99 protein-coding genes and 4 pseudogenes (2 of these 103 only partly in view) are annotated in these 111,588 nt (G+C 59.1%); 50 read left to right on the forward strand and 53 right to left on the reverse strand.

Translation table 11 applies throughout. The features are described from left to right. Window positions 1–451: the end of a glutamine--fructose-6-phosphate transaminase (isomerizing) gene (gene glmS / locus BLT55_RS22120; protein ID WP_054998623.1), read on the forward strand. Its footprint begins 1,385 nt before the window's first position; 451 of the gene's 1,836 nt are visible here — the last part of the coding sequence; its start codon lies off the left edge, out of view; the stop codon is at window positions 449–451. Between the two features lie 309 nt (window positions 452–760). Here the strand turns inward: glmS and BLT55_RS22125 are convergent, their stop codons facing one another. From BLT55_RS22125 to BLT55_RS22160, 9 genes are all read right to left on the reverse strand, one after another. Then, on the reverse strand, window positions 761–1,294 hold the full coding sequence (locus tag BLT55_RS22125) for an ATP-binding cassette domain-containing protein (RefSeq protein ID WP_235810130.1): 534 nt from the start codon (window positions 1,292–1,294) through the stop codon (window positions 761–763). Next, the gene (locus BLT55_RS34050; protein WP_244159009.1) at window positions 1,279–1,602 is read right to left on the reverse strand and encodes a hypothetical protein; all 324 of its coding nucleotides are present in this window, start codon (window positions 1,600–1,602) and stop codon (window positions 1,279–1,281) included. Before BLT55_RS34050 ends, BLT55_RS22125 begins: the two co-directional genes overlap by 16 nt. A gap of 234 nt (window positions 1,603–1,836) precedes the next feature. After that, the gene (locus BLT55_RS22130; RefSeq protein WP_074800893.1) at window positions 1,837–2,391 is read right to left on the reverse strand and encodes an ATP-binding cassette domain-containing protein; all 555 of its coding nucleotides are present in this window, start codon (window positions 2,389–2,391) and stop codon (window positions 1,837–1,839) included. After that, window positions 2,384–3,613, reverse strand: a complete 1,230-nt coding sequence (locus BLT55_RS22135; RefSeq protein ID WP_054998622.1) for an MFS transporter — start codon at window positions 3,611–3,613, stop codon at window positions 2,384–2,386. The genes BLT55_RS22130 and BLT55_RS22135 overlap by 8 nt, the downstream gene beginning before the upstream one ends. A gap of 58 nt (window positions 3,614–3,671) precedes the next feature. After that, window positions 3,672–3,854: a cysteine hydrolase family protein gene (locus tag BLT55_RS22140; protein ID WP_230850964.1), complete on the reverse strand. Its 183-nt coding sequence runs from the start codon at window positions 3,852–3,854 to the stop codon at window positions 3,672–3,674. A gap of 137 nt (window positions 3,855–3,991) precedes the next feature. Continuing rightward, window positions 3,992–5,215: an MFS transporter gene (locus BLT55_RS22145; RefSeq protein ID WP_054998621.1), complete on the reverse strand. Its 1,224-nt coding sequence runs from the start codon at window positions 5,213–5,215 to the stop codon at window positions 3,992–3,994. A gap of 176 nt (window positions 5,216–5,391) precedes the next feature. Continuing rightward, on the reverse strand, window positions 5,392–5,805 hold the full coding sequence (locus BLT55_RS22150; protein WP_054998620.1) for a VOC family protein: 414 nt from the start codon (window positions 5,803–5,805) through the stop codon (window positions 5,392–5,394). A 266-nt stretch (window positions 5,806–6,071) separates the two neighbouring features. After that, complete coding sequence (locus tag BLT55_RS22155) at window positions 6,072–7,016, reverse strand: methyltransferase (RefSeq protein ID WP_054998619.1); 945 nt, start codon at window positions 7,014–7,016, stop codon at window positions 6,072–6,074. Further along, on the reverse strand, window positions 7,013–8,461 hold the full coding sequence (locus tag BLT55_RS22160; protein WP_054998636.1) for an iron-containing redox enzyme family protein: 1,449 nt from the start codon (window positions 8,459–8,461) through the stop codon (window positions 7,013–7,015). Before BLT55_RS22160 ends, BLT55_RS22155 begins: the two co-directional genes overlap by 4 nt. 271 nt (window positions 8,462–8,732) lie before the next feature. Here BLT55_RS22160 and BLT55_RS22165 point away from each other — a divergent pair, with 271 nt between their 5' ends. Then, window positions 8,733–9,251, forward strand: coding sequence for a DUF4142 domain-containing protein (locus BLT55_RS22165; protein ID WP_054998618.1), 519 nt, complete (start codon window positions 8,733–8,735; stop codon window positions 9,249–9,251). Between the two features lie 94 nt (window positions 9,252–9,345). Here the strand turns inward: BLT55_RS22165 and BLT55_RS22170 are convergent, their stop codons facing one another. The 3 genes from BLT55_RS22170 to BLT55_RS22180 all read right to left on the reverse strand — a co-directional run bounded on the left by BLT55_RS22170 (window position 9,346) and on the right by BLT55_RS22180 (window position 11,115). Further along, entirely contained in the window at window positions 9,346–9,843 is a 498-nt protein-coding gene (locus BLT55_RS22170; protein ID WP_054998617.1) for a YciE/YciF ferroxidase family protein, read from the reverse strand. 105 nt (window positions 9,844–9,948) lie between these two features. Further along, window positions 9,949–10,146, reverse strand: a complete 198-nt coding sequence (locus BLT55_RS22175; protein WP_054998616.1) for a hypothetical protein — start codon at window positions 10,144–10,146, stop codon at window positions 9,949–9,951. Window positions 10,147–10,233: 87 nt separating this feature from the next. After that, entirely contained in the window at window positions 10,234–11,115 is an 882-nt protein-coding gene (locus BLT55_RS22180; protein WP_054998615.1) for a manganese catalase family protein, read from the reverse strand. 430 nt (window positions 11,116–11,545) lie between these two features. On the opposite strand from BLT55_RS22180, the gene BLT55_RS22185 reads away from it, so the two are divergent. From BLT55_RS22185 to BLT55_RS22215, 9 genes and pseudogenes are all read left to right on the forward strand, one after another. Further along, window positions 11,546–11,770, forward strand: a complete 225-nt coding sequence (locus BLT55_RS22185; RefSeq protein WP_007252311.1) for a DUF6555 family protein — start codon at window positions 11,546–11,548, stop codon at window positions 11,768–11,770. Between the two features lie 1,414 nt (window positions 11,771–13,184). Beyond that, a pseudogene (locus BLT55_RS34880) lies at window positions 13,185–13,352 on the forward strand (HAMP domain-containing protein); the annotation flags it as partial. Between the two features lie 108 nt (window positions 13,353–13,460). After that, the gene (locus tag BLT55_RS34885) at window positions 13,461–14,222 is read left to right on the forward strand and encodes a methyl-accepting chemotaxis protein (protein ID WP_375232669.1); all 762 of its coding nucleotides are present in this window, start codon (window positions 13,461–13,463) and stop codon (window positions 14,220–14,222) included. Window positions 14,223–14,402: 180 nt separating this feature from the next. Beyond that, a pseudogene (locus tag BLT55_RS34890) lies at window positions 14,403–15,422 on the forward strand (methyl-accepting chemotaxis protein); the annotation flags it as partial. Between the two features lie 198 nt (window positions 15,423–15,620). After that, on the forward strand, window positions 15,621–16,328 hold the full coding sequence (locus BLT55_RS34895; RefSeq protein ID WP_375233522.1) for a methyl-accepting chemotaxis protein: 708 nt from the start codon (window positions 15,621–15,623) through the stop codon (window positions 16,326–16,328). A 316-nt stretch (window positions 16,329–16,644) separates the two neighbouring features. Beyond that, window positions 16,645–18,399 carry an ABC transporter permease gene (locus BLT55_RS22200; protein ID WP_054998612.1) on the forward strand — a complete coding sequence of 585 codons (1,755 nt, stop codon included), beginning with the start codon at window positions 16,645–16,647 and terminating at the stop codon, window positions 18,397–18,399. A 21-nt stretch (window positions 18,400–18,420) separates the two neighbouring features. Further along, a complete protein-coding gene (locus tag BLT55_RS22205) occupies window positions 18,421–19,725 on the forward strand; it encodes an ABC transporter ATP-binding protein (protein ID WP_174518596.1) in 1,305 nt (434 codons plus the stop codon). 51 nt (window positions 19,726–19,776) lie between these two features. Next, entirely contained in the window at window positions 19,777–20,844 is a 1,068-nt protein-coding gene (locus tag BLT55_RS22210) for a sensor histidine kinase (RefSeq protein WP_054998635.1), read from the forward strand. After that, window positions 20,844–21,479, forward strand: a complete 636-nt coding sequence (locus BLT55_RS22215; protein WP_054998610.1) for a response regulator transcription factor — start codon at window positions 20,844–20,846, stop codon at window positions 21,477–21,479. The genes BLT55_RS22210 and BLT55_RS22215 overlap by 1 nt, the downstream gene beginning before the upstream one ends. Window positions 21,480–21,520: 41 nt before the next feature. Here the strand turns inward: BLT55_RS22215 and BLT55_RS22220 are convergent, their stop codons facing one another. From BLT55_RS22220 to BLT55_RS22230, 3 genes are all read right to left on the reverse strand, one after another. Beyond that, window positions 21,521–23,434, reverse strand: coding sequence for an acyltransferase family protein (locus tag BLT55_RS22220; protein WP_054998609.1), 1,914 nt, complete (start codon window positions 23,432–23,434; stop codon window positions 21,521–21,523). A 74-nt stretch (window positions 23,435–23,508) separates the two neighbouring features. After that, a complete protein-coding gene (locus tag BLT55_RS22225) occupies window positions 23,509–24,762 on the reverse strand; it encodes a hypothetical protein (protein ID WP_054998608.1) in 1,254 nt (417 codons plus the stop codon). A gap of 374 nt (window positions 24,763–25,136) precedes the next feature. Next, window positions 25,137–26,756, reverse strand: coding sequence for a glucan biosynthesis protein D (locus tag BLT55_RS22230; protein ID WP_054998607.1), 1,620 nt, complete (start codon window positions 26,754–26,756; stop codon window positions 25,137–25,139). A gap of 528 nt (window positions 26,757–27,284) precedes the next feature. Between BLT55_RS22230 and hflK (BLT55_RS22235) the strand changes: the two genes are divergently transcribed. The 5 genes from hflK (BLT55_RS22235) to BLT55_RS22255 all read left to right on the forward strand — a co-directional run bounded on the left by hflK (BLT55_RS22235) (window position 27,285) and on the right by BLT55_RS22255 (window position 34,381). Beyond that, on the forward strand, window positions 27,285–29,231 hold the full coding sequence (gene hflK, locus BLT55_RS22235) for a protease modulator HflK (protein WP_054998606.1): 1,947 nt from the start codon (window positions 27,285–27,287) through the stop codon (window positions 29,229–29,231). 11 nt (window positions 29,232–29,242) lie between these two features. After that, entirely contained in the window at window positions 29,243–30,271 is a 1,029-nt protein-coding gene (gene hflC / locus BLT55_RS22240; protein ID WP_074800895.1) for a protease modulator HflC, read from the forward strand. Beyond that, complete coding sequence (hflK, locus tag BLT55_RS22245) at window positions 30,268–31,296, forward strand: protease modulator HflK (protein ID WP_055001620.1); 1,029 nt, start codon at window positions 30,268–30,270, stop codon at window positions 31,294–31,296. Before hflC ends, hflK (BLT55_RS22245) begins: the two co-directional genes overlap by 4 nt. Then, window positions 31,293–33,215 (forward strand): heavy metal translocating P-type ATPase, encoded by a 1,923-nt coding sequence (locus BLT55_RS22250; RefSeq protein ID WP_074800898.1) that lies wholly within the window; start codon window positions 31,293–31,295, stop codon window positions 33,213–33,215. The genes hflK (BLT55_RS22245) and BLT55_RS22250 overlap by 4 nt, the downstream gene beginning before the upstream one ends. A gap of 272 nt (window positions 33,216–33,487) precedes the next feature. After that, complete coding sequence (locus BLT55_RS22255) at window positions 33,488–34,381, forward strand: class I SAM-dependent methyltransferase (protein ID WP_055001608.1); 894 nt, start codon at window positions 33,488–33,490, stop codon at window positions 34,379–34,381. 20 nt (window positions 34,382–34,401) lie between these two features. On the opposite strand, the pseudogene BLT55_RS34570 reads toward BLT55_RS22255, so the two are convergent. The 3 genes and pseudogenes from BLT55_RS34570 to cls all read right to left on the reverse strand — a co-directional run. Then, window positions 34,402–34,606, reverse strand: a pseudogene (locus BLT55_RS34570) (cell filamentation protein Fic); the annotation flags it as partial. Window positions 34,607–34,610: 4 nt separating this feature from the next. Then, window positions 34,611–34,973 carry a YhfG family protein gene (locus BLT55_RS22265; protein WP_223862727.1) on the reverse strand — a complete coding sequence of 121 codons (363 nt, stop codon included), beginning with the start codon at window positions 34,971–34,973 and terminating at the stop codon, window positions 34,611–34,613. Between the two features lie 210 nt (window positions 34,974–35,183). Continuing rightward, entirely contained in the window at window positions 35,184–36,623 is a 1,440-nt protein-coding gene (cls, locus tag BLT55_RS22270; RefSeq protein WP_055001609.1) for a cardiolipin synthase, read from the reverse strand. Window positions 36,624–36,791: 168 nt separating this feature from the next. Here cls and BLT55_RS22275 point away from each other — a divergent pair, with 168 nt between their 5' ends. After that, a complete protein-coding gene (locus BLT55_RS22275) occupies window positions 36,792–37,313 on the forward strand; it encodes a DUF3617 domain-containing protein (RefSeq protein WP_055001610.1) in 522 nt (173 codons plus the stop codon). Between the two features lie 197 nt (window positions 37,314–37,510). Next, window positions 37,511–38,734 carry an N-acetylmuramoyl-L-alanine amidase gene (locus BLT55_RS22280; RefSeq protein ID WP_055001611.1) on the forward strand — a complete coding sequence of 408 codons (1,224 nt, stop codon included), beginning with the start codon at window positions 37,511–37,513 and terminating at the stop codon, window positions 38,732–38,734. A gap of 5 nt (window positions 38,735–38,739) precedes the next feature. On the opposite strand, the gene BLT55_RS22285 is transcribed toward BLT55_RS22280, so the two are convergent. Continuing rightward, a complete protein-coding gene (locus tag BLT55_RS22285; protein WP_055001612.1) occupies window positions 38,740–39,117 on the reverse strand; it encodes a hypothetical protein in 378 nt (125 codons plus the stop codon). A gap of 141 nt (window positions 39,118–39,258) precedes the next feature. Between BLT55_RS22285 and zigA the strand changes: the two genes are divergently transcribed. Together zigA and BLT55_RS22295 are read left to right on the forward strand one after the other, a co-directional pair. Beyond that, on the forward strand, window positions 39,259–40,470 hold the full coding sequence (zigA, locus tag BLT55_RS22290; protein WP_055001613.1) for a zinc metallochaperone GTPase ZigA: 1,212 nt from the start codon (window positions 39,259–39,261) through the stop codon (window positions 40,468–40,470). Beyond that, window positions 40,470–41,120, forward strand: a complete 651-nt coding sequence (locus tag BLT55_RS22295) for a DUF1826 domain-containing protein (protein WP_055001614.1) — start codon at window positions 40,470–40,472, stop codon at window positions 41,118–41,120. The genes zigA and BLT55_RS22295 overlap by 1 nt, the downstream gene beginning before the upstream one ends. A gap of 6 nt (window positions 41,121–41,126) precedes the next feature. Here the strand turns inward: BLT55_RS22295 and BLT55_RS22300 are convergent, their stop codons facing one another. Further along, window positions 41,127–41,498 (reverse strand): hypothetical protein, encoded by a 372-nt coding sequence (locus tag BLT55_RS22300; RefSeq protein WP_055001615.1) that lies wholly within the window; start codon window positions 41,496–41,498, stop codon window positions 41,127–41,129. A 52-nt stretch (window positions 41,499–41,550) separates the two neighbouring features. Here BLT55_RS22300 and BLT55_RS22305 point away from each other — a divergent pair, with 52 nt between their 5' ends. Continuing rightward, window positions 41,551–42,522 (forward strand): CobW family GTP-binding protein, encoded by a 972-nt coding sequence (locus BLT55_RS22305; protein ID WP_055001619.1) that lies wholly within the window; start codon window positions 41,551–41,553, stop codon window positions 42,520–42,522. Between the two features lie 39 nt (window positions 42,523–42,561). Here BLT55_RS22305 and BLT55_RS22310 read toward each other — a convergent pair whose 3' ends face one another. Further along, complete coding sequence (locus tag BLT55_RS22310) at window positions 42,562–42,954, reverse strand: DUF3301 domain-containing protein (RefSeq protein WP_010434068.1); 393 nt, start codon at window positions 42,952–42,954, stop codon at window positions 42,562–42,564. Between the two features lie 117 nt (window positions 42,955–43,071). Here BLT55_RS22310 and pdxY point away from each other — a divergent pair, with 117 nt between their 5' ends. Next, a complete protein-coding gene (gene pdxY / locus BLT55_RS22315; RefSeq protein WP_055001616.1) occupies window positions 43,072–43,938 on the forward strand; it encodes a pyridoxal kinase PdxY in 867 nt (288 codons plus the stop codon). 48 nt (window positions 43,939–43,986) lie between these two features. Here the strand turns inward: pdxY and BLT55_RS22320 are convergent, their stop codons facing one another. After that, window positions 43,987–44,472, reverse strand: coding sequence for an acyl-CoA thioesterase (locus BLT55_RS22320; RefSeq protein WP_007252282.1), 486 nt, complete (start codon window positions 44,470–44,472; stop codon window positions 43,987–43,989). A gap of 292 nt (window positions 44,473–44,764) precedes the next feature. On the opposite strand from BLT55_RS22320, the gene BLT55_RS22330 reads away from it, so the two are divergent. Next, the gene (locus tag BLT55_RS22330; protein WP_055001617.1) at window positions 44,765–46,528 is read left to right on the forward strand and encodes a cation:proton antiporter; all 1,764 of its coding nucleotides are present in this window, start codon (window positions 44,765–44,767) and stop codon (window positions 46,526–46,528) included. A 39-nt stretch (window positions 46,529–46,567) separates the two neighbouring features. Here the strand turns inward: BLT55_RS22330 and BLT55_RS22335 are convergent, their stop codons facing one another. From BLT55_RS22335 to uvrD, 3 genes are all read right to left on the reverse strand, one after another. Continuing rightward, a complete protein-coding gene (locus BLT55_RS22335; RefSeq protein ID WP_007252280.1) occupies window positions 46,568–46,975 on the reverse strand; it encodes an SMI1/KNR4 family protein in 408 nt (135 codons plus the stop codon). A 131-nt stretch (window positions 46,976–47,106) separates the two neighbouring features. Continuing rightward, entirely contained in the window at window positions 47,107–47,949 is an 843-nt protein-coding gene (locus BLT55_RS22340) for a Tim44 domain-containing protein (protein WP_055001618.1), read from the reverse strand. Between the two features lie 340 nt (window positions 47,950–48,289). Continuing rightward, complete coding sequence (uvrD, locus tag BLT55_RS22345; RefSeq protein ID WP_055001643.1) at window positions 48,290–50,473, reverse strand: DNA helicase II; 2,184 nt, start codon at window positions 50,471–50,473, stop codon at window positions 48,290–48,292. Window positions 50,474–50,768: 295 nt separating this feature from the next. On the opposite strand from uvrD, the gene hexR reads away from it, so the two are divergent. Beyond that, on the forward strand, window positions 50,769–51,635 hold the full coding sequence (gene hexR, locus BLT55_RS22350; protein ID WP_055001642.1) for a transcriptional regulator HexR: 867 nt from the start codon (window positions 50,769–50,771) through the stop codon (window positions 51,633–51,635). Window positions 51,636–52,365: 730 nt separating this feature from the next. Here hexR and BLT55_RS22360 read toward each other — a convergent pair. Then, entirely contained in the window at window positions 52,366–52,674 is a 309-nt protein-coding gene (locus BLT55_RS22360) for a hypothetical protein (RefSeq protein ID WP_055001641.1), read from the reverse strand. Between the two features lie 255 nt (window positions 52,675–52,929). Here BLT55_RS22360 and BLT55_RS22365 point away from each other — a divergent pair, with 255 nt between their 5' ends. Then, a complete protein-coding gene (locus BLT55_RS22365; RefSeq protein ID WP_162234993.1) occupies window positions 52,930–53,115 on the forward strand; it encodes a PA3496 family putative envelope integrity protein in 186 nt (61 codons plus the stop codon). Here the strand turns inward: BLT55_RS22365 and BLT55_RS22370 are convergent. Beyond that, window positions 53,069–54,019, reverse strand: a complete 951-nt coding sequence (locus BLT55_RS22370; protein WP_055001640.1) for a LysR family transcriptional regulator — start codon at window positions 54,017–54,019, stop codon at window positions 53,069–53,071. The two genes, BLT55_RS22365 and BLT55_RS22370, sit on opposite strands and share 47 nt — an antisense overlap. Before the next feature lie 205 nt (window positions 54,020–54,224). On the opposite strand from BLT55_RS22370, the gene BLT55_RS22375 reads away from it, so the two are divergent. Continuing rightward, window positions 54,225–55,640, forward strand: a complete 1,416-nt coding sequence (locus tag BLT55_RS22375) for an acetyl-CoA carboxylase biotin carboxylase subunit (protein ID WP_055001639.1) — start codon at window positions 54,225–54,227, stop codon at window positions 55,638–55,640. 11 nt (window positions 55,641–55,651) lie between these two features. Further along, window positions 55,652–57,460: a sodium-extruding oxaloacetate decarboxylase subunit alpha gene (gene oadA, locus BLT55_RS22380; protein WP_055001638.1), complete on the forward strand. Its 1,809-nt coding sequence runs from the start codon at window positions 55,652–55,654 to the stop codon at window positions 57,458–57,460. Between the two features lie 322 nt (window positions 57,461–57,782). On the opposite strand, the gene BLT55_RS22385 is transcribed toward oadA, so the two are convergent. The 3 genes from BLT55_RS22385 to BLT55_RS22395 are packed head-to-tail and all read right to left on the reverse strand — an operon-like array spanning window position 57,783 to window position 59,549. Beyond that, entirely contained in the window at window positions 57,783–58,451 is a 669-nt protein-coding gene (locus BLT55_RS22385; RefSeq protein WP_055001637.1) for a GNAT family N-acetyltransferase, read from the reverse strand. A gap of 15 nt (window positions 58,452–58,466) precedes the next feature. Beyond that, window positions 58,467–58,913 (reverse strand): GNAT family N-acetyltransferase, encoded by a 447-nt coding sequence (locus BLT55_RS22390; protein WP_055001636.1) that lies wholly within the window; start codon window positions 58,911–58,913, stop codon window positions 58,467–58,469. 12 nt (window positions 58,914–58,925) lie between these two features. Then, the gene (locus tag BLT55_RS22395; protein WP_055001635.1) at window positions 58,926–59,549 is read right to left on the reverse strand and encodes an FMN-binding negative transcriptional regulator; all 624 of its coding nucleotides are present in this window, start codon (window positions 59,547–59,549) and stop codon (window positions 58,926–58,928) included. 90 nt (window positions 59,550–59,639) lie between these two features. Here BLT55_RS22395 and pdxR point away from each other — a divergent pair. The 3 genes and pseudogenes from pdxR to BLT55_RS22410 all read left to right on the forward strand — a co-directional run bounded on the left by pdxR (window position 59,640) and on the right by BLT55_RS22410 (window position 63,467). After that, window positions 59,640–61,198, forward strand: a pseudogene (gene pdxR / locus BLT55_RS22400) (MocR-like pyridoxine biosynthesis transcription factor PdxR). Window positions 61,199–61,250: 52 nt separating this feature from the next. Beyond that, window positions 61,251–62,462, forward strand: coding sequence for a YeeE/YedE family protein (locus BLT55_RS22405; RefSeq protein WP_055001634.1), 1,212 nt, complete (start codon window positions 61,251–61,253; stop codon window positions 62,460–62,462). 117 nt (window positions 62,463–62,579) lie between these two features. Continuing rightward, window positions 62,580–63,467, forward strand: coding sequence for a bestrophin family protein (locus BLT55_RS22410; RefSeq protein WP_007252267.1), 888 nt, complete (start codon window positions 62,580–62,582; stop codon window positions 63,465–63,467). A 61-nt stretch (window positions 63,468–63,528) separates the two neighbouring features. Here BLT55_RS22410 and BLT55_RS22415 read toward each other — a convergent pair whose 3' ends face one another. The 3 genes from BLT55_RS22415 to aspA form a co-directional block, all read right to left on the reverse strand. Further along, window positions 63,529–64,533: an asparaginase gene (locus tag BLT55_RS22415; RefSeq protein WP_055001633.1), complete on the reverse strand. Its 1,005-nt coding sequence runs from the start codon at window positions 64,531–64,533 to the stop codon at window positions 63,529–63,531. Window positions 64,534–64,562: 29 nt separating this feature from the next. After that, window positions 64,563–66,014 (reverse strand): alanine/glycine:cation symporter family protein, encoded by a 1,452-nt coding sequence (locus tag BLT55_RS22420; RefSeq protein WP_007252265.1) that lies wholly within the window; start codon window positions 66,012–66,014, stop codon window positions 64,563–64,565. Window positions 66,015–66,295: 281 nt separating this feature from the next. Beyond that, the gene (aspA, locus tag BLT55_RS22425) at window positions 66,296–67,720 is read right to left on the reverse strand and encodes an aspartate ammonia-lyase (protein WP_007252264.1); all 1,425 of its coding nucleotides are present in this window, start codon (window positions 67,718–67,720) and stop codon (window positions 66,296–66,298) included. A 295-nt stretch (window positions 67,721–68,015) separates the two neighbouring features. Here aspA and BLT55_RS22430 point away from each other — a divergent pair, with 295 nt between their 5' ends. Then, on the forward strand, window positions 68,016–68,927 hold the full coding sequence (locus BLT55_RS22430) for a LysR substrate-binding domain-containing protein (protein ID WP_055001632.1): 912 nt from the start codon (window positions 68,016–68,018) through the stop codon (window positions 68,925–68,927). 35 nt (window positions 68,928–68,962) lie between these two features. Here the strand turns inward: BLT55_RS22430 and BLT55_RS22435 are convergent, their stop codons facing one another. Together BLT55_RS22435 and BLT55_RS22440 are read right to left on the reverse strand one after the other, a co-directional pair. Beyond that, complete coding sequence (locus BLT55_RS22435; RefSeq protein WP_055001631.1) at window positions 68,963–69,595, reverse strand: zinc metalloprotease; 633 nt, start codon at window positions 69,593–69,595, stop codon at window positions 68,963–68,965. Between the two features lie 239 nt (window positions 69,596–69,834). Continuing rightward, a complete protein-coding gene (locus BLT55_RS22440; RefSeq protein ID WP_055001630.1) occupies window positions 69,835–70,452 on the reverse strand; it encodes a reprolysin-like metallopeptidase in 618 nt (205 codons plus the stop codon). 450 nt (window positions 70,453–70,902) lie between these two features. On the opposite strand from BLT55_RS22440, the gene purE reads away from it, so the two are divergent. The 4 genes from purE (at window position 70,903) to BLT55_RS22460 (ending at window position 73,823) form a co-directional block, all read left to right on the forward strand. Continuing rightward, entirely contained in the window at window positions 70,903–71,394 is a 492-nt protein-coding gene (gene purE / locus BLT55_RS22445; protein ID WP_007252261.1) for a 5-(carboxyamino)imidazole ribonucleotide mutase, read from the forward strand. 9 nt (window positions 71,395–71,403) lie between these two features. Next, on the forward strand, window positions 71,404–72,486 hold the full coding sequence (locus tag BLT55_RS22450) for a 5-(carboxyamino)imidazole ribonucleotide synthase (protein ID WP_055000714.1): 1,083 nt from the start codon (window positions 71,404–71,406) through the stop codon (window positions 72,484–72,486). 474 nt (window positions 72,487–72,960) lie between these two features. Beyond that, window positions 72,961–73,206: a GlsB/YeaQ/YmgE family stress response membrane protein gene (locus BLT55_RS22455; RefSeq protein WP_007252259.1), complete on the forward strand. Its 246-nt coding sequence runs from the start codon at window positions 72,961–72,963 to the stop codon at window positions 73,204–73,206. A gap of 83 nt (window positions 73,207–73,289) precedes the next feature. Then, complete coding sequence (locus BLT55_RS22460; RefSeq protein WP_007252258.1) at window positions 73,290–73,823, forward strand: DUF3299 domain-containing protein; 534 nt, start codon at window positions 73,290–73,292, stop codon at window positions 73,821–73,823. Between the two features lie 25 nt (window positions 73,824–73,848). On the opposite strand, the gene BLT55_RS22465 is transcribed toward BLT55_RS22460, so the two are convergent. Beyond that, window positions 73,849–74,760, reverse strand: coding sequence for a D-hexose-6-phosphate mutarotase (locus tag BLT55_RS22465; protein WP_055000715.1), 912 nt, complete (start codon window positions 74,758–74,760; stop codon window positions 73,849–73,851). 91 nt (window positions 74,761–74,851) lie between these two features. Continuing rightward, window positions 74,852–75,253, reverse strand: coding sequence for an acyl-CoA thioesterase (locus tag BLT55_RS22470; protein WP_003378389.1), 402 nt, complete (start codon window positions 75,251–75,253; stop codon window positions 74,852–74,854). 430 nt (window positions 75,254–75,683) lie between these two features. On the opposite strand from BLT55_RS22470, the gene BLT55_RS22475 reads away from it, so the two are divergent. From BLT55_RS22475 to BLT55_RS22515, 9 genes are all read left to right on the forward strand, one after another. After that, window positions 75,684–76,973 carry an MFS transporter gene (locus tag BLT55_RS22475; RefSeq protein ID WP_055000716.1) on the forward strand — a complete coding sequence of 430 codons (1,290 nt, stop codon included), beginning with the start codon at window positions 75,684–75,686 and terminating at the stop codon, window positions 76,971–76,973. A gap of 167 nt (window positions 76,974–77,140) precedes the next feature. After that, window positions 77,141–78,139 (forward strand): phosphate ABC transporter substrate-binding protein PstS, encoded by a 999-nt coding sequence (locus tag BLT55_RS22480; RefSeq protein ID WP_055000717.1) that lies wholly within the window; start codon window positions 77,141–77,143, stop codon window positions 78,137–78,139. A 131-nt stretch (window positions 78,140–78,270) separates the two neighbouring features. Continuing rightward, window positions 78,271–80,556, forward strand: a complete 2,286-nt coding sequence (locus BLT55_RS22485) for an ABC transporter permease subunit (RefSeq protein ID WP_055000718.1) — start codon at window positions 78,271–78,273, stop codon at window positions 80,554–80,556. 69 nt (window positions 80,557–80,625) lie between these two features. Then, a complete protein-coding gene (gene pstA / locus BLT55_RS22490; protein ID WP_174518624.1) occupies window positions 80,626–82,242 on the forward strand; it encodes a phosphate ABC transporter permease PstA in 1,617 nt (538 codons plus the stop codon). A gap of 66 nt (window positions 82,243–82,308) precedes the next feature. Beyond that, window positions 82,309–83,142, forward strand: coding sequence for a phosphate ABC transporter ATP-binding protein PstB (gene pstB, locus BLT55_RS22495; RefSeq protein WP_055000720.1), 834 nt, complete (start codon window positions 82,309–82,311; stop codon window positions 83,140–83,142). A 71-nt stretch (window positions 83,143–83,213) separates the two neighbouring features. Next, window positions 83,214–83,975 carry a phosphate signaling complex protein PhoU gene (gene phoU / locus BLT55_RS22500; protein ID WP_007252251.1) on the forward strand — a complete coding sequence of 254 codons (762 nt, stop codon included), beginning with the start codon at window positions 83,214–83,216 and terminating at the stop codon, window positions 83,973–83,975. Window positions 83,976–84,176: 201 nt separating this feature from the next. After that, window positions 84,177–85,067 (forward strand): response regulator, encoded by an 891-nt coding sequence (locus BLT55_RS22505; RefSeq protein WP_055000721.1) that lies wholly within the window; start codon window positions 84,177–84,179, stop codon window positions 85,065–85,067. Window positions 85,068–85,282: 215 nt separating this feature from the next. Further along, window positions 85,283–89,935 carry a deaminase domain-containing protein gene (locus BLT55_RS22510; RefSeq protein WP_055000722.1) on the forward strand — a complete coding sequence of 1,551 codons (4,653 nt, stop codon included), beginning with the start codon at window positions 85,283–85,285 and terminating at the stop codon, window positions 89,933–89,935. A gap of 160 nt (window positions 89,936–90,095) precedes the next feature. Continuing rightward, window positions 90,096–90,998, forward strand: a complete 903-nt coding sequence (locus BLT55_RS22515) for a peptidoglycan DD-metalloendopeptidase family protein (protein WP_055000723.1) — start codon at window positions 90,096–90,098, stop codon at window positions 90,996–90,998. A gap of 226 nt (window positions 90,999–91,224) precedes the next feature. Here the strand turns inward: BLT55_RS22515 and BLT55_RS22525 are convergent, their stop codons facing one another. The 5 genes from BLT55_RS22525 to BLT55_RS22545 all read right to left on the reverse strand — a co-directional run bounded on the left by BLT55_RS22525 (window position 91,225) and on the right by BLT55_RS22545 (window position 96,332). Then, complete coding sequence (locus BLT55_RS22525; RefSeq protein WP_007252247.1) at window positions 91,225–92,565, reverse strand: hemolysin family protein; 1,341 nt, start codon at window positions 92,563–92,565, stop codon at window positions 91,225–91,227. 99 nt (window positions 92,566–92,664) lie between these two features. Next, window positions 92,665–93,951, reverse strand: a complete 1,287-nt coding sequence (gene phoR / locus BLT55_RS22530) for a phosphate regulon sensor histidine kinase PhoR (protein WP_235810177.1) — start codon at window positions 93,949–93,951, stop codon at window positions 92,665–92,667. 97 nt (window positions 93,952–94,048) lie between these two features. Next, window positions 94,049–94,738, reverse strand: a complete 690-nt coding sequence (phoB, locus tag BLT55_RS22535; RefSeq protein WP_004881608.1) for a phosphate regulon transcriptional regulator PhoB — start codon at window positions 94,736–94,738, stop codon at window positions 94,049–94,051. 143 nt (window positions 94,739–94,881) lie between these two features. Next, the gene (gene ubiA, locus BLT55_RS22540) at window positions 94,882–95,772 is read right to left on the reverse strand and encodes a 4-hydroxybenzoate octaprenyltransferase (protein ID WP_055000725.1); all 891 of its coding nucleotides are present in this window, start codon (window positions 95,770–95,772) and stop codon (window positions 94,882–94,884) included. After that, window positions 95,772–96,332, reverse strand: a complete 561-nt coding sequence (locus tag BLT55_RS22545) for a chorismate--pyruvate lyase family protein (RefSeq protein ID WP_055000726.1) — start codon at window positions 96,330–96,332, stop codon at window positions 95,772–95,774. The genes ubiA and BLT55_RS22545 overlap by 1 nt, the downstream gene beginning before the upstream one ends. Window positions 96,333–96,517: 185 nt before the next feature. Here BLT55_RS22545 and BLT55_RS22550 point away from each other — a divergent pair, with 185 nt between their 5' ends. The 5 genes from BLT55_RS22550 to BLT55_RS22570 all read left to right on the forward strand — a co-directional run bounded on the left by BLT55_RS22550 (window position 96,518) and on the right by BLT55_RS22570 (window position 99,658). Continuing rightward, window positions 96,518–96,685, forward strand: coding sequence for a rubredoxin (locus BLT55_RS22550; protein ID WP_003383136.1), 168 nt, complete (start codon window positions 96,518–96,520; stop codon window positions 96,683–96,685). 35 nt (window positions 96,686–96,720) lie between these two features. After that, window positions 96,721–97,869, forward strand: a complete 1,149-nt coding sequence (locus BLT55_RS22555; RefSeq protein WP_055000727.1) for an NAD(P)/FAD-dependent oxidoreductase — start codon at window positions 96,721–96,723, stop codon at window positions 97,867–97,869. A 189-nt stretch (window positions 97,870–98,058) separates the two neighbouring features. Then, entirely contained in the window at window positions 98,059–98,334 is a 276-nt protein-coding gene (locus BLT55_RS22560) for an HU family DNA-binding protein (protein WP_007252242.1), read from the forward strand. A 340-nt stretch (window positions 98,335–98,674) separates the two neighbouring features. Next, window positions 98,675–99,118: a hypothetical protein gene (locus BLT55_RS22565; RefSeq protein WP_055000728.1), complete on the forward strand. Its 444-nt coding sequence runs from the start codon at window positions 98,675–98,677 to the stop codon at window positions 99,116–99,118. 162 nt (window positions 99,119–99,280) lie between these two features. Beyond that, window positions 99,281–99,658, forward strand: coding sequence for an SCP2 sterol-binding domain-containing protein (locus tag BLT55_RS22570; RefSeq protein ID WP_055000729.1), 378 nt, complete (start codon window positions 99,281–99,283; stop codon window positions 99,656–99,658). On the opposite strand, the gene BLT55_RS22575 is transcribed toward BLT55_RS22570, so the two are convergent. The 11 genes from BLT55_RS22575 to BLT55_RS22625 form a co-directional block, all read right to left on the reverse strand. Next, window positions 99,659–101,620, reverse strand: coding sequence for a DUF7844 domain-containing protein (locus BLT55_RS22575; RefSeq protein ID WP_055000730.1), 1,962 nt, complete (start codon window positions 101,618–101,620; stop codon window positions 99,659–99,661). After that, window positions 101,617–101,937, reverse strand: coding sequence for a DUF2388 domain-containing protein (locus BLT55_RS22580; RefSeq protein ID WP_007252238.1), 321 nt, complete (start codon window positions 101,935–101,937; stop codon window positions 101,617–101,619). Before BLT55_RS22580 ends, BLT55_RS22575 begins: the two co-directional genes overlap by 4 nt. 39 nt (window positions 101,938–101,976) lie before the next feature. Next, entirely contained in the window at window positions 101,977–102,282 is a 306-nt protein-coding gene (locus BLT55_RS22585; protein WP_055000736.1) for a DUF2388 domain-containing protein, read from the reverse strand. Window positions 102,283–102,368: 86 nt separating this feature from the next. Then, on the reverse strand, window positions 102,369–102,683 hold the full coding sequence (locus BLT55_RS22590) for a DUF2388 domain-containing protein (protein ID WP_055000731.1): 315 nt from the start codon (window positions 102,681–102,683) through the stop codon (window positions 102,369–102,371). Between the two features lie 312 nt (window positions 102,684–102,995). Beyond that, a complete protein-coding gene (locus tag BLT55_RS22595; RefSeq protein ID WP_055000732.1) occupies window positions 102,996–103,211 on the reverse strand; it encodes a DUF1127 domain-containing protein in 216 nt (71 codons plus the stop codon). A gap of 320 nt (window positions 103,212–103,531) precedes the next feature. Continuing rightward, entirely contained in the window at window positions 103,532–105,025 is a 1,494-nt protein-coding gene (locus BLT55_RS22600) for an acetyl-CoA hydrolase/transferase family protein (RefSeq protein WP_055000733.1), read from the reverse strand. Between the two features lie 181 nt (window positions 105,026–105,206). Continuing rightward, entirely contained in the window at window positions 105,207–106,661 is a 1,455-nt protein-coding gene (locus tag BLT55_RS22605) for an NAD(P)(+) transhydrogenase (Re/Si-specific) subunit beta (RefSeq protein ID WP_055000734.1), read from the reverse strand. Next, entirely contained in the window at window positions 106,658–106,981 is a 324-nt protein-coding gene (locus BLT55_RS22610) for an NAD(P) transhydrogenase subunit alpha part 2 (protein ID WP_002555867.1), read from the reverse strand. Before BLT55_RS22610 ends, BLT55_RS22605 begins: the two co-directional genes overlap by 4 nt. A 10-nt stretch (window positions 106,982–106,991) precedes the next feature. Beyond that, window positions 106,992–108,113, reverse strand: coding sequence for a Re/Si-specific NAD(P)(+) transhydrogenase subunit alpha (locus tag BLT55_RS22615; RefSeq protein WP_055000735.1), 1,122 nt, complete (start codon window positions 108,111–108,113; stop codon window positions 106,992–106,994). 323 nt (window positions 108,114–108,436) lie between these two features. Further along, on the reverse strand, window positions 108,437–109,540 hold the full coding sequence (locus tag BLT55_RS22620; protein WP_004663854.1) for an IS5-like element ISPsy19 family transposase: 1,104 nt from the start codon (window positions 109,538–109,540) through the stop codon (window positions 108,437–108,439). A 171-nt stretch (window positions 109,541–109,711) separates the two neighbouring features. Then, window positions 109,712–110,620, reverse strand: coding sequence for a LysR family transcriptional regulator (locus BLT55_RS22625; RefSeq protein WP_055000449.1), 909 nt, complete (start codon window positions 110,618–110,620; stop codon window positions 109,712–109,714). Between the two features lie 156 nt (window positions 110,621–110,776). Here BLT55_RS22625 and BLT55_RS22630 point away from each other — a divergent pair, with 156 nt between their 5' ends. After that, on the forward strand, window positions 110,777–111,588 hold the 5' portion of the coding sequence (locus BLT55_RS22630) for an acyl-CoA dehydrogenase (RefSeq protein ID WP_055000448.1). The gene runs 370 nt beyond the window's last position; only the first 812 of its 1,182 coding nucleotides appear in the window; it begins with the start codon at window positions 110,777–110,779; the stop codon falls past the right edge of the window.

The following is a 111,588-nucleotide window of genomic DNA, read 5'->3' on the forward strand; positions in this document are numbered from 1 at the left end:
ACTGTTCGCCGAGAAGCACCACACCCTGTTCCTTGGGCGCGGCGCACAGTTTCCGGTGGCAATGGAAGGCGCACTCAAGCTCAAAGAAATCTCCTACATCCACGCCGAAGCCTACCCGGCCGGCGAACTCAAGCATGGCCCGCTGGCGCTGGTCGACGCCGACATGCCAGTCGTCACCGTCGCACCGAACAACGAACTGCTGGAGAAACTCAAATCCAACCTGCAGGAAGTGCGCGCACGCGGCGGCGAGTTGATCGTGTTCGCGGATGAGCAGGCCGGCATGAAGAACGGAGAGGGCACCCACGTCATCGCCATGCCACACATCATCGATGCCCTGGCACCTATTCTGTACACCATCCCGCTGCAGTTGCTTTCGTATTACGTGGCTGTGCTGAAAGGGACGGATGTGGATCAACCGCGGAATCTGGCGAAGTCGGTGACGGTGGAGTGAGTTATCCACAGGGGTGGGGGTTTTGATTTTTGAGAATTAAAACTGTCGCAGGTTTCTCCAAAATAGTTTCTCGCCCCGTCACTTAGACAGCCCTCTTTGCCTCTCGGGGTCCGTTCGTGTCGCTGACGACGTGACGGACCCTATTCGCTCTGTTAGATACCGACTAGCAGGTCTGACTTTGGGGTAACTCCTTATGAGGCAACGCCAGGTCGGCAGATCGGTCAATTCTGCATCAGCGATAACACCGGGCTTCAGATTCGGGAATTTCTTATCTGTCGATGCCCGGAATCGTAACTCAGCCTTCGCTATTCATTGCCCGCCATCATCCCACGGCTCGTAGCGCCAACCTGTTGGTTGCCAGATGAACTGGTGCGTCAATTCCAAGGCCTGCAGAAAATCAAGATCGTGAGCACTCACTATGAGCGCGCCTTTGAATTGTCCGAGCAACTGCTCGACTGCTTCCAAGGCCGCGATGTCGAGATGGTTGTTCACTTCGTCGAGCAGCAACAGTTGCGTCTGTTCGGGGCCGCCTGCCAGCCAGGCGAGCGTTGCGCGCAGGCGCTCGCCACCACTGAGCCGACCGAATGGCGTAGCCATCTGCCGAGCGTCGAGCCCGGCGTTGGCGAAGACCTGGCGAAAGCGGCCCTCCTCGACAGTGCCCAGCTCATTGCGTAGCACCTGCTCGATACTGTGCTCGGGGTCGAAGGTTTGAGCGTGCTGGTCGATCAGGTGAGTGCGTAAGATATGCCGGGCGATGCCGCTGGCGGGCGCCAGTTGCCCGGCTATCACCTTCAGCAGGGTTGATTTTCCGCAGCCGTTCGGCCCGATCACCGCGACTCGCATCGGGCCGTGCAGGGTGAGATCGATGAAGCGGCTGTCGGGGGGCCGTAGGGGAGCTCGCAGTGTTCGAGCGTGACCACTTGGGTCGCGTTGGCGACCAGGCCGGTCGGGGCGAGCAGTTGGCTTGGGCGTACCGGCTCGACGTTCGCATTGGCCTGGTCGACCCGCTCTCGCGCCATTTGGCTCAGACGCGCCTGCTGGATGCGCTGATGGCCGCTGTGTTGCTCGGCGCGCTCTGCCTGCGCATTGGCGACGATGGCCGGGGTGCCTGTGGCACGCGCCACCTTACGACCATGACTGGCACTTTGCACTTCGCGCTGGCGGGCCATGGTGATCTGCTGCTCGACGCTGTCGCGTGCCGCGCGTGCCCTGACCAGTGCAGCCTGTGCGTTGTCCTGCTCGGCCTGGCGCTGCTCGCGATAGTTGTTGTAGCCGCCGCTGTATTGAACCAGCGCGTCGCTGCGAAGCTCGAGGATACGATCGGCATGTTCCAGCAGCGCCCGGTCGTGGGAGATGACAATGCGGGTTTCCTTGCCTTGGCGCAGCTATTTGCTCAACTGCTCGCGGGCCTGGCGATCCAGATGGTTGGTGGGCTCGTCGAGTATCAATACCCGCGCGCCGCCGAGGCGCAGACCGGCGAGCATCAGGCGTACAGTCTCGCCTCCGCTCAAGGCCTCGCTTGCGCGATCAAGCGGCAGATGGGCTAGGCCCAAGCGCGTCAGACAGGCGTGGATATCGCCCGGCAGGTTCCAGCGGTCGTCGATCAGGTCGAACAGCGCTGGGTCGCAGGCGCCCGCCTCGACCTCTGCCAAGGCCTGCAAAGCGTTATGTACCCCCAGCAGGTCGGCAACGGTCCCGTCGATAGGCCCGAGCCATTGCGGCAAATAACCGACACTGCCAGCACACTGGACGCTGCCTTCGCTCGCGGTCAGGCGACCCGCCATGATCTGCGCCAACATCGATTTGCCGCTGCCGTTGGGCCCGACGATGCCGGTGAACTGCCTGGAGAACGTTGCGTTGAGCCCCGAGAACAGCGGCCTGCCGTCTGGCAGGCGCAAGGTCAGGTCTTTGATGATCAAGGTGGCGTTGTCGCTATTCATCTCGATCTCTTCCCAAAACCAGGATGACCCAGCTCAGGGCCAGCGCAGCCACGCTCAACGAGGCCAGCAGCAGATTGCCCCAGACGCCGATTATCCCGCCGAGCAACGCCGTGACGGCTGCGGCGCCGGCAGCCAGTGAAGCGGCGATGCCCAGCACCGTGCCACGCAGGCTTGACTGCTCGCATGCCAAGGCATGCCCGATCAAAGCAGTGTAGGCCACCCCATAGGCGATCGCGGCAAGCGCACCGAAAACCAGGGCAAGCGAGTTGTCGAGCGTGGCCGCTAGCAATGCGCAGCTTACCACCAGCATGGGGATGGCAGCGCGCGCGATCTGTGGCGCTGGATACCGGGTTTGCAAGGCTCCGGCCACCCAGATGAAGGCGATGCACATGCCGATCCCGACCACTGTTAGCAGTAGGCTGATGCTGCCTACGGTCTGGCTCTGGCGTGCGAGCATCCAGGGCAAGTACTGGTAGAAGAGATTCCAGCCGATTTGCAGCCAGAGTAGTGCAAACAATGGTCTGCGCGTGGCTGGCGAGGTGAAGCCGTTCAAGACCTGTCTGATCAGCGATGGGCCCGTTGTTGCAGCCGGAGCTGGGGTAGAGGGCAGCAAGAAGGCCATCAACAGGCACAGCACGCTGAGGGTCAGCGCGACCTGCAAGGGCAGGAGCAGGCTAGCTCCCGGTGTATGAGCTGCTAGCAGGATGCCCGTGAGCGCGGGACCGGTGAAAAACCCCGCAGTCATGGCAAACATTACCCAGCCAATGCGTTTCATTGCGCTGTCGGGGGTCTGGACCAGCATGGCCTGTGCTACCGGGACGCTACCGGCGAAGGTGCCTCCCAGCAAGCGCCCGGCGATCAGCAAGCCCACGCTGCCCACGCTCACGGCCCAAGTGCTCAGGGCATAACCGGCGACCGACCCTGTCACCGCAAGCAGAAGCGTTGGGCGCCGCCCGATGCGGTCTGAAAGCGCACCCAGCAGAGGCGCGCCCACCATCATCGCAAAGGCGTAGCCTGCCAACAGCACGCCGTAGAGCCAGGCGGTCCGAGCGGCAGTAGGTGCGCTGCCGAAAACCACCCCCGCAGGGTCGCCCGGGTCGAGCAGCATCGGTAGCATCGGCAGCAGCAATGCCGTGCCCAGGCCGTCGATGAAAATGATCATCAGCAGGATCAAGGGCGCGGCCTTGGCAGTGGCGGGTGTCTGCGAGAGAACGGCGGTCATGGCTGGCTCCTTGCGAAAAAGGTGCGAGTGGGCATGGTGTCAGGTGCGGCAATCCGAGTCATTCGCCGTAGGTCCTCAGGTAGCGGCCATCGAGAAAGCGTTGGCTCAGCGCCAGGTAATCGCATCGCTCCGACTGCGCCATGGTTTCGAAGAACAACATCTCGCGGGTGATCAGTTCCACACCGTGGCGTGACATGCGCGAGAGCGCGACTTCGTGATCCAGGACGCTGCGGGACGCCACTGCGTCTACCACAACCGAAACCTGGTCACCGCGTGCGCGTAGCGCCAGTGCCGATAGTAAAAACGCTCTCTAAGCATCCTGTTCACAAAAGCCCCTGTGGATAAATAAAAAACCGAAGGAGCCATTCTGGCTCCTTCTTAATTCCCCGTTTTCTGCCTCTCGACCTTTGCAGCGCCATACCGGCTTCCCACCCCGACAAACCACCACACCGCAAACACCCCCAGCAACGCTGTCACCGCAGCCATTCCCAGAATTACCCCTTGCACACCCAAAGGCGCTGCCAATAATGCCACCAGCAATCCAGCCAGCGGTTGTGACAGGTTGTTGAGCAAGGTGATCACGCCCACGGTTTTGCCGAAATCCTGAGGTGGAATGACGCGCTGGCGGATGCTGCGCATGTAGACGTTGAACATTTTGTCGAAGCTGACGATCAGCAGGAAACCTGTTGTATAGCCCGCCAGATTCGGGCTCATGGCCGTAATGAACGCGCCAGCGGTGATCATGGGATAAGCGACGCCGCCAAGAATCCGAAGGGGCGCTGGCAGTCGGGCGAGGAGCAACAGAATGACGATGGTTGCCACCGCCCCCGCCGTCTGCAGCCCGGCGTAGTCGTTCGTGTCGGCGCGGTACTCGCCGATCACCATAGCTGCCGAAGTCGCCAGCGTGACGCCGACGATCAGGTTCACGCCGACGGCCAGGGTGATGATCTTTTTCAGTTCGGCCAATGCGTGGATGTGGCCGAAGGCAATTCGCAGGGGTTGCAGCCAGATGTCCTGATGCTGCGCGTGGACCTCAAGTGTGATGTTGCTGAGACGCTGCCATACCCGCATGCTCAGGTCGGCCAGCACGAACAACCCGGCTACCCACATCACCACCCAGTACCAGGCCCAGATATTCAGCCATAGCGCTGCCACCAGTGGCCCGAGAACCAGCCCTGTCTGATCGGCGATTTGTGAGTAGGACAGGGTTTTGGTGTAGCTGTAGTGCTGAAAGATGTGCGGCATCAGCACCTCGCGGGCCATGATGCCTTGGGTGGTCAGTATCCCGCACAGTGCCGACAGCACCACCAGCCAGGCGATGCCGCCGAAGATCGCATAGAGCAGCGTTGCCACGACGCACAGCAGCGCGCGGCAGGCCTGACTGATGTGCAGAATCCTGACGGGCGAGAACCTGTCACACAAAGCGCCGCATGGCGGAAACGCGAGGTAGCGCGGTAGCGATTCGGCAAAAAACGCCAGCCCGGCCCAGGACGCGCTTTGGGTGGTCTGGAACACGACCAGCGGCACGATGAAGAGCAGAATCTGGTCGGCCAGCCGTGACAGAAACAGTGAGATGAAGAAAGCCAGGTAATCCCGACGCACAGTGACCTCCTGTCAACCGGCAGCACAACGTGGCCACCTGGTGCGACATTAGCAGGCGGAGAATGGGCTGTCGTTGAGGTCGTGGCGTTTGTCGCAGCGACGGGTTTGGAGACGTACCAGACAGCCGCTGTTCGTTAAAGTCACTATTGCGACCAGACCCAGCCACCAGAGCCAGGTCAATAAATCGCCCAGCACCCCGGCGTCAGCAGCTCTACCAGATGTTCATCCGGATCGCGGAAATAAATGCTCGAACCACCCTTTGGCCATTGGGTTCTGCCTTCGATGGCGACGTTGGCTTGAGCGAGCCGATCAACCCATGGCTGCATCTGGTCAGCGTCGATGGCAAAGCACACATGAATGCGTCCCTGTGCATCGTGTGGCGGAATTTCTCCACCACTCAGGTATTGGGTTTCAAGTGAAGCCCCGCGCTTGAACAGCAGTAAAGTGTTCAAGCCTCCAACGTTGAACGCTATCAATGTCGGGCTTTCGAACATGACCTCCAGTTCAAGTGTCTGCTGATAGAAACGCCCGGCCTCTGCAAGATCTTCTACATAAAGCGCTGTTTCAATGATTCTGTTCAGTCGTGGCATGTGCTGTCCTCCTTGATGCCGTGAAGAGATGCCGTTGGCTATCCAGTTAGAGCTGGTTGATCCACGGCACCTGTCCAGTTCTACTGGAATGAACAGTCACCGACCAATTTCAGGTTCTTATGCACGGCATTGACACGGACTATCAAGAAAAGGCAGGCGACAAAATGCAGCGTCTCCGAGTGTCGAGACTTTTGCCATTGGCGTATTGGAAATAGCGGAGCGCTGGAAATAATGGGCGAAACGCTGGGCTGCATGGCCCAGCCCGCTTAAGTCCGTCGAGTGACGATCAATTCCACGGCAGCGATACGGTCCACGTCTTCGTAACCGTCTTCCAGCAGTTCCTCGCCGAACACATCCGGGTCCAGTTCGCGGTAGGTCCATGCCAGCGCTGGATGGTCGATATCGCCACGGACTGCATCGAAGAACGGGTCATGCTCGCCGACCATTGCCACGCCGGTATAAAGCACCAGCGAGCCGCCCGGCGTTAGGCGGTCCACGGATTCACGCAGGATGCGCACCGACAGGTCCGCGCCAAGTGCGTCACCGCCATGGCGGTAAGCCCGGCGCTTGCTGTCTTTCATGTACGGCGGGTTGGCGACGATCAGGTCGAAGTAGCCGGTCACGCCCGAGAGGATATCGCTTGGGCAGCACTCCACATTGTGCAGACCGGCGACAGCGGCGTTGGTCTCGGCGAAGTGCAGCGCTTTCGGGTTGATGTCGACGGCATACACGTGGGCTTCGGGGCGGGCAACGGCGATCAGCAGGCCACCGGCTCCGGTGCCACAACCAATATCGACGGCGCGGCTGATCGGATGCGACGTGTTCTGCAGATGGCGATTGATCGATTGCGCAAAGCGATAAGTATCAGGACCGAAAAACACCGAGTCTTCTTCAGTTGTCGGGAACGCTGAGTGCACCAGCAGCAGATCATTCAGGCTCGAAAATCTGACTCGGCTCTTCAGGCCGTCTTCGCTGCGTTCAAGAACGCCGGCGTCCAGCAGGCCTTGCGCTTCCGAGACCGGCAGCATGAATTCCGGGATCAGACGGCTCCAGCCAAAAATATCCCGCAATGAGGCGGCGACGCGATTTTCCGGGCGCTGATTGACGTGACGGTGGGTCAGTGGCGTCGGCGTAATAAAGCGGTAGCCGGTGGTTTTCAGGCGTTCTGTCAGCGTGATCAGCGCGGTGCGGTCGGGCAGCGGATGACTCATGCGTGCGCTCCCGTCAGGCGTTCGGCCATGCTGCTGACAAACAGGCGAGTAGCGTGCAGACCGGCCGCCGTGGCATGCCGTGCGGGCGACATGCTTGCGATCAAAGTGGACATCTTTTCAGTCGCCGGCGCTGATTCGAGCTTCATGTGTAACTCGCGAACGTCCGGGTCGATATCTGCCGAGGTCGGTTGCGCAATGGCAGGCGAGGGCTGGCCGCCCTGCACGTTGCGAAAACGTGAACGAAACGCTTCGGGCAAGCGCTTGCCATTGGTTGCCTGGGCGCTGCCATCGGAGAGCCAGTCGCCGGCAATCCAGTCGTGCACGAGTTGCTTCTCATAGCCGTTGAAGACGCCGAACATCGGCGCGCCAGCGCCTTCGAACAACTTCCAGAAGCGGCTGTGCAACGGATCTTCGTGACGCTTGATCCAGCCTCGGTTCTCCAGCACAGCGAGAAACTCCGGGATCTGATCCGGCTCGGCAAGCCACTCGTTGACGGTCTTGCCATCCAGCCGGCAGTAGTCGGAATGCATATGCTGACCGAACGTCCGCTTGCGCTCGAGCATGGCCACCACCTCCTGCTCCAAATCGAACGACTGAATGACCTCGGAAGAACCCATGCCCAGTTCATTCAAGCGATAGCCGTTGGCGACCCGCCGATAGAACTCATCGCGCTCCTGACCGACCGGCATCAGTTCGACGACGCTTTGCGCAGCCTTGCGTGCATGCCCGGTGCTGGCGTTATCGATCGTGACGTGCAGGGTGAAATAATAAGGGTCGATGCCCAGCTCGTTCAGTTCGAATGAGGTAATGAGCAAGTGCAGCGGCAGTTGTTCATAGCCCAGGTTGTAGCCAATGACTTCAGGAAGGTACTGATCACTCAACTGGCCTAGCGACAGCTGAATGGCGGCTTGCAGATACGCTTCATCCGGCAGCGGGGCGCTGGTGTCGCAGTCAAGATCGGCCAGCAGTTTGCGGTACAGCGACACATGGTTCTGCGCCTGCTCGCCATCTCCCAACTCTTCCAGATAGGTGCGAATCAGGCCGTGGAATCGATAGTCCGCCCAGTGCGGCAGCAGCCCGTACAACCAGGCCCCGTCGACCAGCTTCACCGGCGCAACGTGCTGGATGAAATACATTGCCTGCGCCTTGGTCTTGAAGAACCGTCGCGGCTGGCCGTTACGGCGCTCTTCCAGATAACGCGCGTATTGATCGGCGACGACTCCGACGTTGTGTTCCATCCACTGTTCGAGCGCTTCCGGTTGCGCCGGAAGATCGCAGGCTTCCCGCTCTGCGCGAGCCAGACAGTGATTCAGAAACGTGACCGCATCATGTTGATGTTCTGGAGCCCGATCATTCATCCATGACTGGTAGATGGTCTTTGAGCGGGCTTCTTCAACGACGGTTTGGACGACGGCGGTGCCGTTCATCACTTGAAGAGACGTCATGAAAATCTTACCTCGGCAGTTGAAAATCACGATAGACGCGGTCACGCGAGACTTTCTGTTGTTCTGTGCAGCGTAAGAAAGGGAGTGCCGAGGTCGAGATAAAATTCAGCGAATTTTGCCTGTTGCCGATAGGTGGCGATTATCTGGACAGATGACGGCAAGTGGTCAAAAACGCGGAACGCAGATTTCCGAGGTGGGTCCGAACCTGTATGCCGTCGATCACGATGGCATTTTTAGCCCATAGAAGTAGCCCACAAAAGGATGACCGAAAATGAACAATTATTTTCGCATGAGCGCCATTGCCGTTGTACTTTCGCTTGGTTCTCAGGTGGCTGTTGCCGCTCAGGACGCTGATGACTTTGTAGAGGACGCCTCTGCAAAAGGTATCGCGGAAGTACAGCTGGGCAAGCTGGCACTGGATGAGAAGGACATATCCCCATCCGTAAAAGAATTCGCGGAGCAGATGGTCAAGGATCACACAGCCGCCAACGAGAAGCTGGCGACGATTGCCAAGGACAAGAAGCTTGAGGTGTCTGACGATCCCATGCTGATGGACAAGGCCAAGGCCCTGATCCTGGAAATGCGCAAGAAGTCATTTGATCAGGCGTATGCGAACAATCAGGTTGTTGCGCATGAAGAAACCATCAAGCTGTATGAAGAAGAAGCCAATAACGGCAAGGATCCAGAGTTGATGGCGTTTGCAAAAGCGACCCTGCCGACCCTGAAAGAGCATCTGGCCCACGCGAAGAAGCTGGCGGCTGAGCACGGCGGCGACGCTGCGAAAAAGTAACGTAGCCGTAATAGGCTGACGTGATTACGCCGCATGCCCGGAACTCCCTCGCGAGAGATCAGGTCATGCGGCTATTTGTGTACGGGGGTATTGATTACTTCTTGGAGGTGGCTGCCTGAGCACCGCCCTGTTCAGCGATAGCGGTCAGCTTCTCATCAGCGCCTTTTTCCTCAGCCAGCGTCTCACTCAGCAACTTCACAGCGTCTTTCATACCCAGATGTTTAGCCATAGCGATGAGTGTGCCGTAGGCGGCAATCTCGTAGTGCTCGACTTTCTGACAAGCGCCGATCAAGCCTGCATCCAGTACTTCGCCTTTTTCGATCTCGTCCAGCAACTCTTTGCTTTCTTCGATCAAACCTTCCATCGCCACGCATTTCATACGCTTGAGCTTCAAGCCTTCAGCTTCCACCAACTGGTCGATACGCTCGATCTGGCCCTGGGTTTCTTCCAGGTGCATCTTGAACGCTTCGGCAAGCAGCGGATTGGTCGAAGCACGTGCCAGCTTTGGCAGCGCTTTGGTGATTTGCTTCTCGGCGCTGTAAACATCCGAAAGTTCATGAATGAACAGATCTTGTATGGTTGTACGGGCCATGTCGTTAATCCTTTTTACGAGTGAAGTTATCCACAGGCGAGGCTGATATTCGGCCTCGCCTGCAGGTTTATAAAAGGTTGAAGCGTGCTACGAAAAACCGGGTAATCAGCGTCTGGGCAAGTTGTTGTCCAGCAAGGTCCCGACACCAAAGACTTTGGTGGCCATGACTACCTGAAAGCCTCTGCGTGCCAGAAGCGCCTGTGCCTCGAAAGCACGAAGCCCGTTCACGAATACCGCATCTGTCAGTGCGTGCTTGAACTCGCCATCAGGCGAGAGGTGCTTGTTGGAGCGTGTGTGCTTCATGATCCTTTCTCCTGATCGCAACGTCAGAGCCGTTCAGAGCCTTTCAAGGGGCTGCCCTTTGCAGGACAGCCCCGCAAGGAAGATCTCTTAACGGTCTTTACCCTGAACAAACCCCGACCCAAGGTCAGCGCCGGTAATAGGATTGGACGTCGGATCGGACATAGTCCGTTCCTTCATCATTTCCAGAACTTCTGTATCGTCGGCATTCAGCTCTACAGATGCAGAACCATCACCGCCATCGACTGCCGGCTCAGGCGACTCGACGAACTCCCACTCTTCGCCTTCGTTCCACGGGCCACGTACATTTGGCGCGCCGGACATGTTGAAGAATGTGTTGGTGAACCTTGGATCGCCAGGCAGCTTGCCTTGCGGGAAGTTAGGCTGAATAGCGTGCAGGGCTTTTTCGAAGGACAACTGGTGAGCGATCTCACGGGTCATGAGAAAGCCCAGCGCTTCTTTCACGCCTGGATCATCGGTGACATTCATCAAACGTTCGTAAACGATCTTCGCCCGTGCTTCGGCGGCGATGTTGGAGCGGAAGTCGGCAGTGGGCTCGCCGATGGTATCGATGTAGGCAGCGGTCCACGGCACACCGGCAGAGTTGGTCAAAGGCGCGCCAGCTCCATAAAGCAGGCTGGTGATGTGCGAATCGTTACCGTCGCCGTTAATAGCGCGATACAGCTCGCCTTCTTCCTGGATACCTTCAGCCAGTTGGCCTTTGGCACCCTTGTTGAGCATGACGATAATCGAACCCACGATTTCGAGGTGGCTGAGCTCCTCGGTGGCGATACTCATCAGCAGATCTTTACGGCCTGGATCATCTTCACTCAGGCCTTGGGTGAAGTAACGTCCGGCGGCTGCCAGTTCACCTTGAGCGCCACCGAATTGCTCCAGCAACAGATTGGCGAGTCCTGGATTTGGACGGGCCACACGTACGGTATATTGAAGTCGTTTGTTATGAATGAACATGTCGTTTCCTCAGGCTTTGTCTCTTCGGGAAGCGTTAACCCATACGAATGGGCTTGATTCAACGCAGTCACTGGGTATGAGAGGGGAGGCCTGTAAACGTTGCTTGAAACTTTGTTCTTATGGGACGAGCGGTGTAAAAATCGGAGTTCAATAGAGTTTGCTTATCCAGAGATTGATCAGGGAAAAGTGAGGGTCTGTAGTTCAGGCCTTGCTGGCTGGGCGGCGCGGGCTGACAACGCTTTGATCATTAATTTAATGAACTGATTTACGTTATAAACATGGTCTATTAACACACTAATATGTGCGTCTATTCATTTGAGTGTATGGGTTGATGGCAGTGTGATATCGTTTAAATTATAGTAATAATATTTTGAATTTTTTGAAACACCCATGATCTGTTTTGCGAGTTGACAAAGCAGGAGCAACCCCCATGGCTGATGAAAAACACTACCGTATCGATTACCTGCTGCATGGCAGTTACAAGACGTTCTATATAAGGGCTGTTGCCATGGACAACCGGGAGGCCTGGCATTGGGCTTCGGTTGATGCAGGTTTTGGTGCTATTCCCAAATACCGTTCAGACCCAGTGCCCAAACTGAGCAAACCTCAGGCTGAAAAACTCGGCTTGTCGAATGTGGAGTGGGCAAGGGCCTGAAAGACCTGTCATCCCTTAAAGCAGAATGACGCCAGCCGTCGTGCAGCCAGGTTGTCGCACGACGGTGACGGTACTGACTCGTAGTTACGCCAGCCAGATTCTCGGTTTCTTGCGCTGCCCCGGTTACCACGCCCTCGTTTGAGTCATCACTTCCTGCCTGAAATTCTGTGCTTGCTGAACCCCCTTCGCAACTGCATACCCTTCTCGTCCTCAAGTTCTGCGCGCCCTTGCCGATAGGTCGGTATCAGATGATGGCCCTCATTGAACTTCTCAATGACGCTTTGCATCTGAAATGATGCCAAAGTGCTTTCACTCGAATGAATGATCTGTTCGGGATCGCAAAAATGACCTGCACCTGCCGTGATGCAAAGAAAGGAGTTTTTTCAGCCGGATCAGGCAACCTACTTAAAACGAGAAAAACATGAACATTCTTTCGCCTGGTATCAGCCTGACCAACCGGCTGCGTTTCCCTGCCAAATTTGCTGTTTTAGCCATCATTATCGTTATCCCGCTGGTCGTGCTCGGGCTGAGCGTCTTCAACAGCCTGAATTCGAGCATCGACACTGTCGAGCAAGAGCGCGTCGGCCGTGAATATCTGCAGGTCGTTACCCCGATTCTGAAACTGTCCATGCTGCAGCGCGCGCATACCAACCGGTTGCTCTCCGGAGACGCCTCTGCCGCTCAGGACCTGACCAACAACCGTGCCCAACTCGAAACAGCCCTGAATAACCTGGTTGATATGGATGCCCGTGAGGGACGCCTGCTGGAAACGGAGAATCGTGTTCAGCAGCTCCGTGAGGGCGCCAGATCATTGATGGAAAGCGTCAAGCCAGGTCGTGCGCAAGACGAGCTGTTTGCACAGTGGAGCGAGCAACTGGCCCAGACACTCAACTTTATTTATTACGTCTCGGCCACCTCGGGCATGGTCCTGGACGAAGATTACGCTTCGTTGTTCCTGATCGATTTGAGCACCATTCGCATGCCCAGAGAAATCAATGTGGCCGGTCAGATTCGCGGTATCACGGCGGGTTTGAGCACCGGTCAGGGGCTGAGCGTACCGATGCGCGGTTCGCTTGAAAGCCTGTTGAAAATCGAGCTGCAATTTCGTGCCGAGCTGGAACAAAGCGTTCGACTGCTCAAGCGCCGCTCACCAGAGCTCGCCACTCGCATTGGCGAGCCTATTGCGGCTGCGACCTCGACGATGGACAGCTTTCGCAACGACCTGCATGCCTATGTTAAAGGCACGGAGTTCTCGGTCCAGCAGGGTCAGGCGCTCGGTGCCCGCGGTAATGTCGTAGTAGCGGGCCTTTACAAAGCCCAGGACGAAATTCAGGCCGCGCTTCAGGGTGAATTGGATACGCGCTACGACGCACTTCTGCGACAACGCGAAGTCGTCATCGCCATGTGCGTGGTTATGGGACTTCTACTGCTCTATGCCTTTTGCAGCATCTATCGTGCCTTGCGCGTCGCCATCGACAGTCTGCTGGGTGTTACACGTCGCCTGGCCGAGGGTGATCTGAGTGCGCGAGTGCAGGTAGTCAGCAGGGACGAAGTGGCCGATATCGGCAACGGTCTGAACCTGATGGCAGAGGCGTTTTCCAGCTCCATTTCGCATATGGATCGCACCTCGTACGAGCTGTCTGACGTGGCCGCGCGACTGGGCACTTCCATCGGTCTTGCCAAGCAATCGATGAACGCACAACAGGCTGAAACCGAGCAGGTCGCCACCGCCATCAACGAAATGACCGCGAGCGTTGCCGACGTGGCGCAGAACACCGAAGGCGCAGCGTTGGCCGCTGATGAGGCCAACACGGCTTCGCGCAACGGTTTGCGCATCATGCATCAGGCGCACACGACGATTCAGGCGCTGGCAGATGAAGTTGAAGTCAGCGCTCAGAAGGTGCAGGCGCTCGCTTTGCACAGCCAGTCGATTGGCGGCGTTATCCAGGTGATCAGCACCATTGCCGATCAGACTAATCTGCTGGCGCTCAATGCGGCCATCGAGGCGGCGCGTGCTGGCGAACAGGGTCGCGGTTTTGCGGTCGTGGCCGACGAGGTCCGCACGCTGGCATCGCGTACTCAGGCGTCGACTGAAGAGATCCGCAGCATCATCCAGCAGCTGCAAAGCGCGACCGATGCCGCCGTGCAGCAGATGCAGGCCGGGCAGCACAAAGCTCAAGCATGCATCAGCGCGGCCAGCGAAGCGTCGGGCAGCTTGTCGAGTATCAGTGAGGGCGTCGAGCGTATTGTCGAAATGAACACCCAGATTGCCAGTGCTGCCGTACAGCAGCATGCCGTTTCCGAAGACATCAACCGTAACGTCATGGAGATCCGCAACAGCTCCGGGACTTTGATGCTCGGTATCGATAACAACGCTGTAACGGCCGACGAACTGGCCCGGGTTGCAAACGATATGCGCAATGTCGTTGCACGATTCAAGCTGGTTGGTTAGCCGGACCGGGGGCCTGCAGCCCCCTTTTTTTGTTGAAAAATCAGTGTTCAAGTGCTGTCTGTTTTTTTTATCAAGTTTTGCACTTCTGCGGCCGATAGCTCTGGCGCGCGGTTTTGCTGTTCATAAAAACAAGTCCTCAGCTCGGTCGGTGCGCATAAAAAAGCATAATTTGGAGAAGTTATGAACAGCAGTTTTGCGAATATCAGCGTCAACAAGAAGTTGGCACTGGGCTTTGGGACCGTTCTTTTTTTCACGGCAATTCTTGCGCTCGTCGGCTGGACCAGCCTCGACAAGCTCATCAACCGTATCGATAGAATCAGTGACATCGCTCAACTCAGCAGCAACCTGACCAATCTGCGCGTTGCGCGTCTGCAATACATGCTCACCGACGGTGACGAGACCGCTGCGCAGAACATGCAAAGCAAGCTGGATGCTTTCAAGGCGCAACAGGAGTCACTGCGCGGCCGCTTCACCAATCCTCTGAATCTGAAGCCGATGGGTGAGCTGGCGCAGGTCACTCGTGATTACGAAACCTCGCTCAACAGCATGCGGGCGGTTTACCGGGATGCCGTAAAAGTACGCACCGATATCACTTCAAACGCAGCTACTGCGACTCAGGTGGTGGAAGCGCTGAACGAGACGGTCACGCGCATGGACCCCTCGGACCCGACACGTTTTGATCTGTCACAGCGGGTCAATGCGGCCAGGCAGGATGTCTTGCTGGCAGGGAATGAAGTTCGCGGTTATACCGCCAAGCCGGACGAGAAAAGCGAGAGGGCCGCTTTCCAGCAACTGGATGCCGCCATCAGTCGTCTGGGCACGCTCAAAGCCGCGTTCGGTGCCAGCAATGGCGCGCAGGTTGCGCAATTTGAAACTGCACTTCGCAACTACCGCACGGCTCTGGATGCCTTCAAGGCGACCGCTCAGACCGCAGGCGATGTGCGCAAGGACCTGACGACTCAGGGCGCCACCATCGTCAAGCTGGGAGAGCAGTTGTATGGGCTGCAGATGCAACTGGCCCAGGCTGACACTGCCAAGGCGCGTAATCTGCAGATCGGCTGCGTGGTGCTGGTCATGCTGCTCGGCATTCTGGCGGCGGTTGTCATCACTCGGCAGATCACTCGCCCGATACGCGATACGCTGGCGATCGTCGAGCGCATCGCTTCCGGCGATCTGACTCATACGGCGGCCATCACCCGACGTGATGAACTGGGCGTATTGCAACAGGGCATTCAGCGCATGGGCAACACATTGCGTGAGCTGATTTCCGGTATTCGTGACGGCGTCACACAGATTGCCAGTGCTGCCGAAGAGCTGTCGGCGGTGACCGAGCAGACCAGCGCCGGCGTCAACAGCCAGAAGGTCGAAACCGATCAGGTTGCGACGGCGATGCATGAAATGTCGGCCACTGTTCTTGACGAAGTCGCCCGCAATGCCGAGCAGGCCTCCGTTGCGGCATCCGATGCCGACAAACAGGCTCGCGAAGGCGACAAAGTGGTGGGCGAGGCCATCCAGCAGATCGAACGGCTGGCCACTGAAGTGGCTCGTTCGTCCGATGCAATGAATGTGCTGGAGCAGGAAAGCGACAAGATCGGCAAGGTCATGGACGTGATCAAAGCGGTGGCCGAGCAGACTAATCTGCTGGCGCTCAACGCCGCTATCGAAGCGGCGCGTGCCGGTGAGGCGGGGCGGGGTTTTGCGGTGGTTGCCGATGAAGTGCGCGGCCTGGCCCAGCGCACCCAGCAGTCCACCGAGGAAATCGAAGGGCTGGTTGCTGCGCTGCAGAACGGTACGCGTCAGGTATCAGGCATCATGCTGGGCAGCCGGGCACTGACCGACAGCAGTGTCGAGCTGACCCGCAAGGCGGGCACGTCGCTGGAAAACATCACCCGGACGGTGTCGAACATTCAGGCCATGAACCAGCAGATCGCAGCGGCCGCCGAGCAACAAAGCTCGGTTGCCGATGAAATCAGCCGCAGCATCGTCAATGTCCGCGACGTGTCCGAACAGACCGCCGAAGCCAGTGAAGAAACCGCCGCCTCCAGCGTCGAACTGGCCCGCCTGGGTGGACAGTTGCAAATGATGGTCAGCCACTTCCGGGTGTAATGGCAAAGCCCAGCTGGCCAGCATGGGATGAGAGTTACAAGACTCGTCCCATGCTCCGGCCTGATGCTGCTGTTTTAGCCTCACGTTATATAACCGTGTCCGCACTGAGTTATTCATATCCCTATACCTTCGTATAAATAACCCATACTGACCGATAAACATGACCTACTTTTGCAGGTTTTAACTGTTGTTCAAAACTCGATAAGCTTTACCTCACTATCCGGCAGCCTTCATGCCCTTTGATCAGTAAACGCTGACCGCCTGTTTGTTTATCAAACGGATGGCCTGCGCCTGTGCTGCCGACGCGAGGTGAGCAATGCATTCGATGACTGAATTTGGTAAAAGCCTGCGCACGCCCCGTTTTGTCAGGGCTGGCGCGCGCAACGCTTATGTAGCCGACGGTATATGTGTCGTCATATTGGCCGTCTTCATTGCACTGTTGTGGTATGGCGTGGGCCAGATGTTACAGTCCCTCGCAGTGCTCGACTCAAGCCCGGTTACACTCGATCCGGCGCGGCTTCCGGAATACGCCCTGCGTACCACATTGCGCATGTTTATCGCGCTGGCGGCTTCGCTGATATTCACCTTCATCGTCGCCACCCTGGCCGCTAAAAGTCGCAAGGCGGAACAGGTCATTATTCCTGCACTGGATATTCTTCAATCTGTCCCGGTGCTGGGTTTTCTGACCTTTACCGTCACGTTCTTCATGGGGCTGTTTCCCGGTCGGCAACTGGGCGTCGAATGCGCGGCGATCTTTGCCATCTTCACCAGCCAGGCCTGGAATATCGCTTTCAGTTTCTATCAGTCACTGCGCACTGTGCCGAATGACCTGAGTGAAGTCAGTCGCCAGTTCGGGCTCTCGCCCGTGCTGCGTTTCACTCGGCTGGAGCTGCCGTTCGCCATACCGGGGCTGGTGTGGAACATGATGATGTCGATGTCCGGCGGCTGGTTTTTCGTGGTCGCCTGTGAAGCGATTTCGGTCGGCGACACCACGGTCAATCTGCCCGGCATCGGCTCATGGCTGGCGCTGGCCGTCGAGCAGAAAAACCTGCCTGCGATTGGCTGGGCCGTCGGTGCGATGGCGTTAGTCATCCTGGCTTACGACCAACTGCTGTTCAGGCCGGTGGTGGCCTGGGCGGACAAATTCCGCTTCGAGCAAACCGCCTCGTCGAAGCGTCCGCGTTCGTGGGTGTACAGCGTACTGGGCCGCTCGCGACTGGCTCCCTTGCTTGGCGCACTGCTGGCCGCACCGTGGAAAGGCCTGATGCTGATCGACTGGCGGGTGGTGTCGCGGTTCTGGAAAGTCAAACCGACGCCACGGGTCGCCCGATTGATCGACTACCTGTGGTTGGGGATGGTCATGGCGGCATGCCTGACCGCCAGTCTTTACCTGTTCCGTTTCATCGAAGCGTCACTTGGCTTGAGCGACATGATCACTGCCTTCGGTCTGGGCCTGGCGACCATGCTGCGGGTGATTGTGCTGATCATGGTTGCCAGCCTGATCTGGGTGCCCGTCGGGGTCTGGATCGGCCTGCGCCCGGTGTGGGCCGAGCGCCTGCAACCGATTGCGCAATTCATGGCGGCGTTTCCGGCCAATGTGCTGTTTCCCTTCGCCGTGATCGCCATCGTCGGGCTGCACCTGAACCCGGACATCTGGCTGTCGCCGCTGATGGAGCTGGGCACGCAGTGGTACATCCTGTTCAACGTGATCGCCGGGGCCAGCGCCTTGCCGACCGACCTGCGCGAAGCGGCCAGCATGTTCAACATGCGCGGCTGGCAGTGGTGGCGCCGCGTGGCATTGCCGGGGGTGTTTCCCTATTACGTGACCGGCGCACTGACCGCGTCCGGCGGCTCGTGGAACGCCAGCATCGTCGCCGAGGCGGTGTCCTGGGGTGATCAGCATTTGCAGGCGGCGGGGCTGGGTTCGTACATCGCCAGTGCGACCCAGGCGGGAGACTTTCCGCGTGTGGCGCTGGGTATCGCCGTCATGTCGGTCTTCGTGATCGCTTTCAACCGGTTGTTGTGGCGCCCGCTGTACGGGTTTGCCGAGCGACGTCTGAGTCTTGTGTGATTTTTGAGTAGGGAGGGCACCATCATGATGGCTGTCGAAACGCGTTGCCTGGTAGATGTTCAGAAAGTTCGACATGTGTACGGCAAAGCCAGCAAAGAGCGCCTGGTGCTGGATGACGTGACCCTGCAACTCAACGAGAACGAAATCGTCGGCCTGCTGGGGCGCTCCGGCTCGGGCAAGTCGACCCTGTTGCGCTCCATCGCGGGGCTGGTGGTGCCGACTGAAGGCCAGGTGAAGTTTCCTCGCGTTGCGCAAGGGCAGGCGATGTCGGTGGGCATGGTGTTCCAGAGCTTCGCTCTGTTTCCCTGGCTGACCGTGCTGGAAAACGTCGAAGTCGGCCTCGAAGCGCAGCGCGTGCCGGCGGCCGTGCGTCGCAAGCGTGCACTGGCAGCGATCGATCTGATCGGGCTGGACGGTTTCGAGAGCGCCTACCCCAAGGAGCTTTCCGGAGGTATGCGCCAGCGCGTCGGCATGGCGCGTGCGCTGGTCATCGATCCGGATGTGCTGCTGATGGATGAGCCGTTTTCCGCGCTCGACGTATTGACCGCCGAAACCCTGCGCACCGACCTGCTGGACATGTGGAGCGAGGGGCGCATGCCTATCAAGTCGATCCTGATGGTGACGCACAACATCGCTGAAGCGGTGCTGATGTGTGATCGTATCCTGCTGTTCTCCTCCAATCCGGGGCGAGTGATCAGCGAGATCAAGGTCGATCTGCCTCAGCCGCGCAACCGTCAGGACCCGATTTTCCGGGCACTGGTCGAAGAAATCTACGTGCTGATGACTCAGGACAACGACGCCGGCGAAATCCGTCAGGGGGTGTTTCCCGGCACCGGGCTGCGCATGGTGTTGCCACAGGTTTCCACCAACGCCCTGGCCGGGCTGATCGAGGCAATTCACGCGCCGCCGCATAACCTGAAAGCCGACCTGCCGGAGCTGGCCGCTGCGCTGCACTACAACGCCGACGAACTGTTCCCGATTGCCGAGGTGCTGCAACTGCTGCGTTTCGCTGAATTGAAGGGCGGCGACCTGCGCTTGCTGCCGGCGGCGGAGCGTTATGCTCTGGCCGATGTGGATGAGCGTAAACAACTGTTCGCCCAGCATCTGCTGAGCTTCGTGCCGCTGGTGGCGCATATCCGCCGGGTGCTGGATGATCGTCCCACACACACAGCACCGGCGCGGCGCTTTCGGGATCAACTGGAAGACTTCATGTCCGAGAGCGATGCCATGCAGACCCTCAACGCCGTGACTCAATGGGGTCGCTACGCCGAGTTGTTTGCCTATGATGAACTGGCCGATCAGTTCAGCCTGGACAATCCTTCCTGAGGTTTGTACGACATACTCAACAGGCCTTTTGAAACGAGCGGGATGATGCGCATGCGTGAACCTGAATCTGGTGGCAAAGCCTTGCTGGCAGTGCGGTTGATCGCCTTGCTGGCGCTGGCGCTGGCTATTGCGGTTGCCGACACCTTGACTGATCTGGAAATCGCTGTGGGCGTGTTTCAGATCGCCGTGGTGCTGCTGGCTGTCAGGTTTCTGCCGGTCGGCGGGGTGATTGCCGTCGCGCTGCTGTGCATGGCGCTGACCGTGATCAGTTACGAGATGACGACGTCCCGAGGCAGTGAAGCGTCGGGGCTGGTCAACTGCATGATCAGCCTGGCGGCCATCGCCATGACCACCTGGCTGGCGTTGCGCATGGCGCTGGCCATCCGCACGGTTCATGACGCGCGCTCACAACTGGCGCACATCGCACGGGTCAATCAATTGGGTGAACTGACGGCCTCCATCGCCCATGAACTCAATCAGCCGCTGTCCGCCATCGTCATCAGCGGCAATGCCTGCCAGCGCTGGCTGGCCACCGAGCCGGTCAATCTGGACAAGGCCCGGCAAGCTGTCGAACGCATGATCGGCGACGCCAACCGGGCCGGCGATATCATTGTGCGCGTACGCGCTCTGGCGAAGCGTTCATCGACCCACAAGGAATGGATCAACGTCGCCGATACCGTCGCCGAAATCGTGGCGTTGGCGCATAGCGAGATAGAAGAGCAGGGCGTCGCGCTGACGGTCGAGGTTCCGGAAGGTCTGCCGCCGTTGCTGGCTGACCGGGTGCAGATCCAGCAAGTGCTGCTGAACCTGATGCTCAACGGTGTGGACGCGATGAAGAAGGTCGAGCCGGATCAGGCGCAATTGGAGATTCGGGTGGACTGGCGAGACGGCGGCGAGATCGGGTTCGCGGTCAGCGACAATGGCATTGGTGTGCAGCCGGAAAACACCCATCGCTTGTTCGACGCGTTCTACACCACCAAGGAGGAGGGCATGGGCATCGGGCTGGCGATCAGCCGCTCGATCATCGAAGCCCACGGCGGGCGTATCTGGGTCACGCCCAACCCGTCAATCGGTGCTACGTTTCACTTCACTCTGCCCACCGGAAAGATGGAAACCTGATGAACACAGTCGTTACCGCCACGCAGCCTGAGGAGCCGATCGTCTACGTCATCGACGACGACCTGTCGGTGCGCTCTTCGCTGGAGGATCTGCTGGCGTCGGTCGGGTTGCGCAGCCGGTTGTTCGGCTCGACCCAGGCGTTTCTGGAAACACCGCGCCCCGACGCGCCGGGCTGTCTGATTCTCGACATCCGCATGCCGGGCATGAGCGGCCTGGATTTTCAGGAGCACATGGCCAGAGCGGGGATTTTTCTGCCGGTCATTTTCATTACCGGGCATGGCGACATTCCGATGTCGGTCCGCGCGATGAAAGCCGGTGCTGTGGAGTTTCTGACCAAACCTTTTCGCGAGCAGGACTTGCTGGACGCCATCCAGCAAGGCTTGGCGCAGGATCGCAGCCGCCGCCAGAGCGCGGCTGTCGAGGCCGAGTTGCAGCGCCGTTACACAAGCCTCAATCAGGGTGAACAGCAGGTGATGGACCTGGTGGTCAGCGGCCTGCTGAACAAACAGATTGCGGCCCGCCTGAACGTCAGCGAAATCACCGTCAAAGTCCGCCGCGGCTCGGTCATGCGCAAGATGCAAGCCGACTCACTCGCTGATCTGGTCAAGTTTGCCGAGCGGCTCAAAGAGCTTTGATGGGCATGGGCGCTGACCGGGCAGAACCGTGACGCTCCACTTCACAACTCTGCGCCGCGCTGCTTCCTTGATTTACTCCCCAACTGCGGCAGCACGTAGTTGCGTACGACGTACAGCGAACCCTCGGCACTCAGGTGGCCGGAGTCGATCTGCAGCAATGAGATGCTGTTTTCCGGACGCACCCGACAGGCGTCGGCGACACACAGTTTGTCGATCAGCGACACGAACTGGATGCCCGCCGAAACCGCCAGCGTGCGGGTGGCCTGATCCAGGGTCCTGACGCTCTGGTCCAGCGCCGGATCGCTGATGTATGCATCGGTCAGCCCCCAATGGCGGTTGGCGATGACGCTCGGCAGCGAAGGATTCCACAGCGGCAACGGGCCGATCAGCACGATATGTTTCACGCCGTAGCCCTTGAGCCGGACCGCGATCTGATGCCAGTCGGTCTTGTCGTGCCGATCCTTCTGTGCGATGACTACAACCTCCGGCCGCAACCGCTCAATGCCGCGCAGGGCCGTGCTATTGGAGTAATCACAGGCCTTGCTGGTCGCAGAGATTCGCCCTTCATGGTCGCTGAGGCTGGGCCGGCAACTGGCCGCAGCCACCTGATAGAACGGCGTGTTTTTCGCCAGCAAAGTACGCAGCCCGAGTGACAAGGCCTGCGCATGAGAATCGCCCCACAGAAACACGCCGCCAACACCCTGGCGGCGCGTGCAGGCCTCATCGATGCCTGATTGACCTCGTTGGGTCAGCGCGGAAAAGGCGTCGCACTTCAGCCAGTAAGGCTCATACAGGTTGTGCTGAAGGTCGACGTACTCCTGAATGAAATGAGCCTTGTCCGACAGGCTGATCGGCCGCAGCGTCGTCATGGCCCCTCGGGTCGCGCTGATGACAGTGCCACCGATGAACACCAGCGCAATCGCCGTGCCGAGAGTGGCAAGTCTCCAGCGCTCGCGATGCTGGCGCGTACCTGCGGGCCTCTCGATCAGCCACCACGACGCCAGCCCCAACATCAGCGCCACACCGATACCCACCAACACATCAAGGGTATCGCCCAGCCAGCCGGCATAATTCATCCACACCACCACCGGCCAGTGCCAAAGGTAGATCGAGTAAGACAGCTTGCCCGCCCACTGCGAAAGCGGGTTGCCGGTCAGCAGCGAATCGTTGCGTGCAGCGACGATCACCGCGAAAGTCCCGAGTACCGGCAGCAGCACCAGATAGCCCGGCCAGGTGTCCTGCACCGAGAGCAGAAAAAAGCTGCACACGATCAGCAGCAGCCCGACCTGCTCCAGCATCCGCTGCGACAAGGCCCGCAGCTGGAACGGGAACAGGCACGCCACGCCGCCCAGCAGCAACTCCCAGGCGCGGGTCGGCAGCAGGTAGAACGCCGCCTCCGGCCATTGCGACGACGCCAGCACGCAGACCATCAACCCTGTCACGCTCGAGCCCAGTACCCACCAGCGCAGGTTATGCAGCGCTACAAAGCGGCTGAGGATCAGCAGCGCCGCCGGATACAGCAGATAGAACTGCCATTCGACCGACAGTGACCAAGTGTGCAACAACCATTTTTCGTGGGCACTGGCGGTGAAATAACCGGCTTCGCGCCAGTAAACGACATTGGACACGAACCCCAGGCTGCTGGCCACATGAGTCCCCAGCGCGCTGTAGTCCAGCGGCAGCAGGTAGAACCAGCCCGCCAGCAACAGCACAAAACACAGTACCGCCAGCGCCGGAATGATGCGCCTTGCCCTGGACGTGTAAAACGTCAGCAGGCTGAAACTGCCTGCTCTCAGGCCGCGCACAATGATCCCGGTGATCAGGTAGCCGGAGATCACAAAAAACACGTCCACTCCGGCGAAGCCACCCGGCAGCCAGGCCGGGCGAAAATGGAACACCAGCACGGCGATGACCGCGATGGCGCGCAGGCCATTGATGTCTTTTCTGAAGTCCATGAGGGTCAGCCGTTGAATGGTCGGTAGGGAAGGGCATTGCGTTCTGGAGTCGTTGTCGGCAGCACTCAGGGCATTCAGCGTGGCGAGCGGGTTCTCGCGGCAATCCCGTAACCGACGGCCAGCCCGGCGAACAGATTGGCCACGGCCACCTCGAACATGTCGGTGGTCCAGCCGATCAGGCACCAGCAGAAGCTGATTGCCAGCAGCATGCGGCCAACGCGCGTGCGATCGTCGATCAGTTTGAACAGCAGCGGCACCTGCAACGCATACAGCAGCAGGCCGACCAGCCCCAGCATGGCCCACAGGTACAGAGCAGAGTTGTCCATGCCCAACATCACACCTGCGCCTTCCACCGGAAATATGCCCATCGTGCTGCCGACCATGCCGAAGCCTGCCCCGGTCAGCATCCATCCTTCGCTGTCCATCGCGGCAATCAGGTTGGGCCAGGTATTGATCAGGCGGTCATACAGTGAACCCAGCAAACCGCCGCTGCTCACGGCGTAGCCTTCCAGATTCAGCACCAGACCCAGCGCCGGCAACAGCAGGCCGATGGACACCACCAGCACGCACAGCAGCCGACAGCTCCAGCCCGATCGCTGGATCAGCAGCAACACCATGGTCAGCGCGAATGCAGCGGCCGGCGCCTTGCTGGTGGTCAGCACAATCGCATACAGCGCCACGGCGCTCAGCAGCATCATCAACAGCCGCGAGCGCAGGAACATGAACAGGTACAGCGTGTAGAACGCGATCAGGATCGACAGCACATTGGACACCCTGGCGAAACCGGCAATACGGTCCACGTCGTCGGCACTCCAAGTGGTGTTGGCACTCAATTCGGTTTCGCCGACGACGTAGCTGTAGCCTTTCCACGGCACATAGGTGAATTTGTCCAGAACGATTCCGATCAGTGAAGCGATCAGGCTAAAGCCGATAGCCCACGCCAACAGCTTTTTGCGATGCAGCAGATGCTTGCCACACACCAAGCCGAACACCAGTGGGCTCAGCGCGAACAGGCTGAACGCCAGATTGTGCACACTGGCGCGATGCAGCATGGCCAGCAGGCAGGAAATCAGCCACACCATCATGAACGTCCAGAACAGCGCTCCGGCCTTGAACGTGCGCAGCTCAAGTACGAACAACAGGATGCAGGCAACTTTGGGCAGGTACAGCAACGGGCCGATGCCTGCCTGATCGAAATAGAAGCGCAGGGCGCCAGACAGCGTCTCGACCAGAATCAGGCTGACAGCGACCCAGGCCACCACCGTCGACTTATCAATGGACAGAATCGACGTGTCGGCCTCGACACTGCGCACAGGGTTGAACGCCATGAGGGCTGCCTTCTTGGATGCATCGGGATTATGGCGCGGACAAAGCTACCGCCCGACGCGCAAACAGGCGCATCGATCAGCGAAGCTTCGGGAGGTGGTGAACGTCTGGAGCGAATGCTCGCAACGGCATGACAAGAGGTATATCAGTCGCAGATAGGCGAACTGTCAATTAATTGGTCGGGATTGTTGGGGGGTATCCGGCAGACACCCTCGTTCCGCACGTGGCGCTACGCGTTAATACAACTCTGCTTTTGATTCGGGCAGAAGGCCGATCTATGGGCATCCTGGGACTCGTATACGACATTGAGCCCCGAGCGCGGCAACGAGGTCCGTCACTTGGACATCTCTCGTTCCACGATCAAGGCTTCACCCCATCAAGGGTACTTTCGTCTGTCCGGTGCTGGCGGGAAGTACTGGTACAGCCAGGTCTCGCTCAGCGTGCGGTCGCCGGTGCGGATGAACATGCGCATCTCCACCGGCTCGACCGAATCGCTGTCCGGCACCCAGTCGAAGGTGATGCGGTAGCCCTTGATGTCCGGCAGCACGAGGATGTTGAAGTCCTGCACCTTGCCGTGGGTGACCGTGACGATAGGTTCGATGCCCGTGCCTTCCGGCAGACGATCCAGACCACCGCCATGGAAGTCCACCGCAAAGCGGCGGGCCCAGGTTTTCGGGTAATGCTCGCCCGGCGCCCAGCCTTCGAGAAAACCGCCCATGCCCGAGCGTGTGGCATGAACCTGCGCCAGTGGCGTGCTGACCGGTGGTAGCGGGCTCCAGAACAGCTTGTAGCCGTAGTTCATCGAATCCCCGGCCTTGACCGGCGTCTTCGGCGTCCAGAACACCACGATATTGTCCATCGTCTCGCCGGTGGTCGGCAGTTCCAGCAGGCTGACCTCGCCTTCACCCCACGCCGTGACCGGCTCGACCCACAGGCTCGGGCGGCGGCTGTACCAGACAACCGTGTCCTGATAGCTGGAGAACTCGTGATCGCTCTGCACCAGACCGAAGCCTTTCGGGTCCTTGTCGGAGAACGCACTGAACTGCGGCTTGACCGGGTTGTTCAGCGGGCGGCAGATCCACTCGCCGTTGCCGCGCCACATGGACAGGCGATCCGAGTCGTGAATCTGTGGGTGGATGGTGTCGCACATGCGGCGTTCGTGAGTGCCGCAGCTGAACATGCTGGTCATCGGCGAGATGCCCAGTTGCTGGATATCGGTCCGCGCATTGACGTGCGCATCGATTTCCATGACCACCTGACCGGCCTGGCAGTCGATGTCGAAGCGGTACGCGCCCGTCGCGCTAGGCGAATCGAGCAGCGCGTAGACCACGAAGCGGGTAGCGTTCTTGTCCGGGGTTTCGAACCAGAACTTGGTGAAATCGGGGAATTCTTCCTGACGCTTGGCGTAGCTGTCGATGGCCAGACCACGTGCCGACAAGCCGTATTGCTTGTTGCTGTCCACCGCCCGGAAGTAGCTGGCACCAAGGAACGAAACCACGTCATTGATGGCGATTTCAGGCGCTTTGAACAGCTTGAAGCCGGCAAAGCCCAGGTCGCCCTTGACCAGGTTCTTGTCGATGCCGCTGTTCTCGTAGTTGAACAGGTCATGGCGGAAATGCACTTCCCGCGCCTGCTTGTTCTGAGGGTCGACGCTGTACATACGCACGGGCGTCTTGAAACCCATGCCGACGTGGAAAAAGTGCACGTCCAGCTGGCCGTTGACGTCTTTCCACAGCGAGTGGTTCGGGTCGTAGCGAATGGCATTGAATTGTTGGGGCGTCATGTTTGCCAGGACGGGCGGTAGCACCTGCTTGTTGCTCACATAGCCTTTACTCGCCAGCTTCTTGGCATGGGCTTGCAACTCTGCAAAATCGAAATGCTCGATCTCGCCATCGGCTGCTGCGGCCAGTGCTCGCGCAGCGAACAGCCCTGAAGCCGACACGCTGCTGTAAGCGGCCAACGCCATGGACGCTTTCAGGAGATTTCTGCGATTCATAAGGGTGAAGCCTCTGAGTAATTCTGTGCGTCCTGCACAAAAAATGGCGCGCCAACAACTCCTTGCCGAACGCAAACTACCCACAACAGATAACAAAGACGAGATGCGGTTCGGAAATCGGCCAAAAAAAAACGCCGCTCACGCTCAACGAATTCGGCGCAAGGGAGGCTAAAACGCTTATTTTTACGTCCCTGCAGACTAATCGATTAAGCGCATCGCCGCTTGGCGCAAGGGTTCCAGACGAGCAGGGTAAGCAGGGCGCGTCCACTTGACCTCTTCCACAGCCGTTAAAAACTTTTTTGCCAGGCAATATTCAGCAATCATTTTGCTGACGCGCGGACGGCTCCAAGCAGCGCAACGCACCGTGTGGAGTTGGGTCAGTCACCGAAATCTCGCATTCGTTCAGCTAACAGACCTGACGAAAGTTTCACTCTGCGTGTTATATCGTAACGCTAAGATGCATGGCCATTTACAGCCCACTACAGCGCGCTCTGCGCAGGGCGATAATCAGCGGGTTCCGGGGTGTTGATGCGGGTTGATCTGGATGAGCATGCAGACCTGGAAGGTCTGCCGCGTTTTCAAATGGCGATGCAGCAGGTCAAACGCTTTGGGCGGTTGATGTACCTGACCGGCGCGGCAGCGGCTTTTGGGCTGCTGCTCGCGCTGGCGATTGATCTGTTTTCCCCGGGCTCGTTGTGGATGGCGGTGCTGTGTAACGCCGCAGCGGCGTTGTTCTTGCTAACGGCGAGCCTGCAATCGGCGCGGCATGTGGCGATGTGGCGAGCGCGCGCGTTGGGCTCGCCTGATCCCGTCCAGCCGGTTGAAGTTGCACCTGCCATCGACGAAAGCGGCTGGTACGAGCGCCTGCTTACCCGGCTGAGCGAGTCCGGCGAATCACTGATCAGGCACATCGGCCGTTCGACCCTGTGGCTGGCTGCGTGGGCGCTGCTGGTGCTGGTCGTCATCCGTTCGTTCTGGAACCTGTCATTGCTCGGCACGGACCTGTCCGCGCTGAGCAACTTGGCTGGCAGCATGATGTTGCTGCTGGCGTTCGGCCTGCTGGTTATCGAGCGGCAACTGAGCAGCGAGCCAGAAGGCCAGTCACCAGAAGCCGACCCGCTCGCGCAAATGGTGCGCCTGGCAATCATCGTCATGCTGGTCGGTGCGCTGTGTCTGTTTTTCTCCAGCGCAGACAAAGTCTGGCCTGTGCGACTGGCGGTGTTGATCGGCTTGCTGCCGCTGGGTGTCGCGCTCGAGTTTCTCTTACGTGCCGGTCTGTCCGTTTTCAGCCCGCGCAATCCGCGTATCGAGCCACGCTTGCTGGCCAGCAGTTTCATCGCTGACCTGCTGCGCTGGCCACCGCGGCCGCTGCTCGCCTTGCAGCACGAATTGCACAACCGGTTCGGTATCGACCTGCGCCAGATATGGGCGTTCAGCTACATGCGCCGCGCCTTTCTGCCAGTGCTGGCGGTGGTCGCTGCGTTGGGTTGGGCGCTGAGTGGTGTCCATGAAATACCGATGCAGGGGCGGGGCATCTACGAACGATTCGGCAAACCGGTCGAGGTGTTCGGGCCAGGCCTGCATGCAGGGCTGCCCTGGCCATTCGGCCGGGTGCTGGCGGTTGAAAACGGCGTGATTCATGAGTTGGCGACCAGCGTTTCTGCGGCCGACGCCAGCGAGCAGACTCTGGACCCGGCCGAAGGACCGCCCCCCAATAGCGCCAACCGGCTGTGGGATGCCAGCCACATCAACGAAAAATCCCAAGTGATTGCCAGCAGCGCAGGCGACAAACAGAGCTTCCAGATCGTCAACATGGACGTGCGCTTCGTTTATCGCATCGGCCTGACGGATGGGGCGGCGATGGCCTCGACTTATCACAGTGCCGATATTCCGGCCCTGATCCGCAGTACCGCCAGCCGCGTGCTGGTGCATGACTTCGCCTCGCGCACGCTGGATGAACTGCTCGGCGAGCAGCGCAGCGGTCTGGCCGATGACATCGGCAAGGCCGTGCAGGCTGACTTGAAGCGTCTGGACAGCGGCGTGGAATTGCTCGCCACCGTGGTCGAGGCGATCCATCCGCCTGCCGGTGCGGCCAATGCCTATCACTCGGTGCAGGCGGCGCAGATCAGTGCGCAAGCATTGATCGCTCGCGAGCGCGGTGCGGCCAGCGACAAGGCCAATCAGGCGCAGCTCAACGCCAGCGTTGCCCGCGATCAGGCCACTGCCGTTGCGCGTGAGGTGATGGCCACCGCGCAAGGCGCAGACCTGCGGTTCAGCGCCGAGCGGCAAGCTTATGCCAAGGCCGGTCAGGCTTTTCTGCTGGAGCAATACCTGGCGCAACTCACCGAAGGGCTGGGTAACGCCAAGCTGCTGATACTCGATCACCGTCTGGGCGGCGATAACGCGCCGACCATCGACCTGCGTTCTTTCACCCCACCGGCAGACCCAACGGCGCCGCGTAAAGCCGTACAGTAAGGAGTCGTCCCTTGAGTCTGTTCCATCATCATCACGATCACAGCGACCACGACAGCCATGGCCATGGCGGTCACGGACACCACCATCATCATCACGAAGCGGCCGGACCGACGACTTTTCCGTGGCGACGGGCAAGCCTCGCAGCGGTGCTGATCGCTTTCGCCATTGCAGCCGCCAGCCTGGTGCAGGTGCGTTCGGGCGAGGCGACAGTCGTCACCCGTTTCGGCAATCCGTCCCGCGTCTTGCTCGAGCCGGGTTTGAACTGGCGCTGGCCTGCGCCGTTCGAGGCAACCATTCCGGTGGACTTGCGCCTGCGCACCACGTCCAGCGGCCTGCAGGATGTCGGCACCCGTGACGGCCTGCGCATTATCGTTCAGGCGTACGTGGCCTGGCAGGTGCAAGGCGACGCGGCCAACGTGCAGCGCTTCATGCGTGCCGTGCAGAACCAGCCGGACGAAGCGGCGCGGCAGATTCGCACCTTCATCGGCTCGGCGCTGGAAACCACGGCGAGCAGCTTTGACCTGTCCAGTCTGGTGAATACCGACGCCAGCAAAGTGAACATCACGGCGTTCGAAAACCAGCTGCGCCAGCAGATCGATCAGCAGTTGCTGGCGACTTACGGGGTTCGTGTGCTGCAAGTGGGCGTCGAGCGCCTGACCCTGCCATCGGTGACTCTCAACGCCACGGTGGACCGCATGCGCGCCGAGCGCGAAACCATCGCCACCGAGCGTACCGCTGTAGGCAAGCGTGAGGCGGCGCAGATTCGTTCGGCGGCTGAGCGCGATGCGCGCATCGTCGAAGCGGACGCGACGGTCAAGGCCGCCGATATCGAGGCGCAATCGCGCGTCGAAGCGGCGCAGATTTATGGCCGCGCCTATGCCGGTTCGCCTCAGCTCTACAACCTGCTGCGCTCACTGGACACCTTGGGCACCATCGTGACGCCGGGTACGCGCCTGATTCTGCGCACCGACGCCGTGCCGTTCCGCGTGCTGGTGGACGGCCCGCCGACACTCGACGCCAAAGGCGGAACGCAGCCATGAGCAGCCCGTGGTTGCAGGCCAGTCGTCTGGCGTTCCTCGGGCTGTATGGCATCACACTGCTGGCGGCGCTGGGCTGGGTGACGTCCAACGTGCGCGAAATCGACCCGCAGAACCGCGCCGTGGTCATGCGCTTCGGTGCGCTGGATCGGGTGCAGAATGCCGGTCTGCTGACGGCCTGGCCGCAGCCGTTCGAACAGGTGGTGCTGCTGCCCTCGGCGGATCGGGTGATCGAGCGGCGCGTGGAAACCTTGTTGCGTTCGCCTGCCGCGCTGAAAGCGGATGAGATCGCCACCCTCTCAGCACCGATGAGCGACGCGCTGGCGGGCTCGGGCTTTCTGCTGACAGGCGATGCGGGCGTCGTGCAACTGGATGTGACCGTGTTCTACAAAGTGATTGATCCGAGGGCCTTTGTTCTGCAGGGCGATCACGTTGTGCCCGCGCTGGATCGACTGGTCAATCGCAGCGCTGTGGCGCTGACCGCAGCGCGGGATCTGGACACCATTCTGGTGGCACGGCCGGAGCTGATCCGTGCAGACAGTCAGGCCGCCGAACGCCGCGAACGGCTGCGCGGTGATCTGGTGCGCGGCATCAATCAACGTCTGACGGAGCTTGCGGCAACCGGCATGGGCATCGGCGTCGAAGTCGCCCGGGTGGACGTGCAATCGAGCCTGCCCACCTCGGCGGTCAACGCGTTCAATGCGGTACTGACCGCCAGTCAACAGGCTGATCAGGCCGTAGCCAACGCCCGCACCGATGCCGAGAAACTGACCCAGACCGCCAACCAGCAAGCCGACCGCACCCTGCAAGTGGCGCATGCACAGGCCTCGGAGCGTCTGGCCAAGGCGCAGGCTGCCACGGCGACCGTCGTCAGCCTGTCGGAGTCGGCCCAGAACCATAGCGATCCCGGTCTGATGCAGCGTCTTTATCGCGAGCGCGTGCCGGGCATTCTGCGGCAGGCCGGCTCGGTGACCACCGTCGACCCCAAAGACGATTCGCGCCTGATCATCCAGGGAGCACCGCAATGAGTGGCGAAGCCGTTCACACCCACCACGCCAAGCCTGAGGCAATAGGCAGTTTGCTGAGCAACGCCGAGCAGCGCAGCGCAGCCCGGCAATTGACCCTGGCGATGCTGGCCCTGGGGCTATTGGGGCTGGGCCTGATCTGGCGTTTTGTCGCACCGCAGCAGACCGGCGTCAGTCAGTTACTGTTGGGCGCGGCATCGTTACTGGTGGCGATCCCGGTGGTCAGCGCCGGTTGGCACAGCCTGCGGCATCCGAGTCTGCATGGCATCACCGATCAACTGATCGCACTGGCCATGCTCGGTGCCTGGGCCACGGGTGATCTGATGACTGCCGCGTTGCTGCCGATCATCATGATCTTCGGTCATGTGCTGGAAGAGCGCAGCGTCATCGGTTCACAGGAGGCCATTCAGGCATTGGGGCGCCTGACGCGTAGCCAGGCGCGTTTGCTGGCGGCGGACGGCAGCATTCGCGAGGTCGATAACACCACGCTGAAGGCCGGCGATCAGGTCGAAGTGCGTGCCGGTGACCGGGTTCCGGCGGATGGTCGGGTGCTGTTCGGGCAAGCCAGTCTGGATACGTCGTCGATTACGGGCGAGTCGGTGCCGCTTGAAGCCGGCGTCGGCGTCGAGGTATTCGGCGGTGCGATCAATCTGGATGGCTTGCTGCGCATCGAAGTGACGCGCATCGGCGATCAATCGACGCTGGGCAAGGTCATCGCGCTGATGCAGAGCGCCGAACGTTCCAAGCCACCGATCACCCGCTTGCTGGAGCGCTACGCAGGCAGCTACATGGTGCTGGTGTTGCTGATCGCGGCGCTGACCTGGTTCATCACTCAGGACGCACAGGCGATGCTCGCGGTGCTGGTTGCGGCGTGTCCCTGTGCGTTGGTGCTCTCGGCACCGGCGACCGCCATCGCGGGTATCGCTGTGGCAGCGCGCCACGGGATTCTGATTCGCAGCTCGGCGTTTCTGGAAGAGCTGGCAGACCTCACCTCGCTGGTGGTCGACAAGACCGGCACCCTCACGTTCGGGCGCCTGCGTCTGCAGTCGGTGCAGGCTGATGGGCCGCCGCATCCCCAACTGTTGGAGCTGGCAGCGAGCCTGGGTTCGGCCAGCAGTCATCCGGTCAGCCGGGCACTGGCCGGGCTGGTGGATAACAGCCGGTTGCTGCCGTTGAGCGACACCCGCGAGCGACAAGGGCTGGGCGTCGTTGCGTCGACCGAGCATGGCGAAGCAGCTTTGGGGCGTCCGGAGCTGTTTGCACAACTGGGTATCGTCACGTCGGCCGTACCTGCACATGACGGCCCGCTGGCCGGTCTGGCGCTGGATGGTGTTTTTCTGGCGTGGCTGCTGCTGGCTGACAGCGTCAAACCTGAGGCACAGGTTGCGCTGCTGGAGCTGCGTGAGCTGGGCCTGGGCCGCCAATTGCTGTTGACGGGTGACCGGCAAAGCGTGGCTGACACGCTGGCCCGGGAAATCGGCATCGCCGACGTTCAGGCGCAGGCGCTGCCGGAAGACAAGCTCAATCGCGTCATGAGTGAAATCGCCAGTGGTTTCCGGCCAATGGTCGTAGGTGATGGCATCAATGACTCGCTGGCGCTCAAGGCCGGTGTGGTGGGCGTTGCCATGGGGGCGGGCGGGGCGGACATCGCGCTGGCCTCCGCCGACATCGTACTGATCGGCAGCGACCTGCGTCGACTGGGCACCTGCGTGCGCCTCAGCCGCCAGTGCCGCCAGACGTTGCAGGTCAACGTCATCATCGGGCTGGGCTGGACGCTGGCCATTGTCGCGCTGGCCGCCTTTGGTCTGCTGGGCGCGGCGGGTGCCATGGTCGCAGCTATCCTGCACAATCTCAGCACCTTGCTAGTGTTGGGCAACGCTGGCCGTTTGCTGCGCTTTCAGGAGCCGCTGCTGAAGCTCTGAATGGGTAATGCACCGCATCGAGGCTTGACCGGCGTCAGTTGGCAGGTCTGAAAAATGGCTTGAGCTTTGAAGCGTTCTGTTACAAATTAAGCGCTAGTCGTTTGTGTGTAATCCAAATTCAGGCTGTTCCCCGGCTCGAATCAGTGGGCACAAGGCCGTTCCCCCGAGGTTGATTCATGCAGTTTTGCCGTCGCCAATAGCCTTTTCGGGCCTCTCTCGGGGCCCTTGCTGGATGACTCTTTTTGAGTTTCTGGATAAGGGGGTGATGTTGAATGCTTACGCAACTTCCAACGGTCTTGCAGAACCTTCACCTGCCATTGCGGCTCAAGCTCTGGGACGGTCACGAAATGGACCTGGGGCCCGCGCCCAGTGTCACCATCGTCGTCAAAGACCCGCAACTGGTGGCCGATTTCAGTCACCCCAGCCTCGGCCTGCTGGGCAGCGCATTCGTCGAAGGCCGCCTGGAGCTGGAAGGCTCGATCAGCGAATGGGGCGGACTGGCGCGGTTCGCTGCCCGTGAATATGGCGTGAACGTGTTCGGCATCACCCTCAGCCAGCAGCAGTTGGCGCTGGCCCGGGAAAGAATTCTGGCCGAAGGCCTGCAAGACAGGGTTGACCTGCAACTGCTCGACTACCGCGATTTGCCGCAGGATGCGCGTTTTGACAAGGTGGTCAGTGTCGGCATGTTCGAGCACGTCGGGCATGCCAATCTGCCGCTCTACGCGCGATGCCTGTTCGGTGCGGTGAAGGAGGGCGGGCTGGTGATGAACCATGGGATCACCGCCCTGCATACGGACGGTCGCCCCGTGGGACGTGGAGCGGGAGAATTCATCGACCGCTACGTATTCCCCAACGGCGAGCTGCCGCATCTGGCAATGATCAGCGCCCACCTCAGCGATGCCGGGCTAGAAGTGGTCGACGTCGAAAGCCTGCGCCCGCACTACGCCAAAACCCTGGAACACTGGAGCGCCCGCCTTGAGTCCCGGCTCGACGAAGCCGCACGTATCGTCCCCGAACAAACGCTACGCATCTGGCGCCTCTACCTGGCAGGCTGCGCGTATGGCTTCGCCAAGGGCTGGATCAACCTGCACCAGATACTGGCAGTGAAACCCTTTGCGGATGGCTCGACCGGTTTGCCGCTGACGCGGGAGGATGTTTATCGGTGATGGACGTATTGAAAGTCGAAGTCATAAAAAAGTTGCTGGTGTAGCGTTTTAAAATTATTCAGGCTGTAAGGCGGTGGCGTGTACTCGACCCGGTTAACAGTGATCGCGGTGATTTTCTCTCTCTGCGGCTTCAAGGTCATCCATGTCCTGAATATTCAGCTTGTTTTTCAAAACCGACGACCCGTTATAGCAGTAGTGGTCACGAGCTGAATCGTATCTGTCCATGGGATTATCTTCTGTGCTTGGCCAGGATGATTTCCAAGGATCTTTTTCCGTCAGGATAGGGGATGTTGATGCCTTCCAGTTTCGAGCTACTTATAAAATTCTTGAGTTTTTTTTCTTCAAAGCGTCTGTGCGGATCGAAGTTGCTTTCAAAGAAATACGTTGAACAGGTTCGAATAATAACGTCGAGTTCTGATTGATTTTTTGCTGTTATTGGAAAACCAAGGGTTTCTGACAGCTTATGCTTCGCCTGTTTGAAGCTGCCTTCCTCAATCATGCTGATGGACAAATCATTCGTGCAGAGCGTGACTCGAAGCACCTTCAGCTTTGCCAGCAACGCGGCCCATCCGTTGACGCCCAGCTTGAGCATCAACTGGGTTTCAATCAGATTTTTACCTCAGGGAATGTGCCGATCTTTTGCAGATCTTCGATTCGGTCAGCCCCTAACACTTGCCGCAGTGTCGCTGTCATCTTGAGCCTCGTGACGCCTGTTCAAGTGCGTTTGATATGAGGATTCTAGTGAATATTCATCACGCGGCCAATGTTCCATCACAACCCGTGTACGTCCTTGGTTTTCACCTTACAAAATCGGCGAAATCAGCCGGGCCACACGCATGCCCAGTTGGTGAAGGCGTCGGGTGTCGTGGCTGTCCTGGAGGGAGATTTCTCGCGCCGCAGCGAAGTCGGCGGTGAGCATGGCTTCGACTTGATTGGAGAACTCGCTGTCGACCGTCAGCAGCATCAGTTCGAAGTTGAGGCGGAACGAGCGGTTGTCGAGGTTGGCGCTGCCGATGGCGGTGATATCGTTGTCGACCAGCACCACCTTCTGGTGCAGGAAGCCCGGCTCGTAGCGGAACACTCGAACGCCTGCGCGTACGGCCTCGAACGCATACAGGCTAGAGGCGGCATAGACCACGTAATGATCAGGGCGTGAGGGCAGCAGCAACCGCACATCGACCCCGCGCAGTACCGCCAGCGCCAGTGCGGCCGACACCGCTTCGTCGGGCACGAAGTAGGGGCTGGTGATCCACACGCGCTCTTCGGCAGCATGGATGGCTTCGACGAAGAACAGCGAGCAGGTTTCCTGGGCGTCGGCCGGGCCGGTGGTCAGCAGTTGGCAGAGTACGCCGTCTTCCGGAAACGCTTCAGGCAGGCTCAGCGGTGGCAACTCGCGAGTGGCCCAGAACCAGTCTTCGGCAAATGACTCTTGCAGGCAGGCGACCACCGGGCCGATGGTTTCCACGTGCGTATCCCGCCACGGGGCCAGCGGTGGTTTCAGGCCCATGTACTCATCGCCTACGTTATGCCCGCCCATGTAGCCCTTGAGACCATCGACCACCACGATCTTGCGGTGGTTGCGGAAGTTGATCTGGAAGCGGTTGAGCCAGCCACCGCGCGTGGCGAACGCTTTTATCTGCACGCCACCTTCACGCAGCTTATCGATGTAGGAACCCGGCAGCGCATGGCTGCCGATGCGATCGTAGAGCACGAAAATTGCCACACCCTCTGCGGCTTTTTCCAGTAGCAGCGTTTGCAGTTCACGGCCGAGCCTGTCGTCGTGAATGATGAAGAACTGCACCAGAATGGTCTGCTTCGCTTCGCGTATCGCCTGGAAGATCGCGCCGAAGGTTTCTTCGCCATTGATCAGCAGCCGGACGTTGTTGTTGGCCAGGGCGGGCATGTTCCCCAACTTGGGCATTGCCCGCAGCGCTGCATAGGCATCCGAGCGCCGCGCTGCCACAGCTTCTTCAATCCAGGGTCGCCAGTTCAGATTGCCAATGGCCGCCCGCATTTCCTTGTTGGCATCACGTCGTGCCTTGATATACGCATCGAATGAACTGCGCCCAAAGATCATATAAGGCAGCAAGGTGAAGTAGGGAATGAACAGCAGCGGCATCGCCCAGGCAATCGCACCCTGGGAGGTGCGCACCGTCAACAGCGCATGAATGGCCGCGACGGTGCCCAGTAAATGAATGAAGCCGAGGACATAACCGAAAAAGTACGGGTCGTGATAATCCATGTGGAACAATGCTCCTCGCCTTGATCGCTTAACAGACCACAGCTGAACAGGAATGTCGCTATTTTATTCCCGGTGCAACTGGGCTTCGCTTATACCGTCTAAGGTTCATCGTCCGGCCGGATTGCGTCGGTCTTGTCTGCCTTCAACTGCTCGATCAGGAATCTTGAAATGAACAAACGCATAGTGGCGTGGATGTTTTGTCTGGCAACCCCGTTGGCTCAAGCGCAAATGCTGCAACCAGGCTTGTGGGAACTGACTACCAGCAACATGAAGGTCGATGGCCAGCAGCTACCGGACCTGCAATTGATGCTGGGGCAGTTGCAGAATCTGCCGCCCGAACAGCGCGCCATGATGGAACAGATGATGAAAAAGCAGGGTGTCTCGCTCGGCGGTAAAGGCGTGCGAGCCTGCCTGACCGAAGCTCAAGTGAAATCGGACGATATTCCACTGACCGACCCGGCTTCTGGCTGCACGCAGAAAATCACGGCGCGCAACGGCAAGACCTGGAATTTCCAGTTCAGCTGTCCCAAAGCGCAGGGTACAGGACAAGCGCAATTTCTCAGTGATCGTGAATTCAATACCAAAGTGATCGGCACATTCAACGCTACCGGCCAGCAACAGAACGGCAGCATGGACACCCGCGCTGTCTGGTTGGGCCCGCAGTGTGGCGCTGTAGCGCCGCGTACCTGATCAAATTCATAGCCTTATGTTCCACGTGGAACATTCGTAGCGATTGCGATGATTTGTTGTCGTTACGGTGAACATTTATAACGCAATCTTCATGAAGGGCTTCATCTTCCATCTGTAACTGCATGTTATATTGTTACTATTGATGTGGATGAACCCTTCGTGAGCCGGGATGCTCGATTTGCTCTTTGAGACATTCCATGCACCGACGCCAAGTGTTGCTCAATATGCTGCTGGCCAGCGCCGCCCTGACGCTGCCATTGGGTGCCTACGCCACGCAGATCAGCAACGCACGCCTGTGGCGCACCAACGACAAGCTGCGGCTGGTGCTCGATCTGAGCGGGCCAGTGCAATACAAAACTTTCACGCTGACCGCGCCCGACCGCTTGATCATTGATGTCAGTGGCTCGCGGTTGACCGGCGATTTCAGTCAGTTGGCGCTGGACCGCACCGTCATCAAATCGATTCGCTCCGGGCATTACGGCACGGGCGATGACATGCGCATCGTGCTGGACCTGACTGCGCCAGTGCAGCTCAGCAGTTTTCTGCTCGGTCCCGACGGTACGCAGGGCCATAGGCTGGTGCTGGACATGAGTTCCACTGCGCGTGCTCCGGTGCAGATGGCCGAACTGCCACCGCCCGTACCGGTGCCGATTCAGAGCAAGGCTCACACCGGCCGCGACATCATGGTGGTGGTCGACGCCGGTCATGGCGGCAAGGACCCAGGTGCCGTCGGTTCCCGAGGCGAGCGCGAGAAAGATGTCGTGTTGTCCATCGCCCAGTTGCTGGCCAGGCGCCTGAAGCGCGAGAAGGGCTTCGATGTGCGCCTGGTGCGCAACGATGACTTCTTCGTACCGTTGCGCAAACGGGTCGAATTCGCGCACAAATCCAACGCCGATATGTTCATCTCCGTGCATGCCGACGCGGCGCCTCGTCTGACCGCTTCCGGCGCGTCAGTCTTTGCCTTGTCCGAAGGTGGCGCAACCTCCGCGACGGCGCGCTTCATGGCGCAGCGAGAAAATGGCGCAGACCTGTTAGGCGCGACGTCGCTGCTCAACCTGAAAGACAAAGACCCGATGCTGGCCGGGGTGATTCTCGACATGTCGATGAATGCGACGATCGCCGCCAGTCTGCAATTGGGCCATACCGTCCTGGGCAGTCTGGAAGGCATCACCACGTTGCATCAAAAGCGCGTCGAGCAAGCGGGCTTTGCGGTGCTCAAGTCACCGGACGTGCCGTCGATTCTGGTCGAGACCGGTTTCATCTCCAACACTCGCGACAGTCAGCGACTGGTCACGGCGCGCCATCAACAGGCCGTGGCAGACGGCTTGTTCGATGGCCTGCAACGTTACTTCCAGCGCAACCCGCCAGTGGATTCGCACATGGCCTGGGTGCAGGCGCAAAAACGCGAACAGCAGGCCTGACGGGCTCAGCGGCAGCCGTTCAGGCGACTGCAGGTGATTTTGCTGCGCATACCGCTTGAGCTGGAAACCCGGGTGATGGTTGTCCAGCCTACGCGCTGAATGGTGCCGATCCAGGCTTCGCCATTCGAGGCAATCCCGGTGAAAAACGTCAGTTGCCCATAACGGCTGTTAGTCTGCGCCCAGCGACGTTTATCGAGCACTTCGTAACCTTTCAACCAGGTCGTCGGTCCGTCCGTGACCACGCTATAGCTATTGCCCAGCGCATCGCTGCACGCCAGCACCGTTGCACTGCGGGTGCAGCGGGCCAGATCCGGTGCAGCCGCCATCGCGAGCGTGCCGGGGAGCATCAAAAGTGCGATCAGTCCCGTCGTAAACCGTTTCATGAACAACCTGTCATCAAGGCCAGTAGCAATTTTGTGTTGTTATACTATAACATAATGCATTGATTAGAGCTGGCTGCCTGATGGATTCGTTGCAGCCGACCTGGACAAGGCTCGAGCCTTGCCGCTGCGTGGAGAATCCTGATGTCAGACCGTCTACCCGTTACCGTTCTTTCCGGCTTTCTCGGTGCCGGTAAAAGCACTTTACTCAATTACATCCTGCGCAATCGTGAAAGCTTGCGAGTCGCCGTGATCGTCAACGATATGAGCGAGATCAACATCGATGGCGGCGAAGTTCAGCGTGATGTCAGCCTGAACCGCGCTGAAGAAAAGTTGATCGAGATGAGCAACGGCTGCATTTGCTGCACCTTGCGCGAGGACCTGCTTGAAGAGGTCAGCCGTCTTGCTCAGGAAGGGCGCTTTGATTATTTACTGATCGAGTCCACCGGGATTTCCGAGCCTCTGCCGGTCGCCGAAACGTTCACCTTCTGCGATGAAGCAGGCAAAAGCCTGACCGATCTGGCGCGACTGGACACCATGGTCACGGTGGTCGACGGCGTGAATTTCCTGCTCGACTACGAAGCAGCCGATAGCCTGGACACGCGTGGTGAAACACTCGGTGACGACGATGACCGCTCAATCACTGATCTGCTGATCGAGCAAATCGAGTTCGCTGACGTGATCTTGCTCAGCAAGATCGATCTGATCAGTTCGAGTGCGCGGGAGGAGCTGGTGGCGATACTGAGACGCCTCAACCCCGACGCCGAGATCGTGCCAATGGTGATGGGGCAGGTGCCGCTGGCGAAGATCCTCAACACCGGTCGCTTCGATTTCGAGCGTGCTTCTCAGGCACCGGGCTGGCTGAAGGAAATGCGCGGCGAGCACCTGCCGGAAACCGAAGAGTACGGCATTGCCTCGACGGCCTACCGGGCGCGCCGTCCGTTTCATCCGCAGCGCTTTTTCGACTTCATCAACCGGCCGTGGACCAACGGCAAACTGCTGCGCTCCAAGGGTTTTTTCTGGCTGGCCAGCAAGTACAAGGATGCCGGTAGCTGGTCGCAGGCGGGCGGTTTGATGCGCCATGGTTTCGCCGGGCGCTGGTGGCGTTTCGTCAACCGCAATGGCTGGCCTGAGGACAAGGAAAGCGTCGCATCGATTCTGCAGAACTGGTCGACCGAAACCGGCGATTGCCGCCAGGAATTGGTGTTTATCGGTCAGAACATCGATTTTGCGGTGCTGACGGCTGAACTGGACAACTGCCTGCTCACCGACGCCGAGATGGCGGAGGGCGTCGAGCGCTGGCGTGAATTGGCCGACCCGTTCGGCTCGTGGCATATGGAAGAGGTGGCCGCCTGATGCTCGCGTATACCTTCAAACAGCGGCCGCTGGTACGACAGACCCAAGGCACTGCGCCCGAGGTTTTGAGCGAGATCGTCGAAGAGGGCGTGAATCTCGCACTCTGGCAGCGCCAGCTACCTGCGCACATTACCGATTTCAGCACCTTGCTGCTGTCGATGGGCGAGCCGCTCGCAGAGGCGTTGACGCTGGACGTCAAAGGCGGCGATGCCGAACCTGATCTGCGCACACTGGCGTCGGCGTATGCCGATCTGCACGGCTATGAAGGTTTCATCGCCGACGTATCATGGCTGGTCAGCGCTTATGCCTGCCTGCTGGGCGCGGAATGCGTGGGGTTGCGCCTGCGGGTGCTCGACAAAGCCATGTGCCCGCGCTTTCACGTCGATCATGTGCCGGTGCGCCTGATCACCACGTACGGCGGGATTGGCAGTCAGTGGCTCAAGGAAGACGTGATGGACCGCAAGCAGCTTGGCCGTATACAAGCGGAGCCGTTCGACGCTGCGGACATTCAACAGATCGGCAGTGGCGATGTGGCATTGCTCAAAGGCGAGCGCTGGCACGGCAATGAAGGCTTTGGCCTGATCCACCGTTCGCCGCCGTTGGCGCGTAACGAGCGCAGGCTGATTCTGACCCTGGACTGGCTGGCATGAGGCGCGTTACGGCGTTATCCACTGGCCTTGGCTCTGGCCTTCGCAAAAAGGCTTGAGGTACAGCGCGTCGCTGGCTACGCCGTAATAGTGGATGTTCTCGCGGTAAGGCATGTTGGCGACCTGCGCGTTACGGCAGACACCGAACGCGCCGGTCGGGCATTGCTGCGAGTAGGTCGTCTCGGTCTTCTGCCCGGTCAGTTGGGGCTGGCAGAAGCCGTCTTTGAACAGGCTGGCCGGGATGTTGATATTTTCCTGACAGACTTTGACGTCGAGCCGCTCGGCCTGGCTGTGCACCAGACACGCTTGCGCCCACGCGGTGCCCGAAGACATCACCAGCAGCATCAGCGCCAGGCGAGCAGTCAGTCGTAACGCTTGCACCGTTACCTTTCCTTGCTCTTCAATGACCCACGCACTCTTCAAAAGTGATCACATGCTGCAGAACATCCCCACGCACGTTATCGGCGGCCCGCTGGGCGCCGGCAAAACCAGCCTGATCAAACGACTGCTGGCGCAGAAACCCGGCAACGAACGCTGGGCGATCTTGATCAACGAGTTCGGACAGATCGGTCTCGACGCTGCGCTGCTAAGCACGGCTGCCGATGGTATCGCACTTGGCGAAGTGGCTGGCGGATGCCTGTGCTGTGTCAACGGTGTGCCCTTCCAGATAGGTTTGGGACGCTTGCTTCGCAAAGCCCGACCTGATCGTTTATTGATCGAACCTTCAGGGTTAGGTCATCCGGCGCAGCTTATGGCGCAATTGCGCGAAGCCCCGTGGCGCGGGGTGCTGGCGGTTCAGCCCGGCGTGATGGTGCTGGATGCTGCGGCGATGGCCGCAGGTCACCCGTTGCCCGCCACGCAACAGGACGCACTGGCAGGGGCGGGGCTGTTGGTGATGAACAAATCCGAGCAACTAGACGACGCGGCTCGTCAGGTGCTGGGCGCACAGTTGAAATCACACGGTTTGTTCTGGACCCGGCACGGGGAGTTGCCGCTGGATCAGTTGCCCGGATTCAGCGTTAGTGCGGTTGTGGATAAACAGGCTGTGGATAACCTGACGCTGCCCGACAGTGTCGGCCAACTGCCTGCCTTGTGGACCGATCCACGTAGACCCATTTGCCTGAGTCAGAGCAGTGCCGAAGGCTGGAGCATCGGCTGGCGCTGGCATCCGACGCAGCGGTTCGACCTCCAGCGCGTGTTGCACTGGCTGGAGGGCCAGACGTGGCGAAGGGCGAAAATGGTTATCCACAGCGAAGGCGGCTGGTATTCAGCCAACGCGGTCGATGGCGCACCGATTGCCTGGCAAATCAGCGAATGGCGACAGGATTCGCGCCTGGAACTGATTTTCTCTGCACCTCAGGATGTGGATAAGTTGCAGGCGCAGCTGGCGGGTTGCCTGATTTGACGGCTGCTTGTTCACCATTGGACGCGGAGCGTTCAGCCGCTATTGCTTCCACTTCTGATGCGATTGGCGCCATTCACTCATTTGGATGACTTCTGCACTAGGCGGAGGCGTTTTGATTTCGAATGGATAAGGGGCCAGCTCGATTTGCGCAGTATGCGCGCCGAACATCGTGATGGTGCCGGGGTGACGCTGTTCGCCGGTCACCGTGAACTCGAAGCCGTAGACCCTGGCCAGACGCTTGCGGCCTTGTGCATCGCGGGCGAAGGTCAGGCGGCGCAGGGCGACGGCGTCGTCCAATAGCTGGAGTTCGAGGCGTGCGCAGTGCTGTTTCACGCGGGCCAGCGCCTTTTCGCGCAGACCATGGGCGTGCCACCACCAGGCCGCAGCACTTGCGAACAGCATCAGCACGAAGATATTTCCCAGGGTCAGCATGACAGGGTGCTCCAACAAAGGAGTGACCAGCTTAACTGCCCGGAGTGATTTACAGCCATACTGCGCCACTTATATTTCTCATTACTGCATTTGCATCGTGTTCAGGATTCCACACCCATGAAACGTACGCCCCACTTGCTCGCCATTCAGTCCCATGTGGTGTTCGGCCATGCCGGCAATAGCGCAGCGGTGTTCCCGATGCAGCGTATCGGGGTCAATGTCTGGCCGCTCAACACGGTCCAGTTCTCCAATCACACGCAGTACAAGCAGTGGACGGGCGAAGTACTGGCTCCGCAGCAGATCCCGGCGCTGATCGACGGCATCGCGGCGATTGGCGAGCTGGGCAACTGTGATGCCGTGTTGTCCGGGTATCTGGGCAGTGCGGCGCAGGGCCGCGCGATTCTGACCGGTGTGGCGCGCATCAAGGCCGCCAACCCCAAGGCGCTGTACCTGTGTGACCCGGTAATGGGCCATCCCGAAAAAGGCTGTATCGTCGCCCCGGAAGTCGGTGATTTTCTGCTGGACGAAGCCGCTGCGATGGCCGACTTCATGTGCCCCAACCAGCTGGAGCTGGACAGCTTCTCGGGCCGCAAGCCGCAATCACTGCTCGATTGTCTGGCGACGGCCCGCGCGTTGCTGGCGCGGGGGCCCAAAGCGGTGGTGGTCAAACACCTCGATTACCCCGGCAAGGCCGCCGACGGTTTTGAAATGTTGCTGGTGACGGCTGATGCCAGCTGGCACTTGCGCCGTCCACTGCTGGCATTTCCCCGCCAGCCGGTTGGCGTGGGCGACCTGACGTCCGGGTTGTTTCTGTCGCGGGTTCTGTTGGGCGACGATCTTGTCGCCGCGTTCGAGTTCACAGCCGCAGCGGTCCACGAAGTGCTGCTGGAAACCCAGGCTTGCGGCAGTTACGAACTGGAACTGGTCCGCGCCCAGGATCGCATCGCACACCCGCGGGTGAAGTTCGAAGCGGTACGTTTGTAACCTGCAGACCCGGCCAACGGCTCAGGCATCGCTGCCTGAGCCGCAGGGTTACAGTGCCTCTTCCTTGATGTCCTGATAACGCTTTTCCAGTTCCTGACGCAGCTGGCGGCGTTGCTGTGCCTGAATATAACGACGCTTCGCATCGGCAGATTGCGGCTCCAGCGGCGGGACGCTGGCGGGTTTGCGGTTGTCGTCCACGGCGACCATGGTGAAAAAGCAACTGTTGGAATGGCGTACCGAGCGCTCGCGGATATTTTCGGTCACCACCTTGATGCCGACTTCCATCGAGGTGTTGCCGGTGTAGTTGACCGATGCCAAAAAGGTCACCAGTTCGCCAACATGCACCGGCTCACGGAAAATCACCTGATCCACGGACAGTGTCACCACATAGCGTCCGGCGTAGCGGCTTGCACATGCGTAGGCGACTTCATCGAGGTACTTGAGCAACGTACCGCCGTGCACATTGCCAGAGAAGTTGGCCATGTCCGGCGTCATCAATACAGTCATCGACAGCTGGGCGTTTCCGGGTTCCATAGCGTACTCACACGGTCAAGGTGTTCAAAGGACGCCTATGCTGGCGCTCAGAAGGGCTTGCGACAGTTATCGGGACGCTGGAAGGCAGGCGGCCGTCACGCTTGATAACTATCTGTTTCCATATATTGCACCGGCTTTATGTCGAAGGGGGCAGTGATAACCTGCAAAAACCCGTGGATCGGGTTTTTTCCTGCGTTTCAATCGGATTTTGGTGACGAACTGCATGGCTTATGCCCCTGACGGCGTGGCGCTAGCGGTTCAGGACGTCATCTTCACAAGGAGCTTTGCCGCCATGCATGCCATCAATTTCATTCAGGATTTGGCAGTGATCATGCTGGTGGCCGGTGTGGTGACCATTTTGTTTCATCGTCTCAGGCAGCCGGTGGTACTGGGCTACATCGTCGCCGGTTTCATCATCGGCCCGCACACGCCGCCGTTCAGCCTGATCCACGACGAAGGCACCATTAAAACCCTGGCCGAGCTCGGGGTCATTTTCCTGATGTTCTGTCTGGGGCTGGAATTCAGCCTGCGCAAACTGTTCAAGGTCGGCGCGACGGCGTTCATCGCGGCTTTCCTCGAAATCTCCCTGATGATCTGGATCGGCTACGAGATTGGCCAGTTCTTCGGCTGGAAAACCATGGATTCGCTGTTCCTGGGAGCAATTTTGGCGATTTCCTCGACCACTATCATCGTCAAGGCACTCAACGACCTGAAGATGAAGAACCAGCATTTCGCGCAGTTGATCTTCGGCGTGCTGATTGTCGAAGACATCCTGGGCATCGGCATTATCGCGTTGCTGTCCGGCATCGCGGTCAGCGGCTCGGTCAGTTCGGGCGAAGTGTTCTCTACCGTGGGCAAGCTGTCGCTGTTCATGATCGTGGCGCTGGTCGTCGGGATTCTTCTGGTTCCAAGGCTGCTGTCTTACGTTGCCAGGTTCGAAAGCAATGAGATGTTACTGATTACAGTGCTGGGCCTGTGCTTCGGCTTCTGCCTGCTGGTGGTCAAGCTGGAATACAGCATGGTGCTGGGCGCGTTTCTGATTGGCGCAATCATGGCCGAGTCGCGCGAACTGCTGAAGATTGAGCGGTTGATCGAGCCGATTCGAGACATGTTCAGCGCGATCTTCTTCGTCGCCATCGGCTTGATGATCGACCCGAACATCCTTCTGGACTATGCCTGGCCCATCGCGGTCATCACTGTCGCTGTGGTGTTGGGCAAAATGATTTCCTGCGGTCTCGGGGCCTTTATCGCCGGCAATGACGGCCGTACCTCATTGCGTGTGGGCATGGGGCTGTCACAGATTGGCGAGTTTTCCTTCATCATCGCGGCGTTGGGCATGACGCTGCAGGTCACCAGCGACTTTCTGTACCCGGTGGCCGTCGCCGTCTCTGCCATTACCACCTTGCTGACACCTTATCTGATTCGCGGCGCTGATCCATTGTCGCTCAAGCTGGCGGCGATCATGCCCCGGCGAGTGGCGCGGGTGTTTGGCATGTATGGCGAATGGCTGCGCAGCATTCAGCCGCAGGGGCAGAGCGCGGTGCTTGCCGGGATGATTCGAAAAATTCTGTTGCAGGTGGGGGTCAATCTGGCGCTGGTGATGGCGATCTTTTTCAGCGGTGCCTACTTCGCCGAGCGTCTTGGCGGCTATATGAGCGAGTGGGTGCCAGACATCAGCCATCAGAAAGCCTGGATCTGCGGCGCTGCACTGTTGCTCTCGTTGCCCTTTCTGATCGCGGCCTACCGCAAGCTCAAGGCGCTTGCGATGCTGCTGGCGGAAATGGGTGTCAAACCCGAGATGGCAGGTCGACATACCGTGCGCGTGCGCAAAGTGGTGGCGGAGGTGATCCCGCTGTTGTCGCTGGTGGTGATCTTCGTGATGCTGGCAGCGCTGTCGGCGAGCATTGTGCCGGCCAGCGAGTTGTTGCTGGTGATTGCGCTGATAGCCGCCCTGGTCGCTGCATTACTGTGGCGCTGGCTGATCCGCGTGCATACGCGGATGCAGATCGCGCTGCTGGAGACCCTGGGCAACCATCCGGAGTCATCCGGGCACTGAGCCCGGCGATCTTTTCAGGGGCGGTGCAGCAGGGCTGTCTCAGCTTTCCAGCCAGACATCCCGAGCCCAGTGCCAGACCGACTCCCAGCTGTCCTCGGTCACCAGCTCTTCTTCAGCGGACCATAGCAGCACGGTGCCGTCCTCCTCGACGCAGTAATAATCGTCACCGTCCTGACAGATCGGAATCAGCTCGCGCGGTACGCCCAGGTCCCAGGCGGTCGCGCAGACTTCCGGCAGGTAAGTGTGCGACTGCGGATCGGTCACTGTGACGGGTTCAAGGCTGCCATACACCACATCACTGACCGTCAGGAGAAACTCCTTGAAGACGAACGGAATATTGATGAACAGTTGTTCCTCGATCTCGACCAGTTGGTCTTCATCGGGCAGCTCAAGCGGAACCGGGACGGGTTCGTTTGCTTCACGCAGTTGTTCAATGACTTCTTCCACGACACAGCTCCTTTCACTTGATGGCGCGGGTTATACAGTAGCGTAAAGCCTTTCTCAAAATAACTATCCGAACGGATAAACAAAAAACCCCGGACATGTCCGGGGTTCTGAACGCGAGAACGGAATCTGGTTCAACCGTTCTGGCGAATTCCTGCCACCAGCCATGGCTGGTTGTCGCCTTGTGGTCGCTCCATGTTCCAGCTTTCGCTGAACACTTCGCCCTGATCAAAGCGCGACGTCTTGGAAACACCGGAGAAGGTCAGTGTGGCGACAGTCTTGTCGGCACGATCATCGACACCGTCCAGCTGAACGCTGAGGTTGTCGATGAAGGTCGACTGGAAACCGTCGCCCAGATCCGCACGTTCCTTTTTCAGGAATTGCAGCATCTGCGGAGTGACGAACTCGGCAATCTTGTCCATCTCGTTGGCGTCCCAGTGCTGCTGCAACGCCTCAAAATGACCGCGAGCCGCTTCCAGAAAACGCTTCTCATTGAACCATGCCGGTGCGTTGATCACGGGCGCAGCGGAAGCAGGTGCAGAGCTGCCGAAAATCGGATTCTGCCCTGGCTGACTGGCTTCACGCTGGTACGGCGCACCGGCAGCAGCCATTTTCGGCTGTTGCTGCTGACGACGACGTGCAATGAAGCGGAAGATCAGGAAGGCAATGAGGCCCATGATCAGGATGTCGAACAGTTGCAGGCCGTTGAAGCCGTCACCCATGAACATCGACGCGAGCAGGCCACCGGCAGCGATACCGGCCAATGGGCCCAGCCAGCGCGAGGCGCCGCTGGCCGCAGCGGCAGGACGGCCAGCAGCGTTAGGCGCGGCCGCCGGAGTGGAGGGTGCGGTCTGACGCGCCTGATGGGTAGGCGCCGAGCCCATGCTCTTGCCGCCACCGAAGCGCGCGGCGTTCACATCCAGACTCATGGTGAGCCCGATGCACAGCGCCATCGCGATGCTTAGAAAACGTTGCATAAGGGTATTCCCGTTTGGTGATTGCACGCGCGTCATGTTGCACAGCCGATGACCACATGACCAGCGCCTTAGTGTTTCGGACTTTTACACAGACAGCGTAGGACTTTTCAGCGCGCTTCGTAAGACTTGGGTAACACAGAGTAGGGGCAGACCGGGCGACGCTTCGCTTTTGTGGGAGCGGACTCGTCCGCGAACTGCCGGGAACCGGCAGCAAAACCGGTGCATGCGGTGTATCAGGCACAATAAAGGTGACCATTTTCAGGGCCGCTTCGCAGCCGTCGTAACCTCCTGCAGCTCCCACGCCCTCCGGGCAGAAGCACCGTTTCCGGACTCCAGAGTTCTACAACGCCACCAGCTTCGCATACCCCATCATCAGCCACTTGCTGCCTTCAGCGAAGTTGACCTGTACGCGTGCCTGGGCACCGGCGCCTTCGAAGTTGAGGATGACGCCTTCGCCGAACACCGCATGCTGGACGCGCTGGCCCATGGTGAACTCGGTCTCCGGGATGCCGGTGCCGTTGAACAGGCTGCTGCTGTTGAATTTCGGGGTACCGCCGAACGGGCGGCTGACGCTGTTGGACAAGCGTACTTCCTGAATCAGCGTTGGCGGTATTTCGCGTACGAAACGCGAGACCTTGTTGTAGGTCTCACTGCCATACAGGCGACGCGTCTCGGCGTAGGTCATCACCAGCTGTTTCATCGCGCGGGTGATGCCGACATAGGCCAGGCGCCGCTCTTCTTCCAGACGGCCCGGTTCTTCCAGGCTCATCTTGTGCGGGAATAGCCCTTCCTCCATGCCCACCAGAAACACATGCGGGAATTCCAGACCCTTGGCGCTGTGCAAGGTCATCAGCTGGATGCTCTCCTCATGCTCCTGCGCCTGAGTGTCGCCAGCCTCCAGTGAGGCATGGCCGAGGAAGGCCGCCAGTGGCGTCAGTTCTTCATCGCTCTCATGGTTCTCGAAGGCGCGTGCGGCGCTGACCAGTTCTTCAAGGTTTTCTACCCGGGCCTGGCCTTTCTCGCCTTTTTCCTGCTCGTGATAAGTGATCAGCCCGGACTGCTCGATAACCGTCTGGGTCATCAGGTGCAGCGGCATCTCCATGACCTTCGCCGACAGGTTCTCGATCAGCTCGATAAACCCGCCCAAGGCAGTCGCTGCGCGCCCGGTCAGGCCCTTGTTGGCGACCAGCAGGCGCATGGCTTCCCACATCGAAACGTCGGCATGACGCGCATGCTCACGAATCGCTTCGACGGTTTTTTCACCGATGCCGCGTGCCGGAACGTTGATCACTCGCTCCAGCGCCGCGTCGTTGCCACGGCCTTCCAGCAGGCGCATATAGGCCATGGCGTTCTTGATCTCGGCGCGCTCGAAGAAACGCTGCCCGCCGTAGATGCGGTACGGAATGCGTTCACGCAGCAGGGCTTCTTCCAGCACGCGCGACTGAGCGTTGGAGCGGTACAGAATGGCGATGTCGTTGCGCGAGATGCCGGTTTTCAGCGCGCTTTCGATGGTCTCGACCACATAGCGTGCTTCATCGTGTTCGTTGAAGGCGGCATACAGATTGATCAGCTCACCGTCACCGACATCCGTCCACAATTCTTTGCCCAGGCGACCGCTGTTGTTGACAATCAGCGCGTTGGCGGCCTTGAGGATGCTCGCCGTGGAGCGGTAGTTCTGCTCCAGGCGGATCACTTCGGTGTCCGGGAAGTCGGACGAGTACTGGTGGATGTTCTCGATCTTCGCGCCACGCCAGCCGTAGATGGACTGGTCGTCGTCGCCGACCACCATCAGGCTGTCGCCGCCTTGGGCGAGCAGGCGCAACCAGGCGTACTGAACAGCGTTGGTGTCCTGGAACTCGTCGACCAACACGTGCCTGAAACGGCGCTGATAATGCGCGAGCAGGCCCGGATTATCGCGCCACAGGTCCAGGGCGCGCAGCAGCAGTTCGGAGAAGTCGATGACGCCCGCTCGCTGGCAGGCGGCCTCGTAGGCTTCGTAAACGCTTTTCATCGTGGTCAGGAACAGATCGCCGCTGGCCTGAATATGTTTCGGGCGCAGGCCTTCATCTTTCTGACCGTTGATGAACCACTGCGCCTGGCGCGCAGGCCAGCGTTGTTCGTCCAGGCCCAGCTCGCGCATTACGCGTTTGACCAAGCGTTGCTGGTCATCGCTGTCGAGAATCTGGAAGGTCTGCACCAGCCCCGCTTCCTGCCAGTGCGCACGCAACAAGCGGTGCGCCAGACCGTGGAAAGTGCCGACCCACATGCCGGCCGGGCTGATGCCCATCAGTTGCTCGATGCGGTGGCGCATCTCGGCCGCAGCCTTATTGGTGAACGTCACCGACAGAACCGAATGCGGGGAGGCTTGCTCGACCTGCATCAGCCAGGCGATGCGATGCACCAGCACACGGGTTTTGCCGGAGCCAGCACCGGCCAGAACCAACTGACGACCGAGTGAGGCAGCTACGGCCTGACGTTGGGCATCGTTGAGGGAATTCAGAAGGAGAGAGAGATCATCGCGCATCGGCGCATTCTAGGGTGCCGCGCGATGACGGGCAAACCATGCTTTGCGTCAGGCATTAAAAAACCGGAGGCGCTGACGACCGGTCGTCGCCTGCTGCGTGAATCGATTGTGCTCAGGCTACGCTGGCTCGAGATGACACTTGATGTAGGATTATTCCCACATTTTTTTGTGAATTGTCTTTTTCAAGCTCGTGAAAGACGTCTCAGCGTCGTTTAACTGGGCGGCTCGCAGGTCATGTAGTATAACTACAAGAAAGCTACAGCCAGCCCCTTTTCCTCTTGCCGAGTCTGCCCCCTTGAATCTGCTGCAACACATCGCCCAGTCACGTCACCTGTTGCGCAAATCGGAGCTCAAAGTAGCCGACCATGTGCTGCTTGACCCTGCGGCCGTGATGCACAGTTCCATGGCCGATCTGGCGCACAGCGTCGGGATCAGCGAGCCGACCATAGTGCGCTTCTGCCGCGCTATTGGCTGCACCGGGTTTCAGGACCTCAAGCTCAAGCTGGCGCAAAGCCTGGCGGCGGGTGCCAGTTTTGGCCAGTTCGCGATTCACGAAGACGATTCGGTCGCTGATTACAGCCTGAAGATTTTCGACACCACCCTGCACACGCTTATGGAGGTGCGCGAGAACCTTGATCCTCACGCCTTGCAACTGGCGGTCACGGCAATGGCCGGCGCCAATCGGGTCGAGTTTTACGGGTTCGGGGCGTCAGGCGCAGTGGCTGCCGATGCGCAACACAAGTTCTTCCGGCTGCTGCTGACCGCAGCGGCGTATTCCGACCCGCACATGCAGGCCATGTCGGCCGTCACGCTCAAGTCGACAGATGTAGCGGTGTGCATTTCGCAGTCGGGGCGCTCCAAGGATTTGCTGATCACCGCCAACCTGGTCCGCGAGAGCGGCGCGACGCTGATCACACTATGCCCGAGCCAGACGCCGCTGGCCGAGCTGTCTTCGGTCAATCTGGCGATCGATGTGCACGAAGACACCGAAATCTACACGCCGTTGACTTCGCGCATCGCACATCTGGTGGTCATCGATGTGCTGGCGATGGGCGTTGCGATGGCACGCGGTCCGAGCCTGGTCAACCATCTTAAAAGCGTCAAGCGCAGCCTGCGCGGCTTGCGTCTTTCGCCGAAGTCGATCAAGACCCACGAAGACTGATGCCGTTTTCAATTTGAAAACGACGTCGAAACTCCCGCCAATGACCTGAAGTCATTGGCGGGAGTCCGTGAATCAGATGCTATTGTGCGTTAATCAATGGGTCACTTCTACCGCATCGATCGACGTGAGCAGTTCATCTTTGTAGTAAACGCTGACAGCAGTGATATCGGCGCCGCTTGGTTGCGTGTAGACAACTTTACGCTCGGTAAGCACTTGAGCACCGATGCCTTGGACTTCAAACGTCAGATCCAGACTTAAATGGCTGAATGCTGCTGGTTTGGTGATGCGCTTCAGTGCTGGAATCGCATTTGCCTGGGGGCAGTCACGGTTCCGGAAACTTTCAAGGTGTTAACGCCTGGCATCCTGTCATCACGTGCCTGCCAGTTTTCATTTTTGATAGTCATTGTGTAGCTCCCTGCTATAAATTGATTTAATGAGTTAATTGCGTCCTGCAGGGCTAGTTTCTATCGATTCGGTTTACGGAATGCGGTAATTATAAATTTTCTGCACTGCCTTTACGGCTGTCACGTTACAAGAAATAACCAGGCCGTCGCGGTTTCGGTACGTTCAAACTCCTCAACAGGTCCGAGCGCGACTCGCGTTGGTTATCGAAACCTTCAAGACCCACAAAGACTGATATCGCTCGCATTCAGCCACCGCAACGAAAAAAGCCCTCCCCTGAAACCCTTTGGCCTCTGGAGAGAGCTTTTCTGAATGTGTTGCGTGTCGATCAATTTATAACGGTTATGTTGTCAATGCTTACCAGTAACTCATCGTCCTGATAGACGCAGACTGTAGTAATGGTAGGGTCGCTTGGCTGTGTGTACGTAACCGGTGCTTCAAGCCCGGTCCACGGACCCAAACCTGTTGCATAGTAGGTCAGGTCCAGCTTCAACTGGCCCGCTTCGCTTTGTTTGGTGCTGAGATTCAGCATGGGGAACGAGTGACTGGCGGATGTGGGAACGAGGCCTGCTACTGTCAGTGTGTTCACATAGGACGTTCGGTCATCGCGCACAATCCAGTTTTTGTTGATAGTCATTGGTTAGCTCCTTGCTTATGAATTATCTGGTGGGTGAATTGTTCCTGCAGAGCCAGTTTGCGTTTGTTGCGTCAGCGAAAGGCAATACATATGTATTTTTCTGAGATTTTTTGACGGGCGCTCAACGAAAAGTTCATCGATCTGTCACCTGCGTGCCGTCTGGCTGTCACTGTTACGCTCCATTCTGGTGCTCCCACAAAACGTATTGGGAGACAGGACATGGCTCGGCATTACGATGATTTACCCAACAGCACCGTGAAAACCCGCCGTCAGCAGGAAGATCAGCGTCGCATGGAATTTCGTCGGGCAATCGAGAGCTACAGTGAAGCGCGTCAGCTCAATCAGGAGCTCTGCGATTACATGGATGGCGTGAAAAACACCGTCTGGCAGACCGTTACGCCTCCCGCGGTCGACCGTCGAAACGCTCGACAAGCTGGCTGATCTGCGCACGTTCGTTGCGGATGAATGCAAGGAACGCATGCGCCACCGGTGACAGGCGTTTGTCTCTGGCCTGCACCACGCACCAGCTTCGGTACAGCGGAAGCTCCGCCACAGGCAACTCCACAAGAGTGCCAGTGGCGAGTTCCTGACAGACTGCGTGCCGCGTCAGCATCGCCAGGCCCAGCCCGGCCACCACGCATTCACGCTGTGCTTCGCTGGAAGCCACCTCTTGCGTCTGCGTGAAGTGCACGCGCTTTTCCTTGAAATACTCCTCGCAGGCCAGACGCGTGCCCGACCCCGGTTCGCGTGTCAGCAGCGGCCACGGCTCCAGGTCTTTCAGGCTCAAGGTTTTGCGGCTACTTAACGGATGGTCGGCCGGTGCTACGGCGACAATCGGATTGTTCAGAAACGGCAGAAACTCCAGACCCATGTGCTGAGGCACGGCCGACATCACCACCAGATCGTCGCGGTTATCTGACAATCGCCTGATGATCTGTGCACGATTGACCACCATCAAGCTCAGGCTGACGTCCGGATAGTTGCGTTTAAACGCAGCAAACAGATGCGGGATGAAGTATTTGCAGCTCGACTCGGCCGCCAATTTCAACTGCCCCTGCAGCGAGCCCTGCATGTCTGAAAGCTGCATATCCAGGCTTTCCAGGCGTCCGAAAATATCCCGGCTGGCGGATTGCAGGGCTTCAGCCGCTTCCGTCAGGTACAGCTTCTTGCCAACGTAGTCGAGCAGCGGCTGCCCGATCAGCTCTTCCAGCTGTCGTATCTGCAAGCTGACTGCGGGCTGAGTGAGCGACATTTCTTCTGCGGCGCGGCTGTATGAGCGCAGGTCACATACCTCATTGAAGATGCGTAGTTGGCGCAATGTCATGCGCATCAATGACTTACGCATAGTTGAAAACTCTTTCTGGCGGGCTGATCGATAACTATAAGTTTTTACTTATGCATTGCCCAACTTTTCCTAATTTTTATTAATCCTCGATACGGAATAGGGTGTGCCTGCGACATTGAGTCACATGCCTGCTTACAGAAAGCGCGAGTGCAGCGCTTGCCTGGATGGGCTGACCGGTTTGGTCTTTAGGGTCGAGGAATCATCAGTGATAACAAAAATTCTGATCGCCAACCGCGGAGAAATAGCCGTCCGCATTGTGCGTGCCTGTGCCGAAATGGGCATTCGCTCGGTAGCGATTTTCTCCGATGCAGACCGTCATGCGTTACACGTCAAACGTGCCGACGAAGCCTACAGTATTGGTGCCGAACCACTGGCGGGTTACCTGAACCCACGCAAACTGGTCAATCTGGCGGTGGAAACCGGTTGTGACGCGCTGCACCCCGGTTACGGTTTTCTCTCGGAAAACGCTGAGCTTGCTGATATCTGCGCCGAACGTGGTGTCAAGTTCATCGCCCCTTCGGCAGAAGTGATCCGCCGCATGGGTGACAAGACCGAAGCGCGGCGCAGCATGATCAAGGCCGGCGTGCCGGTCACGCCAGGCACCGAAGGCAACGTGGCGGATATCGAAGAAGCACTGGTCGAAGGCGAGCGCATCGGGTATCCGGTGATGCTCAAGGCCACTTCCGGTGGCGGCGGGCGTGGTATCCGCCGCTGTAACAGCCGCGAAGAGCTCGAGCAAGCTTTTCCCCGGGTGATTTCCGAAGCGACCAAGGCGTTCGGTTCGGCGGAAGTCTTTCTGGAAAAATGCATCGTCAATCCCAAGCACATCGAAGCGCAGATCCTCGGCGACAGCTTCGGTAATGTGGTGCACCTGTTCGAGCGCGACTGTTCGATTCAGCGTCGTAATCAGAAGCTGATCGAAATTGCGCCCAGCCCGCAACTGACTCCGGAGCAGCGCGCCTACATCGGCGATCTGTCTGTGCGTGCAGCCAAGGCCGTCGGTTACGAGAACGCGGGCACCGTGGAGTTTCTGCTCGCCGAGGGTGAGGTGTACTTCATGGAGATGAACACCCGGGTGCAGGTCGAGCACACCATCACCGAAGAAATCACCGGCATCGACATTGTTCGCGAGCAGATCCGCATCGCGTCGGGCCTGCCGCTGTCGATCCAGCAGGAAGACATCATTCATCGCGGTTTTGCCCTGCAGTTTCGAATCAACGCCGAAGACCCGAAGAACAACTTTCTGCCCAGCTTCGGCAAGATCACTCGTTATTACGCACCCGGCGGACCTGGCGTGCGCACCGACACGGCGATTTACACCGGCTACACGATTCCGCCGTTCTACGACTCGATGTGCCTGAAGCTGATCGTCTGGGCGCTGACCTGGGAAGAGGCGATGGACCGCGGCCTGCGTGCGCTGGATGACATGCGTCTACAAGGGGTGAAGACCACTGCGGCCTATTACCAGGAAATCCTGCGCAACCCGGAATTCCGCAGCGGTGAGTTCAACACCAGCTTTGTCGAGAGCCATCCTGAACTGACCAACTACTCGATCAAGCGCAAACCCGAAGAGCTGGCTTTGGCCATCGCTGCCGCCATCGCCGCACATGCCGGTCTGTAAGGAATATTGAGATGTCCAAGAAGATCTTTGTAACCGACACCATCCTGCGTGACGCTCACCAATCGTTGCTGGCGACCCGCATGCGCACCGAAGACATGCTGCCGATCTGCGACAAACTCGACAAGGTCGGCTACTGGTCGCTGGAGATGTGGGGCGGCGCGACGTTCGACGCCTGTGTGCGTTTTCTCAAGGAGGACCCGTGGGAGCGTCTGCGCCAGCTGCGTGCGGCATTGCCCAACACCCGTTTGCAGATGCTGCTGCGCGGGCAGAACCTGCTGGGCTATCGGCATTACAGCGATGACGTGGTCAAAGCGTTTGTGGCCAAGGCGGCGGTCAACGGCATCGACGTGTTCCGGATTTTCGATGCGATGAACGATGTGCGTAACCTGCGGGTTGCCATCGAGGCGGTCAAAGCGGCTGGCAAGCATGCGCAGGGCACCATCGCGTACACCACCAGCCCGGTGCACACCATCGAAGCATTCGTCGCGCAGGCCCGGCAAATGGAAGCCATGGGGTGTGACTCGGTGGCAATCAAGGATATGGCCGGTCTGCTGACGCCCTATGCCACTGGCGAGCTGGTCAAGGCGCTGAAAGCCGAGCAGTCGCTGCCGGTGTTCATTCACTCGCATGACACGGCCGGTCTGGCCGCGATGTGTCAGCTCAAGGCGATTGAAAGCGGCGCGGATCATATCGACACGGCGATCTCCAGTTTCGCCTGGGGCACCAGCCATCCGGGCACCGAGTCGATGGTCGCGGCGCTGAAGGGTAGCGAGTTCGATACCGGCCTGGATCTGGAACTGTTGCAGGAAATCGGTTTGTACTTCTACGCAGTGCGTAAGAAATATCACCAGTTCGAGAGCGAATTCACCGCTGTCGATACCCGCGTGCAGGTCAATCAAGTGCCGGGCGGGATGATTTCCAACCTCGCCAATCAGCTCAAGGAGCAGGGCGCGCTCAATCGCATGAGCGAAGTGCTGGAGGAAATTCCGCGCGTGCGCAAAGACCTGGGGTATCCACCGCTGGTGACGCCGACCTCGCAGATCGTTGGTACTCAGGCGTTCTTCAATGTGTTGGCGGGTGAGCGCTACAAGACCATCACCAACGAAGTGAAGCTTTATCTGCAAGGCGGGTACGGCAAGGCGCCGGGGCAGGTCGATGAAACGCTGCGTCGTCAGGCGATTGGTAACGAAGAACTGATCGATGTTCGTCCTGCTGACCTGCTACGGCCGGAGATGACCAAGCTGCGCGCCGATATTGGTGCGCTGGCCAAATCCGAAGAGGACGTGCTGACTTTTGCGATGTTCCCGGACATTGGCCGCAAGTTTCTGGAAGAGCGCGCTGCCGGTACCCTGACGCCGGAAGTGTTGTTGCCGATCCCCGAAGCCGGAAGCGTGGCCAAGGCAGGCGGCGAGGGCGTGCCAACCGAGTTCGTTATCGATGTGCATGGCGAGACCTACCGGGTGGACATCACCGGCGTGGGCGTCAAGGCCGAGGGCAAGCGCCACTTCTACCTGACCATCGACGGCATGCCGGAAGAAGTGGTGTTCGAGCCGCTCAACGAATTTGTCGGCGGCGGTGCCAGCAAACGCAAGCAGGCCAGCGCGCCGGGCCATGTCAGCACCACCATGCCGGGTAACATCGTCGACGTGCTGGTCAAGGAAGGCGATGTGGTCAAGGCCGGGCAGGCCGTGCTGATTACCGAAGCGATGAAGATGGAAACCGAAGTCCAGGCGTCGGTGCCCGGCAAGGTTGTGGCCATCCACGTCGCCAAGGGCGACCGCGTCAATCCGGGCGAGATACTGGTCGAGATCGACGGCTGATCAGGCGTTTACAACATTCAACTGTTTACCTCGGGGAAGCACTGGTGGCTTCCCTTTTTTTATTTTGCAGGCGGGTTCAGTCGTAACGACTCTCGTTCCTCACGCTGCAATGGGCATTTCTGGACGCGCTGCGTCACACGATAGTTGAAATAAGGGCTTCTGCCCGGAGGGCGTGGGAGCGGACTTGTCCGCGAAGGGTTGCGAGGCGACCCCAAAACGAGTCGCCTCGGCTGTGTCTGGTGCACCGCGGCGACAGGTTTTGCTGCCGGTTCCCGGCAGATCGCGGACAAGTCCGCTCCCACACAAGCCAAGTGGTGTTCCTTCATCGAAACGCTTCAAGCCCTTTGATCTGCTGCCCATCCGCGAAGTTATCCACAGCCAGCCAGCGTTCAAACGCCTTGCGCAATTCAGGCCATTCGCTGTCGAGCATCGAGTACCACGCGGTGTCTCTGCTCTGGCCCTTGACCACCATATGCTGGCGGAAGGTGCCTTCGTAGCTGAAACCGAATCGCTCGGCAGCGCGTTTCGAGCGGGTGTTGTTGGCGTTGCATTTCCATTCCAGGCGGCGATAGCCCAGTGCGAAGGCTTCTTTCGCCAGCAGGTAAATGGCTTCTGTGCCTTTAGGCGTGCGTTGCATGGCGGCGCTGAATGTCACGTGGCCAATCTCGATCCGGCCATGGGCCGCGACGATCGACATCAGGCTGATGACGCCTTCGGCGTTGCCGGTCTGTTGATCGACGACTGTGTAAAACCAAGGGTCGGAGGCGGCTTGATGCCCGGTCAGCCACGCATCGAACGCGCTACGTTCGATAAAAGGGCCGTAAGGCAGATAATTCCAGAGCTTCGGATCAGCATTCGGGCCCTGAAGCACAGCCCACAAATCATCGGCGTGACGCGCGGCATCCAGTTTTTCCAGACGAATGAAGCGACCGGTCAGTGTGGTGGTTGTCGGCAATGTGGCGGCTTGCCAGTCCAGCAGAGTGTCAGACATGCATTACTTCCTGTTTCAGAGCGCTTTACGAAATTGGATGAGGCCCGGTCGCTCGGCAATCCGCTCGTAAAGCTGAATGGCGGTGGCGTTGGTTTCATGCGTCAGCCAATGCACTTTGTCGCAGCCATCAGCCTTGGCAGCGGCGTAGACAAATTCGATCAGTTGGCGGCCGATACCGGTCCCGCGTTGCTCGGGGTCGACGATCAGGTCTTGCAGGTAACAGGCATTGTTGATGCTCCAGTTCGAGCGATGGTAAATGAAGTTCACCATGCCCACCGCTTTGCCATCCCGCCAGGCGAGCGCCGAATGAGTCGGCTCGTTCGGGTCGATCAGGCGTTGCCAGGTCATTTCACTCACGCCTGCGGCCAGTTCGGTCTTGTAGAAATCAAGGTAGGCCAGCCATAGCGGTAACCAGGCGTGCTGGTCGTCGGCAGTGACGGGGCGGATGTCGGCACAAGTCATGAAATTCTCCCTTCAGCTCATCAAGCGAGCAATTTGCTGGTCATTCAACTCCGCGCTGGCAGCGAGGCCATCGCGCACCCCGGCGATGTCCCGGGCATCGCGGTTCTGGCTGAGTTTGCGTTTGCCTTGCAGGCGTTGCACGGGCAGGGCAAACCCGACAATCGCGCCCAGCATGCTGGCGATGTAATCCGCAGGTGCATCGTTGATGGACCACGGCTGAGCGCGGCCCGACTCGTGCCGATCTGTCAGCTCGCCGACCAGGCGGTGCAATCGCTCTGGGTCAGTAAAGCATTCAGCGTCGCCATAGGCATGCACGGCCAGGTAATTCCAGGTGGGCACGACCTTGCCGTGCTCCGCCTTGCTCGGGTAGTAAGCGGGGCTTATGTAAGTATCGGCGCCGGGAAAGATCACCATGGCCTCGACGCCCGCGTTCAACTGCTGCACCTGCGGATTGGCCTTGGCCAGGTGCCCGTACAACGTGCCAAACGCGCCTTGATCAGGGCGCAATAGCAGCGGCAGATGAGTCGCCTGCAGACCGTCTTCGCCATGGGTGACCAGAATGGCCAGCCGTGTCTGCTCGATTTGCTCGTGCAGGCGAGGGGTGTCGTTGTCTTTGAAGGCGGCGGGCGTGTACATGGCGGTTTCCCTGAGTGAGTGACGAAAGCCTAAGCGGTCCATTGGTCTGTTGTAAGATCCATTTCTGACAGATTCCGTAGGACCAATAGCATGTCCACCGACCTCTCCGCGTTTCCGTCCACGCTCACCGGTATTGAACTGGACCCGCGTCACGGGTTGAGCAAGCAGCTTTACCAGATTCTGCGCCAGCAGATTCTCGACGGCAGTCTGGGCGGGGGAATTCGGCTGCCGGCCAGTCGGGATCTAGCCCGATCATTGGGGATATCCCGCAACAGCGTGATGCGTGCCTACGAGCAGCTGTACGCCGAAGGCTTCGTCGAGGGGCGGATCGGCGATGGCACTTATGTCGTACAGCTTTCCGGCGCTGGTGCCAGGCTTCGGCCTGCTGCTAGCGAAAAACTATCCACCAAGTTACCCACAGCTTTGCACACAGGGTTATGCACAGCTTTGTCCACAGATACGGCCGAAATCCCCTTGAAGTCGTCCGTTGGAGTTATCCACAGCCCGACGCTGAAATTGCTCGAGAAGCATCATTTACAAGCGCCACCGAGTGACGCCCCCAAGGCCTTCCGGGTAGGCGTTCCGGCATTCGATCTTTTTCCATTCGCCTTATGGGGCAAGCTGTATGCGGCTTTTTGGCGCAAGCCCGATCTCGGTCAGCTGGGTTATGGCGCTGCGGCGGGAGAATGGCGCTTGCGAGAGCTGATCGCGGTTTATCTTCGTTCAGCGCGGGGTCTGCACTGTACGGCTGAGCAAATTGTGATCACCAATGGTGCGCAGCATGCAATCAGCCTTTGTGCACAGTTGCTGTTGACGCCGGGCCAGGGCGTTGCGCTCGAGAATCCAGGCTATCGCGCTGCCGGGCATGCGTTCGCAATGGCGGGCGGCCGGTTGCAGGGGATCGCGGTGGACAGCGAGGGCATGCGCTGTGTCGATCTGGAGCAGGCCGATTGCCAACTGGCGTATGTCACACCTTCGCATCAGTACCCGACCGGGGCGGTGATGAGCCTGGCGCGGCGCCTGGAATTGCTGGCCTGGGCGCGGAAACATCAAGGCTGGATCATCGAAGACGATTACGACGGCGAGTACCGCTACAGCGGCTCGCCGCTGGCACCTCTGGCCGCGCTCGATCAGGACGGTCGCGTGGTTTACATCGGCACGTTCGGCAAGATCGCCTTTCCTGGCGCCTCGGCTATATGGTGTTGCCGAACGCGTTGGTGCAGCCGTTCAGCCAGCGTAAGGCGGTCGACATCCGCCACACGGAAATCGGTGTGCAGGCGGTTATGGCGCAGTTTATCGCTCTGGGGCATTTTCAGCGGCATATCCGCCGCATGCGGCGTGCAGCCCAGAGCCGCCGGAATGCGCTGTACGCGGGCTGGCCCGAGGGTATTCCAGGCTGTGCGGTAATGCCCAAAGGCGTCGCGGGGCTGCATGTGGTCGTCAAGGTCGACAGCGTGGCACGTGAGGCCGAGCTGATTGCCAAAGCCAGAAGCGTGGGTGTCGAAATGAACGCGCTGAGTGATTACTGGCTGCCCGATTCCAGCGAGCCTGTGGATAACCGTGCCGGGCTGGTGCTGGGATTTGCCGCCGTGCCGGAGGCAACCATTGCAGATGCGCTGAACAGGCTGCGCGAGGCTTGGTCGGAGTAGTCGGTCGGCACGCGTATAATCGGCTTTTTGGCTACCTGTCTTCGAGAGACCTATGAACACTTCTCTGTCTGCAACACCCGGACGCAAGTTCGGCGCGCCACTGGCTGCGCTGTTTCTGCTGTTGATGGGCGCACAGTTTCTGCTGCTCAGCGTTGGGATTCGCCAAGTGATGCTGTGGATCGTCGGCGCAGCGCTGGGTGTGACGCTGTATCACGCCGCGTTCGGCTTCACCTCGGCGTGGCGAGTGTTCATTCGTGAACGACGCGGCGCGGGCTTGCGGGCGCAAATGGTCATGCTGGCGGTGGCGGTCGTACTGTTTTTCCCGGCACTGGGGGCGGGCACGCTGTTTGGTCAACCGGTGACCGGGCTGGTCGCACCGGTCGGCATTTCGGTGGTCGTCGGCGCGTTCATCTTCGGCATCGGCATGCAACTGGGAGGTGGTTGTGCGTCGGGCACACTGTTCACTGCCGGTGGCGGTAATGCACGGATGCTGGTCACGCTGCTGTTTTTCATCCTCGGCTCGCTGATCGCCACGCACCACGTGGACTGGTGGTTTGCGCTGCCTGCGTTTGCGCCCGTTTCAGTGGTCAAGAGCTTCGGCGTGTTGCCTGCATTGATCGTGAACCTGGCGCTGTTTGCCTTGATTGCGTTGATCACCGTCAAGCTGGAAAAACGTCGTCATGGCCAGCTTGAAGCGCCGGTGAGCTCCGAGCATCGCGGCCTGCGCCGGGTGCTGCGCGGGCCGTGGGTGTTGGTCTGGGGCGCGGTGGCGCTGGCGGTGCTGAACTACGCGACGCTGGCGCTGGCCGGACGGCCGTGGGGCATCACCTCGGCGTTCGCTCTGTGGGGCGCGAAAGCGGCGAGCAGCCTGGGTGTCGACGTCGGCAGCTGGGTGTTCTGGCAGAGCGCCGCGAATGCCAAGGCGCTGGCGGCACCGGTGTGGCAAGACATCACCAGCGTGATGGACATCGGTATCATGCTCGGTGCCTTGTTGGCGGCAGGATTGGCTGGACGTTTCGCGCCGAGTCTGGATATCCCGACGCGTTCGCTGGTGGCTGCGGTCATCGGTGGTCTGCTGTTGGGTTACGGCTCGCGACTGGCTTACGGCTGCAACATCGGCGCGTATTTCAGCGGGATCGCCTCCGGCAGTCTGCACGGCTGGCTGTGGCTGGTCGCGGCGTACATAGGCAACGTGGTCGGCGTCAGGCTGCGTCCGATATTCTTTACCGGCGAGCGCCCGCAAGTGGCGTTGAGCAGCTGCTGAAAGCGTCGAAACCCCCGAGATTAAGCGGTCGTCTGCGAACCATCTGCCGCATTGGCATTCAAAGCCTGTGCAGTAGCGTCCGCATGCGGTTCGCTTATTCATCCGAGGGGTATTCCTTTGCAGCAGACGATCATTTCGAAAATCCGTTTTCTCGGCAAGACCATCGGTTACGTGGGTTGGTCGCTTTTCTGGTTGCTGATCTGGGACGTAATCGTCACCGTCGACTTCATGCTCTTTCTGGATCGCAAGATCAACCTGCCGTCGTTACCGCTGACATTGCTCGGTTCGGCATTGGTCGTGCTGACCAGCTTTCGCAACTCCAGTGCCTACAATCGTTGGTGGGAGGCGCGCACGTTGTGGGGCGCAATGGTCAACAGCTCACGCAGTTTCGCTCGCCAGGTACTGACGCTGGTCGAGGATGACGACGGCATCAACCCGGTCAAAGCTGTTTTGTTGCGTCGCCACGTGGCCTACGTGAAATGCCTGTCTGCGCACTTGAAGGGCACTGAGTGCGGAGAAGAGATTCAGATGCTGATTCCTCGCGAAGAATTCGAGCGTCGTCACGACACCAACAACTTCCCTAACGACCTGCTCAACACGTCGGCGGCGCTGTTGGCCAAGGAATACCAGGCGGGGCGTCTGGACAGCATTCGGCTGGCGCGTCTGGAATCGACCATGGTCGACATCTCCAATTGCCAGGGCGGTATGGAGCGGATTGCCAATACGCCGTTGCCTTATCCGTATGTGGCGTTCCCGAGGCTGTTCATCACGCTGTTCTGTTTGATAGTGCCGATTGGTCTGGTGGAAACCCTTGGCTGGTTCACGCCGCTGGCCTCCACCGTAGTGGGTTTCATGCTGTTGGCGATCGAGAAGATCGGCACCGATTTGCAAAGTCCGTTTCGGGCCAGCGAGCATGTGATTCAGATGAATGCATTGTGCAACAACATCGAGCGCAATCTGGATTCGATGCTCAGGGGCGCACAGGAGGAATGCAAGGCTTCGTAAGGAAAACGAGGCGTGTCGCGTGTGCGGGACGCCTCGGATAGAGCAGGGGAATTACAGTGGCTTAACGCAGCTCGCCACACAGGTCCAGCTCGACCAGCCGCCGGACTTCTTCCGTCGTCAGACCGGCACCCAGCAGCGTGTGCAGTTTGCCAAGTGCCGCCTCGCGGGTCATGCCGCCACCGGAAAGCACGCCTGCACTGCGCAGGCGGCTACCGGCTTCGTACACGTCCAGCTCGACACCGCCTTCATGGCATTGAGTGATCGCGACCACGCAGACACCGCGCGCCCGGGCGTTTTCCAGGCTGGCGATAAAGTGCGGGTCATCACTCGGGCCAGTACCGCTGCCGAGGCACTCCAGCACCAGCCCTTGAATGCCGCTGGCGATCAGACCGTCGAGTTGAGCGGCGCCGATACCCGGAAACAGGGGCAATACAGCGACCTGCGCCAGGCTTTTCGGCTGACGGTAATTCAGCGCATCGGGCAGCGATACCGCCGCGTGACCGCCACGCGAGCGTTGCAGTGGCGCAAACGGTTGACGCCCGAAACTGCGAATTTTTGCGCAGCGGACCGGGGTCATCAGCTGGCCGTGGAAATACAGCTGCACACCCGATACCAGGCCGGAGCCCAGCGCGAGCAGAGCACCGTTGACGTTTTCCCAGGCATCGCTGTCTTGCACGCCCGCGGGCAGCATCGAACCGGTGAACACCACCGGTGCGCTGAAGCCCAGCAACTGGAAGCACATGGCAGCAGCGCTGTAGGCGAGGGTGTCAGTGCCATGCAACACCAGCACGGCGTCGCAGCCATCGACATCCACCGCCTCGATCACCGCCTCGCGCAAGCGCAGCCAGTAAGCGGGGGTCATGTTGGCGCTGTCGATCAGCGGTGACATCTCGCGAAAACGCCACTCGGGCACCACCAGTTCCGGGTGCTCGGCCAGTTGCCCGGTCATTCGCGCCTCGAAACCCGAAGCAGGCGCCAGGCCGTTGGCGCTGGCCTGCATGCCGATGGTGCCGCCGGTGTATAGAACCATGACTCGCTGAGCGGGTTGATGTGCATCATGAGTCATGGCTGTTCTCCGGCGTAATGTCGCGTGGGTTATCGGGCTTCGGTCGCAGTTTTGCCAGCCAGTTCGGCATCGTGTGTCGACTGACGGCTCGGGTTGGCAGGCCAGGCGTTGCGGTCGAGGTCCAGATCAGGGAACTGGCTGGAATCGAACACTGGTGTCTTGATGCCTGCCCGACGCTGCGCATCGTAGTCATTCAGAATGCGCTTGACGACTTTGAACAGCATCGCCAGGGCAATCAGGTTGACGAACGCCAGCATGGTCATGGTGATGTCGGCAAACGCCAGGACGTCTTTCAGGTCGACGACGGCGCCCCACATGATCAGGGCCAGAACCGCGATGCGATAGAGGATGATGGCCTTGAGCTTCTCGCCAAACAGAAACCGCAGGCTGTTTTCGCCCAGGTAGTAGTTGTAGAGAATCGAAGTGAAGACGAACAGTGCCAATGCGACGCTGATGAAGATGCGACCCCAGTCACCGACCACAGCGGCCAGCGAGTTCTGCGCCAGTACGATACCGTTACCGTCGTAACCGATGTCGTAGATACCGGATAGCAGGATCAGCAGCGCGGTGCAGGTGCAGATGACGAAGGTGTCGAGAAACACGCTGAACGCCTGAACCACGCCTTGCGCGACCGGGTGTTCCACGTGTGCCACGGCTGCTACGTTGGGCGCACTGCCCAGGCCGGCCTCGTTGGCGAAAACGCCGCGTTTCACGCCCATCACGATCGCGCTGCCGATCAGACCGCCGAACACCGGATCAAGGCCGAAGGCGCTTCGGACGATGGTCATCAGCATGCCTGGCACGTGGTCGATCTGCAGCACGATGACGTAGATGGTGACCGCGATGTAGATCAGGGTCTTGACCGGCACCAGCAGGTCGGAAATCGCCGCGATGCGCTTGATGCCGCCAACGAACGCCAGACCCAGCAACACCACCAGGCAGATGCCGGTGGTCCGGGTATCGATGTTGAACGCGCTTTTCAGCGAGTCGGTCACCGCGTGGGATTGCAGGCCGTTGAAGGCAAAGCCGAAGGTCACCAGCAGCAGTACGGCCATGACCATACCCAGCCAGCGCTTACCCAGACCGTGTTGGATGTAATACGCCGGACCGCCGCGGAACTGGCCTTCGGAGTCCTTGCGCTTGTAGAGCTGAGCGAGCGAACACTCGATGAAACTGCTGGACATGCCGACCAGAGCAGTAACCCACATCCAGAACACGGCACCCGGACCGCCCAGCGTCACGGCAATGCCGACGCCTGCGATGTTGCCTGCACCGACGCGACCCGCAAGGCTGAGCATCAGGGCCTGAAACGAACTCAGCTGGCCGGCGCTGCTGCGCAGACTGTCGCGGAACACCGAGAACATGTGGAAAAAGTGTCGAAACTGAACGAAACGCGAGCGGATCGTGAAGTAACTACCCAGGCCAACGATAAGTACGATCAGTACCTTACCGGAGAGAAAGTCGTTAATCATTTCCAACATTTTTGTTATTCCTCGCTACTTTTGAGGGGGCGCACTATACCGGTGCAAAGTTTTTACGTCTGTAGTCGCTTTGTTGTGAGGCTGATTCTTCATCCGCGACACTGAATGAATACTTCCTTGGATGGCTCGTCGGAAGTGAGCTGCCGAAGGCTCTGGGTCCAGCATCGGAGCCCTTTACCGCAGGCAAAAAAAAGGGTCTGGAGAATCACTCCCAGACCCTCAAAAAATTGAGGGGTGTCTAGGCCCTCAATCTGGTGAGCAGGTTGCGCAGGTCATTCCGGTCAGGCCTTCAGTGGTGCCAGACGTGGAGCGATCATGTTTTCCGGACGCAGGATGTCGTCGAGCATGGCGTCGTCGAGCAAACCTTCTTCACGGACCAGTTCCAGTACGCCACGGCCGGTTTCCAGCGCGATGCGGGCGATGCGGGTGGAGTTTTCGTAACCGATGTACGGGTTCAGCGCGGTGACCAGACCGATCGAATGCTCGACCAGTTCGCGGCAGCGCTGTTCGTTGGCGGTGATGCCGACGATGCAGTGTTCGCGCAGCATGTCCATGGCGCGTTGCAGCAGGCGGATGGAATCGAAAATCTTGTAGGCGATCAGCGGCTCCATCACGTTGAGCTGCAACTGTCCGCCTTCGGCCGCCATGGTCAGCGACAGGTCGTTGCCGATGATTTCAAAGGCCACCTGATTGACCGCTTCCGGGATGACCGGGTTGACCTTGCCGGGCATGATCGAGCTGCCGGGCTGGCGCGCTGGCAGGTTGATTTCGTTGATGCCGGTGCGCGGGCCGCTGGACAGCAGGCGCAGATCGTTGCAGATCTTCGACAGCTTGACCGCGGTACGCTTGAGCATGCCCGAGAACAGTACGAAGGCGCCCATGTCTGACGTCGCTTCAATCAGGTCGGCGGCCGGAACCAGCGGCTGGCCGCTGATCAGCGCCAGACGGTCGACGGCCAGTTTCTGATAGCCAGGGTCGGCGTTGATACCGGTACCGATGGCCGTGCCGCCCAGGTTGACTTCGGTCAACAGCTCGGGTGCCAGGCTGCGCAGACGGTTGAGGTCTTCGGTCAGCGTGGTGGCGAAGGCACGGAATTCCTGACCCAGGGTCATCGGCACCGCGTCCTGCAGCTGGGTACGGCCCATTTTCAGCACGTGATTGAATTCTTCGCCCTTGGCCGCGAACGCCTGGATCAGGCTGGACAGACTGGCGAGCAGGGCGTCATGGCCCAGCAACAGACCCAGACGGATCGCCGTCGGGTAGGCGTCGTTGGTCGACTGCGCCATGTTTACGTCGTTGTTCGGGTGCAGGTGCTTGTAATCGCCTTTTTCGAAGCCCATGGCTTCCAGTGCGATATTGGCGATGACTTCGTTGGCGTTCATGTTGGTCGACGTACCCGCGCCGCCCTGAATCATGTCGACCACGAACTGATCATGGAAATCGCCACGAATCAGTCGGGCACAGGCCTCGCTGATCGCCGCATGCTTGGCCTCGTTGAGGTGTCCGAGTTGGTGGTTTGCATCAGCTGCCGCCTGCTTGACCATGGCCAGCGCCACAACCAGTTTCGGGTAGTGCGAAAGCGGCACGCCGGAAAGGTGAAAATTGTTCACCGCGCGCAGGGTCTGAATGCCGTAATAAGCGTTGGCAGGTACTTCGAGAACACCAAGCAGGTCTTTTTCGATGCGTGATGATGCAGGCGAGGACATGATAAAAAAGGTCTCAAAAGAGGCACGGACAATGCCGGAACGCCACGAATAGTGGGCTTGCCAGATAAAATTGACCAATGCTGTTAAACGCTGGCCTATGCAATAACGGCATAATGAGGGTGTGACCCGGATCAGTTTCGGCGCGTAAACAGGGCAAATTGTCGCACCCTGCCTGCGCATGTCTGCCGATCAGCAGGGTCTGATCATGTATCGGCGCTGCGTTGCCGGTCGTCCCAGTGGGACCGTTTGAAACCGATGCCTTGCGAGGCCGCCATCCATTGTCCGGGAGGACCTGATGAATCTGGAAAGCAAATGGCTGGAGGATTTCAGCGCCCTGGCTGCCACTCGCAGCTTTTCCCAGGCGGCCGAGCGCCGTTTCGTGACCCAGCCGGCGTTCAGTCGGCGTATCCGCAGCCTGGAGGCCGCGTTGGGGCTGACCCTGGTCAACCGTTCACGCACGCCCGTCGAATTGACGGCTGCCGGGCAGTTGTTTCTGGTAACGGCGCGCACGGTGGTCGAACAACTGGGCGAGGTGGTGCGGCACCTGCATCACCTGGAAGGCGGGCAGGGCGAGGTCATGCAGGTTGCCGCTGCGCATTCGCTGGCGCTTGGCTTCTTTCCGCGCTGGATCGCTCAACTTCGTAACGAAGGCCTGAACATCGCGACTCGTCTGGTCGCCACCAACGTCGGTGACGCGGTGCACGCCTTGCGTGAAGGCGGCTGCGATTTGATGCTGGCGTTCTACGACCCTGATGCGGCGTTGCAGATGGATGCTGAAATCTTCCCCTCGCTGCACCTGGGGCATACCGAGATGCTGCCGGTCTGCGCCGCCGATGCCGAGGGTCAGCCGTTGTTCGACATGGAAGGCGAGGCCAGTGTGCCGTTGCTTGCCTACAGTGCGGGTGCGTTTCTCGGGCGTTCAGTGAATTTGCTGCTGCGTCAGCGCAACCTGCGCTTCACAACGGTTTACGAGACGGCGATGGCCGACAGCCTGAAGAGTATGGCGCTTGAAGGCCTGGGCATCGCCTGGGTGCCGCAGTTGAGTGTGCGCGCCGAACTGGCGCGCGGTGAATTGGTGGTGTGTGGCGGGCCGCAATGGCACGTTCCGCTGGAGATTCGTCTGTACCGCTGCGCGCTGGTGCGCAAGGCCAATGTGCGTCTGCTGTGGCGTAAGCTTGAAAGCGCTGCGCCACCAGAGTCATTGTAAGGCGGGCCGCTCGTGGCAAGCGGCCCGCGCTTCATTCAGGGGTACTCACTCAGGTTTGCGACGATTTTTTGCTTGTTTTTGTCGCTGTAGACGTAGCAGTTGGCACGTACGGATTGGCGGGTCGCTACCAGATTGGTTTCGCACCACCAGCCACCTTTGTAAATGACCTCTGCGAGTTCGTGAGTACCGCCGAGCATATGGCCAAGCTCATGTGCAGGTGCGGTAAACGTTTCCAGTGATGCGATGCCCGTATGCCCATTCGGGGTAGCAAAGCCAAGCGTGCTGGCGTTCAGCTTGTTTTGGGTCAACAACAGATACTTGTTGGTGCCATTGTGCGGCAGGTTTTGATCGATCAAATACTGATTGATTTCGCTCCTCCACGCTGCGTAAGTCTGGTCAGTGTTTTCGTTCTTGTACTGAAAGTCCGTCACGTCAGGAACGTTGCGAACGAACTGTAAGTGAACGCGACGATCCGTGAAGCTTTCCAGGTCCTTGATGAGCCAGGCAAAGTAGTCCTCGGCGAGGCGCTCGTCGCTGGTTTCCTTTACGTCGTCATGAATAAGCAGAAAGAAAAACAGCGGGCGCTTCGAGGTGTCATCCGCCAGTGCGGCCTGACACAGCGTGAAGGTAGCGATTAACAGCAGAGATCTTGCGATTGTCTTGAACATGTTTTTACTCGTCCGTGAGTAGCAAATGGGATTCATGACCCAAAGCAGGTCATGGCCATAATTAATAGCAATCGCGGCGTCGGGTAAATCAGCATTGTCAGCGGTCGATGTAGTCCTCACCTGTACAAAGGTGCAGGACAGGTGCAGGCATTTCATGAGGTCGCAGGTGCCGGTAGCTGTGGTCCGTAAAACGTGAGCCGGGGTGTGCGCGCCGAACCGACGCGCAGCGAGGCGATTTCTCAGTGAACGGCAGGTGTGCCGTCGACGTAGTTACGAATCAGCGCCTTGTTGGCTTCGCTGAAGTAATAGCAGGGAATGATCGAGGTCGTGAAGTCTCCCCACATCGTCGTCTGGCACGGGAAACCGGTTGCGGCTTCATGCGTGGCGCCAAGCAGGTGGCCAACCTCGTGTGCCACGGTGTTGTAGTTCTTCAGCGATGCAATGGCGACGTTGTAGTTTGGTGCCGAGACCCCATGTGTCAACGGGCTGATTTTATTGGATGTCAGGAACACGTACTTATGCCGCACTGACGGGAGCGGCAGGTTTTTCGCGTCTGCATATTGCTCGCTTATGAAAGACAGGTTGGTCAGCAGATCGGCCTTTTCCAGACCGCGATAGTCGAAGTCCGTGATCCCGGGTTCGTTGGCGATGGGGATCACGGTGACTCTACGGCCGGTGATTTCAGTCAACTGTTCGATCAGCGGGCTCAGGTAACTCTCGCTCAGATCGGCACGTTCCTGCTGTGTGAGCTGATCATGCATAACCAGGAACAGCCCCAGATTGGGTCCGCTTGCAGTTGCAAATGGCAGGTAAAAAAAGACGGCCAGAGACAGCCATGTTTTCAATGTGGTTTTCATTAGGGAGACGCTGATTTATTCTAAAACCCAGCTGTTGCCCCCAGATAAATCAAGGCCTCCAGAGCCTTGCAGGGACGAAAAATCGAATAAATCAGCGGCTCCTTAGTACGTTTTTCATAGAGACGTTCTCATCCTTGAGAGTCAGATTCAGGTGGCGACTTGACTGTCGCGGTACCAGTCAAGCAGATACCGATCAGCGATAACAGGCGCACCTTGCGCTACGAGCAGTAGGTTCAGTGCCTTCGTGGTGTAGGGCGTAAGGGTTGAGTGTCAGGAATCCGGCCGCTGACGGAAGGTGATCGCAGGTGCTTTAAACGCACAACTTTGCGCTATACTGCGCGGCCTTTGGCCGGTTGAATCGGTCATTATTCGTACAACAAGCCACGCCGGTTCCCTGCGTGGCTTGTTGTTTTAAGACGCGCCTGCGGGCGCCCGATGAGAGGCACGACGATGAGCGCACTGGTTGGCGTGATCATGGGCTCCAAGTCCGATTGGTCCACCCTTAGCCACACCGCCGATATGCTGGAAAAGCTCGGCATCCCTTATGAAGTCAAAGTGGTGTCAGCCCACCGCACGCCGGACCTGCTGTTCCAGTACGCCGACGAAGCCGAAGGCCGTGGCATTGAGGTGATCATCGCCGGTGCCGGCGGTGCCGCGCACTTGCCAGGCATGTGCGCCGCCAAGACTCACCTGCCGGTGCTGGGCGTCCCGGTGCAGTCTTCGATGCTCTCGGGCGTCGACTCGCTGCTGTCGATCGTGCAGATGCCGGCCGGTATTCCGGTCGCGACGCTGGCCATCGGTAAGGCCGGTGCGATCAACGCTGCGCTGCTGTCGGCAAGCATCCTCGGCGCCAAGCACCCGCAATTCCATGCAGCGCTGAAGAAATTCCGCACTGAACAGACAGACAGCGTCCTGGACAATCCAGACCCACGTCACGCCTGAGGTTTTTCCATGAAGATCGGTGTAATCGGTGGCGGCCAGCTTGGTCGCATGTTGGCATTGGCAGGTACGCCGCTGGGCATGAACTTCGCCTTTCTCGATCCCGCGCCGGATGCTTGCGCAGCTGCATTGGGTGAGCATCTGCGTGCCGATTACGGCGATCTCGATCATTTGCGTCAGCTGGCGGACGAAGTCGATCTGGTGACGTTCGAGTTCGAAAGCGTCCCGGCTGAAACCGTCGCGTTTCTGTCGCAGTTCGTGCCTGTCTACCCGAGTGCCGAAGCGCTGCGCATCGCGCGTGATCGCTGGTTCGAGAAGAGCATCTTCAAGGACCTGGGCATTCCGACCCCGGCGTTCGCCGATATCCAGTCGCAAGCCGACCTGGATGCCGCCGTGGCCAGCATCGGTCTGCCTGCTGTCCTGAAAACCCGCACCCTGGGTTATGACGGCAAGGGCCAGAAGGTCTTGCGTTCGGCAGCTGACGTGGTCGGTACTTTCGCCGAGCTGGGCAGCGTGCCGTGCCTGCTGGAAGGCTTCGTGCCGTTCACCGGGGAAGTGTCCCTGATTGCTGTGCGTGCGCGTGACGGTGAAACCCGTTTTTACCCGCTGGTGCACAACACGCATGACAGCGGCATTCTGCGTCTGTCGATTGCCAGCACCGATCACCCGTTGCAAGCACTGGCTGAAGATTATGCCGGGCGTGTCCTGCAGCAGCTGGATTACGTGGGTGTGTTGGCCTTCGAGTTCTTCGAGGTCGACGGTGGCCTGAAAGCCAACGAAATTGCGCCACGTGTGCACAACTCCGGTCACTGGACCACGGAAGGCGCGGAGTGCAGTCAGTTCGAAAACCACCTGCGGGCGGTTGCAGGCTTGCCGTTGGGCTCGACGGCCAAGGTGGGCGAAAGCGCGATGCTGAATTTCATTGGTGAAGTACCGGCCGTGGACAAGGTCATGGCTGTCGAGGACTGTCACCTGCACCACTACGGCAAAGCGTTCAAGGCGGGCCGCAAAGTAGGCCACGCCACGGTTCGCAGCGCCGACCGCGCCACGCTGGATCGTCAGGTGAAGTTGGTCGAAGCGCTGATCAAGCCATAACGCTCGCGTCAATGCTCTGCGTCATACACAAGTCTCAGGTGTAGGCGCGGGCAACGCCTCGTTTGTCCGCGATCTGTGTGTTTTGTGGGAGCGGACTTGTCCGCGAAGGCTATGGTGGGAGCGATAAGTTTTTTGCGGATGTACCACCCTCTTCGCGGACAAGTCCGCTCCCACACAAGCGAAGCGTCGCCCGGTCTGCTTCTTCGCCCTCTGGGCAGAAGCCCGCTTTGTGGGCATCTCGGGACCTATGCATAACGCTGAGCGCAGATGCATGCGGAACGAGCGTTTTAACTGCCGTGGCACTCTTTTGCGTTCAGCTTCATACAGGATCAGCCCCGCCCTTTATGAAGAATTCTCCACCTCGACTCAAACTCGCCATTTTGCCGGAACCATTCCCTGTTGCTGTTCTCAGATAGCAGTAAGCCGGAGCTGCTATTGGCTCAGGCATGTTCACTTAATACAGAGGGAAATGGCATGGGTATCATTGGAACCATCTTTATCGGCCTGATCGTTGGTCTGTTGGCTCGCTTCCTGAAGCCGGGCGACGACAGCATGGGCTGGATCATGACCATCGTGCTGGGTATCGCCGGTTCGCTTGCGGCCACCTATGGCGGTCAGGCTCTGGGTATCTATCAGGCAGGCGAAGGTGCTGGTTTCCTCGGCGCGCTGGTAGGTGCAGTTATCTTGCTGGTCATCTACGGCATGATCAAAAAGAAATAACGCTTATGCGTCGGCCCTCTGTTTTACAGTGCGCAGAGGGCTAGAATGCGCGGCAACTTTTCTACTCTTTGCCGAGCTCTATCATGCGTCGCTTCCTGTTCATGACTCTTCTGCTGGTGTCCGGGCTTGCACACGCCCAGTTACCGGAAACCGACTGGCTTGAGCTGATGCCCAAGTCCGATCAAAAAGCCCTCGAAGCCATGCCCGAGATTGATCACAACTCTCCGGAAGCCATGGGTACGTTCGACAGCAAGGGTGGATTGAAGCAGAGCAAGGGTCTGCCCGCGGTCATGTACTCGACCAAGACCGTACCCGCGATGAATGGCAAGACCATTCGCCTCGGCGGCTATCCCGTTCCCCTCGAAACCGACGCCAAAGGGCACAGCACTCTGTTCTTCCTCGTGCCTTATCCCGGCGCCTGCATCCACGTTCCGCCACCGCCGCCCAATCAACTGGTATTGGTGCGCTACCCCAAAGGGCTGAAACTGGATGATATCTACACACCGCTCTGGGTCGAAGGCACCCTGAAGATCGAGAAGGTCAACAACGACTTGGCTGACGCGGCGTATGCGATGGATGCGTCAAAGGTCCGCGTGGTGGTTGAGTCGGACCTTTGATGGCACGAATTTGATCAATAGCTGATCAGAGCGCCTCACTCCAGACACTTACGCCCAGCACATGCATCTGGTCCGGTGCCAGTGTCACCACGTCGTCCAGCACATTGGCGGTTTCGACGCAGACCATGCGCTGCCAGCCGTCGGCTGCCATGTCGGTGAATTTGCCGGTTTTTTCGATCCACGGGTTCCACAGGATGGCCGATTCAGAGCCGGTGCTGCGGATGTGGATGCGGCGTTGCCATTCGGGGTCAACGATGCTGAGCACGCCGGGTGTGTCTTCGTAGATGCGGTCGGTTTCGCCGGTGAAGGTCAGGTCGCCTGCCTGTTTGCGCTCCTCCCAGTTTTCCAGGGTGTCGATGTAGGTCAGGCCGTCGAGCCCTTCGACGTTGATCTGGCGCACGTCGCTGACGGCGAAGTAGGTGTGCAGCGCCTGGCTGAAGGTGACTGGCTCGGCACCGCAGTTGTAGCTGACCAGACTTACATTCAGTGCATGGTCGAGGCGAATGCTCAGCTTCAGGGCGACAGTGTGTGGCCAGCCGGGCAAATGGCCTTCGGCTTGAGGCAGGACGAATTCCACCAGCAGCGCATCGCCATCTTCACCGATACCGAGCAGTTCCCAATCCAGCGCCCGGACTTCGCCGTGTGCCTTGGCCGGTTCGCTGCTCTGGCGCATGGCCTGCACGCTTTCAGGGTTGCGCTCCAGGTTGCCGAACCATGGCCAGCAAATGGGGATGCCAGCGCGGATCGGTTTGCCTTTCTTGAACACGGCTTCTTCGTTCAGCCAGATCAGCGGCGGCTGCCCGGCCAGTTGATAGCTGAGGATATGCGCGCCTTGCTGGGCGACCAGCAACTCGGCCTCGCCGTGGCGGATACGCCAGCAATTCAGCTCGTCGTACTGGACGGATTCAACGACAGGTTCAACCGGGGATGTTGGCATGCAAAGTTCTCACTCAAGGACCGTGATGAAAATAGACCGCTTCACGCCCGGTGAGTTTACCCGTACCGCCCATCCGTGGCAGAGCGACAATTTACCGTCGTGCAGGAACCGAGCGCGTTCGGCCGCTGGAATCGATGGCCACGAACACGAACGCGGCTTCGGTGACCTTGCGCCATTCGCTGGTAACCGGGTCATCGCTCCACACTTCGACCATCATCTTGATCGAGGTGCGTCCGACTTCGAGGGTGCGGGTATAAAAGGAAAGTTGCTCGCCGACCGCCACGGGCACCAGAAATGCCATGCGATCAATCGCAACGGTTGCCACACGACCGCCCGCCACTTTGCTGGCCATCGCTGTACCGGCCAGGTCCATCTGGGACACCAGCCAGCCGCCAAAGATATCGCCGAAGCCATTGGTTTCGCGGGGAAGGGCGGTGATTTGCAGTGCAAGGTCGCCTTGCGGAGTTGGATCTTCTTGTTCGAGCTCGATCATGCCTAGGGTGCCTCTGACCCATGACTCTCATTATTGTGTGTTGCGGTTAACAGGTGCCATTCAAAACCATGAGCATGAACATTGTGGGTTCAACTCGGAAAAGGGCCCAGGGGAAACTCTGCGAAACCCGCTGATTCAGCCGTTTTCGCGCAGCTTCCCATTGCTGCTGACGACCCGGGAGTATATCGGGCGTTGACGCATAGAACGACCGTCGGGTTTTCATTTCGCGTCAGGGCGGTTCTTGCCATGTGTTTTTTGAAACAATTTGCTATCTTGCTGAACCCCTACAGGTAACAAGACTGCCTGTACACGCAATTTTGGTGCCTATCTGCACAATTGCCCCGGACATTCGCTTCTGCACGCCACCCCGCAGCAGCCAGCGTTGCTGTCGCTCGCCCTTATCGAAGAACAAGCAAAGAGAAGCCTTGTCATGTCATCTGTTCCCTCTAGTTCCACGCAGCCAGCGCGGCCTCTGACCCGCAGCGATTACAAAACCCTGTCGTTGTCTGCTTTGGGTGGCGCACTCGAGTTTTACGACTTCATCATTTTCGTGTTTTTCGCGGCCGTGGTCGGCAAGCTGTTTTTCCCGGTGGACATGCCTGACTGGCTGCGCATGATGCAGACCTTCGGCATTTTTGCCGCCGGTTATCTGGCGAGGCCGCTGGGCGGCATTATCATGGCGCATTTCGGCGATCTGCTGGGGCGCAAGAAAATGTTCACCCTGAGCATTTTCATGATGGCCGTACCGACCCTGATTATGGGTTTGTTACCGACTTACGCGCAGATCGGCCTGTGGGCTCCCATCTTGCTGCTGTTGATGCGGGTCATTCAGGGCGCAGCCATTGGTGGTGAAGTGCCGGGTGCCTGGGTGTTCGTGTCCGAGCACGTACCGGCCCGTCGAGTCGGTTACGCCTGTGGCACGCTGACGGCCGGTCTGACCGCGGGCATTTTGCTGGGCTCGCTGGTCGCCACGGCGATCAACAGCCTCTACACCCCTGTCGAAGTGTCGGACTACGCGTGGCGGATTCCCTTCCTGCTGGGTGGTGTGTTCGGTCTGATGTCGGTGTATCTGCGCCGCCTGCTGCACGAGACCCCGGTCTTCGCCGAATTGCAGCTGCGCAAGGCGCTGGCCGAAGAAGTCCCGCTCAAAGCGGTGTTGCGTGATCATCGCGGTGCCGTTGCGCTGTCGATGCTGATGACCTGGTTGTTGTCGGCGGGCATTATCGTCGTGATCCTGATGACACCGACCATTCTGCAGACCATTTACGGTTTCCCGGCAGCCACCGCGCTGAAAGCCAACAGCCTGGCGATTGTTTTCCTGAGCATCGGCTGCATCGCGGCCGGTGCGCTGGCGGATCGCTTCGGTGCAGGCTGGGTGTTCTTGCTCGGCAGCACTGGCCTGTTGCTCAGCTCCTGGACGTTCTATCACATCCTCGGCAGCAACCCCGATGTGCTGTTCCCGTTGTACGCATTGACGTGCCTGTTCGTCGGCACCATCGGCGCGGTTCCTTATGTGATGGTCAAGGCCTTCCCGCCGGTCGTGCGCTTTTCCGGGCTGTCGTTTTCCTACAACCTGGCTTACGCCATTTTCGGCGGCCTGACGCCAATGGTCGTGACCTTCATGCTCAAGAGCAGCCCGATGGGACCTGCCTGGTATGTCGCGATCCTGTGCGTGCTGGGCATGGCAATCGGTGTGTTCCTGTTGGCAAAAAAGCGTTGATCGACAGGGTCTGAAAAGCGCTTCACGGATCGACACAGTAAAGGGCTGTCCCCCGCGTTCTGGGGGGATGGCCTTTTCATCTTATTGTCATAATCAATTCATAGAGTGGTCACAAGCCCGACCGAGAAGGCTGTGAATACCTATATGCCCTGCCGGGAGCGCAAGGAATGACACTCAAGCGTTTGATGACTGCACTGACGTTCGTTGCCGCCGGCGTTGCGACAGCTACGACGTTCGCTGCCGTCGACCCCGCCATCAAGTCCTATACCAGGACCGCCGGTGTGTCGGGCAATCTCTCCAGTGTCGGTTCCGATACCCTGGCCAATCTCATGACCTTGTGGGCCGAGGCTTACAAAAAGCAATACCCGAGCGTGAATATTCAGATTCAGGCGGCCGGCTCGTCTACCGCACCGCCCGCACTGACCGAAGGCACCGCCAATCTCGGGCCCATGAGCCGCAAAATGAAAGACGGCGAGCTGTCAGCCTTCGAGCAGAAGCACGGCTACAAACCGACTGCCATTCCGGTGGCTGTCGACGCGCTGGCGGTCTTCGTCCACAAGGACAACCCCATCAAAGGCCTGACCCTGCAACAAGTCGACGCGATCTTTTCCGCGACCCGACTGTGCGGCGCCAGGGCGGATGCGAAAACCTGGGGTGATGTCGGCGTAACCGGCGATCTGGCGGGCAAGCCGATTCAGCTGTTTGGCCGTAACTCGGTATCGGGCACTTATGGTTATTTCAAGGAAGAAGCCCTGTGCAAGGGCGACTTCAAAGCCAACGTCAACGAACAGCCTGGCTCGGCGTCGGTGGTCAGCGCCATCAGTAATTCGCTCAACGGCATCGGCTACTCGGGCATCGGTTACAAGACGTCCAACGTCAGAGCCGTGCCCTTGGCAAAGAAAGAGGGCGGCGAGTTTGTCGAAGACAGCGAAGTCAACACCCTGAACGGCACCTACCCGCTGTCGCGTTACCTCTATGTGTACGTAAACAAGGCACCCAATCAACCATTGGCGCCACTGGAAGCGGAATTCGTCAAGCTGGTGCTGTCGAGGCAGGGCCAGGAAGTCGTCATGAAAGACGGTTACATCCCGCTGCCCGCCCGTGTGGTGGAAAAAACCCTGACCGACCTTGGTTTGCAGAACGCCAGCGGTGTAGCGGCCAGGTAGATCGGCGAGGCTCAATGGACTGGCCTTCAAACAGTTTGCACAGTCCGCCGCCGGTTTTCACGGGCAGCGGGCTTTCGTGCGTCATCTTGCTGTAATTTTTTTGTCATACAAGGCGGTTACGGTGTTTGCGCATGAATGAGTGGGTCAAACCTTCGATGAATCAGAGTTCGCCTCCAGAGCGTATCGACTTCAATACGCCTGCGATGGCGCGCAAGCGTCGTGTTCGTGCGTTCAAGGATCGGCTGACTCATTGGTACGTCGCGATTGGCGGCCTTGCCGTGCTGGCCGCCATCACACTGATCTTCTTCTACCTCGCCTACGTGGTCGCGCCGCTGTTCAAAGGCGCTAGCATGACCTCCGAGCCCGCGCTGAATGCTGCGTGGATGCAGGAGGCTGGCAAGCCGCTGATGATCACCATTGAAGAGCAGAACCTGATCGGGATGCGTATTTCCGACAAGGGTGAAGTGATTTTCTTCAATATCAAGGACGGCGCAGAGCTGCAGCGCATCGCCTTGCCACTGCCGCCAGGCGTGTCGGTGGCCTCCATCGGCAAAGACCAGCCGGGAGCGCCCCTGATCGCGTTAGGGCTGTCCAACGGCCAAGTGCTGGTGTTCAGGCATTCGTACCTGACGACTTACCCGAATGATCAGAAAACCATCACGCCGAGTGTCGCCTGGCCGTACGGCGAAACGCCGCTGGTGCTGGATGAGGACGGGCGGGCGGTTGAGCATGTGACGGTCAGCTCGGACGGCGAAAGCCTGAAGCTGGCGGGCTCTACCGGCACCCAGTTGCATGTCGTATCGATTGAACAGAAAGAAAACCCGATGACCGGTGAGATGACGCGCGAGCAAACGCGCATCGAGCTGCCGCAGACGTCCGCTGCCGTCAAGGCGATCTATATCGATCCGCGCCAGCAATGGCTGTATGTGATCAATGGCCGGGCGCAGGCCGATGTTTTCAGTTTGCGGGATCACGCCCTCAATGGCCGCTATAAACTGCTGGAAGACGGTAACGCCGAAATCACCGCCAGCGCCCAGCTGGTGGGCGGCATCTCGCTGATTATCGGTAACTCCAAAGGTGGCATGACCCAGTGGTTCATGGCCCGTGACACCGACGGCGAGCAGCGCTTCATGCGCATTCGCGATTTCAGGCTGGGCAGTGCGCCGATCGATCAGATCAAGGCCGAACAGCGTCGCAAGGGTTTCATCGCGCTGGACACCTCGGGCCGGCTGGGCGTGTTTCACAGCACTGCGCACCGTACCTTGCTGGTCGAAAAAGTTGCCGGGGGCCCTGGCATTCTGGCGTTGTCACCGCGCGCCAGTCAGCTTCTGATTGAAAGTGGCGGCAAGCTGCTGCCATTGGCTCTGGATAACCCGCACCCGGAAGTTTCCTGGAGTTCGCTGTGGGGCAAGGTCTGGTACGAGAACTACGACGAACCCAAGTACGTCTGGCAGTCCACGGCATCCAACTCCGATTTCGAGCCCAAGCTGAGTCTCGCGCCGTTGACCTACGGCACCTTGAAGGCGGCGTTCTACGCGATGCTGCTGGCCGCGCCGCTGGCTGTGGCGGCGGCGATCTATACCGCCTACTTCATGGCGCCGGGCATGCGTCGCAAGGTCAAGCCGGTGATCGAATTGATGGAAGCGATGCCGACGGTGATTCTCGGCTTTTTTGCCGGACTGTTTCTGGCGCCGTACCTGGAAGCTCATCTACCCGGTGTGTTCAGCCTGTTGCTGCTTACGCCGATCGGTATTCTGCTGACCGGCTTTTGCTGGACCCGCCTGCCTGATTCGATTCGCCTGCGCGTGCCGGACGGCTGGGAAGGTGCGATTCTGATTCCTGTCGTGTTGTTAGTGGGCTGGTTCTCGCTGAGCGTGAGTCCGCATCTGGAAAGCTGGTTCTTCGGCGGCAACATGAGCATGTGGATTCGTGAAGAACTGGGCATCACCTACGACCAACGCAACGCGCTGGTGGTCGGTATTGCGATGGGCTTTGCGGTGATCCCGAACATTTATTCGATTGCCGAAGATGCCGTATTCAGTGTGCCACGCAGCCTGACGCTGGGTTCGCTGGCGCTGGGCGCGACACCGTGGCAGACCCTGACACGCGTGGTAATCCTGACCGCCAGCCCGGGCATTTTCTCGGCATTGATGATCGGCATGGGCCGGGCGGTGGGCGAAACCATGATTGTGCTGATGGCCACCGGCAACACGCCGATCATGGACATGAACCTGTTCGAAGGCATGCGAACGTTGGCGGCCAACGTCGCGGTGGAGATGCCGGAGTCGGAAGTGGGCGGCAGTCACTATCGGGTACTGTTCCTGGCGGCCCTGGTGCTGCTGATGTTCACCTTTGTGATGAACACCTTCGCAGAACTGATTCGTCAGCGTCTGCGCAAACAATACTCGTCGCTTTAAGGAAGCTGGAAGGTCGTGAAACGGAGCTCATTCAAAAGCTGGTTCAAAAGCGGCGCGCCTGGCGTCTGGATGAGTGCGGGTGCGGTATCCATTGCGGTGATCATGACCATCGGGCTGCTGGCGGTCATCGCCGTGCGCGGGCTTGGGCACTTCTGGCCTGCCGATCTGGTGGTCGCGCAGTACGCGGTGCCCAATCAGCCTGCGCATGTTCTGATCGGCGAACGGGTCGAGCAAGAACAGGTGCCCCGTGCGCGCCTGAAAAGCTCGGGGCTGCCGGTGCCCGATCAAGGCCCGGAATTCATGACCCGCGAGCTGTACAAGGTTGGTAATCGCGAGCTCAACCCCAGCGACTTCACCTGGGTGATAGGCGAGTGGATGACCGGGGAGAGCCGTCCAGCCGAGCTGATGACGCTGGAGCGTCGCGAATGGGGCAACTTTTACGGTTATCTGGTCAATGTGAAAGAGAACGGCAGGGTCGTGGCCGAAGGTGAAGCCGCCTGGCCAACCCTGCAAGAACGCATCAAACGCGTCGAAAAGCTGGCTGATGACCTTTACAGCCTGGAAAAGAAAGACATCGGCGCCATCAATCACGGTATCGAACGGCTGCGTCTGCAAGCCCGCAAGCTGGAACTGGCCGGCAGCCTCGATGCCGCTGCGCAAGCCGACATGGCGGCAGAGCGTGCCGAGCTGGACGCGCGTTACAACGCCATAGAAGAGCGTCTTGACGGGCTGCATCAGGCCTTTGACCGCGACAGCCTGACGGCGCGCGATGCTGATGGCAAAGAGATCGAAATCAGTCTGGGCAAGGTGGTGCATGCTTATCAGCCCAATGCGATGAGCACCTTGACCAAGCTGGGTTTCTACTTTCAGAAGCTGTGGGAATTCCTCAGCGACGATCCACGCGAAGCGAACACCGAAGGCGGCATCTTCCCGGCGATTTTCGGCACGGTTATGATGACCCTGATCATGGCCGTGATCGTGACGCCGTTTGGCGTGCTGGCAGCGGTGTACCTGCGTGAGTATGCCCGACAGGGCCCGGTCACCCGGCTGATCCGCATTGCCGTGAACAACCTGGCCGGTGTGCCCGCCATTGTGTACGGGGTGTTTGGCCTCGGGTTCTTCGTCTATGTGCTGGGCGGCTCGGTGGATCGGCTGTTCTTCCCTGAAGCGCTGCCAGCGCCGACTTTCGGTACGCCCGGCCTGCTCTGGGCGTCGCTGACCTTGGCGCTGCTCGCCGTTCCGGTCGTCATCGTCGCGACGGAAGAAGGGCTGGCGCGGATTCCGCTGACCCTGCGCGAAGGTTCGCTGGCGCTGGGCGCCACCAAGGCCGAGACGTTGTGGAAGATTGTGCTGCCGATGGCCAGCCCGGCGATGATGACCGGGCTGATTCTGGCCGTGGCCCGTGCCGCCGGTGAGGTTGCGCCGCTGATGCTGGTCGGCGTGGTCAAACTTGCGCCGTCGCTGCCGCTGGATGGCAACTATCCTTATCTGCATCTCGATCAAAAGATCATGCACCTGGGTTTCCATATTTATGACGTTGGCTTTCAGAGCCCCAATGTCGAGGCGGCGCGGCCTCTGGTTTACGCCACCGCGTTGCTGCTGGTGCTGGTCATCGCCTTGCTCAATCTGTCGGCGGTCAGCATTCGTAACCACCTGCGGGAAAAGTACAAGGCGTTCGACAATTGATCCCGAATTCGCTTTCAAACAAGCAGGGCAGGTCGATGAAACGAAGGGTTCGTACAGGAGCAGTCCATGCAGCACGATAGCCCGACGCACGGCATGAGCATCTCAGCCCTGCGGCGTCACAAACACGGCCTTGATCTGGCCAACGAGACTGTGGCCATCGAAGTGCCCGGTCTGAATCTGTTTTATGGCGAAAAACAGGCGCTGGTCGACATCGCCCTGAATATCCCGCAGCAGAAGGTGACCTCGTTTATCGGCCCGTCCGGGTGCGGCAAGTCAACGTTGCTGCGCTGCTTCAACCGGATGAACGAGCTGGTAGACGGCTGCCGTATCGATGGCGCGATCAACCTGTACGGTCACAACATCTACAGCAAGGGCGAGGAGGTCGCTGAACTGCGCCGCCGCGTCGGCATGGTGTTCCAGAAGCCGAATCCATTTCCGAAGACGATCTATGAAAACGTGGTCTACGGGCTGCGTATTCAGGGGATCAACAAAAAGCGCGTACTCGACGAAGCTGTCGAGTGGGCTTTGAAGGCCGCTGCGCTCTGGGATGAGGTCAAGGACCGACTGCATGAGTCGGCCCTGGGTTTGTCCGGCGGTCAGCAGCAGCGGCTGGTGATTGCCCGAACCATCGCCGTGGAGCCGGAAGTCCTGCTCCTCGACGAGCCCTGTTCGGCGCTCGACCCGATCTCGACCCTCAAAGTCGAAGAACTGATCTACGAACTGAAATCCAAATACACCATTGTGATCGTTACCCACAACATGCAGCAGGCGGCTCGGGTGTCGGATTACACCGCGTTTATGTACATGGGCAAGCTTGTCGAGTTCGGTGACACAGACACGTTGTTCACCAACCCGGCAAAAAAACAGACTGAAGACTACATCACCGGTCGTTACGGCTAGGACGTGCTTCGTCAGACCTGAACCACCGCTGCGTTTTCGCAATTAAACCGGACGTTCCAAGGACACCCAGCATGATCCACAAAGACAGCCATACGCATCACATATCCCAACAGTTCAACGCTGAACTCGAAGACGTTCGCAGCCATTTGCTTGAAATGGGCGGTCTGGTCGAGAAACAGGTCAACGATTCGGTCACCGCACTGATCGAGGCCGACTCCGGCCTGGCGCAGCGCGTCCGCGAGGTCGACGACCGGATCAACCAGATGGAGCGCAATATCGATGAGGAATGCCTGCGCATTCTGGCGCGTCGTCAGCCTGCGGCGTCCGATCTGCGTCTGATCATCAGCATTTCCAAGTCGGTGATCGACCTGGAGCGCATCGGTGACGAAGCCACCAAGATTGCCCGTCGCGCCATTCAGCTCTGTGAAGAGGGCGAAGCGCCGCGCGGTTACGTCGAAGTGCGCCACATCGGCGACCAGGTGCGCAACATGGTGCGTGATGCGCTGGACTCGTTCGCCCGTTTCGACGCCGAGCTGGCCTTGTCGGTCGCGCAGTACGACAAGATCATCGACCGCGAGTACAAGACCGCCCTGCGTGAGCTGGCGACCTACATGATGGAAGATCCACGCTCAATCTCCCGCGTGCTGAACGTGATCTGGGTGCTGCGCTCGCTGGAGCGCATCGGTGATCATGCCCGCAACATCTCCGAGCTGGTGATCTATCTGGTACGCGGCACAGACGTGCGGCACATGGGTCTCAAGCGTATGAAGGAAGAAGTGCAGGGTATCTCGAGCGAAACCGCTAATGTTCCGCGCGACACTGACGATAAGTAAGATTGCCTGCGATAAAAACGCCCGGCCCGTGCTGGGCGTTTTTCATTGTGCAGCGCAGTATTTTTCGTCGCCTGCGGATTAATTGTCGCGGCGCAGTCAATCAATATGGCTGTTGGCTACTAGTCAACGCTATGCTTGCCGAAACAAAGGGCGTGGCATACCGCAGTTCGCCTACAGGTGAACACGTCCGCAGGAGCGTCGATGAGTAAAGTCAGTGTATTGGTGGTGGATGACGCGACTTTCATTCGCGACTTGGTCAAGAAAGGGCTGCGCATTTACTTTCCCGGGATCCATACCGAGGATGCAGTCAACGGCCGCAAGGCGCAGATCCTGTTGAACAAAGAAGAGTTCGATCTGATTCTGTGCGACTGGGAAATGCCCGAAATGTCCGGCCTTGAGCTGTTGGTATGGTGCCGTGAGCAAGAAAACTATCTGAAGACCGTTCCCTTCATCATGGTGACCAGCCGTGGCGACAAGGAAAACGTCGTACAGGCGATTCAGGCGGGCGTAACCGATTTCGTCGGCAAGCCGTTCACCAATGAGCAGCTGTTGACCAAGGTCAAGAAAGCGCTGGCCAAAGTCGGCAAACTTGATGCGGTCATGTCCACAGCACCGACTCGCATGAATTCGCCGCTCAATGACTCCCTGAGTGCATTGACCGGCGGCAAGGCCGAAGTGGTGCGTTCCGCGTCCTCCGCAGCGCCTGCCAGCATCCCCAAGGCCGCGCCGGCTGCGGTCAAATCAGCACCGCCCACCGGGCGCGGCCAGGGTCAACTGCGCTTGCCCAGTGGCACGCAGTCTTGCGTGATCAAGGCGCTGACCCTCAAGGAAGCGACGCTGGTGGTGCGCCACAGCGAGAACGTGCCGCAGGTGCTTGAAAGTGCGGTGCTGGACCTCGAGCAGGGCGAAAGTAACGAAGTTGCCCGCCTGAACGGCTACCTGCATTCGGTTGCCGCCTTCGAGCAAAAGCCTGACAGCGAGTGGCTGCAGGTGTTGTTCCGTTTCGTCGACCAGGACGCGCAGAAGCTCGATTACCTGTCGCGCCTGATTGCGCGCGGTACGGCGCAGAAGCACTTTATTCCCGGCGCCTGACACCCACGCCCGTCGCTGCCTGTGCTTCCCCGGCGCAGGCGCGATGTGTGCAGCCCAGGGCTCATTTTTTCACCTAACGTAAAAAAGCTGACTACGGCCTGCGGTGACGCCTCCTGCGTCACGCATACGTTTCTGCGTATTTCGCAGCGAAGCGGTTTTCTATTTAGTTTTTCCAGTCGCATGAATCATGCAAATCACTACTGGAAAACATTTCAATGACTTCATCCACCCTTCAATCAAACGTCGATACCGCTGCTACCCATTCAGCACGCTTTACACACCAGCGCTCGGACCTGGGTATCTTCTGCCAGGCTCTCGTCGGACTGACGGCAGATGGCGAATACCGCGACAAAGCTCTTCTGGCTTCGCTCACTCAGCAGTTGGCCAATCCTGAAGCGCAAGCTTCAATTGCGCTCGAACTGGCAGCGATCCCCCGGAATCAATGGCCAGACGGCGACTTGCAAGTCGATCCGTCGGCGGCGATGGCCGGTGCGGCCCGAGCCGAATACCTGCGCAAGATGGCCATCCATGTTGTTAATCCGGATGGCGCACGCTGGCTGAATACGGCTATCGAGGACGCAACCGACGTACCGGGCATGCGCGCGCTTTCTCTGGCAATCAGCCTTGGTGCCGAGCATTCGCGATTATCGTTCGAGTCGCTGATAGCGCTCGCGGCCCTGCTGTTGATGCCGGTGCTGCATTCGAGCAGAGAGCTGGACGAGGCGCTGCCTGACGCTAACAGTCTTGATGCACATGTTCCACGTCTGGACAGCTGGAGCACCGTTCGCAATGTGGAGTATCTGCTGCAACATTCAGGTATGGCGCTGCTGTGCGAGCCTGCGTCGCAAGGCAGCGTTCTGCGCTTGAGCCCGCACGCTACCTGGCATGCGCTGTGCCAGACCGCGCAGTTCGAATCTGTCTTCAAGCCGCTGCTGAGTTACATGGATTGGTTCGGTGGGCGTTCGGGCGAACACACGTCGCCGCTGGTTACCCAGGCACTTGCTGGCCGGGTGATCGCCGATCACGTTGCAGCAACAGTGCGCATGGACGGCGAGCCACTTGAAAAGGCTCTGCGTCGCCGCTGGGTCTGTGAACTCAGCCATGTCCAGATTCATGACAAGGTGCGCAAGCTGGTTCGCGCTCACTACCCTCACGCCCTGTCGAGCACCCTCGACATAATGTGTCACCTGTTTTTGCGTGAAGCGATGCCTGAGCTTCTGGTCGAGGGCGTGCCCGACCACCTTCAATATGGCCGTTCTTTGCAGAGCGTCGCCTTCATTCATGGCGTTGCGCTGGTTGAAGCGTTGTCGCCGGGCCTGTCACAGATCACGCCATACGACACGCTGATCAAGGTCAGCGCGGATCTGGCTAAATCCAGCGATGTCGATATTCATGCGCTGTGGGCGAAAACGCTGATTATCCCGGCCCTGCGTTACGCCACTGCACACGGTGCGATTCAATGGGCGGCCAACGATGACGTCCATCACGCCAGCGCCGCGCAGATCAGTCAGGCGCTTGCTTATCTGGATGCTCAGCAGAGCCTTCATGCTCAGGAACTGAACAGTTTGCTGGGAATAAAGCCAGCGGACCGAAAAGGCCTGGCGCAGCAGATGCTGAAAGCGGCAGGTGTTGATCATTGGCTTTGGGAGCAGAGCATTCATATCGATCACTGGCCGATATTGCAGGCGCATGGGTTCACGGTCGCGTCGTCTTACTCCATTGACCGCCTGCTGGCTGCCGGGCGACCGCAGGCGTCAGTGGTCGAGCTGGTGATGATGGGGGAGGTGTACATGCAGGGACAGCCCACGGTCCCGGAAGCCTACGTCACTGCATTCGATGCATTTCAGCGCGCACTGGTCAGCGCCGAGGCCAGCATCATCCGGCGCCAATTGTCCGAAATGCAGACGATAGACCAGAAGACCCTGCTTGAGTCCACCTGTGAGCTGAGCAGGGTCCGGTTCGATGGTCAGGAAGGGACGCAGGGGCTTTTTATCCGGTGCCAGGCGGGCGATCACCGCAGCGATTTTGAGGGCCACTCGGTGAGCGAACGTTTTTTTGAGTTGATCCCGGCAGCGGGCGTTGCCGGAGAGGCTCGCCAGGCATTCACGTATGAGGTGGAGGGCGTTACGTGGTCGGGGGTTATTTCGATCATTGAAGCACTTCGCCGCAAGGAGGCTCACCAGCGACGTATCGAAAAAGCCAGAGTTACCCCGCTATGGCCAATGGACAGCGATGCTTACCTGCTTGGGGCCGTATCACGTTCCTCGGCAGCCTTGCACCAGCCGCAGCAAGGAACGCTGATTCCTTCTGCAACGCTGGTCTACTCTGCTGATGCCGATCAGCAAAGCGGCCTGGACATCCTTGCTAATAAGGCGGCGGAGCATTTGCTCGGCGATTTTCTCGAGCGCAATAAAGCTGAACACCTGCACGAGACTCAATGGGAGCAGGTCTGGGCGAAGGAACGTGAATACGCCGATATCGCTGCACGTCTGATCATTCCGTTTTACGGCTGTATCAAGGACCTTGCATCCGGTGATCGGTCGGGCGGTGTGATAGTTGGCTGTGTAATGGATGTTGCCTTTGTGTTGCTTCCTTTGGGGCAGTTCGTCAGTTCAACCGCGCGTATCGTTCTGCGAGCGGGCGAAATGAGCGTCGAGTCAGTTGCCAGACTCACCGGCAAGGCGGTCGGCAAGTTGATCGCCGGGCTGGCGAAGTCCAGTGCTGTATTCGCCTTGCGCGATATGGGCAGGCTGGGACTGAAAATGGGTGTCCGAGGCTGGGCCGCATTGTTGGAAGACGTGCCGGCGCTGAGCAGCGTGTTTTCATCGCAGGCTGTGCTTGACGCCACTTTCGGCCTGGACAAGGGAATGTATCGGCTCGCCGAAGACGTGCAGTTGCCGATAACTGCCGAGCCTGCGAGCAAGATTGTAATGGTCGATGGCAGAGCCGACGTGGTGGTGCGCGACCTAGGCACGCTGGAGCAACCGGATTTCAGGCTGTCTGATCCACGGTCAGGCGCGGCATTCGGTAAAAAGCTGACGCAGGTAGCACAGGGCGAACGAATGGAGTTCTCGGTTTTTTCAGCGCAGGAGCGCATAAGCCCTGAACACTACCCGCCCATCGCGCCGGTAACGGAGGTCGAGTACGGCACTGCCTGCGAGGTACGCATTGTGGAACGCTGCAATGTCCGGGCTATCGAGCGGGAAGGGGGCGTATTCGATATTCTGGTCGATGATCAGATCTACCACATCGACGCCAACGCGCCTGACGCAGCATTGCGCAAGCTCGCTGTTGAAAAGTTATCTCTGCGCTCAACGCTACTGCAGGAAACAGAGAGACTCTGCCGGGTTCGGCGCAACCTGATAGAAATCCCCTGCACCCAAGGTGTAAAGCTGGCCACACCCGCGCCGGAGCCGATAATCGACGGTTCGACGTCCCCGAAACGTACTGGCAAATACCCGAGCAATGCCATGGATGCCCGTGAGTTCGGGCTGGACAGGCTGTCTCTGGGGGCTGACGCTGAGGCGAGCAGCATCGATGTGTTCGTCAACGAAGGCAAGTTCTGTAAATGGGCCGATTCCGTTGAACCGCTAGCCTCCACATCGGCTGCCGTGAAACGGGTCGTGCCGCTTTCCGAGGCCGAACGGGCACTGCTTGCGTTGCCTGAAACGCCGGTTTATCTGCCCGAGCTTCGCGGCGCACTGGCAAGGGCAGGGCTACTTGGCCTGCCGGAAAACTTCCCGATGGACGATGCGCTGTGGATATACGCGCATATACCGGTCATCAATATCGGCCCCATTGCTTCAGACATCGCTGATGCTCGAGCCCTTCGCGGTATCCGGCTGGAAATAGACGGGGATAACTGGATTTTCATCGAGCCAGACACCGGGCTGTTCTACAAGGCACCCATTTCTGTAGATGAGGCGCCTGACCTGAGGTTTTCTCGCGTTACCGAGGCGGAAGAAATCAATGAATACATTCGGGTATCCGAGCAGTATCGGTTGGTTCGCGAGTTTCCAGGGGCCGAGCAGGACCAGGAAAATATCGCCCGTCTGCTGTTTGATTTACTGGATGATTCCGCGCGGGCTGATTGGCACGTGTCCTGGGGGGAGCCCGTCACTCATTACGACGACTACGTGCAGTGGTGCACTGCCAATCAAAAACCCAATGACCTTCTGACGTTTGCCGCCAATATCATGTCCGGCGAAGAGATTCAGAAAAAGTTCGTGACGCTGGCCAGAAACAGTATTCCAGACTTCAAGAAGATTACTCTGAGAAGCTTGCCGGATCAGCAGCACACCGTGGAAGTGCTCAATCAACTGCTGCCGACGCAGGGGTCTCCCGTCAAATGGGAGAAATTGACCCTGGAAAGCATCGTGACGCCTAAGGCACCCAAACTCATAATGAAACAAGTCCGCGGGGCAAACCTTTCATTCTTGCAGGCCTATACCGAGTCCGGTGACCGGATTGTGTACTACGCACTGTCTGGTGGTAACAAAGCCAAGGATCTGAAGCTGCAACTCGATGTCGCCGAAAGCACCGAGCGAGTCATCGATGGCGTGATTTACCGGGATGCACGGGCTCGTATGGCTGGGCGTCAGCCGGATCCGCGGTTTACCAGCTTGCCGGTCATCAGAGACGTCGATCATTTGGTCGTCAGATCATTCGGGCGTTATCTTGATTCGGAACGGTTGATTGCAACTGTCTTCAAAGAAGACATGGCGTCCACCAAACTGACGCACATCAAGGTGTTCACTGTATTGGACACTTGCCGCTCCTGTGGCGGATTCGTCTTGCCTCGTTTGAAACTCGACTTTCCCGACGCGCAATTTTCCGTGACTTATCTGAAGCCTTATCAAGTTGACTGACTGTATTCATCTCGCGCAGTGTTTTAACGGCACTGCGTGTCTTATGTCTGGCGTGGCGTGTATGGCGCGTTATTCATGTCCGATTGATACCGGCGAGTCCTCTTCTGCCTGCAAGCCTGCTAGGCTTGGCACCCAGCGCCCTTGAACCTGATCGCCTCCGATGCTTGAACGCCTGCTCATCCTGTTCGCCCTGACGTTGACTGTTCAGTCAGCCGGGGCGGTCACGATCTATAAATTCACCGATGCCGACGGCGTGGTGTCGTTTTCGGATCGGCCAACGCCCGGCGCGTCGGTGATGGTGTTCAGGGACCGGATGGTCGAGCGCATCGAGCAGCAGGTGCACTTGAGTGTCCGGCGCGACAGGGGCGTGCACAGCCTTTATGTACGTAACGATCTGTATGCGCCGGTCGAGGTCGAGGTCAGGCTTTCCAGTGTGACCAACGTGCTGGGCGTGACGGGCTCGTCCACAGCGCTGCGTCGCACGATCCCGGCGCGCAGTAATCAGCGGGTGGTGGTGCTGAGCCCAAAGGTTGCGAGCAAGCCGATGAATTATGCGTCGATGCTGACATCCACGCTGGGCGATCCGAAAGGCTCGGTGCAGGCGTATAAATACCCGTTGCCGTGGATCGGAGGCCCGTTTCGTCTGACCCAGGGGCCGAATGGCAAATACAGCCATTTCGGTATCAAGGGACGTTACGCAATGGACATCGCCATGCCCGAGGGCACACCGATCATTGCGGCGCGGGGCGGCACGGTGGTGAAGGTCGAAAACAGCCAGTCGGGCCGTGGCTCGAATGCGTCAGGCAACTTTGTGCGGATTCTGCATCAAGACGGCACGATGGGTGTTTATCTGCACCTGATGCAGGGTTCGGTGAGCGTCAGGGAAGGTCAGCGCGTCAGCGTCGGTACTGCGCTGGCGCGCTCGGGCAACACCGGCAACAGCACCGGCCCGCACTTACACTTTGTTGTGCAGCGCAACAATGGCAGTGAACTGGTCTCCATCCCCTACGAATTTGCCAGCCCGGTGCAGAGCCTGCCCAACTTCGCGGTGGGCGGGAACTAGGGGAAACGTTGTGTGAGTCGATACAAATGAGACCGGACCGGGCGACGCTTCGCTTGTCCGCGAACTGCCGGGAACCGGCAGCAAAATCAGCCGCCTCGGTGTATCAGATACAACCGAGGTGGTCTGTCTTGGGGCCGCTTCGCAGCCCATCGTAGCCGTCGTAACCTCCTGAAACTCCCACGCCCTCCGGGCAGAAGCCCTGTTTCCGGGCACTGGAGAGGTCAGCTCAATCCAGCTTCAGCACCTTGGCCAAAACGATTTTCGGGCCTTTCATCTTTTTGATGATGATGCGCAGGCCTTCGACTTCCATCTGCTCTTCTTCTTCCGGCACGCGCTTGAGGGTTTCGTAGATCAGGCCCGCCAGCGTTTCGGCCTCGATGTGGTCCAGATCTATGCCCAACAGGCGTTCGATCTTGAACAGCGGTGTGTCGCCACGCACCAGCAGCTTGCCCGGCTGATACGCCAGAATGCCGCGCTCCACCTTGCGGTGTTCGTCCTGGATATCGCCGACCAGCACTTCGAGCACGTCTTCCATTGTCAGATAGCCGACGATCTTGCCGTCAGCTTCTTCGACCACAGCAAAGTGCGCGCCGCCTTTGCGGAATTGTTCCAGCAACTGCGACAGCGGCATGTGCCGCGATACGCGTTCCAGCGGACGGGTCAGCTCAGCCAGGTTGAACGACTCCGGAATGTGGTCCAGCGCGGCCAGTTCGAGCAACAGGTCCTTGATGTGCAACAGCCCGACGAACTCGCCACGTTCGGCGTCATACAGCGGATAACGGCTGAACTTGTGACGGCGGAACAGGGCGAGGATTTCCTTGAGCGGCGCGTTGAAGTCCAGCGATACCATGTCTTCACGGGAGTTGGCCCAGTCGACCACTTCCAGCTCGCCCATTTCGACTGCAGACGCCAGCACGCGCATGCCCTGATCGCTCGGGTCCTGGCCACGGCTGGAGTGCAGAATCAGTTTCAGCTCATCGCGGCTGTAGCTGTGTTCGTGATGCGGGCCGGGTTCACCCTGACCGGCGATGCGCAGGATGGCATTGGCGCTGGCGTTGAGCAGGTAGATGGCCGGGTACATCAGCCAGTAGAAGAAGTACAACGGCGCGGCGGTCCACAGCGAGAGCAGTTCCGGCTTGCGGATCGCCCAGGATTTGGGGGCCAGTTCGCCGATGACAATGTGCAGGTAGGAAATGATGAAGAAGGCGGTAAAGAACGACACGCCTTTGATCAGTTCCGGTGTGTCCACGCCCAGCGCTGCCAGCAATGGCTCCAGCAGGTGCGCAAACGCAGGTTCACCGACCCAGCCCAGACCAAGCGAGGCGAGCGTGATACCCAGCTGACAGGCCGACAGATAAGCATCCAGCTGTCCATGCACCTTGCGCAGGATATGCCCGCGCCAGCCGTTCTTTTCGGCAATGGCCTCGACCTTGGTCGAGCGCAGTTTGACCATGGCGAACTCTGCCGCAACGAAGAATCCGTTGAGCAGGACCAGGAACAGCGCAAAAAGAATCATGCCGAAATCGGCGAAGAGTGAAGACAGGTTGAAACTTGGGGAAGGGTCCATGATGGGGTTTTGCAGGGTCCGTATTAACAGGAAAGGGGGCTATGCCGCGCCAGAAAGACGCCATGAACCCGGCAATGTAACGGCTGAAAGCGCGATTGCCTAGTAGTCTGAATCCTGGCTCTCGGGTTTCGACAATTGGTTGCTGGCAAAGTGGCAAGTAAATACGCTGCCTTTGCCCGGAACGCTGTTGATCTCCAGGCTGCCGTGGTGGCGCAGCAACACGTGTTTGACGATTGCCAGCCCCAGCCCTGTGCCGCCGGTATTCGACGCGCGGCTGGTGTCGACGCGGTAGAAGCGCTCTGTCAGGCGCGGCAGGTGCTTGATTTCGATGCCGATCCCGGTGTCCTGCACGCTCAGATGCGCGCCGCGCTCGTCGGCCCACCAGCGAATACGGATCACACCCTCGGCCGGCGTGTATTTGACCGCATTGAAAATCAGATTGGAAAACGCACTGCGCAGCTCGCTTTCGCTGCCCTTGAGGCGCATATCGCTCTCGAGGTTGATATGGATCTGTTGATTTTTGCTGCCCGACAACGCGTTGGCGTCGACGGTGATGGTCTTGAGCAGGGTCGTGACCTCGACCGGATTGTTGTCCGACGGGTAGTCTGTCGCTTCCAGCTTGGCGAGCAGCAGCAGGTCGTTGAGCAGCGTTTGCATGCGCCCGCCTTGCTGATGCATCTGTTGCAGCGCCCGCACCCAGCGCGGGTTCACGTCCTCCACATTGTCGAGGAGTGTTTCCAGATAACCGAAGATGACGGTCAGTGGCGTGCGCAGCTCGTGGGAGACGTTGGCGACGAAGTCTTTGCGCATTTGTTCCAGTTGATGGATTCGCGTGACGTCGCGCACCAGCATCAGGTGCTCGTTATTGCCGTAGCGGGTAAACAGCAACTGAATGCGCAGGCGGTCGTTGGTGGGCGAGGGGATTTCCAGCGGCTCGCTGTAATCGCCTTGGGCGAAATATTCCTTGAAGCGGGGATGCCGCACCAGGTTGGTGACGGGCTGGCCGCTGTCCTGCGGGGTCTTGAGGCCCAGCAAGGTTTCGGCAGCGCGGTTCCACCATTCCAGATTGCCTTCGCTGTCGAGCATGATGACAGCGTCGCGCAGGGCCGCCGTGGACTCCTGAACCCGGTCGATGACGGCTTGCAGACGGCCGCGAACACGTTGGTCACGGCGTTGCAGGTGATAGATGCTGTCGAACACCTCGCCCCACAGGCCGTAGCCATCAGGCGGCGGTTCGTCGGCCTTGTGGCTGCTCAGCCAGTCATGCAGACGCAACAGTTGCTTGAGGGTCCAGGCCAGATACAGGCCCAGCCCGGCTGCCAGGCTCCAGCCATAATGCCCACTGATCAGGCGGACCAGCAGGCAGCCAGTGATCAGTAGCAACATGTGGCGTATCAGGGTGCCGTGCCAATTTTGATTCAATTAAGGGTAAATCCTTGTCTGGACCGCACTGATCGCTGCCCTGCGCCGGTCAATCGGTTAATCAGCTCTTTGTGGAAAAGCGATAGCCGGTACCGCGAACGGTTTGTACCAGATTCTCATAAGCGTCACCCAAGGCCTTGCGCAGGCGACGGATGTGAACGTCGACGGTGCGTTCTTCGACATAGACGTTGCCGCCCCAGACCTGATCAAGCAACTGACCACGCGTATAGGCGCGCTCCTGGTGGGTCATGAAGAATTGCAGCAAGCGGTATTCAGTGGGGCCCATTTCAGCCGGTTTGCCGTCGATGGTCACACGGTGGCTGATCGGATCGAGCAGCAGGCCGCCGACTTCGATAGGCGCTTCGCCATCTGTCGGCCCGGCACGGCGCAGTACGGCCTTGAGGCGGGCGACCAGTTCACGGGGCGAGAAGGGCTTGGTGATGTAATCGTCAGCGCCCACTTCCAGGCCCTGAATCTTGTTGTCCTCTTCACCCTTGGCCGTCAGCATGATGATCGGGATGTCGCCGGTCAGCTCGTCGCGCTTGAGGCGGCGGGCCAGCTCGATGCCGGAGGTGCCAGGCAGCATCCAGTCGAGCAGAATCAGATCCGGCTTGCGGTCAACGATGATCGCATGAGCCTGCTGAGAGTTTTCGGCTTCAATACAGTCGTAGCCGGCCATTTCCAACGCAACGGCGATCATTTCGCGAATAGGCGCTTCGTCGTCAACGATCAGAATGCTCCTGCCAACCATGCTTGAACCTCTTGTCATTTAACTGTCTTGGGGCGCATTAGATAACGGAATTATTGCAGTCGTGTGACAGGTGTTCAGGAGGCTAGCACGTGGGTGGCGTGCAGGGGCCTGGATGAGCTTTTATTTAGGTGCGACGGGCATCATCAGCGCAGCGCGTAATCGGCCACGATGCCGAGGAATATCGCCAGTCCGGCCCAGTGATTGTGCAAAAAGGCCTTGAAGCAGGCGTCACGGTCTCTCTGGCGTGTGCTCCAGAACTCCCAGGCGAAGCAGCCTGCGGCGGCCAGCAACCCCAGATAGAAGCACATACCCAGCTCGAAACGTGCGCCGGCCAGCAGCAGACAGCCCAGTGCCAGACCCTGCAAGATGATGATGATCACCCGGTCGGCATCACCGAACAGTACGGCGGTGGATTTCACGCCGATCTTCAAGTCATCGTCGCGATCCACCATCGCGTAATACGTGTCGTAGCCCACCGTCCAGAGCAGGTTGGCGATGTACAACAGCCAGGCCGCAGCAGGCAGCTCGCCGGTTTCGGCAGTGAACGCCATCGGCATGCCCCACGAGAACGCCGCGCCCAGCACCACCTGCGGGTAATAGGTGTAGCGCTTCATGAACGGGTAAGAAGCGGCCAGCGCCAGGCCGCCGAACGACAGCCAGATGGTGGTCGGGTTGGTGAACAGCACCAGCACAAAGCTCAGGCCCACCAGCACCGCAAACAGGATCAGCGCTTCACGCGAGCTGACTTTGCCGCTGACCAATGGGCGTTGCTCGGTACGTTTGACGTGGCCGTCCACCTTGCGGTCGGCAAAGTCGTTGATCACGCAGCCAGCCGCGCGCATCAGAAACACGCCGACCACAAAAATGAACACGGTTTTCAGCGACGGCGCGCCCTTGCCGGCAATCCATACTGCCCACAACGTTGGCCACTGCAGCAGGTAAATACCGATGGGTTTGTCGATGCGTGTCAGCTGAATGAAATCCCAGGCGCGCGGGCTCAGGCGATTGAGTGATTTGAGCAGTGACAGGTACATCAGGCGTGGTCCTTGTTGTGAAGCACGTTACACAGCGCGGGTAGAAAGACTTCGGCGACCAGCACGCTCAGCGGACCACGACTGAAACGCGAGCGGCGTGCCCACAACCCGGAAGCGGCATCGGCATCAGGCAGCCAGCTTTGCGGGTAATGGCACACTTCGAGGGGGCCCCGGTCGAATGCCGGGTCGCTGAACAACAGTTCGCCCAGCGAGCGAGTGCCCAACCGGTCCATATTCAAGCCGCCATCCTGCAAGGCGCTGCGGGCCGCGACACTGCGCGCGAAAACCCAGTTGCTGTCGTTGCCGCGCAAATACACCTCACGCACCCAGCCTTCACTGTCAGATGGAAGGCCCAGCGCTGCACACTCGTCATGGCGTAACGGTCGCCAGCCTTCAAACAGCGGCAAGACGCTGAAGCCGCCGTCAGACAAACGGTCCAGCCTGCGGGTAAGCGAATCCTGATTGAATAACCAGTCGAGAATCACCGGCTCGGGCGCGGCGCTCAATTGCTCGCGTTGAAGCCAGACCGGAGTAATGAATGCGGGGGAATGCTGGGTCACAGTAAGTCAGTTTCGACAGCCGACGAGGCCGCGAGCTTAGCATGATTGCAGGCGCTTACCGACGGTGGTAGAGCGGCCGGTTATAGAATCAGACTTGCATCCGGCCCTGTCGATCAGTACAACGCCCGTTCAGGCGGCAATCGACCGCCGAACTCTATTTAGCCTGATCATCGAGAGAACCGAACATGAAAAAGTGGCAATGCATTGTCTGTGGCCTGATCTACAACGAAGCCGACGGCTGGCCGGATGACGGGATCGCCGCCGGCACGCTCTGGCAGGATGTGCCTGAAGACTGGCTGTGCCCGGATTGCGGCGTCGGCAAGATGGACTTCGAAATGATCGAAATCGCCTGAGCCCTCAGGTCAACAACCATGAGCTGGAAATCACCATGAGTGCACCTGTCGTCATCATCGGTACTGGCCTGGCGGGCTATAACCTCGCCCGGGAGTTTCGCAAGCTGGACAGCGACACCCCGCTGCTACTGATCACGGCCGATGATGGCCGCTCCTATTCCAAACCGATGTTGTCGACCGGCTTTGGCAAGAACAAGGAAGCCGACGCGCTGAGCATGGCCGAACCGGGTGCCATGGCTGACCAGCTCAAGGCCGAGGTGCGCACTCACACGCGGGTCAGCGGTATTGATCCTGGCCACAAGCGTCTGTGGATTGGTGAAGAAGCCGTCCCCTATCGTGACCTGGTGCTGGCCTGGGGCGCCGAGACCATTCGCGTACCGGTCGAGGGTGACGCCAGCGATGCGGTTTTCCCGATCAACGACCTTCAGGATTACGCACGTTTCCGCGCCGCTGCGGCGGGCAAGCGACGGGTTCTGATTCTGGGTGCCGGGCTGATCGGCTGCGAATTCGCCAACGACTTGATTCTGGGCGGGTATGAAGTGGACCTGGTCGCGCCGTGCGAGCAGGTCATGCCGACCCTTTTGCCAGAGGCTGCGGCGGTGGCGGTAAAAGCCGGGCTTGAGAGCATCGGTGCACGTTTTCATCTGGGCCCAGTGCTGACCCGCTTGCAGCGCGACGATGAAGGGCTGCACGCGCAGCTGTCCGACGGGCAGACCATTACGTGCGATCTGGTGGTGTCAGCCATCGGCCTGCGCCCACGGATCGATCTGGCTGCCGCCGCAGGCTTGCAGACCGGCCGGGGCATCCTCGTCGATCGCCAATTGCAAACCTCGCACGCCAATATCCATGCCTTGGGCGATTGCGCGGAAGTGGACGGTCTGAACCTGTTGTATGTCATGCCGCTGATGAGTTGTGCGCGTGCACTGGCCCAGACCCTGGCGGGAACGCCGACTGCCGTGAAGTATGGCCCTATGCCGATTACCGTGAAGACGCCGGCCTGCCCGCTGGTGGTTTCGCCGCCACCGCGCGGAACGAATGGCCTCTGGAGCATCGAAGGGCAGGGTGCCGATATCAAGGCGCTGTGCCAGGATGCTGAAGGCAATCTGCTGGGCTATGCGCTGACCGGATCTGCCGTTATGGAGAAACTCGCACTGAATAAGGTTTTACCTGCGTTATTGGCATAATTTCGAAGCATTTTGTCGGATAGTCGTCATATTTCTGCCAATAAACCGTGCCTGCGCACTGGCGCGGGTAGCGTCGGCATGCCATTCTCGAACTCGTCTGCCGCTACGTAGAGCCGTCGCGGCGCCTTGTAGCCGCTTCTTGCGAGCGGCGCGGGACATAAAAACAAAAACCGTAAAAAGAGGCTTCATATGCGTAAACCAGAAGTTGTTGCCGCCATTGCTGAAAAGGCGGATCTCACCAAGGACCAGTCCACGCTGGTTCTCAACGCCATCCTCGAACACATTACGGATGCACTGAGCCGCAAGGACAGTGTCACGCTGGTCGGATTCGGGACTTTTCTGCAACGCCATCGCGGCGCGCGCACTGGCAAAAATCCACAGACCGGTGAGCCGGTAAAAATCAAGGCTAGCAACACGGTTGCCTTCAAACCGGGGAAAGCTCTGAAAGACAGCGTCAACCCCTGATACCCATTGCGCGCCTCGGCGGGAGGCGAGCAACTCGATACGGGCACACCATTGCATGGGTGCCCGTTTTCGTTTCTGCGCGTGCCGATTATGCGTTTGCCATTCTTGAAAGAAATTTCCTACTTAGTTCCGTAAGTTTGCCTTCCTAGGGAGACGCTGATTTATTCTAAAACCCAGCTGTTGCCCCCAGATAAATCAAGGCCTCCAGAGCGTTGCAGGGACGAAAAATCGAATAAATCAGCGCCTCCCTAAGACCCAGCGTCGCCTGACTTCTTCTTGTTCCTTATTCCCTTAGAGTGCCGCCCCGCTGCACCTTTAAATTATTCTTTGGGAAATTCGAATGAACAAGTTATGGAAGTCTGCTGCTGTCGCTGCTCTGATCGCCACCACGACCGGCTGCGTGAGCTACAACGTCAGCCAGCCAAGTGTACCGATGGAAGGCACGGTCAAAACCGACCTGAAAGCGGACGTCAAAGTCGGCGGCACCATCAGCGGTGAGTCCTCCACCAATGTGCTGTTCAACTTCCTGAGCTTTGGCGGCGATAACCAGTTTGCCGACGGCATGACTTATGGCGGTTCGAGTAGCGGTGGCGGCCTGGGTCTGGCCCTGCCTGATCCGGTGTCCACGACCAAAGCTGCCGCTGCGTACAAGGCAGTCAAGTCTTCCGGTGCGGACCTGATCGTCGCCCCGCGCTACGAAGTCAGCGTCAAGGACTACTTCATCTTCAAGAAGGTCGACGTGAAAGTCACCGGCAACAAAGGCAATATCACCAGCATCCGCTGAGGCTGTTGCGGTGCTGCTTTCTACAGGGAGCAGCATCCGGTGTAGGTCGGGCTTTGTACCGATCTCCTTCGAAAGCGACGTTGTCCTACAGGTTTTGTGCGGATAACCCGCTACACTGCCACGCCGATCCCGCGAGCGGATCGAGATCGCTTGAGGCTGTGTATGAAATTTCGTTTTCTTCTGTGGGTGCTGGGCTTGCTGATGGCCCGTGCCAGTCGTAACAACCCCGCATTCCAGCAGCAACTGGCTGGCAAAAACCTGACATTCCAGTTGGAGACCGCTGATGGCAGGGTTGCGCGCCATTTCGTGGTTCAGGATCAGCGCATTCGCAGTGCCAGCGGTGTGGTTGCAGAGCCGGCGTTCGCCATCTCGTTTCGCGATGCCGCATTTGGTTTTGCCACGCTTCAAGCCAAAAACAAACAGTTGGCGTTCATGAAGGGCATTCAGGACAAAGATATCCAGATCAAGGGCAACCCGGCCCTGGTGATCTGGTTCCAGGGCCTGACCAAGTATTTCAAGCCGAAAAAGAAAGTCGCCTGATCAAGGCAGTTCCAGCCCGCCTGCTGCCTTGTGCAGGGCACGAAGGTGGTCGCCCATCTGTTTGAGATTGGCTTCGTTTGCAGCAATCTCCCTGGCGCGATCAGGCTCGAGCAGGGCACGCACTTCTTTGTCGAGATCGCCCGTCAGACGCTTGAGCTGCTTCTGACGCTGGCTGCTTTCTGCTTCGAGTCGCTGCCACTCATTGGCCTGCGGCAGGCCATAACCGCCGCTACCCAGCAGTTCAGCGGGCCGACTGAGGAAGCCGCTGCTGGCAAGAATCTCCTGGAGCGTCGTGGTGGCCTTGGAGACTCTGCCGTCTTTCAGCTCACGGGCGCCGAGATAGCGTTGCTTCACTTCATCCTGTGCCAACAGCAGTTGCCGGCGCAGGCTTGCCTGCTCCAGTAGCAGAATCGCCGCGCTGGTGCGCAGGTCTGCCTTGGCGAACCACTGGCTGCGCTCGCTGGCGGGCAGGGTCATCCATTCTTCCACGGTGTTCTGCTTGATCGGCAGGTGCTTTTTCAGCACTTCGAACATGGCCTGATAGCGATCACGGTAAGAATCGAAGCGGTAGCCCAGGCGCAACGCTTCCTTGGGATCGTCCAGCACACTGGTGTCCGCCAGACCCCGGCCTTTTAGAACTTCGAGCAAGCCGTTCGGCAAAATGCTGTCCAGACCGACCAGCTTGGGATTGTGGGTGCCGCTGCGTAGCAGTTTGAGGTTTTCCACGGCGCAGTTGTTGGAGAGGAAGTAATAGTTACCGTCATACGCCCAGTGCATCTCGGCAGCATGCTGAACCAGACCTTCGATTTCCGGACGTGACAGCTTGATCGGCACTGAGGCCAGGCTGCGCAGCTCGGTCTTGGTGTACTCATCGATGACTTGAGCCAGCGGCAGCACGAACAGCCGTGACGGGTACGCGCCCATCAGCCCGTCCCAGCTGGAGAGCTGAACATCGCCGACAAACGCCCGGTACGACAGCACCAGATGCTGATCCAGATCGAGGCGACAGTCCGGGCCGCGCGGGCGACCGGGTTTGCAGATCACCAGACGCAACATGCTGTGGCCCCAGCGACTGGCCCAGTTCTGATTTGCTTCAGCCAGTAGATAGTCCACGGCGTAGACCCGCTCCGGGTCCAGCTTGCCCAGCGGCTCGCGACCAAAGTCATTGCCGGCATTCAGGTAGGGGTAATACGTCGGGCATTCATTCCGAGCGGCGGGTGCCCAGCCGAAACGCTCTTTGTAATAGGCATACAGCGCAGGACGACGGCAGGCATAGGCCGGGTCGAGCAGGAAGTACTCCATGTTGACCGCCACGAACTCCAGCGGGCTGGTGGTCTCGTAAATATCCGGGCTGCGCGCGACCTGGCCGTTATGTTCTTCGCGCTCGCCGCGACGCCCGACGTATTGCTGCCAGCCGGCGAGGTCAAGCAGGCGCGGATCATCGCTCAGGGTAAAACGGCGCTCGGTCTGACCGCGGCAATTATCGGGCAGGCCGACTTTGCCCAGCGAGCTGTTGCGCGACGAGCAGCGAAAGACAGTGGCCCGCTCGGTTGCCGACCACAGGCGGGCGCGGTCGTATACGTGAGTCAGTTCATGCAGAACGGTCGCCAGCAGCTCCCGGCGCACTGTGCCGTGCGGCCGGCCTGTCTCGGCGGTGGCTGCCGAGCCGTCAGTCAGGGAGGCGAGCAGATGGCTGTTGAGATACAGCTGATAAGGACCGGCCGCCTGCCCGTAGGCATTTTGCGGCATGTCACTGGACCAGCTCACTTCCACCTTGCGGTCCAGTGCTTCGACAAAGCTTGGCGGTAGTGCCTGCATGGCTTCGTCGAGCAGCGTCTGGCTGGCGCGCTGTTGTGCGGGGTCGAGGCCGTCGGTGTGCAGTTCCAGCGTCAGGCTGGCAAAGGCATGCGTTGCGGCCAGCGACAGCGCACCAGCAAGCAGCGAGGCGCGGAGTCGCCTCACAATGCGAGGATTGCTTCAGCCAGGGTCTGATCGCTGGCACCGCGTGCTTCCGGCAAGCGGGCGCGCAGCGTATCGAAGGCGGCATCGAGCTGAGCGCCATGGATATCGCCACCGCTGGCAACGTAGCTGGCGGCATCGTCCTTGGCCTGAATGACAACCTTGGAATCACGAATCGAGGTGGTGGTGTCCGATGTGAAGTCGATGGTACGGCCGAACGCACGTACGATGATGTTACTTGTGGCCACAACAGTCTGGGCCTGGGCAAGGTCGGCCAGCAACAGCAGGCCGAGGGAAGCAGCAATCAGCGGGGTACGCATGTAATGACGTCTCCAGTTACGCAAAGAGGGGAAAAGTGGCTATTGGACGAGGATTGCGTGCGCCAGTTCAAGGTCGCTGGCATGAAGTTTTGCATCTGCCTGACGCAACGCGTGCAATGCTGATTCAAGCCGTGCACCGCGCATAGCTCCGTCACTGGCGATGAAGGCAGCGGCGTCGTCCCGGGCGGCCATGATCAGCTTGTTATCGAAAGGTGCTGTGGTGACCTGGCTGGTAACGTAGCCGGTCTTGACCAGGCCTTGTGTGGTCGTATCGAACGCCTGGACCTGACTGATGAACATCAGGCTGGCAAAGGGTGCGATAAACAGGAGGTGCAGTAAACGCATGGCTTTCACAAACCGGCAAAACAGGCGCCAAGGCTAGCGCAATGCTTGCGCCAGAGCTACCCCGACGCTCGGCCGGGGCGCAGCGGTCAGATGGTCAGGATGGCCTGAGCCAATTGACCGTCGGTGGCTTGCAGTTCCGGCAATTGCTGACGGATGTGCTGAAGCGCACCTTCCAGACGAGCAGTGCGGATTTCGCCAGAACTGGCAACAAAGCTGGCGGCGTCGCTGCGCGCTGCGAGGACGATTTTGTCGTCCTTCAAGGAGGAGATATTGGACGTGGCACGGGTCGATGCGTTGACCGCATCAACTACAGCATCAGTGGTCACGATAAAGCTGGAGGCGTGGGCGCCTGCAGCAGCGGTCAACAGGAAGGCAGCACCAAGGGTACGTAGCAGAGACATGATCGAGTTCCATCGTGGGCTAAAAGGCACAGGCCGCTTGCGAAGCCAAAGGGCTGATGTAGTGCGCTAGATTATCCCACCGGCAGAGGGCTGTCATGACGGCAGAGTGTCAGAGGCGCAATTGGTCAGGAGAAAGGAGTAACTGTTCTGCTGCTTTATCATGGTATGAAGACTGTACTGCTTTAGTGAGATCGGGCAAATGTACCACCCTGAAACGACAAAACCCGCCTCGGTTACCGGAGACGGGTTTTGTGTGAAGCAATTCGGGTTGCTGACGGGAAGCCCTTGGGCCTGGAGCCAGCGAGCGCTGAATTAGCGCCAGAACGGCTTGCTCAGCTCTTCGTAGCGCTGGGATTCGCTGATACCGGCGTCAGCCAGCAGGCGTGCATCCAGACGAGCCAGTTGATGGCGGCTGGACAGGCGGCGCTGCCAGAGCATCAGGTTGGCGAATACGCGCAGATGCAGAGAAGCTTTTGCGTTGTTGACGGTGCTTTCGCTGAACAGATCGGAACTGATTGTACGTTCCATGGTGTGACTTCCTTCCGCTTGTGGCGGGATAAGTGAGTTGCTTGACTGGTGCCTATCTTCCTCGCTCGCGTACAGCTTCCATAGACACAGTTCATTTGTATTGTGAGGGTTCAGTTAACTGTGATTGGGCACTGTTTTGTTCATAAATGGGGCAACTGTACCGGTCAGCACTTTTGTGGTGCGTTTTGTGCTCGATTGTGGTGTTTTTTGCGTTTTAAGGCAGTTTTATGACCGGTACAGAAGTACAGTTTTTTGAAATGCTCATCCGTCGAGGTTGGAAGTGATGGGAAAAAGATGGTATTCACTTCCAACTGTCTTGTTCAGCCCGGCAGCATCCGCCCGGTTTCTTCCAGGTTGATGTGCCAACTCAGTGCTTGGCGAAGGATGTGCGGGGTGTGTCCGCCTATCGCGCAGGCGGCATTGAAATAAGCGTTCAGGGCTTCGCGATAATCGGGATGCACGCAGTTGTCGATGACCACCCGCGCGCGTTCGCGGGGTGCCAGGCCACGCAAGTCCGCCAGGCCCTGTTCGGTGACCAGAATGTCGACGTCATGCTCGGTGTGATCGACATGGCTGACCATCGGCACAACACTGGAAATCGCGCCGCCCTTGGCGATCGACTTGGTGACGAAGATCGCCAGGTGCGCATTGCGCGAGAAATCCCCGGATCCACCAATACCGTTCATCATTCGCGTGCCGCAAACGTGGGTAGAGTTCACGTTGCCATACAGGTCGAATTCCAGCGCGGTGTTGATGCCGATGATCCCCAGGCGGCGAATGACTTCCGGATGATTGGAAATCTCTTGCGGGCGCAGCACCAGTCGAGACTTGTAGCGATTGAAGTCGGCAAAGACTTCCGCGTGCTTGGCCGCCGACAGGGTCATTGAGCTGCCTGACGCGAAACTCAGCTTGCCCGCATCGAACAGGTCGAATGTCGAGTCCTGCAACACCTCGGAATACATGGTCAGGTCGCTGAACGGTGATTCCAGCAGGCCGTGCATCACCGCATTGGCGATATTGCCAATGCCGGCTTGCAGGGGCATCAACTTGTCGGTGAGGCGGTCTTCGCGCACTTCGTTTTTGAAGAACTCCACCAGATGGTTGGCGATGGCCTGAGTGTCGGCGTCGGGAGGCGTCACTGTGGAAGGCGAATCGGGCTGATTGCTGATGACGATGCCGACGATTTTTGCCGGATCAATCTTCACTGCATGGCTGCCGATACGGGAGTCTGCTTCCAGCACCGGGATCGGCAAGCGCGTCGGGCGGTAGCTGGGAATATAGATGTCATGCAGGCCTTCCAGCTCAAGGGGCTGGGACAGGTTGATTTCCACAATCACCTGTTTGGCGAGAATTGCGAAGCTGGCCGAATTGCCGACTGACGTACTGAGCACCAGATGGCCTTCCTCGGTGATCGCCACGCATTCGATCACCGCCAGGTCCACTGCTTTGATCTGCCGGTTGCGCAGCATTTCCACGGTGTCGGACAAATGCTGGTCGATGAACATGACCGTGCCATTGTTGATGGCCTTGCGTAGCGTGCTGTCGACCTGAAAAGGCATGCGCCGGGACAGCACGCCGGATTCGGTCAGTTGCTTGTCCAGATCGTTGCCCAGGCTGGCACCGGTCATCAGGCTGATTTTCAGGGGGGTCACTTTGGCGCGTTCGGCCAGCGCATGGGGCACGGCCTTGGCTTCGCCGGCGCGGGTGAAACCACTCATGCCGACGGTCATGCCGTCTTCAATCATGGCGGCAGCCTGGGCTGCGCTCATAACCTTGCTCATCAGGGAGGGCAGGCGGATACGGTCACGGTACATGGGTTCTGTCTCGGCATTGGAAGCAAAGCGACAAGTCTAGAGCGTTGAACGGGCTTCGTCCTGCTACCAAGGTCGCATTTGAGGGCTCTGATTGGCGGCTTTCAGCACAAAACACTGTTACGTGAAATGCAAAAAGCCCCGGTCGTGCAGGACGCCGGGGCTGTTATGGAGCGAGGGCAGACTAAGCGTTTTCGACGGCCTTCACCATGTCCTCGATCACCTTTTTGGCGTCTCCGAACACCATCATGGTCTTGTCCAGGTAGAACAGCTCGTTATCCAGACCCGCGTAACCGCTGGCCATCGAGCGTTTGTTGACGATAATCGTCTTGGCCTTGAACGCTTCCAGAATCGGCATCCCGGCAATGGGTGACTTAGGGTCGTTCTTGGCGGCCGGGTTGACCACGTCGTTGGCACCGAGCACCAGCACCACGTCGGCCTGACCGAATTCGGAGTTGATGTCGTCCATCTCGAATACCTGCTCGTAAGGCACTTCGGCCTCGGCCAGCAGGACGTTCATGTGGCCCGGCATCCGTCCGGCAACCGGGTGAATGGCGTACTTCACGGTAACGCCGTGATGCACCAGCTTTTCCGTCAGCTCCTTGAGCGCATGCTGCGCGCGTGCCACCGCCAGACCGTAGCCCGGCACGATGATCACCGTGTCGGCGTTGGTCAGGAGGAAGGTGGCGTCGTCAGCCGAACCGGATTTCACCGGGCGCGCTTCCTTCGCACCTGCCGGACCTGTCGAGTCCGTTGCGCCACCGAAGCCGCCTCCGATCACATTGAAGAACGAGCGGTTCATCGCCTTGCACATGATGTAAGACAGAATTGCGCCCGACGAACCCACCAGCGAGCCGGCGATGATCAGCATCGAGTTGTTCAGCGAAAAGCCGATCCCCGCCGCTGCCCAGCCGGAATAACTGTTGAGCATCGAGACCACGACCGGCATATCGGCGCCGCCAATCGGGATAATCAACAGCACGCCAATCACGAACGCCAGCGCGAGCATGATCGCAAAGGCGGTCAGACTGCCGGTGAACATGAAGGTCAGGCCGAAGAATAGCGTGGCAAGGCCGAGGAGCAGATTGAGTTTGTGCTGTCCGGCAAACTGTACGGGTGCCCCCTGAAACAGCCGGAATTTGTACTTGCCCGACAGCTTGCCGAAGGCGATCACCGAACCGGAGAAGGTGATTGCGCCAATGGCAGCACCGAGAAACAGTTCGAGACGATTGCCTGCCGGGATGGCGTCGCCCAGATGGCGCACGATGCCCAGTGACTGAGGCTCGACCACGGCGGCGATGGCAATGAACACCGCTGCCAGACCGATCATGCTGTGCATGAACGCCACCAGCTCTGGCATCTTGGTCATTTCGACCCGCCTGGCCATGATCGAACCGACAGTGCCGCCTACCAGCAGGCCGACCACAATGTAACCGATGCCCGCGCTGGCGCCTTCCGCTGTCGACAGTGCGGCCAGCTTGAACACCAGACCGATCGTGGTGATGACCGCCAGACCCATGCCGAGCATGCCGAACAGGTTGCCGCGGCGCGAGGTGGTTGGATGGGACAAGCCTTTGAGTGCCTGGATGAAACAGATCGAAGCGACCAGGTACAACAGCGTGACCAGATTCATGCTCATGACTTGGGCGCCTCATCCTTCGCTTTGGGTGCCTTTTTCCGGAACATTTCGAGCATTCGCCGAGTGACCAGAAATCCGCCAAACACATTCACCGCAGCCAGCGCGACCGCCAGTGTGCCCATGGTTTTGCCCAGTGGCGTGACGGTGAGGGCCGCAGCGAGCATTGCGCCGACGATCACGATCGCGGAGATCGCATTGGTGACAGCCATCAACGGTGTGTGCAGCGCGGGCGTTACGTTCCAGACCACGTGGTAGCCAACATAGATGGCCAGCACGAAAATGATCAGGTTGTAGACGCCGGGGGAGATCAATTCTTCCATGGGTCTGTCCTCAGCCGTTCTTGCGCACGACGTGTCCGTCGCGGCACATCAGGCACGCGGCGACGATGTCGTCTTCGAGGTTGATCGAGAATGTGCCGTCCTTGTCGAACAGCAGCTTCATGAAGTCCAGCAAATTGCGGGCGTACAGTGCGGAGGCATCAGCGGCGACCTGAGCGGGCAGGTTGGTCGGCCCGCAAAGGGTAACGCCGTGCTCGACGACCACTTGGTCCGCCACCGTCAGCGGACAGTTGCCGCCTTGTGCGGCAGCCAGGTCAATCACCACCGAGCCGGGTTTCATCTGCGCCACGGTTTCGGCGCTGAGCAAGACCGGTGCCTTGCGGCCGGGGATCAGCGCAGTGGTGATCACGATGTCCGACAGCCTGGCTCGCTCATGGACGGCGGCGGCCTGGCGCTGCATCCAGCTGGCGGGCATCGGACGCGCGTAACCGCCGACGCCTTCAGCACACTCGCGCTCTTCATCGGTCTCATAGGGCACATCGATAAATTTTGCACCCAGTGACTCGATCTGCTCCTTCACTGCCGGGCGTACATCCGAGGCTTCGACCACCGCGCCCAGCCGTTTGGCCGTCGCAATAGCCTGAAGGCCGGCCACGCCCGCCCCGAGAATCAGCACGCGTGCAGCTTTGACGGTGCCTGCCGCGGTCATCAGCATCGGCATGAAGCGCGGATAGTGATGCGCGGCGAGCAACACCGCTTTGTACCCGGCGATGTTGGCTTGCGACGACAGCACATCGAGGCTCTGAGCGCGTGAAGTACGCGGAGCCGCTTCCAGCGCAAAGGCGGTCACGCCGTGTTTGGCCATCTTGCCGATCAGCTCGCTGTTGAACGGGTTGAGCATGCCGATGATTACGGAGCCACTCTTGATCAGGGCCAGTTCGTCATCATTCGGTGCGATGACTTTGAGGATCAGCTCACCGGCGAAGGCCTCGCCTGCGCTGCCAATCGTGGCGCCTGCTGCTTCATACGCGCTGTCCGGGACGCTGGCATGAGCGCCGGCGCCGCTCTGTACGGTGACCCTGTGCCCTTGGCTGATCAGCTTTCTGATGGTTTCCGGCGTAGCGGCTACCCGGGTTTCGCGTGTCTGGGTTTCGAGAGGAACGCCAATGTGCACGACAATCTCCTGCGTGATTTTTATCGTTGGTAAATAGCCAGTGCACTACGGCTGGTGCGTCTGGTTTTGGCCAATCAGCACGCCTGTTCAACAAGGCGCCGGGCATTTTGCAGGCGAAGTTTATGGGCTTCAATAGATTCTGTAACGAAACTATAGATAAACTACAAGTCACGCTGTGACCGATTGTCGCAGATAAGCGCTATTGGCTTTTATCTGCGGGGCCTAACGCGGTATTTCATGCAAAAAGCAGCGGATAAACATTTTTTGCTGACATTCTGGAGTCGAGACTATTTCGGCTTATCACTTAGAGGGTGTAGACAAAATCATGTAGTGAGTCGGCGCGCGAGTATTCGAGCCTCGGCCAACCAAACCCATGCCTCGCTTACCGCAAAAAGGCGATCATGATGCATGATCAGTCGCCGAGCTCTCTCATTCCAGGCATGAGTTCGCTCCACTACCCATCGCTTGGGCATGACCACAAATCCAGTCTGAACAGGCTCCACGGAAAATAGATCGCCTTGTTCAGAGTGCCATTGCCCTGTTCTTCTGTTATTCGGGCCACGGATCACTTGAACATCGATAGCGTGCAGTTGATGGGTGCGCTGTGCCCATTTTCCTGCGTACGCACTATCAACAAAAAGCGTGCTCAGTGACGGATATTTTTCCTTCGAGTACGCCACCGCATCATCCGCCGCGTCACGATCCTGCACGCTTGCAGCACTGATACTGACAGCCAGCAGCAGGCCCAATGTATCGACAATCAGACTTCGTTTACGCCCCTTCACTTTTTTGCCTGCGTCGTAGCCGCTGTCACCGCCTTGAGGAGAACTGCGGGTCGACTGTGAATCCAGGATCGCTGCTGACGGGCTGTCAGCGCGTTCTTCCCGCTCACGCCATTGAGCTCGCAAGCGATCATGCATTTGCTCGAACTTGCCTTGAGCGCTCCACCGGCGGAACGTTTTGTAGACATTGTCCCAATGAGGAAAATCGCGGGGTAGCATTCGCCATGAGCACCCCGTGCGTACGACATAGCAACAGGCTTCCAGCAACGTGCGCCGAGAGTGAAGCGGTGGCACTCCTCGTCCGCCCTGGCTTTCAAACAGGTCGGCGACCAGTGCCCACTCGGTATCTGTCAAGCAACTCGGATATAGCTGCTCCGGCAGTTGGCGGCGGTGGGTTTCATTGTAGCCATAGGCTTTATTAGGTTCAGGTGACTGAAAACTTCCCTTGGCCCGCTGCTTTACACGCGTAATCCCTGCCATTTTCAACGCTTTTGCAAAGGTGTCGGGATGCGCAGTGATACCGGTTTCGGCGAAGAATACGAGCGCCAATTCGGCCTGGCTGGAATAGGGCTGTGCATGAGCGAGTTTCACCAGCACGGGATAGTGCTCGGCGGCAATCGAGCGAGGACGTCCGGTTTTAGGCATGGCTTGAGGGCTATTCAGACAAGGGAGTGAAAGTTTAATTTATTTTGTCTACACCCTCTTAGCAAATATGGGAGTAATAGGCCATTTTCTGCTTATCGTTATGAGTTGTTGATAGGCGACATAACGTTATATCTGTAGGGCTTTTATGGGGCTTACTACCTTGTCGACTGATCAGGCGTCGTCCTGAGGTAGCGTGTAATCCCGCGCCTGATCCACCAGCCAGTCCCGAAAAGCGGTCAGCGATGCCGACTCCACTTTGCGTTCGGGAATCATCAGGTGATAAGCCTTTTTACTCGGTATCGGACGAGCGTTGGCAATCATCAGGCGCTTCTCGTGCAATTCGCGCTGGATCAGAAAGGGCGGGATCAGCGCTACACCCATCTCATGCATGGCCGCCTGGGCCAGCATCGAAAACAGCTCATAACGAGGCCCGGTCATATCGCGCGGCACATCCAGGCTCTGTGCGTTGAACCACTGGCGCCAGGCGTAGGGGCGGGTGGTTTGCTGCAGCAGTGGCAACTCGGCCAGTTCATCTGCTGTCAGGCTGCCTCGACCTTTCAGAAAAGCAGGGCTGCAGACCGGCATGGGATTCTCGCCCATCAGACGATGGGCTTCGGTGCCGGACCAGTCAGCATCACCGAAGTAGATCGCGGCATCGAAGTGAGTGTCAGCGAACAGAAAAGGTCGTGTGCGGTTAGTCAGGTGAACCGTAACGTCAGGATGCTTCACTTGGAAATCTTTCAGGCGCGGCAATAGCCATTGGGTGCCAAAGGTCGGGACCACGGCGAGTTCTATGGCATTGGCACCTTGCTGGCCCATTATCGAAAGCGTATCGCGCTCGACAGCATCCAGTTGCATGGCGACACGACGGCTGTAGGAAAGTCCTGCTTCGGTGAGCTTCACGCCTCTTCGGGAACGTCGGAACAGTTCCACACCTAGATACTCTTCCAGCCCGCCGATCTGTCGGCATATTGCGCCCTGCGTCAGGGAAAGCTCGTTGGCGGCTTTGGTAAAGCTTTCGTGGCGGGCGGCAGCCTCGAAGCTCACGAGCGCCGTGGTGCTGGGTATCTTGCGTCTCATGTACCTTCTTCTCACTGGTTTTTAGAGCGTGGCGCTGGATTGAAGATCACGGAGTGAGAAATTAGCACACGAAGTTGATAAAACCTCGTTTGTCCAGGAGCCGAGCCGGGGGCTAGGATCATTCCAGAGCATTTCAAACGAGCATGAGGAACAGGTATGAGTGGCACGGCAAGCTTTAGCTGGATCGATCCATTGTTGCTGGATCAGCAGCTCACCGAAGAAGAGCGCATGGTTCGCGACACTGCCGAGCAGTTCGCCCAGAGCAAGCTGGCCCCGCGCGTACTGGAAGCTTTTCGCCACGAGAAAACCGACCCGGCGATCTTTCGCGAGATGGGTGAAGTGGGGTTGCTGGGGGCGACGATCCCGGAAGAGTTCGGCGGCAGTGGCCTGAACTACGTCTGCTACGGGTTGATTGCCCGTGAAGTCGAGCGTATCGATTCAGGCTATCGCTCGATGATGAGTGTGCAGTCTTCGTTGGTGATGGTGCCGATCAATGAGTTCGGTACTCAGGCCCAGAAACAGAAGTATCTGCCCAAATTGGCGTCTGGTGAGTGGATCGGCTGCTTCGGTCTGACAGAGCCTGACCACGGCTCCGATCCGGGAGCGATGATCACCCGTGCCCGCAGCGTCGAGGGCGGCTATCGCTTGAGCGGCAGCAAGATGTGGATCACCAACAGCCCGATTGCCGATGTGTTCGTCGTCTGGGCCAAGGATGATGCGGGCGATATCCGTGGCTTCGTATTGGAAAAGGGTTGGGCGGGGCTGAGTGCTCCCGCCATTCATGGCAAGGTCGGGCTGCGCGCTTCGATCACTGGCGAGATCGCCATGGACAACGTGTTTGTGCCCGAGGAGAACATCTTCCCGGACGTGCGCGGTCTCAAAGGGCCTTTTACCTGCCTCAACTCGGCGCGATACGGCATTGCCTGGGGCGCGTTGGGGGCGGCCGAGTTCTGCTGGCACACCGCGCG

Origin of the sequence: Pseudomonas cannabina (genome assembly GCF_900100365.1) — a bacterium.
Taxonomy (GTDB): Bacteria; Pseudomonadota; Gammaproteobacteria; order Pseudomonadales; family Pseudomonadaceae; genus Aquipseudomonas; species Aquipseudomonas cannabina.

What these genes read in the sequence shown, in the direction of transcription:
- BLT55_RS22125 (WP_235810130.1), bottom strand. Translation starts at nt 1,294, where the DNA reads ATGCGAGTCGCGGTGATCGGGCCGAACGGCTGCGGAAAATCAACCCTG.
- BLT55_RS22130 (WP_074800893.1), bottom strand. Translation starts at nt 2,391, where the DNA reads ATGAATAGCGACAACGCCACCTTGATCATCAAAGACCTGACCTTGCGC.
- BLT55_RS22135 (WP_054998622.1), bottom strand. Translation starts at nt 3,613, where the DNA reads ATGACCGCCGTTCTCTCGCAGACACCCGCCACTGCCAAGGCCGCGCCC.
- BLT55_RS22150 (WP_054998620.1), bottom strand. Translation starts at nt 5,805, where the DNA reads ATGCCACGACTGAACAGAATCATTGAAACAGCGCTTTATGTAGAAGAT.
- BLT55_RS22155 (WP_054998619.1), bottom strand. Translation starts at nt 7,016, where the DNA reads ATGAGTCATCCGCTGCCCGACCGCACCGCGCTGATCACGCTGACAGAA.
- BLT55_RS22160 (WP_054998636.1), bottom strand. Translation starts at nt 8,461, where the DNA reads ATGACGTCTCTTCAAGTGATGAACGGCACCGCCGTCGTCCAAACCGTC.
- BLT55_RS22165 (WP_054998618.1), top strand. Translation starts at nt 8,733, where the DNA reads ATGAACAATTATTTTCGCATGAGCGCCATTGCCGTTGTACTTTCGCTT.
- BLT55_RS22170 (WP_054998617.1), bottom strand. Translation starts at nt 9,843, where the DNA reads ATGGCCCGTACAACCATACAAGATCTGTTCATTCATGAACTTTCGGAT.
- BLT55_RS22175 (WP_054998616.1), bottom strand. Translation starts at nt 10,146, where the DNA reads ATGAAGCACACACGCTCCAACAAGCACCTCTCGCCTGATGGCGAGTTC.
- BLT55_RS22180 (WP_054998615.1), bottom strand. Translation starts at nt 11,115, where the DNA reads ATGTTCATTCATAACAAACGACTTCAATATACCGTACGTGTGGCCCGT.
- BLT55_RS22185 (WP_007252311.1), top strand. Translation starts at nt 11,546, where the DNA reads ATGGCTGATGAAAAACACTACCGTATCGATTACCTGCTGCATGGCAGT.
- BLT55_RS34885 (WP_375232669.1), top strand. Translation starts at nt 13,461, where the DNA reads ATGAACGCACAACAGGCTGAAACCGAGCAGGTCGCCACCGCCATCAAC.
- BLT55_RS34895 (WP_375233522.1), top strand. Translation starts at nt 15,621, where the DNA reads ATGTCGGCCACTGTTCTTGACGAAGTCGCCCGCAATGCCGAGCAGGCC.
- BLT55_RS22200 (WP_054998612.1), top strand. Translation starts at nt 16,645, where the DNA reads ATGCATTCGATGACTGAATTTGGTAAAAGCCTGCGCACGCCCCGTTTT.
- BLT55_RS22210 (WP_054998635.1), top strand. Translation starts at nt 19,777, where the DNA reads ATGCGTGAACCTGAATCTGGTGGCAAAGCCTTGCTGGCAGTGCGGTTG.
- BLT55_RS22215 (WP_054998610.1), top strand. Translation starts at nt 20,844, where the DNA reads ATGAACACAGTCGTTACCGCCACGCAGCCTGAGGAGCCGATCGTCTAC.
- BLT55_RS22220 (WP_054998609.1), bottom strand. Translation starts at nt 23,434, where the DNA reads ATGGACTTCAGAAAAGACATCAATGGCCTGCGCGCCATCGCGGTCATC.
- BLT55_RS22225 (WP_054998608.1), bottom strand. Translation starts at nt 24,762, where the DNA reads ATGGCGTTCAACCCTGTGCGCAGTGTCGAGGCCGACACGTCGATTCTG.
- BLT55_RS22230 (WP_054998607.1), bottom strand. Translation starts at nt 26,756, where the DNA reads ATGAATCGCAGAAATCTCCTGAAAGCGTCCATGGCGTTGGCCGCTTAC.
- hflK (WP_054998606.1), top strand. Translation starts at nt 27,285, where the DNA reads ATGCGGGTTGATCTGGATGAGCATGCAGACCTGGAAGGTCTGCCGCGT.
- hflK (WP_055001620.1), top strand. Translation starts at nt 30,268, where the DNA reads ATGAGCAGCCCGTGGTTGCAGGCCAGTCGTCTGGCGTTCCTCGGGCTG.
- BLT55_RS22250 (WP_074800898.1), top strand. Translation starts at nt 31,293, where the DNA reads ATGAGTGGCGAAGCCGTTCACACCCACCACGCCAAGCCTGAGGCAATA.
- BLT55_RS22255 (WP_055001608.1), top strand. Translation starts at nt 33,488, where the DNA reads ATGCTTACGCAACTTCCAACGGTCTTGCAGAACCTTCACCTGCCATTG.
- BLT55_RS22265 (WP_223862727.1), bottom strand. Translation starts at nt 34,973, where the DNA reads ATGCTCAAGCTGGGCGTCAACGGATGGGCCGCGTTGCTGGCAAAGCTG.
- cls (WP_055001609.1), bottom strand. Translation starts at nt 36,623, where the DNA reads ATGGATTATCACGACCCGTACTTTTTCGGTTATGTCCTCGGCTTCATT.
- BLT55_RS22275 (WP_055001610.1), top strand. Translation starts at nt 36,792, where the DNA reads ATGAACAAACGCATAGTGGCGTGGATGTTTTGTCTGGCAACCCCGTTG.
- BLT55_RS22280 (WP_055001611.1), top strand. Translation starts at nt 37,511, where the DNA reads ATGCACCGACGCCAAGTGTTGCTCAATATGCTGCTGGCCAGCGCCGCC.
- BLT55_RS22285 (WP_055001612.1), bottom strand. Translation starts at nt 39,117, where the DNA reads ATGAAACGGTTTACGACGGGACTGATCGCACTTTTGATGCTCCCCGGC.
- zigA (WP_055001613.1), top strand. Translation starts at nt 39,259, where the DNA reads ATGTCAGACCGTCTACCCGTTACCGTTCTTTCCGGCTTTCTCGGTGCC.
- BLT55_RS22295 (WP_055001614.1), top strand. Translation starts at nt 40,470, where the DNA reads ATGCTCGCGTATACCTTCAAACAGCGGCCGCTGGTACGACAGACCCAA.
- BLT55_RS22305 (WP_055001619.1), top strand. Translation starts at nt 41,551, where the DNA reads ATGCTGCAGAACATCCCCACGCACGTTATCGGCGGCCCGCTGGGCGCC.
- BLT55_RS22310 (WP_010434068.1), bottom strand. Translation starts at nt 42,954, where the DNA reads ATGCTGACCCTGGGAAATATCTTCGTGCTGATGCTGTTCGCAAGTGCT.
- pdxY (WP_055001616.1), top strand. Translation starts at nt 43,072, where the DNA reads ATGAAACGTACGCCCCACTTGCTCGCCATTCAGTCCCATGTGGTGTTC.
- BLT55_RS22320 (WP_007252282.1), bottom strand. Translation starts at nt 44,472, where the DNA reads ATGGAACCCGGAAACGCCCAGCTGTCGATGACTGTATTGATGACGCCG.
- BLT55_RS22330 (WP_055001617.1), top strand. Translation starts at nt 44,765, where the DNA reads ATGCATGCCATCAATTTCATTCAGGATTTGGCAGTGATCATGCTGGTG.
- BLT55_RS22340 (WP_055001618.1), bottom strand. Translation starts at nt 47,949, where the DNA reads ATGCAACGTTTTCTAAGCATCGCGATGGCGCTGTGCATCGGGCTCACC.
- uvrD (WP_055001643.1), bottom strand. Translation starts at nt 50,473, where the DNA reads ATGCGCGATGATCTCTCTCTCCTTCTGAATTCCCTCAACGATGCCCAA.
- BLT55_RS22360 (WP_055001641.1), bottom strand. Translation starts at nt 52,674, where the DNA reads ATGACTATCAACAAAAACTGGATTGTGCGCGATGACCGAACGTCCTAT.
- BLT55_RS22370 (WP_055001640.1), bottom strand. Translation starts at nt 54,019, where the DNA reads ATGCGTAAGTCATTGATGCGCATGACATTGCGCCAACTACGCATCTTC.
- oadA (WP_055001638.1), top strand. Translation starts at nt 55,652, where the DNA reads ATGTCCAAGAAGATCTTTGTAACCGACACCATCCTGCGTGACGCTCAC.
- BLT55_RS22385 (WP_055001637.1), bottom strand. Translation starts at nt 58,451, where the DNA reads ATGTCTGACACTCTGCTGGACTGGCAAGCCGCCACATTGCCGACAACC.
- BLT55_RS22390 (WP_055001636.1), bottom strand. Translation starts at nt 58,913, where the DNA reads ATGACTTGTGCCGACATCCGCCCCGTCACTGCCGACGACCAGCACGCC.
- BLT55_RS22395 (WP_055001635.1), bottom strand. Translation starts at nt 59,549, where the DNA reads ATGTACACGCCCGCCGCCTTCAAAGACAACGACACCCCTCGCCTGCAC.
- BLT55_RS22405 (WP_055001634.1), top strand. Translation starts at nt 61,251, where the DNA reads ATGAACACTTCTCTGTCTGCAACACCCGGACGCAAGTTCGGCGCGCCA.
- BLT55_RS22415 (WP_055001633.1), bottom strand. Translation starts at nt 64,533, where the DNA reads ATGACTCATGATGCACATCAACCCGCTCAGCGAGTCATGGTTCTATAC.
- BLT55_RS22420 (WP_007252265.1), bottom strand. Translation starts at nt 66,014, where the DNA reads ATGTTGGAAATGATTAACGACTTTCTCTCCGGTAAGGTACTGATCGTA.
- aspA (WP_007252264.1), bottom strand. Translation starts at nt 67,720, where the DNA reads ATGTCCTCGCCTGCATCATCACGCATCGAAAAAGACCTGCTTGGTGTT.
- BLT55_RS22430 (WP_055001632.1), top strand. Translation starts at nt 68,016, where the DNA reads ATGAATCTGGAAAGCAAATGGCTGGAGGATTTCAGCGCCCTGGCTGCC.
- BLT55_RS22435 (WP_055001631.1), bottom strand. Translation starts at nt 69,595, where the DNA reads ATGTTCAAGACAATCGCAAGATCTCTGCTGTTAATCGCTACCTTCACG.
- BLT55_RS22440 (WP_055001630.1), bottom strand. Translation starts at nt 70,452, where the DNA reads ATGAAAACCACATTGAAAACATGGCTGTCTCTGGCCGTCTTTTTTTAC.
- purE (WP_007252261.1), top strand. Translation starts at nt 70,903, where the DNA reads ATGAGCGCACTGGTTGGCGTGATCATGGGCTCCAAGTCCGATTGGTCC.
- BLT55_RS22450 (WP_055000714.1), top strand. Translation starts at nt 71,404, where the DNA reads ATGAAGATCGGTGTAATCGGTGGCGGCCAGCTTGGTCGCATGTTGGCA.
- BLT55_RS22455 (WP_007252259.1), top strand. Translation starts at nt 72,961, where the DNA reads ATGGGTATCATTGGAACCATCTTTATCGGCCTGATCGTTGGTCTGTTG.
- BLT55_RS22460 (WP_007252258.1), top strand. Translation starts at nt 73,290, where the DNA reads ATGCGTCGCTTCCTGTTCATGACTCTTCTGCTGGTGTCCGGGCTTGCA.
- BLT55_RS22465 (WP_055000715.1), bottom strand. Translation starts at nt 74,760, where the DNA reads ATGCCAACATCCCCGGTTGAACCTGTCGTTGAATCCGTCCAGTACGAC.
- BLT55_RS22470 (WP_003378389.1), bottom strand. Translation starts at nt 75,253, where the DNA reads ATGATCGAGCTCGAACAAGAAGATCCAACTCCGCAAGGCGACCTTGCA.
- BLT55_RS22475 (WP_055000716.1), top strand. Translation starts at nt 75,684, where the DNA reads ATGTCATCTGTTCCCTCTAGTTCCACGCAGCCAGCGCGGCCTCTGACC.
- BLT55_RS22480 (WP_055000717.1), top strand. Translation starts at nt 77,141, where the DNA reads ATGACACTCAAGCGTTTGATGACTGCACTGACGTTCGTTGCCGCCGGC.
- BLT55_RS22485 (WP_055000718.1), top strand. Translation starts at nt 78,271, where the DNA reads ATGAATGAGTGGGTCAAACCTTCGATGAATCAGAGTTCGCCTCCAGAG.
- pstA (WP_174518624.1), top strand. Translation starts at nt 80,626, where the DNA reads ATGAGTGCGGGTGCGGTATCCATTGCGGTGATCATGACCATCGGGCTG.
- pstB (WP_055000720.1), top strand. Translation starts at nt 82,309, where the DNA reads ATGCAGCACGATAGCCCGACGCACGGCATGAGCATCTCAGCCCTGCGG.
- phoU (WP_007252251.1), top strand. Translation starts at nt 83,214, where the DNA reads ATGATCCACAAAGACAGCCATACGCATCACATATCCCAACAGTTCAAC.
- BLT55_RS22505 (WP_055000721.1), top strand. Translation starts at nt 84,177, where the DNA reads ATGAGTAAAGTCAGTGTATTGGTGGTGGATGACGCGACTTTCATTCGC.
- BLT55_RS22510 (WP_055000722.1), top strand. Translation starts at nt 85,283, where the DNA reads ATGACTTCATCCACCCTTCAATCAAACGTCGATACCGCTGCTACCCAT.
- BLT55_RS22515 (WP_055000723.1), top strand. Translation starts at nt 90,096, where the DNA reads ATGCTTGAACGCCTGCTCATCCTGTTCGCCCTGACGTTGACTGTTCAG.
- BLT55_RS22525 (WP_007252247.1), bottom strand. Translation starts at nt 92,565, where the DNA reads ATGGACCCTTCCCCAAGTTTCAACCTGTCTTCACTCTTCGCCGATTTC.
- phoR (WP_235810177.1), bottom strand. Translation starts at nt 93,951, where the DNA reads ATGTTGCTACTGATCACTGGCTGCCTGCTGGTCCGCCTGATCAGTGGG.
- phoB (WP_004881608.1), bottom strand. Translation starts at nt 94,738, where the DNA reads ATGGTTGGCAGGAGCATTCTGATCGTTGACGACGAAGCGCCTATTCGC.
- ubiA (WP_055000725.1), bottom strand. Translation starts at nt 95,772, where the DNA reads ATGTACCTGTCACTGCTCAAATCACTCAATCGCCTGAGCCCGCGCGCC.
- BLT55_RS22550 (WP_003383136.1), top strand. Translation starts at nt 96,518, where the DNA reads ATGAAAAAGTGGCAATGCATTGTCTGTGGCCTGATCTACAACGAAGCC.
- BLT55_RS22555 (WP_055000727.1), top strand. Translation starts at nt 96,721, where the DNA reads ATGAGTGCACCTGTCGTCATCATCGGTACTGGCCTGGCGGGCTATAAC.
- BLT55_RS22560 (WP_007252242.1), top strand. Translation starts at nt 98,059, where the DNA reads ATGCGTAAACCAGAAGTTGTTGCCGCCATTGCTGAAAAGGCGGATCTC.
- BLT55_RS22565 (WP_055000728.1), top strand. Translation starts at nt 98,675, where the DNA reads ATGAACAAGTTATGGAAGTCTGCTGCTGTCGCTGCTCTGATCGCCACC.
- BLT55_RS22570 (WP_055000729.1), top strand. Translation starts at nt 99,281, where the DNA reads ATGAAATTTCGTTTTCTTCTGTGGGTGCTGGGCTTGCTGATGGCCCGT.
- BLT55_RS22580 (WP_007252238.1), bottom strand. Translation starts at nt 101,937, where the DNA reads ATGCGTACCCCGCTGATTGCTGCTTCCCTCGGCCTGCTGTTGCTGGCC.
- BLT55_RS22585 (WP_055000736.1), bottom strand. Translation starts at nt 102,282, where the DNA reads ATGCGTTTACTGCACCTCCTGTTTATCGCACCCTTTGCCAGCCTGATG.
- BLT55_RS22590 (WP_055000731.1), bottom strand. Translation starts at nt 102,683, where the DNA reads ATGTCTCTGCTACGTACCCTTGGTGCTGCCTTCCTGTTGACCGCTGCT.
- BLT55_RS22595 (WP_055000732.1), bottom strand. Translation starts at nt 103,211, where the DNA reads ATGGAACGTACAATCAGTTCCGATCTGTTCAGCGAAAGCACCGTCAAC.
- BLT55_RS22600 (WP_055000733.1), bottom strand. Translation starts at nt 105,025, where the DNA reads ATGTACCGTGACCGTATCCGCCTGCCCTCCCTGATGAGCAAGGTTATG.
- BLT55_RS22605 (WP_055000734.1), bottom strand. Translation starts at nt 106,661, where the DNA reads ATGAGCATGAATCTGGTCACGCTGTTGTACCTGGTCGCTTCGATCTGT.
- BLT55_RS22610 (WP_002555867.1), bottom strand. Translation starts at nt 106,981, where the DNA reads ATGGAAGAATTGATCTCCCCCGGCGTCTACAACCTGATCATTTTCGTG.
- BLT55_RS22620 (WP_004663854.1), bottom strand. Translation starts at nt 109,540, where the DNA reads ATGCCTAAAACCGGACGTCCTCGCTCGATTGCCGCCGAGCACTATCCC.
- BLT55_RS22625 (WP_055000449.1), bottom strand. Translation starts at nt 110,620, where the DNA reads ATGAGACGCAAGATACCCAGCACCACGGCGCTCGTGAGCTTCGAGGCT.